The sequence below is a fragment of the Pyxidicoccus sp. MSG2 genome, assembly GCF_026626705.1.
In the GTDB taxonomy this organism is placed as follows: domain Bacteria; phylum Myxococcota; class Myxococcia; order Myxococcales; family Myxococcaceae; genus Myxococcus.
In genome coordinates, this window is record NZ_JAPNKC010000001.1 from 5828489 (window position 1) to 5943445 (window position 114957).

The 114957-nt window shown below is 69.6% G+C and carries 95 protein-coding genes and 1 pseudogene (2 of these 96 only partly in view); 48 read left to right on the forward strand and 48 right to left on the reverse strand.

From position 1 onward, the window contains the following. From OV427_RS22770 to OV427_RS22790, 5 genes are all read right to left on the reverse strand, one after another. On the reverse strand, positions 1-3937 hold the 5' portion of the coding sequence (locus OV427_RS22770; RefSeq protein ID WP_267858249.1) for a putative Ig domain-containing protein. Its footprint begins 140 nt before the window's first position; the window shows 3937 of its 4077 coding nt (coding positions 1-3937); its start codon is at positions 3935-3937; the stop codon falls past the left edge of the window. Between the two features lie 227 nt (positions 3938-4164). Beyond that, positions 4165-6804, reverse strand: coding sequence for a lamin tail domain-containing protein (locus OV427_RS22775; protein WP_267858250.1), 2640 nt, complete (start codon positions 6802-6804; stop codon positions 4165-4167). A gap of 120 nt (positions 6805-6924) precedes the next feature. Next, entirely contained in the window at positions 6925-8343 is a 1419-nt protein-coding gene (locus tag OV427_RS22780) for an IgA Peptidase M64 (RefSeq protein ID WP_267858251.1), read from the reverse strand. A 106-nt stretch (positions 8344-8449) separates the two neighbouring features. Next, positions 8450-9904 carry a PEGA domain-containing protein gene (locus tag OV427_RS22785; protein ID WP_267858252.1) on the reverse strand — a complete coding sequence of 485 codons (1455 nt, stop codon included), beginning with the start codon at positions 9902-9904 and terminating at the stop codon, positions 8450-8452. Between the two features lie 165 nt (positions 9905-10069). Then, positions 10070-11806: an Ig-like domain-containing protein gene (locus tag OV427_RS22790; RefSeq protein WP_267858253.1), complete on the reverse strand. Its 1737-nt coding sequence runs from the start codon at positions 11804-11806 to the stop codon at positions 10070-10072. A gap of 368 nt (positions 11807-12174) precedes the next feature. Between OV427_RS22790 and OV427_RS22795 the strand changes: the two genes are divergently transcribed. The 3 genes from OV427_RS22795 to OV427_RS22805 all read left to right on the forward strand — a co-directional run bounded on the left by OV427_RS22795 (position 12175) and on the right by OV427_RS22805 (position 15037). Further along, complete coding sequence (locus OV427_RS22795) at positions 12175-13179, forward strand: SDR family NAD(P)-dependent oxidoreductase (protein WP_267858254.1); 1005 nt, start codon at positions 12175-12177, stop codon at positions 13177-13179. Between the two features lie 82 nt (positions 13180-13261). Next, a complete protein-coding gene (locus OV427_RS22800) occupies positions 13262-14269 on the forward strand; it encodes a diacylglycerol/lipid kinase family protein (protein ID WP_267858255.1) in 1008 nt (335 codons plus the stop codon). Between the two features lie 78 nt (positions 14270-14347). After that, positions 14348-15037: an NUDIX hydrolase gene (locus OV427_RS22805; RefSeq protein ID WP_267858256.1), complete on the forward strand. Its 690-nt coding sequence runs from the start codon at positions 14348-14350 to the stop codon at positions 15035-15037. 24 nt (positions 15038-15061) lie between these two features. Here the strand turns inward: OV427_RS22805 and OV427_RS22810 are convergent, their stop codons facing one another. Both OV427_RS22810 and OV427_RS22815 read right to left on the reverse strand, forming a co-directional pair. After that, positions 15062-15901: a hypothetical protein gene (locus OV427_RS22810; protein WP_267858257.1), complete on the reverse strand. Its 840-nt coding sequence runs from the start codon at positions 15899-15901 to the stop codon at positions 15062-15064. Between the two features lie 126 nt (positions 15902-16027). Next, entirely contained in the window at positions 16028-16912 is an 885-nt protein-coding gene (locus OV427_RS22815; protein ID WP_267858258.1) for a hypothetical protein, read from the reverse strand. Between the two features lie 326 nt (positions 16913-17238). On the opposite strand from OV427_RS22815, the gene OV427_RS22820 reads away from it, so the two are divergent. From OV427_RS22820 to OV427_RS22840, 5 genes are all read left to right on the forward strand, one after another. Continuing rightward, a complete protein-coding gene (locus OV427_RS22820) occupies positions 17239-18045 on the forward strand; it encodes a protein phosphatase 2C domain-containing protein (RefSeq protein ID WP_267858259.1) in 807 nt (268 codons plus the stop codon). A gap of 4 nt (positions 18046-18049) precedes the next feature. Then, entirely contained in the window at positions 18050-19921 is a 1872-nt protein-coding gene (locus OV427_RS22825; protein WP_267858260.1) for a hypothetical protein, read from the forward strand. 66 nt (positions 19922-19987) lie between these two features. Continuing rightward, positions 19988-21052: a nicotinamidase gene (locus OV427_RS22830; RefSeq protein ID WP_267858261.1), complete on the forward strand. Its 1065-nt coding sequence runs from the start codon at positions 19988-19990 to the stop codon at positions 21050-21052. Positions 21053-21153: 101 nt separating this feature from the next. Next, positions 21154-21960 carry a hypothetical protein gene (locus tag OV427_RS22835; RefSeq protein WP_267858262.1) on the forward strand — a complete coding sequence of 269 codons (807 nt, stop codon included), beginning with the start codon at positions 21154-21156 and terminating at the stop codon, positions 21958-21960. 12 nt (positions 21961-21972) lie between these two features. Next, positions 21973-22368 (forward strand): hypothetical protein, encoded by a 396-nt coding sequence (locus OV427_RS22840; RefSeq protein WP_267858263.1) that lies wholly within the window; start codon positions 21973-21975, stop codon positions 22366-22368. Between the two features lie 157 nt (positions 22369-22525). Here OV427_RS22840 and OV427_RS50815 read toward each other — a convergent pair. The 3 genes and pseudogenes from OV427_RS50815 to OV427_RS22850 all read right to left on the reverse strand — a co-directional run. Continuing rightward, a pseudogene (locus tag OV427_RS50815) lies at positions 22526-22612 on the reverse strand (MopE-related protein); the annotation flags it as partial. A 9-nt stretch (positions 22613-22621) separates the two neighbouring features. Continuing rightward, entirely contained in the window at positions 22622-25843 is a 3222-nt protein-coding gene (locus tag OV427_RS22845) for a MopE-related protein (protein ID WP_267858264.1), read from the reverse strand. 423 nt (positions 25844-26266) lie between these two features. Beyond that, positions 26267-26428, reverse strand: a complete 162-nt coding sequence (locus OV427_RS22850) for a hypothetical protein (RefSeq protein WP_267863602.1) — start codon at positions 26426-26428, stop codon at positions 26267-26269. Between OV427_RS22850 and OV427_RS22855 the strand changes: the two genes are divergently transcribed. Beyond that, positions 26351-26785: an RNA polymerase sigma factor gene (locus OV427_RS22855; protein ID WP_267863467.1), complete on the forward strand. Its 435-nt coding sequence runs from the start codon at positions 26351-26353 to the stop codon at positions 26783-26785. The genes OV427_RS22850 and OV427_RS22855 overlap by 78 nt on opposite strands. Before the next feature lie 62 nt (positions 26786-26847). Further along, on the forward strand, positions 26848-27108 hold the full coding sequence (locus tag OV427_RS22860) for a hypothetical protein (protein WP_267858265.1): 261 nt from the start codon (positions 26848-26850) through the stop codon (positions 27106-27108). Between the two features lie 46 nt (positions 27109-27154). Here the strand turns inward: OV427_RS22860 and OV427_RS22865 are convergent, their stop codons facing one another. After that, positions 27155-29833 carry an Ig-like domain-containing protein gene (locus tag OV427_RS22865; RefSeq protein WP_267858266.1) on the reverse strand — a complete coding sequence of 893 codons (2679 nt, stop codon included), beginning with the start codon at positions 29831-29833 and terminating at the stop codon, positions 27155-27157. A gap of 189 nt (positions 29834-30022) precedes the next feature. Between OV427_RS22865 and OV427_RS22870 the strand changes: the two genes are divergently transcribed. After that, on the forward strand, positions 30023-31216 hold the full coding sequence (locus OV427_RS22870) for a glycosyltransferase (RefSeq protein WP_267858267.1): 1194 nt from the start codon (positions 30023-30025) through the stop codon (positions 31214-31216). 202 nt (positions 31217-31418) lie between these two features. Here OV427_RS22870 and OV427_RS22875 read toward each other — a convergent pair whose 3' ends face one another. From OV427_RS22875 to OV427_RS22890, 4 genes are read right to left on the reverse strand one after another with little or no spacing between them, the layout of a single operon-like run. After that, positions 31419-32837, reverse strand: a complete 1419-nt coding sequence (locus OV427_RS22875; protein WP_267858268.1) for a hypothetical protein — start codon at positions 32835-32837, stop codon at positions 31419-31421. A 16-nt stretch (positions 32838-32853) separates the two neighbouring features. Further along, positions 32854-33189 carry a hypothetical protein gene (locus tag OV427_RS22880; protein ID WP_267858269.1) on the reverse strand — a complete coding sequence of 112 codons (336 nt, stop codon included), beginning with the start codon at positions 33187-33189 and terminating at the stop codon, positions 32854-32856. 30 nt (positions 33190-33219) lie between these two features. Then, entirely contained in the window at positions 33220-36165 is a 2946-nt protein-coding gene (locus OV427_RS22885; RefSeq protein WP_267858270.1) for a CHAT domain-containing protein, read from the reverse strand. Position 36166: 1 nt separating this feature from the next. After that, entirely contained in the window at positions 36167-36688 is a 522-nt protein-coding gene (locus tag OV427_RS22890) for an RNA polymerase sigma factor (protein ID WP_267858271.1), read from the reverse strand. A 211-nt stretch (positions 36689-36899) separates the two neighbouring features. On the opposite strand from OV427_RS22890, the gene OV427_RS22895 reads away from it, so the two are divergent. From OV427_RS22895 to OV427_RS22920, 6 genes are all read left to right on the forward strand, one after another. Further along, the gene (locus OV427_RS22895; RefSeq protein WP_267858272.1) at positions 36900-38852 is read left to right on the forward strand and encodes an SAVED domain-containing protein; all 1953 of its coding nucleotides are present in this window, start codon (positions 36900-36902) and stop codon (positions 38850-38852) included. 20 nt (positions 38853-38872) lie between these two features. Further along, complete coding sequence (locus tag OV427_RS22900; protein ID WP_267858273.1) at positions 38873-39940, forward strand: nucleotidyltransferase; 1068 nt, start codon at positions 38873-38875, stop codon at positions 39938-39940. A 95-nt stretch (positions 39941-40035) separates the two neighbouring features. Further along, a complete protein-coding gene (locus OV427_RS22905) occupies positions 40036-41679 on the forward strand; it encodes a ThiF family adenylyltransferase (protein WP_267858274.1) in 1644 nt (547 codons plus the stop codon). Positions 41680-41723: 44 nt separating this feature from the next. After that, a complete protein-coding gene (locus tag OV427_RS22910; protein ID WP_267858275.1) occupies positions 41724-42170 on the forward strand; it encodes a Mov34/MPN/PAD-1 family protein in 447 nt (148 codons plus the stop codon). Positions 42171-42195: 25 nt separating this feature from the next. Next, positions 42196-43518 carry a nucleotide-binding domain-containing protein gene (locus OV427_RS22915; RefSeq protein WP_267858276.1) on the forward strand — a complete coding sequence of 441 codons (1323 nt, stop codon included), beginning with the start codon at positions 42196-42198 and terminating at the stop codon, positions 43516-43518. Between the two features lie 732 nt (positions 43519-44250). After that, positions 44251-44724, forward strand: coding sequence for a hypothetical protein (locus OV427_RS22920; protein WP_267858277.1), 474 nt, complete (start codon positions 44251-44253; stop codon positions 44722-44724). A 95-nt stretch (positions 44725-44819) separates the two neighbouring features. Here OV427_RS22920 and OV427_RS22925 read toward each other — a convergent pair whose 3' ends face one another. Continuing rightward, positions 44820-46046 (reverse strand): glycosyltransferase family 4 protein, encoded by a 1227-nt coding sequence (locus tag OV427_RS22925; protein WP_267858278.1) that lies wholly within the window; start codon positions 46044-46046, stop codon positions 44820-44822. Between the two features lie 114 nt (positions 46047-46160). Here OV427_RS22925 and OV427_RS22930 point away from each other — a divergent pair, with 114 nt between their 5' ends. From OV427_RS22930 to OV427_RS22945, 4 genes are read left to right on the forward strand one after another with little or no spacing between them, the layout of a single operon-like run. Continuing rightward, positions 46161-47069 (forward strand): hypothetical protein, encoded by a 909-nt coding sequence (locus tag OV427_RS22930; protein WP_267858279.1) that lies wholly within the window; start codon positions 46161-46163, stop codon positions 47067-47069. Then, positions 47066-47725 carry a hypothetical protein gene (locus OV427_RS22935; RefSeq protein WP_267858280.1) on the forward strand — a complete coding sequence of 220 codons (660 nt, stop codon included), beginning with the start codon at positions 47066-47068 and terminating at the stop codon, positions 47723-47725. Before OV427_RS22930 ends, OV427_RS22935 begins: the two co-directional genes overlap by 4 nt. After that, positions 47722-48111, forward strand: a complete 390-nt coding sequence (locus tag OV427_RS22940; RefSeq protein WP_267858281.1) for a hypothetical protein — start codon at positions 47722-47724, stop codon at positions 48109-48111. The genes OV427_RS22935 and OV427_RS22940 overlap by 4 nt, the downstream gene beginning before the upstream one ends. Further along, positions 48111-49130: a hypothetical protein gene (locus OV427_RS22945; RefSeq protein ID WP_267858282.1), complete on the forward strand. Its 1020-nt coding sequence runs from the start codon at positions 48111-48113 to the stop codon at positions 49128-49130. The genes OV427_RS22940 and OV427_RS22945 overlap by 1 nt, the downstream gene beginning before the upstream one ends. Here OV427_RS22945 and OV427_RS22950 read toward each other — a convergent pair. Then, positions 49120-49539: a serine/threonine protein kinase gene (locus tag OV427_RS22950; RefSeq protein ID WP_267858283.1), complete on the reverse strand. Its 420-nt coding sequence runs from the start codon at positions 49537-49539 to the stop codon at positions 49120-49122. The two genes, OV427_RS22945 and OV427_RS22950, sit on opposite strands and share 11 nt — an antisense overlap. A 230-nt stretch (positions 49540-49769) precedes the next feature. On the opposite strand from OV427_RS22950, the gene OV427_RS22955 reads away from it, so the two are divergent. Both OV427_RS22955 and OV427_RS22960 read left to right on the forward strand, forming a co-directional pair. After that, entirely contained in the window at positions 49770-51245 is a 1476-nt protein-coding gene (locus tag OV427_RS22955; RefSeq protein ID WP_267858284.1) for a HAMP domain-containing sensor histidine kinase, read from the forward strand. 106 nt (positions 51246-51351) lie between these two features. Further along, positions 51352-51957, forward strand: a complete 606-nt coding sequence (locus OV427_RS22960) for a hypothetical protein (protein ID WP_267858285.1) — start codon at positions 51352-51354, stop codon at positions 51955-51957. Positions 51958-51975: 18 nt separating this feature from the next. On the opposite strand, the gene OV427_RS22965 is transcribed toward OV427_RS22960, so the two are convergent. Both OV427_RS22965 and OV427_RS22970 read right to left on the reverse strand, forming a co-directional pair. Next, entirely contained in the window at positions 51976-53076 is a 1101-nt protein-coding gene (locus OV427_RS22965; protein ID WP_267858286.1) for a PAS domain-containing sensor histidine kinase, read from the reverse strand. 1227 nt (positions 53077-54303) lie between these two features. Then, on the reverse strand, positions 54304-55575 hold the full coding sequence (locus OV427_RS22970) for a hypothetical protein (protein ID WP_267858287.1): 1272 nt from the start codon (positions 55573-55575) through the stop codon (positions 54304-54306). A 214-nt stretch (positions 55576-55789) separates the two neighbouring features. Between OV427_RS22970 and OV427_RS22975 the strand changes: the two genes are divergently transcribed. From OV427_RS22975 to OV427_RS22985, 3 genes are all read left to right on the forward strand, one after another. Further along, positions 55790-57307: a histidine kinase gene (locus tag OV427_RS22975; protein ID WP_267858288.1), complete on the forward strand. Its 1518-nt coding sequence runs from the start codon at positions 55790-55792 to the stop codon at positions 57305-57307. A gap of 113 nt (positions 57308-57420) precedes the next feature. Next, on the forward strand, positions 57421-58086 hold the full coding sequence (locus OV427_RS22980; protein WP_267858289.1) for a DNA-binding protein: 666 nt from the start codon (positions 57421-57423) through the stop codon (positions 58084-58086). Positions 58087-58104: 18 nt separating this feature from the next. Further along, on the forward strand, positions 58105-58752 hold the full coding sequence (locus tag OV427_RS22985; protein WP_267858290.1) for a response regulator: 648 nt from the start codon (positions 58105-58107) through the stop codon (positions 58750-58752). 43 nt (positions 58753-58795) lie between these two features. Here OV427_RS22985 and OV427_RS22990 read toward each other — a convergent pair whose 3' ends face one another. Beyond that, complete coding sequence (locus OV427_RS22990) at positions 58796-59743, reverse strand: LysR family transcriptional regulator (protein ID WP_267858291.1); 948 nt, start codon at positions 59741-59743, stop codon at positions 58796-58798. A gap of 71 nt (positions 59744-59814) precedes the next feature. On the opposite strand from OV427_RS22990, the gene OV427_RS22995 reads away from it, so the two are divergent. Next, positions 59815-60654: a nuclear transport factor 2 family protein gene (locus OV427_RS22995; protein ID WP_267858292.1), complete on the forward strand. Its 840-nt coding sequence runs from the start codon at positions 59815-59817 to the stop codon at positions 60652-60654. Positions 60655-60780: 126 nt separating this feature from the next. Continuing rightward, a complete protein-coding gene (locus OV427_RS23000) occupies positions 60781-61755 on the forward strand; it encodes a LysR family transcriptional regulator (RefSeq protein WP_267858293.1) in 975 nt (324 codons plus the stop codon). On the opposite strand, the gene OV427_RS23005 is transcribed toward OV427_RS23000, so the two are convergent. Both OV427_RS23005 and OV427_RS23010 read right to left on the reverse strand, forming a co-directional pair. Further along, the gene (locus OV427_RS23005; protein ID WP_267858294.1) at positions 61694-62062 is read right to left on the reverse strand and encodes a response regulator; all 369 of its coding nucleotides are present in this window, start codon (positions 62060-62062) and stop codon (positions 61694-61696) included. The two genes, OV427_RS23000 and OV427_RS23005, sit on opposite strands and share 62 nt — an antisense overlap. Before the next feature lie 55 nt (positions 62063-62117). Continuing rightward, complete coding sequence (locus OV427_RS23010; RefSeq protein WP_267858295.1) at positions 62118-64418, reverse strand: CapA family protein; 2301 nt, start codon at positions 64416-64418, stop codon at positions 62118-62120. 340 nt (positions 64419-64758) lie between these two features. On the opposite strand from OV427_RS23010, the gene OV427_RS23015 reads away from it, so the two are divergent. Both OV427_RS23015 and OV427_RS23020 read left to right on the forward strand, forming a co-directional pair. Further along, positions 64759-67464, forward strand: coding sequence for a T9SS type A sorting domain-containing protein (locus OV427_RS23015; RefSeq protein ID WP_267858296.1), 2706 nt, complete (start codon positions 64759-64761; stop codon positions 67462-67464). Positions 67465-67585: 121 nt separating this feature from the next. Then, positions 67586-68005: an ATP-dependent helicase HrpB gene (locus tag OV427_RS23020; protein ID WP_267858297.1), complete on the forward strand. Its 420-nt coding sequence runs from the start codon at positions 67586-67588 to the stop codon at positions 68003-68005. Here OV427_RS23020 and OV427_RS23025 read toward each other — a convergent pair. Continuing rightward, on the reverse strand, positions 67989-68417 hold the full coding sequence (locus OV427_RS23025; protein WP_267858298.1) for a DUF2809 domain-containing protein: 429 nt from the start codon (positions 68415-68417) through the stop codon (positions 67989-67991). The genes OV427_RS23020 and OV427_RS23025 overlap by 17 nt on opposite strands. 122 nt (positions 68418-68539) lie before the next feature. Here OV427_RS23025 and OV427_RS23030 point away from each other — a divergent pair, with 122 nt between their 5' ends. Then, the gene (locus OV427_RS23030) at positions 68540-69631 is read left to right on the forward strand and encodes a helix-turn-helix domain-containing protein (RefSeq protein WP_267858299.1); all 1092 of its coding nucleotides are present in this window, start codon (positions 68540-68542) and stop codon (positions 69629-69631) included. A 12-nt stretch (positions 69632-69643) separates the two neighbouring features. On the opposite strand, the gene OV427_RS23035 is transcribed toward OV427_RS23030, so the two are convergent. Continuing rightward, positions 69644-69997, reverse strand: coding sequence for a helix-turn-helix domain-containing protein (locus OV427_RS23035; protein ID WP_267858300.1), 354 nt, complete (start codon positions 69995-69997; stop codon positions 69644-69646). A gap of 237 nt (positions 69998-70234) precedes the next feature. Here OV427_RS23035 and OV427_RS23040 point away from each other — a divergent pair, with 237 nt between their 5' ends. From OV427_RS23040 to OV427_RS23050, 3 genes are all read left to right on the forward strand, one after another. Next, positions 70235-71710 (forward strand): GDSL-type esterase/lipase family protein, encoded by a 1476-nt coding sequence (locus tag OV427_RS23040; protein ID WP_267858301.1) that lies wholly within the window; start codon positions 70235-70237, stop codon positions 71708-71710. After that, positions 71707-73926 carry a serine hydrolase domain-containing protein gene (locus tag OV427_RS23045; protein ID WP_267858302.1) on the forward strand — a complete coding sequence of 740 codons (2220 nt, stop codon included), beginning with the start codon at positions 71707-71709 and terminating at the stop codon, positions 73924-73926. The genes OV427_RS23040 and OV427_RS23045 overlap by 4 nt, the downstream gene beginning before the upstream one ends. Positions 73927-74043: 117 nt before the next feature. Then, a complete protein-coding gene (locus OV427_RS23050) occupies positions 74044-74925 on the forward strand; it encodes a YIP1 family protein (RefSeq protein WP_267858303.1) in 882 nt (293 codons plus the stop codon). A 13-nt stretch (positions 74926-74938) separates the two neighbouring features. Here the strand turns inward: OV427_RS23050 and OV427_RS23055 are convergent, their stop codons facing one another. Beyond that, positions 74939-76039 carry a hypothetical protein gene (locus OV427_RS23055; RefSeq protein WP_267858304.1) on the reverse strand — a complete coding sequence of 367 codons (1101 nt, stop codon included), beginning with the start codon at positions 76037-76039 and terminating at the stop codon, positions 74939-74941. Positions 76040-76097: 58 nt separating this feature from the next. Next, positions 76098-76556 carry a hypothetical protein gene (locus OV427_RS23060; RefSeq protein ID WP_267858305.1) on the reverse strand — a complete coding sequence of 153 codons (459 nt, stop codon included), beginning with the start codon at positions 76554-76556 and terminating at the stop codon, positions 76098-76100. A 219-nt stretch (positions 76557-76775) separates the two neighbouring features. Between OV427_RS23060 and OV427_RS23065 the strand changes: the two genes are divergently transcribed. The 4 genes from OV427_RS23065 to OV427_RS23080 are packed head-to-tail and all read left to right on the forward strand — an operon-like array spanning position 76776 to position 80188. Then, positions 76776-78041 (forward strand): helix-turn-helix domain-containing protein, encoded by a 1266-nt coding sequence (locus OV427_RS23065; RefSeq protein WP_267858306.1) that lies wholly within the window; start codon positions 76776-76778, stop codon positions 78039-78041. Further along, positions 78038-78724, forward strand: coding sequence for a PQQ-binding-like beta-propeller repeat protein (locus OV427_RS23070; protein WP_267858307.1), 687 nt, complete (start codon positions 78038-78040; stop codon positions 78722-78724). The genes OV427_RS23065 and OV427_RS23070 overlap by 4 nt, the downstream gene beginning before the upstream one ends. After that, complete coding sequence (locus OV427_RS23075) at positions 78721-79425, forward strand: DUF899 domain-containing protein (RefSeq protein WP_267858308.1); 705 nt, start codon at positions 78721-78723, stop codon at positions 79423-79425. Before OV427_RS23070 ends, OV427_RS23075 begins: the two co-directional genes overlap by 4 nt. A 58-nt stretch (positions 79426-79483) precedes the next feature. Beyond that, positions 79484-80188, forward strand: coding sequence for a trimeric intracellular cation channel family protein (locus OV427_RS23080; RefSeq protein WP_267858309.1), 705 nt, complete (start codon positions 79484-79486; stop codon positions 80186-80188). Positions 80189-80217: 29 nt separating this feature from the next. On the opposite strand, the gene OV427_RS23085 is transcribed toward OV427_RS23080, so the two are convergent. The 7 genes from OV427_RS23085 to OV427_RS23115 form a co-directional block, all read right to left on the reverse strand. Further along, positions 80218-81528, reverse strand: a complete 1311-nt coding sequence (locus tag OV427_RS23085; RefSeq protein WP_267858310.1) for an ATP-grasp domain-containing protein — start codon at positions 81526-81528, stop codon at positions 80218-80220. Then, positions 81525-82490, reverse strand: a complete 966-nt coding sequence (locus OV427_RS23090) for an alpha/beta hydrolase (protein WP_267858311.1) — start codon at positions 82488-82490, stop codon at positions 81525-81527. The genes OV427_RS23085 and OV427_RS23090 overlap by 4 nt, the downstream gene beginning before the upstream one ends. A 7-nt stretch (positions 82491-82497) precedes the next feature. Beyond that, positions 82498-82854 (reverse strand): Rieske (2Fe-2S) protein, encoded by a 357-nt coding sequence (locus OV427_RS23095; RefSeq protein ID WP_267858312.1) that lies wholly within the window; start codon positions 82852-82854, stop codon positions 82498-82500. Continuing rightward, the gene (locus OV427_RS23100; protein ID WP_267858313.1) at positions 82851-84284 is read right to left on the reverse strand and encodes an iron-containing redox enzyme family protein; all 1434 of its coding nucleotides are present in this window, start codon (positions 84282-84284) and stop codon (positions 82851-82853) included. The genes OV427_RS23095 and OV427_RS23100 overlap by 4 nt, the downstream gene beginning before the upstream one ends. Before the next feature lie 11 nt (positions 84285-84295). Continuing rightward, positions 84296-85291 (reverse strand): 50S ribosomal protein L11 methyltransferase, encoded by a 996-nt coding sequence (locus OV427_RS23105; RefSeq protein WP_267858314.1) that lies wholly within the window; start codon positions 85289-85291, stop codon positions 84296-84298. Positions 85292-85390: 99 nt separating this feature from the next. Continuing rightward, positions 85391-86290, reverse strand: coding sequence for a DMT family transporter (locus OV427_RS23110; RefSeq protein ID WP_267858315.1), 900 nt, complete (start codon positions 86288-86290; stop codon positions 85391-85393). Then, positions 86287-87276, reverse strand: coding sequence for a bifunctional transcriptional activator/DNA repair enzyme AdaA (locus OV427_RS23115; RefSeq protein ID WP_267858316.1), 990 nt, complete (start codon positions 87274-87276; stop codon positions 86287-86289). The genes OV427_RS23110 and OV427_RS23115 overlap by 4 nt, the downstream gene beginning before the upstream one ends. 156 nt (positions 87277-87432) lie before the next feature. Here OV427_RS23115 and OV427_RS23120 point away from each other — a divergent pair, with 156 nt between their 5' ends. Continuing rightward, a complete protein-coding gene (locus OV427_RS23120) occupies positions 87433-88197 on the forward strand; it encodes a hypothetical protein (protein ID WP_267858317.1) in 765 nt (254 codons plus the stop codon). Positions 88198-88218: 21 nt separating this feature from the next. On the opposite strand, the gene OV427_RS23125 is transcribed toward OV427_RS23120, so the two are convergent. The 10 genes from OV427_RS23125 to OV427_RS23170 all read right to left on the reverse strand — a co-directional run bounded on the left by OV427_RS23125 (position 88219) and on the right by OV427_RS23170 (position 98765). Then, positions 88219-88782 (reverse strand): imm11 family protein, encoded by a 564-nt coding sequence (locus tag OV427_RS23125; protein WP_267858318.1) that lies wholly within the window; start codon positions 88780-88782, stop codon positions 88219-88221. A gap of 10 nt (positions 88783-88792) precedes the next feature. Beyond that, entirely contained in the window at positions 88793-90136 is a 1344-nt protein-coding gene (locus OV427_RS23130) for an AHH domain-containing protein (RefSeq protein WP_267858319.1), read from the reverse strand. A 127-nt stretch (positions 90137-90263) separates the two neighbouring features. Continuing rightward, entirely contained in the window at positions 90264-91178 is a 915-nt protein-coding gene (locus tag OV427_RS23135) for a hypothetical protein (RefSeq protein ID WP_267858320.1), read from the reverse strand. An 8-nt stretch (positions 91179-91186) separates the two neighbouring features. Next, on the reverse strand, positions 91187-92074 hold the full coding sequence (locus OV427_RS23140) for a radical SAM protein (RefSeq protein ID WP_267858321.1): 888 nt from the start codon (positions 92072-92074) through the stop codon (positions 91187-91189). After that, positions 92071-92808: a hypothetical protein gene (locus OV427_RS23145; protein WP_267858322.1), complete on the reverse strand. Its 738-nt coding sequence runs from the start codon at positions 92806-92808 to the stop codon at positions 92071-92073. The genes OV427_RS23140 and OV427_RS23145 overlap by 4 nt, the downstream gene beginning before the upstream one ends. A 2-nt stretch (positions 92809-92810) precedes the next feature. Further along, on the reverse strand, positions 92811-93446 hold the full coding sequence (locus OV427_RS23150) for a hypothetical protein (protein ID WP_267858323.1): 636 nt from the start codon (positions 93444-93446) through the stop codon (positions 92811-92813). Further along, positions 93433-95136, reverse strand: a complete 1704-nt coding sequence (locus tag OV427_RS23155; RefSeq protein WP_267858324.1) for a hypothetical protein — start codon at positions 95134-95136, stop codon at positions 93433-93435. The genes OV427_RS23150 and OV427_RS23155 overlap by 14 nt, the downstream gene beginning before the upstream one ends. After that, positions 95133-96008: a hypothetical protein gene (locus OV427_RS23160; RefSeq protein WP_267858325.1), complete on the reverse strand. Its 876-nt coding sequence runs from the start codon at positions 96006-96008 to the stop codon at positions 95133-95135. The genes OV427_RS23155 and OV427_RS23160 overlap by 4 nt, the downstream gene beginning before the upstream one ends. After that, positions 96005-97537: an AAA family ATPase gene (locus tag OV427_RS23165; RefSeq protein WP_267858326.1), complete on the reverse strand. Its 1533-nt coding sequence runs from the start codon at positions 97535-97537 to the stop codon at positions 96005-96007. The genes OV427_RS23160 and OV427_RS23165 overlap by 4 nt, the downstream gene beginning before the upstream one ends. Positions 97538-97652: 115 nt before the next feature. Then, positions 97653-98765, reverse strand: a complete 1113-nt coding sequence (locus OV427_RS23170; RefSeq protein ID WP_267858327.1) for a Kelch repeat-containing protein — start codon at positions 98763-98765, stop codon at positions 97653-97655. A 516-nt stretch (positions 98766-99281) separates the two neighbouring features. On the opposite strand from OV427_RS23170, the gene OV427_RS23175 reads away from it, so the two are divergent. The 4 genes from OV427_RS23175 (at position 99282) to OV427_RS23190 (ending at position 102824) form a co-directional block, all read left to right on the forward strand. Further along, on the forward strand, positions 99282-100271 hold the full coding sequence (locus OV427_RS23175) for a LysR family transcriptional regulator (RefSeq protein ID WP_267858328.1): 990 nt from the start codon (positions 99282-99284) through the stop codon (positions 100269-100271). 119 nt (positions 100272-100390) lie between these two features. Then, entirely contained in the window at positions 100391-100852 is a 462-nt protein-coding gene (locus tag OV427_RS23180; protein WP_267858329.1) for a DoxX family protein, read from the forward strand. Positions 100853-101050: 198 nt separating this feature from the next. Next, positions 101051-101674: a hypothetical protein gene (locus tag OV427_RS23185; protein WP_267858330.1), complete on the forward strand. Its 624-nt coding sequence runs from the start codon at positions 101051-101053 to the stop codon at positions 101672-101674. A gap of 346 nt (positions 101675-102020) precedes the next feature. Continuing rightward, positions 102021-102824 carry a hypothetical protein gene (locus tag OV427_RS23190; protein WP_267858331.1) on the forward strand — a complete coding sequence of 268 codons (804 nt, stop codon included), beginning with the start codon at positions 102021-102023 and terminating at the stop codon, positions 102822-102824. A gap of 3 nt (positions 102825-102827) precedes the next feature. On the opposite strand, the gene OV427_RS23195 is transcribed toward OV427_RS23190, so the two are convergent. After that, on the reverse strand, positions 102828-104168 hold the full coding sequence (locus OV427_RS23195; protein ID WP_267858332.1) for a nicotinate phosphoribosyltransferase: 1341 nt from the start codon (positions 104166-104168) through the stop codon (positions 102828-102830). 25 nt (positions 104169-104193) lie between these two features. After that, positions 104194-104643, reverse strand: a complete 450-nt coding sequence (locus tag OV427_RS23200) for a thioredoxin family protein (protein WP_267858333.1) — start codon at positions 104641-104643, stop codon at positions 104194-104196. A gap of 254 nt (positions 104644-104897) precedes the next feature. On the opposite strand from OV427_RS23200, the gene OV427_RS23205 reads away from it, so the two are divergent. The 5 genes from OV427_RS23205 to OV427_RS23225 all read left to right on the forward strand — a co-directional run bounded on the left by OV427_RS23205 (position 104898) and on the right by OV427_RS23225 (position 110384). Next, positions 104898-105926, forward strand: coding sequence for a 2-hydroxyacid dehydrogenase (locus OV427_RS23205; protein ID WP_267858334.1), 1029 nt, complete (start codon positions 104898-104900; stop codon positions 105924-105926). Between the two features lie 68 nt (positions 105927-105994). Beyond that, positions 105995-107293, forward strand: a complete 1299-nt coding sequence (locus tag OV427_RS23210; protein ID WP_267858335.1) for a universal stress protein — start codon at positions 105995-105997, stop codon at positions 107291-107293. Between the two features lie 232 nt (positions 107294-107525). Next, positions 107526-108911, forward strand: coding sequence for a hypothetical protein (locus OV427_RS23215; RefSeq protein ID WP_267858336.1), 1386 nt, complete (start codon positions 107526-107528; stop codon positions 108909-108911). A gap of 1 nt (position 108912) precedes the next feature. Then, positions 108913-109989, forward strand: a complete 1077-nt coding sequence (locus tag OV427_RS23220) for a TIGR02996 domain-containing protein (protein WP_267858337.1) — start codon at positions 108913-108915, stop codon at positions 109987-109989. An 11-nt stretch (positions 109990-110000) separates the two neighbouring features. Then, the gene (locus OV427_RS23225; protein ID WP_267858338.1) at positions 110001-110384 is read left to right on the forward strand and encodes a hypothetical protein; all 384 of its coding nucleotides are present in this window, start codon (positions 110001-110003) and stop codon (positions 110382-110384) included. A gap of 8 nt (positions 110385-110392) precedes the next feature. On the opposite strand, the gene OV427_RS23230 is transcribed toward OV427_RS23225, so the two are convergent. From OV427_RS23230 to OV427_RS23240, 3 genes are all read right to left on the reverse strand, one after another. Further along, a complete protein-coding gene (locus OV427_RS23230) occupies positions 110393-111061 on the reverse strand; it encodes a metallophosphoesterase (RefSeq protein ID WP_267858339.1) in 669 nt (222 codons plus the stop codon). Positions 111062-111143: 82 nt separating this feature from the next. Next, positions 111144-114143, reverse strand: a complete 3000-nt coding sequence (locus tag OV427_RS23235) for a serine/threonine-protein kinase (RefSeq protein WP_267858340.1) — start codon at positions 114141-114143, stop codon at positions 111144-111146. Between the two features lie 16 nt (positions 114144-114159). Further along, positions 114160-114957: the 3' portion of a sigma-70 family RNA polymerase sigma factor gene (locus tag OV427_RS23240; RefSeq protein WP_267858341.1), read on the reverse strand. The gene runs 99 nt beyond the window's last position; the window shows 798 of its 897 coding nt (coding positions 100-897); the start codon falls outside the window, past its right edge; it ends in the stop codon at positions 114160-114162.

A 114957-nucleotide genomic window follows, 5' to 3' on the forward strand; every position in this document is an offset into this window, starting at 1 on the left:
CCACCATGTCCACGATGCCGCCGTCGGGAGCGCGGAGGCTGGGGACATCGCCATCGTTGTTGAGGCCGAGCTGTCCGGTGGACGCGGCCAGCGTGTTGGGGGTGCCGGGCTCGAACCCGCGGGGGCCGCCGTACACGACGAAGGCGCGGCCCGGCGCGAGCGACGTCCCCGAGGGGAAGACGTGCCGCACGACGGCCGAGTCCCACAGGCTCCAGCCGGACAGGTCCGCGTTCGAGGCGCCGGAGTTGAGGACCTCGATGAACTCGAAGTGGGGGTCGCCCACGCCGCCATCACCGGCGGGCTCGTTGGCGAGGACCTCGTTGATGAAGAGCATGGGCGTGGACGGGGTCCCCGAGTCGCCTTCGCCGCCCAGGTCGTACTGGCTGACGACGGGGTAGTGGTCGCTGACGGTGTTGCCGTAGTTGGGAATCCAGCTGTCGGGGCGCAGCACGCGGACGGTGCCGGACAGGTAGTCCACGGCCATCTCGTTGGTGGCGAGCGTGTGGTCGATGGCCTCGCGGTACGAGACGGTGGTGCGCTCCCCGGCGAGCGACAGCGGCCGGGTGATGAAGGTGTAGTGGGACGTGTCGAGCACGAAGGGCTCGAAGGGGCTGGCGAGGTACAGGCCGTCATTGCCGCGGGTGATGGAGCGGTCGACGTCATCGTTCCAGTCGCCGACGACGAGCACCCGGTCTGAGGGCATGGCGGTGTCGAGGTAGCTCTTGAGCGCGGTGCCGGCGCGCTGCCGCTGCCCGTAGGAGACCTCGTCATCGAACGCCTTCATGTGGAGGACGATGACGATGAGGGGCACGTCCGTGGCGCCGACGCGCAGGGTGAAGTCCACGCGAAGAGGCGGGCGGCCACCGAAGTCGGCGGCCTGCGTCGTGAGGATGAGCTGGGCGCTGCGCCAGGTGAGGGTGCTGTCGTAGAGGATGCCGGGCTTCTGCTCACCGGCGCTGTACCAGGACGAGCCGCCAGGGACGAAGGACACGTCGTTGGCGAGGAAGCCGCTGTACCCGGGAAGCTGGGCCTTGAGGGTGGCGAAGTCCGTGGTGTCCACCATCTCCACGAGTCCCCACACGTTGACGCCCGCGTCGCGCATGACGTCGCGCGCGTAGGCAATCTGCAGGTCGTCGGGAGTGCCACCGTCGGAGGTGGAGTTCGGAGGCCCCTGGTTGGGGGCGCCGAACCACTCGAGGTTCCACTGGCCCACGGTGAGCGGAGCGCTCGCGCCGCGCACGTTGAGCGACAGCGCGCGGGAGTTACCGTTGCCTTCGGCGTCCTGCACGGAGACGGTGAAGCTCGCGGGGCCGCCTGCCGTGGGAGTGCCGGAGATGACTCCCGAGGACGACAGCGAGAGTCCCGCGGGCAGCGAGCCGGTGTGGCTCCAGGACAGCGGGGCGCGGCCATTGGAGGCGGTGAGCGTGGCGCTGTAGGGCTGGCCCCGGACGGCATCGGGGAGCGAGGCCGTCGTCACGAGCGGCGGGACATAGACAGGCAGCGTGAGGGTGCGCAGCGCGACGCGGCCGTTGGCATCCGCGACGCGCGCGGTGAACGACGTGGTGCCGCTGGCGGGTGTGCCGCTGATGCTCCCCGTGCCGGACAGGGTGAGTCCCGTCGGCAGCGAGCCCGAGGAGATGCTCCAGCTGAGCGGGGCCTTGCCGCCGGAGGCGAGCAGCGAGGCGGAGTAGGACACACCGCCCCGGCCCTCGGGGAGCGAGCTGGTGGTGACAGTGGGGAGCAGGAAGGTGGTGAGCGCGAAGGCGCGCGACGCGGTGCGGCCATTGGCGTCCGAGATGCCGACCTGTCCGGAGGTGGTGCTCGGGGTGAGGGGCGTGCCGGCCAGCTCGCCGACGCTGGTGAGGACGAGCCAGCCAGGCAGGGGGCTCGGGGTGAAGAAGGTGTACGGCGGCTTCCCCTCGCTGGCGAAGTACACGGCGCTGAAGGGCTCGGAGACATAACCGTCGAGCTGGAGGGGCGGGCCCGAGAGGGTGGGCAGCCGGTACAGGGTGAGCGCGAGCGCGCGGGTGGCGGTGCGCCCGCCGCTGTCGGTGACGCGGACGGTGAGGGAGAAGACTCCGTTGCTTCCGCTGGGGGTACCGGAGATGGCGCCGCTGCTCTGTGTGAGGGTGAGGCCCTGGGGCAGGGCGCCCGAGTCGATGGACCAGGTGTGTGGTGCGCGTCCCCCGGTGGCGGTGAGGCTGGCGGTGTACGTGCCGCCCACGTACCCGTCGGGGAGCGAGCTGGTGGTGACGGTGGGCGGAGCGTAGACGGTGAGGGACAGCGCACGGCTGTCGGTGCGACCGCCGTCGTCGGTGACGCGAACGGTGAAGGACGAAGCCCCCGCGGCGGAGGGCGTCCCGCTCAGCGTGCCGTCGGACGCGAGCGACAGGCCCGAGGGCAGGGAGCCGGAAGCGAGGGACCAGGTGAGCGGGGCCCGGCCACCCGAGGCGGCGAGGCGGGTGGAGTACGCCTTGCCCGGGTCGCCATCCGGAAGCGTGGTGGTGGTGATGGAGGGGAGCGCGAGGACGGTGAGGGACACGGCGCGCGGGGCGGCGCGGCCGTTGGCGTCACGAGCGCTGACGTCGAAGTTGAAGACACCTGCCTGGGCGGGCCTGCCATGGAGGAGCCCCTCTTCCGCGAGCGCGAGCCCGGAAGGGAGCACGCCCGAGGCGGTGAACAGGTACGGAGCCTTGCCGCCGGAAGCGGAGAACGGCAGCGCGACGCTGTCACCGACATAGGCGCTCTGGGCGGGCACGGCGGCGAGCGAGGGGGGCGGGTACGTGGTGAGAGACACCGCGCGCGTATCGGTGGCGCTCAGCGAGTCGGTGACGCGGACGGTGAAGGAGACGGTGCCGGCGGTGGAAGCGGTGCCCTCGAGGGTGCCCGAGCCAGAGAGGGAAAGGCCTGAGGGCAGCGAGCCCTGGGTGAGGGCCCAGGTGTACGGAGGCTGACCGCCGGCAGCGGAGAGGCCATGTCCGTAGGGGGCATCGGTGTACGCGTCGGTCAGGGTGGTGGGGGTGACGGTGAGGCCGCCGCGAACGGTGAGCTGGAAGGAGGCGGACGCGGCGCGGTCGTTGAGGTCCTGGACCTCGACGGTGAAGGACGCGGTGGTCGCAGCGGTGGGGGTGCCGAGCACGGAGCCGCCCTCCAGCCGGAGCCCTTCCGGCAGCGAGCCCGAGGCGATGCGGAAGGAGAGCGGGGCCTTGCCTCCGCTGGCGTTCAGGGAAGCGGAGTAGGGAGCGCCGATGACGGCGAGGTCGAGCGTAGCGCTGGAGATGGACGGGGGCGCGAAGACGGAAAGCGTGAAGTCTCGCTGGGCGGAGAGGCCGGAGGAGTCCTGGACGCTGAGGGTGACGGCGAAGGTACCGGAGCCCACGGGAGCGCCAGCGAAGCGGCCATTCGCGCCCAGGCGCAGGCCCGAGGGCAGCGAGCCGCTAGCGAGGACCCAGATGTACGGGGCCGTGCCGCCGGAGGCGGAGAGCAGCGTCGTGTACTCACTGCCGAGGTACGCATCCGGGAGCGAGGAGGTGGCGACCTCGAAGCCGGAGCCGAGGACGTCAATGCCAAGCGTCCCGCGAGCGGACCGGCCGGAGGAGTCGCGGACCTCGACGGTGAAGGAAGTGGAGCCCTGTGCGGAGGGGGTGCCGGCGATTTCGCCCGAGCTGGAGAGGGACAGGCCCGCGGGCAGGGCGCCCTGGACGAGCTGCCACGAGTACGCGGGCGAGCCGCCGGAGGCGGCGAGGGTGACGCGGTAGGGCTGGGAGACGGTAGCAGCCGGGAGCGCTTCGGTGGTGAGCGTGAGGGACGAATCGCCCCCGTCATTGGCGTCCGAACCCGCGTCCGTGAGGGGAACGAGCGGGTTGACGGGCGAAGAGCCCGGGCACGCGGTGAGGAGGAGGGCGATCAGCAGCGACAGGGCGCGGGGAAACCGCATGGAAACTCCGGCCCGGCACGGCAGGGCCCACGGAAGAAAAGGGCGTCACTGTACTGTGTTGGACGAATGGGGGGCCAGGGTCGCCGCCTACCCATCTGAAGAGTTGAGCCTATCCGTGCTTCGCTTCCACTGTCGAGCGCACGAAATGCATCGGGCGACCCCTGGCTGGCAGGAGTCGCCCGTGCAGTTCCTCTCAATGTGCGCTGCGGCTCAATGCCGCATCACCTTTACGGCACGGTGATGCTGTTGACCGCGCCCGCAGTAATCGTGGTGGTGAACCGGAAGTCATCCACGTTGCTGCCTGTGTCGGTCGACGTCGCGTCGCGGCTCAGCGAGCCCGCCACCGAACCACTGTCCTCAAGAGTCGTCGTGTCCCCGGTCCCCTCCCGGAGGTCGAACTTGGTCGCCGTGCCGGTGATGGTGGCCTGCGTAATGTTACCTTCGTAGGAGAGCGAATCGACCAACTTATCCGTGCTTCCGTCGTAGATGGACACGGCATCCGGAGGGCCGTTCTGGATGTAATCCGTGGTGCCCTTCTGCAACGTCTTCACCCCGGGGCGTCCGGCAAGGGGACCGACAACGTTGGCGGAGCCGACGACGAGGTACTCGCCGGGCTCGAGCGTCGTGCCAGCCTCGGACAGGGCGATCTTCTGGTAGCTCGTGCTGTTGGCGCCATTGACGAGCACGAGGAAGAGGTTGGCGAGCGGGATGGAGGTCGTGGACCGGTTGTAGAGCTCCACGAACTCGTTCGCGTCACCGGCACCGGGCATGTCGTAGTCCACCTCGTTGATGACGATGGGCGCGGGTGGGGGGGGAGGCGTATACCCGGAGAAGTTGGCGGTGTTCCCAGTGCTGCCCACGGGCTTGCCAAGCAGGTCCGTCACTTCTCCAGAGACCGTCGCGGTATACGCGGTACCGCTGGTCTGGTCAGACGTGGTGAGCACCACCGTGTAGCCGTTCGTCGTAGCACCCGAGACGGTCAGCGAGTTGTTGATGGTGAAGTCCGTGGCCTGCGCGGATGCAGCGGCGATCTTCCTGTCGAACGTCAGCTGGGCCGAGGTGGCGCTCAGCGCTCGTGCCGAAACGAGCTTGGGGGCAGGGCAGTTCGACAGCTGGATGTCGGACGCGGTGAAGGCCGAAGGCTGGGTCACCGCGTTGAACCGCCACACCGGTCCCACCTGCACCGAGAAGGAGCAGGTCGAGGCAATGTCGAGCTCAGTGGCCAGGGTCGCAGGCACGCGGAGCCGGATATTGGCGACTTGCTGAGTCTCGCCTTCGGTGGTGATGGGGTAGGCCGTGAAGCCGCCACCGCTACCCGTACCTGCATCGGCGATGGTGCCGCTGAACGCAACGAGCCGGCTCTCGTAGTTGTCCGCCGTATCCAGGTCGGAAGCAGCGGAGACGTTGGACTTGAGGCCGGCGGGAGTCGCACCGGACAGGTTCTGGACCGGGTGGCCCCTGCTGATGACCGTCAGGTTGGTCACAGTGAGCGCGATACGCATGCCCGTGGTGATAACGCCAGCGTCGCCGGAGGCTGCGGAGTTGCTACGCTCCGTGACCGTGAAGCTCACCCGGTCGCCAACAGCGACCTGGCCGAGCGCCGCCGCGTCAGAGACGAACATCGCGGGGCCCGCCGCCTCGGCCTGGACGAAGAAGCCCGGCTTGTCAGTGGCGCCACTGCCCGTAACCGCGGGCTTGATGTAGGTGACGAATGCGCCCGTGATGGGCAGGTCGACGGTCCCGAACGCGGCCGACAGGAAGGCCGTGATCTGCGCGCTCGTCTCCGCCGGAGTCGTGGTGACGGTCGAGTTCTCGCAGGTGCCCGACGCATTGCACACCTGGGTCAGGGTGCAGTTCGCGTTGGTGAGGCACTGCACGCAAGCCGTCCGGTTGTTGCAGAGGGGCCGGTTCGCGTCCACGGAGGCGCAGTTGGCGTCCGTGATGCACACCTCGCACACGCCGCGGCCGTTGTTGGCAGTGGTGTCGCAGAAGTCGCGGTTGCTATCCGGCGTGTCCGTGCACTGCGTATCCGAGGAGCAGCCGCAGAAGTTGCTGTTGCACGAAGGCTTGCTCGCATCGCACCGGGCATGGCTGCCGGCGGTGCACTCGACGCAGGTGGTCGGCTGCGTGTCCGTGCGGCAGACCGGGGTCTCCGTGGCACACGAAGTGTCATCAGCGCAGCCCTCGCAGGCCGTGCCCGCCGCGTTGCAGGTCTGGGTGCCCTGGCAACCGACCGTGGTGCCATCGGTCGTTACACAGACCTTGCACTCACCGGCGCCACTGGCCGCAGTGGTGTCGCAGATGTTGGTGGGTGAGTTGCAACCCTGGTCCGCCGTGTTGCCCTGGGCCGAGTCGAGGCACACCTTGCACGCGCCCGCGCCGCTGGCCGCAGTGGTGTCGCAGATAGGAGCCGCAGCAGCGCAGCCCGTGTCCTGGGCACCAGCCTGAGCCGAGTCGAGGCACGCCACGCACTTGTCGTTCGCCGTGTCGCAGACAGGAGTCGCGGCGGTGCAGCCTTGGTCCTGACCCGCGCCCTGGGCCGTGTCGGTGCACGCCTTCACGCCCGCGTCGGTGCCGGCATCCGTGCCCGCATCAGTCCCCGCGTCGGTGCCGGCATCCGTGCCCGCATCAGTCCCCGCGTCGGTGCCGGCATCCGTGCCCGCGTCAGTCCCCGCGTCCACGGGAGGCGGCTGGGTGATGTCACGCTGCGAGCACGTGCCGTCGCTGCAGGTCCATTCCCTGCCCGGGTCCGGCTGCCCGTTGTCGTTACGACAGTCGAACGCGTCGGTGCACTCGTCTCCACAGCCCGTTCCCACCGTCACCAGCACGGCGGTCAAAAGAGCCGGAAGCCAATTCCGTCTCAGCATGCGTTCCCCTCCCAGGGATACAGGTCTTCGCCCCCCTTACACCCGAACCCGGAGAGGGTCCATTGCTCGCCCCCCGAGTCACGGGCATTTCACTCGGGGATCGCTTGAATTGTCAGGTGTTCAAGGACTGGCGCGCGGAACCTTCGCCGCCGGTCCCGCGTAGAGGTCGATGACCTCAGTGATTGCGCTCTGACACACCGCGCAGAACGGCACCCTGTCTCGGGTGAACATCACGCAGTCGAGCTGGGGTCGGAAATACCCCCTCGGCTCGTACATGGCGCCTTCGAAGGCACCCACGCGCCCGGAGAACTTCTGGGAGGACAAGAACTTCTCCTCCCAGTCCCGCTGGGCCACGAAGAGGGCGTCCATCTCCGTCTCCGGCTTGCGCTGGGCGCGAATCTGGCGCCGCTGCTTCTGCACGGTGTTGGAGTGGCTCTCATAGCCCTCCTTGTTCCAGGGCGTGGGGAGCGGCGTGCCCGGCGCCATCAGGTGCTTCCACTTCAGTTGCTCCGGGTCATGGAGCGCGGTGACGTTCTTCTCCCAGGGCTCCAGCCGCTCCTCGGTGGGGGCGTAGACGGACTCGGAGGTGTAGTACTCGTCCGCCAGGCCAGCGAAGTGGTGGCCGAACTCGTGGACGAAGACGTACGGCGCCCACAGGCTGTCGGCGGCGACGGTGCCGTAGAGGCCGAAGATGCCTCCGCCGCCGTAGGTGTTGCCGTTGGCCAGGATTTCCACGAACTCGTAGGGCGCGAAGGCGGCGGCCTCCCGGAACGCCTTGTTGTCGAACGTGAGGACGTAACGCTCGCTGCCGAAGGCGTCATACGTGGTGCCCACGGGCGAGCGCCGGTGGATGCCGGTGGACGGCCGGGAGATGCCGGACTGCGCGGCGGCGGGCATCAGTCCCCAGACGTTGAAGTCTCCCTTGCGCTCCTTGAAGGGAGAGAAGGTGAAGAGGATGTCCGCCATGCGGCGGGCGTCCTTCTCGAACTTGGGGCGCTCGGCTTCGGTGTAGCCGTCGCCGAGGATGAGCAGGTCCACCTTCTGTTCCGGCGGCCCGTTCTCCACCAACTTCAGCAGCGGACCGGGTGCCGGCGGTGAGGACGGGTCCACGAACATGCCCTTCGGGTCAACGACGAGCGACCACACCTCTCGGAAGGCGTTCTGCGCGTCGCGCTTCTTGAGGAGCACCTGGACGGGGCCTTCCGGCGCGGGGAAGCGCAGCGACTCGTGGAAGGTGCGGTGCAGGCTCTTCGCTTCGGTCGTGATTTCCCATTCGCCGTAGATGGAGGCGAAGCCGCGTGAGAACAGGAGGCGGTTGGTGGCCCTGTCGCGCACTTCGAAGAGGTACTTGCCGAGGTTCGTCTCGTCGATGGCGCGCGCCGGGTGCCCGGGCCAGGGCAGCGGCTCGATGACCATCTTGTCGAGGCTGAAGCGCTCCTCGGTGGCGTTGCCGGTGTGGAAGTAGTCGACGCGGAAGGTGCGAGGGGCCGCGGCGGAGGCGCTCGTGGCCAACAGCAGGAACAGGAGGGCACGCATCATGCGCGCACTCTACGCCTCCATCGGGGCACACGCTGTCCTTCAGTGAGCTGGCCCTGCCCATGGCGGTGTCTTGGCGCAATGACCAGGACACGCCATGACGGCAGCCTCAGAACGAGCCAGACAGTGTGGCGGACGCGCCATCTCCGTCCATGGAGACGCCCACGGACACAGGAGGAGGCGTAGCCGAGGACGGTGACAGCAGGAAAAGGACGGCGCCGGTAGCCACCGCGGCTCCTCCTCCGACGAGCAGCCCGGTCAGGACATTGCCCTTCTGGGCCAGCGAGTCGCGGAGCACCAGAGACTCCTTGTCGGTCGAGAGGATGCGGCCGTTGTCGAGCCGCTTCTCCAGCGCATCCAGGTCCTTCTGCGCGAGGAGCCGCACCACGCCCGCGCCGCCCAGCGCCGCCGCCCCCACTCCAAGCGCCACATAGGACGCCGTGCGCAGACCTGAGGTGGAGTGAGGCACCGCCGTGTCCTCCACACCTTCCGAGAGGCGACTGGGTGCGCTGAGGTCCATTCCTCCCTGCGAGCCGCCCGACTTGTCCACGCTTCCAGCCTGCTCCCACGGAGCCTTGCCGTTGGAGTTCATCACCACGAGATTGGAAGGGGAGCGGCCAGTGGTGACGAAGTCCACCAGGGCGGAGAGGGCCTCTGCCGGAGCGTCGAGGCCCTGCGTCTTGAATCCGCCCTCGCGCAACTTCTGGCCACCCTCGACGTTGAGCACGGTGGCGGCGAACCATTTCGGCCCGCTGCTCGGGCGCTCCAGGCGGACGACGATGACCTCCTCCACGCCGAGCGTGCCGCCCAACCGGACGGAATGGCTGAGCGTCCGCTCGTCATTGCCGTCTCGGGACGCGAGGCACGGAAAGGGACTGGCGGAGACGGAGCCCTCGTAGGCCACGTCGATGAGCAGCGGCATGTCCGTGCCCTGCACCTGGACCTGGCGCGGGAAACTGGTGGTGGTGCCCTTCACCAGGGTGATGTCGTAGGTGCCGGCAGCCACCTCCAGCGTCACGGGCGTCTGGCCGACCTTGAGTCCGTCCAGGTACACGTCCGAGGCGGGCTGCGTGGACTTCACGGACAGCTTCACCTTGCGCGCTTTGGCGAGCTCACGCCGGAGTTTGTCGAAGCCCTGGCGGACGGAGGGCGCGAACTGGTCCGGGTCGAGCTCGTAGTCGGGCTGGAGTCGGAGGACGTTGCGGAACGCGGTGTCGCTCTCCTTCGGCTTACCCAGGGCGCGGTAGTTCAGGCCGTGGAGGAGCTGGGCATCCACATAGAGCTTCCAGCGCGGCTCGCCCACGGGGAGGCGGGTGATCTGCTGGAGGGCTTCGTCGAGGGCCTGGGCGGCCTTGGCGTTTCGGCCCTCGTAGAAGTGGTCCTGGGCGGCTTCGAGCTGCCGCTGCAGGTCCTCGAAGCTCTTGGACGACTGGGGGAAGAGTCGCTCGCCGAACTCGGTGGCCGTCAGCACGTCCTGTTCGGGACGAGAGGCGAGTGTGTCCAGGAAGGCCTTGGTCTGGCCGCCCAACTCCGCGTCGGTGCAGTCGCCGCTGGCTACCACCATGCGGCGCGGTGCTGCATACGTCGAAAGAGGGAGGGCCGCGATGAGAATGGCAATTACACGGAGTGCTTGCATCGAACCAACCTTGGGATGCGGTTGAGATGGTCTGGACGTGCAGTGGAGTTCCATTGAGATGGCGAACGCCTCTTGCATGATTGAGTCTGTCTGTTACCGGTTGAGCCGACGCGCCCGTAGACGGGTTTCATCTCCGGCGGAGTGAAACCAGGTCAGGATGAGGTCTCCTGACTGGGTGAGTTGCAGCGACTCGGAAGTCACGTAGCTATCGGCCTCGGAGTTGGACGCGTCATCCAGGAGCTGCCAGCTTGTGCCAGCCCAGCGTTGCACGTGAATCCGGCCGTTTGCCCAGGTGAGGAATGGAGTGCCGGTTGAATCGGCCTGGAGTGAATGGCTTGACCAGGGGTTTATGGGGCGAAACGGAGGTTGGGCACCCAGAAGTAGCCAATCCTCTCCACTCCAGTGCTCTGTAGCGAGGGCGTAGTTCTCTTCCCCTATCCAGGAGTTCCAAGCGATTGTCGGCAACCCGCTACCATTGAATGTCATCGAAATGCTGGCGATTTGGAGATCGGTACCGTGTTCTTCGTTGCCGCTAGCAAGCCGCGTCCATGTCCCATTGACGTACTGACTGGCGAATATCTTGTTGTAGTCGTCTCGGGTTTCGAACCATGCAACAGTGGCGTTCCCGAAGGGGGAGAATTTCAGTGCCGGATTGGTGTGGTAGACGGGATTGATCAGGATATCAATGCATGGGCCGATCGGCGCCCATTCGAAAGTTCGCCATTCGCTCGTGCACAGTTTGCCCGTAGTACCAGCGCTATCCTCTGCGCTCCATGCGATGCTGGGGTTGCCACGAGGGCTTGTCTGCAGATCGAAGAAATGTCTCCTGGGAAAGCCATCGGTAGAACTCAACCCACTCCCGAAGTTCACCCATTGATTGTCGACCCATTTCTTGATCGAGATTTCAACGGCGCTCGCGTTGCCCACCTGACTCCAGGCGATAATGGGAGTGTCACTGCCATCCAGTATTAGGTCCTTGGAAGGGATTTCCCAGTCATTCTTGGCTGATGCCAGACTTGGGCCAAGCGGCTTCCATTCGCCAGATTCGAATCTCTTGGCAAGAATAGAGAAGCTGTTGCTGTTCGTGATTCGCCAGATTGCTGTCAGGTTGCCTGTGTCATCGTATGCGTATTTTTCGACCCAGCCGGATTGATTGCCGACAATGGCATTGTCCGCACTTCCCCACGGAACCCAGTAGGGGACCAGCCACGTCCATCCCTCGGCAAGCTTCACGCTGTTGCCTGCACGATCCGTCGCCTGGGGTAGAAACTCGAGCGTGACGGGATTCGAAGGCACATACCCCTCCCCCGGCACCACCGTCACCGTCCGCCCATCCGCCGACACTGCCACCGTCCGGGCCACCTCCACCCCACCCACGCTCAACCGCACGGACTCACTCGTCAGCGTGCCTACCTTCACCGGCTCGGAGAACACGGCCTGAATCGGGCTCTTCACCCAGACATCTTGAGCCCCCGGTTCCGGAGTCCGCGACACCACCTGCGGCGGCGTCCGGTCCACCACCACCTCCCGCGCCTCGCTGGCGAACGTCACCTCCCCGAACACCGCCCGCGCCACCAACTGGTGCGACCCCTCCGCCACCCCCGCCGTGTCCCACGCGTACACGTACGGCGCCGCCACCTCCGCCAGCACCTCGCCGTCCTTCAGCAGCTCGACGCGCTCGGGCGTATGCCCCGTCACCTCCAGCCTGACCTCCAACACCCCATTCGTGTAGGCCAGCCCCTCCGGCGAGGTGATGCGCACCTCCGCCTTCGCGGGTTCGATATCCGGCACGCTGATGCACGCCGTTGAAGACAGGACGACGACAGCCACCCAGGGCAGCAAGAAGAAAGGTCTTGGGGAGTTCATGGCTCGGAGCCGGTGCAGGGAGCGTTCCGTCCGCTACCCGACAGTCGAGCGCACATACCAAGCCTCCCCGCCTTCCTCCAAACCACCCCCACTCCCCAGAAACCCAAGTCATTTCCGACCCTTGCCCGCCCCCATCCCCTGTCCATCCGGACTGAAACCCCACGGGAGTACGGACGGCCCCCGTCCCGTCCGTGGACCCCCGTCCGCTCCGCCGCCTGCCCCCCAAACGAGCTTGCGATGGCCGGGTGCGTCGCAACGTCCCATCCCCATCTTCGCGAAGGGGTTGGGGCCATGGGGGGCAGGGGCTCGGCCCGGCAAGGAGACCGTGGCTTATGAAGCGTGCTTGGAAGGACCGGGTCATCGTCATCACCGGCGCATCCAGTGGAATCGGCCGCGCCACCGCGCTCGCCCTGGCGAAGAAGGGCGCTCACGTCGTCCTCGCCGCCCGCCGCGAAGAGCCACTGGATGACCTGGCCCGCGAGTGCGAGTCCCGCGGCGTCCGCGCCCTCGTCGTCCCCACGGACGTCTCGGACCCCGCCGCCGTGCGGCACCTCGCCGACGAGACACTCAGTGCCTTCGGCCACTTCGACGCGTGGATCAACAACGCGGGCGTCTACCTCATGGGCAGCCTGGAAGAGACGCCCGACGACGCCTTCCGCCAGCTCATGGAGACCAACTTCTTCGGCACCGTCACCGGCACCCGCGTCGCCGTGACGCAGTTCCGTCACCAGGGCTACGGCACCCTCGTCAACGTCTCCTCCACCTTCGGCACCGTCGCCGCGCCGTACGTCAGCGCCTACGTCGCCTCCAAGCACGCCGTGCGGGGCTTCTCCTCCTCCGTCCGCCAGGAATTGCTCAACACCGGCATTGACGTGTGCACCGTGCTCCCCGCCGCCGTCGACACGCCGCTGTGGCAGCACACCGCCAACTACACCGGCTGGCGCATCCGCCCCGTGGAGCCCGTCTACACGCCGGAGCGCGTCGCCCGCGCCATCCTCCGCGTCCTGCGCAGCCCCCGGCACGAAATCAGGGTCGGCCCCGCCGCCCGCAGCTTCGCCGCCATGCACGGCCTCATGCCGGCCACCTTCGAGCGCACCATGCGCGGCGTCACCGAGTCCCAGCACTTCGAGAAGGTGCGCCAGGGACACACCTCCGGCAGCCTCTTCCGGCCCATGGCCGAGGGCACCGGCACCTCCGGCGGCTACCACTCGGCCGGCAAGCAGTGGCTGCGCCGGCTGCTGTGGGCCGGAGGACTGGCGGTAGCGGCCGCCTCCTTCCGCAGGGGAGGGGCAGGACGAAGACTCGGAGTGCGTGTGGCCCACGCGCTGGCCAGCTGAGGGTCATCTTTGCGTCACGAGCCGCCCCGGGTTGCGGCGCTGTGACCGGGCCATGACACAGCCTGGGGAGAGTCCGCCCGCCATGACCGACATCGCCGTCCTCGTGAACCTGCGCGCCCGCCGCGGCACCGAAGGAGTAGGAGGGCTCGTGGAGCGCTTCCTCCCCCGGGCGCGCGTGGCGCTCACCCGCTCTCTCGAGGAGGCGCGGAGCTGGATTTCGGACACGCTCCGGCCCAACCCTCCCAGGCTGCTGCTCGCGGGCGGAGGGGACGGCACGATTACCGGGCTCCTCAATGAATTGCGCATGGCGGGCGTGGCGCTGCCGGCCATCGGCGTGCTGCCGCTGGGCACCGGCAATGCCTGGGCCCGCGTCACCGGCGCGCCCCGGCCCGCGGTGGCGCTGAAGCAGATTGCCGCGGTGGGCGAGCGCCTGCCGCCCCTGCGTCCCTTCTCCCTGGTGCGCGTGGAGGGCAAGGTCGCCCCCTTCGCTGGCACCGGCTGGGACGCGGAGATGATTCAGGACTTCAAGAACCAGCTCGCCATGGCCGGGCCGCTGCACAGCACCCAGGCGGGCCTGCGCGGCTACCTCGGGGCCATGTTCACCCGCACGGTGCCCCGGCACGTCTTCGGCGACGGCAACCCGCAGGTGTCCGTCTACAACATGGGTGACACCGCGCTCACCCTGGACGCGCGGGGCGCGGTGCAGCCGGTGGCCCATGGGGACAAGGGCGCGCTGCTGTACCAGGGGCCCGCGGGCGTCGCCGGCGCGGCCACCACGCCCGAGTGGGGCTTCGGCTTCAAGGCCTTCCCCTTCGCGCAGGCCGTGCCGCACCGGCTGTCCGTGCGCGTCTACGGCGCCACCGTGCTGGAGGCCACGCGCAACATGTTCAAGCTGTGGCGCGGCGAGCACCCCCTGCCTCGCATGCACGACTGGTTCGTCCAGCGCGTGCGCATGGACTTCGACCGCGAGGTGCCCTTCCAGATGGGCGGCGACGTCATCGGCATGCGCCGCTCGCTGGAGTTCGACCTGGCGGAAGAGAGCGTCCAGCTCGTCGACTGGCGCCAGCTGTCGCGCATGGTGCGGGTGTAGTCGCGGGCCCGGCTTGACCGGGGTGTGCGCTGGACACTATGGGTGCATCCAGTCCAGCGCCCGCGAACGGATGGAGCCGTGAGTCACACCTACGAGTATCCCAGGCCCGCCTTGACGGTGGACTGCGTCGTCTTCGGCCAGGATGAAGACGACCTGAAGGTGTTGCTCATCCGGCGGGGCGTGGAGCCCTACGCGGGGCGCTGGGCGCTGCCCGGCGGCTTCGTGCGCATGGAGGAGTCCCTGGACGCCGCCGCGCGCCGCGAGCTGGAGGAAGAGGCCGGCATCCGCCCGGGGCACATGGAGCAGCTCTACACCTTCGGCGACCCGGGGAGGGACCCGCGCGGGCGCGTCGTCACGGTGGCGTACTTCGCGCTGGTGAAGCTCAGCGACCACACGCTGCACGCGGCCACGGACGCGCGAGAGGCGGCGTGGTTCTCCGTGTGGGACGCGCCGAAGCTGGCGTTCGACCACGCGGACGTCCTCGCCACCGCGCTGCAGCGGCTCAAGGGCAAGGTCCGCTACCAGCCCATCGGCTTCGAGCTGCTGCCGCCCAAGTTCACCCTGACGCAGCTCCAGCGGCTGTACGAAGTCATCCTGGAGCGGCAGCTCGACAAGCGGAACTTCCGCAAGAAGATTCTCGCCATGGACCTGCTGGAGGAATTGGACGAGGTGGAGCAGGACGTCTCCCACCGCGCCGCGCGCCTCTACCGGTTCGACCACAAGAAGTACAAACAGCTGGAGAAGGCGGGCTTCAACTTCGAGCTGTGAGGCTTTGAAGCGGGGCCCGAAGGCTCATCCCTGCTCATTCACGAGCACCCACGCATCCTCGGCGGGGACGTGGGTTTCGTGCGAGGGCGCGGGCTCGCCGGGTTTGATGTCGAGGGGATGTTTCTCCCAGACAGTCATGGTGAAGCCGGGCAGCCGCACGCGCCGCGCGGGCCCGTGAAGGGGGAGCTCCACTTCGTCCGCACCCTCGGCCATGCGCTCCGCGGCCTCGATGCCGGCCTGGGTGACGTCGTCCTCGAGGAGGTTCTGCGAGCCCTTGTGGGAGTGGGCGAGCAGTAGCGCTGCCTCCGTCACCACGCCGCCGCTGAGCGCGCGGAGCACGCGGTCCGCCCAGCGGGCGCGCCAGAGGTCGGACCAGGCCTCTTGTGACAGCCAGCCCGGCGCTCCCGGGTCCTCGTCCTGGCGCACCGCGTCCCGCCAGTTGACCCAGGAGTGGGACGGGGTGGCGCCACCCTCGCGGTGGACCCAGAGCGTGTCCGAGTGTCGCGTGTAGCCGGCCAGCCAATACGCCTGCCCATGGCTTTCGAGGAAGTGGCGCGTCTGCGCATCCAGGGACGTCAGCCTGGCGAGCTGGTCGAGCGCCAGCGCCTTGAGCTCACGCGTGTCGGGCGCGAACTCGGCGTCCAGCTCCGCCATTTCCCAGAGATAGACTTCGAACTCGGCGCGCTCTTCCTCGGGGAGCCGGAGGTCGGCCTGTTTGCGCAGCTCGGGCGGAAGCTCGCGCGCGTCGACCAGGGACACGTCGCTCTTCCACTCCGCCAACGGATGCGCCTCGGGAAAGCCCGCGTCGGGGCCAAGGAGCACGTGCACCCTCTTCCCGAAGGACAGGCTGCTGGGGGAGCGCACGCCGATGACTCCCGGCACGGCCAGGCGGTTTTCAGCAAGACGAAAGGGACGGATGGCGGGCTCCTGTCGAGGTGCTCCCGTCATTCTATCCGAGCGTCCGCGCGAAGGACCGTGCCGACGGCGGAATCAGCGCAGGTCTCTCGTGAGTACCCAGGTATCCTCGGCGGGCACCCGGGCTTCGTGCTGGCTCGCGGGCTTGTCGAGGGGATGGACCTCGCTGACGGTCATCGTGAAGGCGGGCAGCCGCACCCGCCGTGCCGGCCCGTGGAGGGGAATCAGCACCTCGTCCGCTCCCGCGGCCATCCGTGCCGCCACCTCGACACCCTGTCGGGCGAGGTCGTCCTCCAGCAGCTCGCTGCCGTCTCCGCGCTGGCGCGCGAACAGGAGCCCCGTTTCCGTCACCGCGCCGCCGCTCAGTGCCCGCAGCACCCGGTCCGCCCAGCGCACGCGCCGGAGCTCGTAGTACTGCTCGAGTCGCAGCCAGCTCGGCGGCACATCGTCCGCCGTGTCCACGCGGGTTTCATACCACCGGTTGGTCCACGCCTTGATGGGGGTGGGCCCGCCCATGCGGTGCACCCACAGCGAGTCGGAGTGTCGCGTGAAGCCGGCCAACCAGTATTCATACCCGTGGGCCTCGAGGACGCGGCGTGCCTGTTCTTCCAGGGGCGTGAGCCGCGCTCGCTGCTGGAGGGCCAACTCCGCGAGCTTCCGGTCCTCGTAGTCGAAGGTCAGCTCCAGCTCCATCATCTCCCGACGGGAGGCTTCGAGCTCCGCGATTTCCACGTCGGGCAGCTCGAGGCCGGCCTCCTTCCGCAGCTCGGGTGGGAGCGCGCGCACATCGACCAGGGCCACTTCGCTCTTCCACTCATCCAGCGGCTGGTATTCGGGGAACCCCGCGTCGGGTCCGGTGAGCACGTGCACCTGGTGGCCGAAGGACAGGCCACCCGGGGAGCGCACGCCGATGACTCCGGGCACGGCCAGGCGGTTTTCAGCGAGACGAACGGGGCGCATGGCGGGCTCCTCGCGGTGACATTTCGTCATCCTACGCGACAGCGTCTCCACGCCTGACCTGTGCACAAGCCCACTTGGACCGTGCCCTCCGGTGCGAACGGCCCCGATTGATTTGACAAGGTGTCAAACGGACACTATGTTGGTGTCGTAGAAACACGAACCTGGAAACGAGGCACCGCCCGCCGCGCCACGAGAGGAGAGGCGCGCTCGCGGCGCCCGCTTCCAGGGGCGTGTGGAGGCCGCCGTCCGTGGGGAGTCCACGGACGAGGTGCGCCGCCCTATGCGTCGTCCCGCTGTCCGTGCCCGAAGAGGGCCACGGGAGAGTCATGTCCGCGCTGCCCTTCGACATCGCCGCCGCTTCGGTGCAGGGCCGGGAGCACGCTCGGGCGGGGCGCAACAACCAGGATGCGCTGTGCATCCGCGCCAGTGAGCACGGGCTGGTGGCGGTCGTGGCGGACGGGTGCGGCAGCCAGCCGTGCAGCGAATTGGGCGCGCAGCTCGGCGTGCGGCGGTTGGTGCAGGCGGCGCAGCAGCGGCTCGCGGAGGGCGAGCGCGTGGACGCGGCCTCCTTCCTGCCGGGCCTGCGCGAGGACCTGCTGTGCCTCCTGGGCGAGCTACGGGGCGAGTTGGGCCGCGAGGCACTGGCGGACTTCCTCTTCACCGTGGTGGGCGCGGTGGTGACGCCCGCGAAGACGCTCATCTTCTCCGCGGGGGACGGGGTGTGGGCGCTCAACGGGGAGGTGCATCCGCTCGGGCCCTTTCCAGGGAATGCGCCGCCGTACCTCGCCTATGCGCTGATGCGCGCCGACGACGTGCCGCTGTCCACGCAGGCGCTGATTCCCACCGAGGACGTGCACGCGCTGCTCCTCGGCACGGATGGGGTGGTGGACCTGGAGCGGCTCGCCTCGGCGCGAATCCCCGAGAAGGACGAGCTGGTGGGTCCGCTGTCCCGGCTCTGGACGGAGGACCGGTACTTCGCCAACCCGGATGCGCTGCGGCGCCGGCTGGCGTTGCTCAACCGCGAGTCCGTGCGTGCCGACTTCGACGCCCGTCGCGTGGTGCGCACGCCGGGGCTGCTGCCGGACGACACGACGCTCGTGGTGCTGCGTCGCCGCATCATGGGGAGGGCGTGACGCCATGGACGTATGGCTCGAGGGGAAGAAGGTACGGCTGAACCCGGCGCACGCGCTGGGCAAGGGCGGCGAGGCGGACGTCTTCGATTTGGGTGACGGCCGCGCCCTCAAGGTGTTCAAACCGCCCGAGCATCCCGACTACACGGGGCTGCCCGCGGAGCAGGCCGCCGCGCGCGTCCGGCTGGATGAGCACCAGCGCAAGCTGCGCGCCTTCCCGGCGGGACTGCCCGGGCGTGTGGTGGTGCCGCAGGTGCTCGCCACGGACAAGAAGGGGCACACGGTGCTGGGCTATGCGATGCGCAAGCTCGACGCCGTGGAGCCGCTGCGCCGCTTCGGTGAGCCGTCGTTCCGCCGCGCCGGTGCCACGTCCGCGCGCGTGGTGGAGGTGCTGCGCGGGCTGCACCGGACGCTCGACGCCGTGCACGCGTCGGGTGTGGTGGTGGGGGACTTCAACGACCTCAACGTGCTGGTGGCGGGCGTGGCGGACGCGTACTTCATCGACGCGGACAGCTTCCAGTTCGGCGCGTTCCTCTGCCCGGTGTTCACCGAGCGGTTCCTGGACCCGCTGCGCGTCGGCACCGCCAGCGGCCTGGTGCCCGCGCGGCCCGCGTCGGCGGACAGTGACTGGTATGCCTTCGCGGTGACGGTGATGCAGGGCCTCTTGTGCGTGGGGCCGCATGGCGGCGTGCACCGGCCGAAGACTCCGGCGGGGCGCACGACGCCCGCGGGCCGGGTGCTCCAGCGCGTCACCGTCTTCCACCCGGAGGTGCAGTACCCCAAGCCCGCGATGCCGCTGGCCACGCTGCCGGACGACGTGCTGCACCACCTGCACCGCGTCTTCGTGGAGGACCTGCGCGGCGTCTTCCCGCTGCCGTTGCTGGAGGGACTGCGCTTCACCGCGTGCGCCTCGTGCGGCGTGGAGCATGCGCGCGGGGCGTGTCCCACGTGCCAGCCGAACGCTACGGCCACGGTGACGCCTGTCACCTCGGCGCGCGGGCAGGTGACGGCGACGCGCCTGTTCTCCACGCGTGGAGTGCTGGTGCACGCCAGTGCCGAGGACGGTGCCCTGCGCTGGCTGTACCACGCGGAAGGCGCGTACCGGCGCGAGGACGGGCGCGTCGTGCTGCGCGGGCCGTTGGACCCGTCGCTGCGGTGGGGGCTGCAAGGCGACGTCACGTTGGTCGGGCGGGCAGGGGAGGTGGCGGTGCTGGCACCGGGGAAGCCGGCGGAGCGCGTGGGGGTGGACGCGCCCGAGGGCCAGCCGGCCTTCGCCGCCAACGCGCGTCATCGTTACTGGGCCGCGGGAGGCGGCCTGTGGCGGGACGGTGCGTACGGCGCGGAGCGTATCGGCGACGTGCTGGAGGGGCAGACGCGCCTCTTCGTGGGGCCTCGCTTCGGGCTGGGCTTCCACCGGGCGGGCGGGCTGCGCGGGGCGTTCGTCTTCGACGCGGGGCGCACCGGGCTGAAGGACGGGCTCGCGCTGCCGTGGCCCTCGGGCCAGTTGGTGGATGCGGAGTGCATCTTCGACGGGCCGAATGCGTGGTTGTTCCTGGTGGAGCAGGCCAGTGGGCGCACGGTGCACCACTGCGTGGTGGTGGGCTCGGACGGGACGGTGCGCGCGAGCGCGGTGGCCGAGGCGGGTGACGGCTCGTGGCTGGGCAGTGGGCCTCGGGGACGGTGCGCGGCGGGGGATGCGCTGTTCTGTGCGACGGACGCGGGGCTCGTCCGGGTGGAGCTGCGGCAGGGCCGGCTGGAGGCCGTGCGCGAGTTCCCGGATGCCGAGCCCTTCGTGGACTCGGGCAGCCAGCTCTTCCTCGTGAAACAGGGGCTGGCGGTGGTGGGCCGGCAGGACATCTCCGCGCTGCGGATGTCCTGAGCGGAAGGAACGTTCCTTTCAACGCGCGCGGGCCGGGGGCCCTCGCGACACACAGGGGGTAGGACGATGAGGACGCAAATCAAGGAGCTGCCGCTGCCGGGGTTCTACAAGGCAGACCACGCGGGGCAGTACGGCTACGGGCCGAACGCCGGGAAGCTCCAGGAGGCCGCCGCAACCTGGCGGGCGGCGAATGACGTCTCCGTGGCGGCGACGGACAAGTTCAACCTGCACCTGCTGCTCATCGACGTGCAGAAGGACTTCTGCTTCCCCGAGGGCTCGCTCTACGTGGCGGGACGCAGTGGGCGCGGCGCGGTGGACGACAGCCGCCGCATCGCCGAGTTCATCTACCGCAACCTCGGCGCGCTCACGAATGTGACGGCGACGCTCGACACCCACTTCGCGTACCAGATTTTCTTCCCGTCCTTCTGGGTGGACCAGGACGACAAGCCGCTCACCGCGTACCGCGAGGTGACGCGCGAGCAGATTGAGCGCGGGCAGGCGCGGCCGAATCCCGCGATGGCGAAGTGGCTGTGCGGGGGCAACTACCCGTGGCTGCTCAAGCAGGTGAAGTACTACTGCGAGGAGTTGGAGCGAGCGGGGAAGTACACGCTGTACCTGTGGCCGCCGCACTGCCTGCTGGGCAGCGACGGGCACGCGCTGGCGGGCGTGGTGCAGGAGGCGCGGCTGTTCCACTCCTTCGCGCGCGGCATGCAGTCGTGGGCGGAGGTGAAGGGCGGCAACCCGCTGACGGAGAACTACTCGGTGATGCGGCCGGAGGTGCTGTCGCGGCATGACGGGCAGCCGCTGGCGCAGCGGAATACCCAGTTCCTCAAGACGCTGCTGACGGCGGACGCGGTGGTGATTGGCGGCCAGGCCGCGAGCCACTGCGTGAAGAGCTCCATCGACGACCTGCTGGGGGAGATTGTCGCGCAGGACGCGGCGCTGGCTCGCAAGGTGTACCTGCTCACGGACTGCATGTCGGCGGTGACGGTGCCGGACGGGAAGGGCGGCTTCGCGGCGGACTTCACGCCGCAGGCGGATGCGGCGCTGAAGCGCTTCGCGGACGCGGGCATGCACCTGGTGAAGTCCACGGACCCGCTGGCGAGCTGGCCGGACCTGCGCATCGCCTGAGCGGCACCTGACGGCAATCGAGTGAATGCGGGACCTGCTCCCTGACGGGAGTGGGAACGGCGGAGCCATGCCCTCCGGGAGAGGGCGAAGGAGCAGGGGACATGAGCAGCAAGGCGAGCGGTGGGAATGGCAGTGGCATTCAGCAACTCTTCAGCACCGCGCACGCGGAGGGCCTGCTGAGCCCGGCGGGGTTGCAGGCGCTGACGGTGGTGGACCTGGGGGCGCAGATTCAGGCGGGGCTCGGCGTGTGCGTGGAGGACGTGCAGGCCAGCGAGGTGGTGCTGGTGACGGTGATGCCGGATGACTCGGGGAGCATCTCGAATGCGGGGCACGAGAAGCTGGTGTGCGACGGGCACAACCTGGTGCTCGACGCGCTCCTGGCGAGCAAGCAGAAGGACGGGGTGCTGTTCCACACGCGCTACCTGAATGGGAATGTGCTGAACCCGTTCCGGCCGCTGGAGGACGTGGTGCGGATGCACTCGGGGAACTACCGGGCGGACCAGGGGACACCGCTGTATGACCAGGCGGTGGTGTTGCTGGGCACGGTGCTGGCGAAGTCGCAGGAGTTCAGCGGCAATGGCGTGCCGGTGCGGACGGTGACGCTGTTGATTACGGACGGCGCGGACATGCACTCGCAGAAGGCGAGGCCGAAGGACGTGGCGGCGCTGGTGAAGGACCTGCAACGGGCGGAGAATCACATCATCGCGGCGATGGGGATTGATGACGGGAGCACGGACTTCCGCCGCGTGTTCCGGGAGATGGGCATCGAGGACAAGTGGATTCTGACGCCGGGACAGAAGGCGCAGGAGATTCGGGCAGCGTTCCAGGTGTTCAGCCAGAGCGCTGTGAAGGTGAGCCAGGGCGCGGCGAGCTTCAGCAGGACGGCGCTGGGTGGATTCGGGCGGTGACGGGAGGTTGAGATGGACGAGCTGTTGAGCAGGAGCGCGGAGATGCTCAGGGAACGCATCGCGAGGAGCAACCTCGCGCTCCGGGCGTCGGAGTTGACGCGGCGCCACACGCAACAGGAAGGTCACAACGGTGGGCTGTACGGCGGCCCCATTGTCCACACGGAGTCCTTCGAGGAACGCGGGTTCGTGCTCGTGGACCGCTACACGCAGACCCGGGGCGAGAACCTGAACTTCGAGTTCTTCGGTGGGAGCTGTCTCGTGCTGTTGACGGATGGGAGGTTGGCCGAGCTGGAGCGGTCGGGCTCCAGCGGGTGTGACACCGGAGAGTGGAACGCCACGATGCGGTTCGTTTCGGCGGAAGAGGCGGTGAGCCGGTATGGCTTCGAGGCCTGCGTCGCGAGGCTCTAGCGGTAGGGAGGGGGCTGCGGGCCCCGCGCCGAGGTTTGGCTCACGCGCGGAGTGAAAAGATGGCCCCGAATGCTCCGAGGCCAACATTCAAGGGGCAAGGCTCTCGCCTGTCATGCCGAGTGCTCCGGTTCCGCTTCAGGCCCATGGCCTGAAGCGGTCATCTACTCGGAATATGGTCGTGGGGGGAGGCAGTGGACCCATTGCAGTTGTTGTCCACTGAGTCGCAGACCTCCGCTGCCCCTGGCTATGGAAGCTAAAGGCAGATATACTGTCCGTGGTCGAATATGCAGGCTCCTCCGCAGGCTAATTCGCAGTTGAATTGGCATCCAGGTTCATCCGCCTGTCCATTGCAATTGTTGTCTATTCCGTCGGGGCATATGTCAGCCATTCCAGGTCTGACATACGTGTCTCCATCGTTGCAATCGGTGTTGTTGAGCACGTAGCCGGCAGGTTGGGAGCAGGTATACACAGACTGGTTCGGATCCCCGTAGTTGTCGCCGTCTGCGTCACGGTGCCAGGTCGTACCCACGCCTTCATCCACTTGTCCGCTGCAATTGTTGTCCACGGAGTCGCAGACCTCTGTCGCCCCAGGCCTGATGCTCGCGTTGTTGTCATTACAGTCGCTGGCATTCGACACATAGCCACCAGGCTGGCCGCAGGCGGCGGTTGATGAGCTTGTATTTCCGTAACCGTCTCCGTCCGAATCACGGTAATAGGTCGACAGCACGCCTTCATCCGTGGAGCCGTTGCAGTTGTTGTCCGCGCCGTCGCAGACCTCAGAGGCGCCAGGTCGGGTGCTCGTGCTGGCGTCGTTGCAGTCCGCGCTGTTCGACACGTACCCGGAGGGTTGCGAGCACGCTTGCGTGGGCAGACCCGCGTTGCCATAGCCGTCGCCGTCCGCGTCGCGATACCACGTGCCCCCTACGCCCTCGTCCGTGGAGCCATTGCAGTTGTTATCCGTGCCGTCGCAGACCTCCGTGGCGCCGGGCTTGATGGCCCCGTTCCCATCATTGCAGTCGCTGGCATTCGACACGTAGCCGGCGGGCTGGCTGCATTTCTGCAGGGTGTTGGTCGAGGTGCCGTAGGTGTCGCCGTCCGCGTCGCGGTACCAGGCCATGGTGGCGAGACCCTCGTCCACGGCGCCACTGCAGTTGTTGTCCACGGAGTCGCACACCTCCGTAGCGCCGGGCTTGATGGCCGCATTGGAGTCATTACAGTCGTTGGAGTTCGACACGTATCCGGTCGGATGGGCGCACGCCTGCGTCGACAGCGCCGCGTTGCCGTGGCCGTCCCCGTCCGCGTCCCGGTACCACGTGCTCATCAGTCCTTCGTCCACCTGCGTGTCGCAGTCGTTGTCGACGCCGTCGCACACCTCCGCCGCGCCGGGCTTGATGGCCCCGTTACCGTCATTGCAGTCGGTCGCCACCGCGACGTAGCCCGCGGGCTGCCGGCAGTTCTGGACGGACTGGCTTCCATTGCCGAAGCCGTCCCCGTCCTGGTCGCGGTACCACGCCTGCGCGGGCAGGCCTTCGTCCACCTGGGTGTCGCAGTCGTTGTCCGCGCCGTCGCACACTTCCGTGGCGCCGGGGTTGAGGCCCGACTGCGTGTCATCGCAGTCGCCGGGATTGGAGGAGTATCCGGTGGGGCGGGCGCAGGCCTGCACGGATTGGGAAGCCAGGCCGTAATTGTCGCCGTCCTGGTCGCGGTACCACGCCTGGAAGGTCAGTCCGTCGTCCGACTGCCCGTTGCAGTCGTTGTCCTTGCTGTCGCATACCTCGGCCGAGGACGGCTCCTTCTGCACGCACTCGATGGCGCCGTGGGTGCAGTACGTCACGCCCTCGCCGCACACGCCCTGCTGGCCCGTTGCGCACGTCGCAAGGCCGCCAGGGTTGCCCTCGTCGGCCACACCGTCGCAGTCGTTGTCCAGGTTGTCGCACTGCTCGGCGGACGCGGCCTGGTTCTGCTGGCACACCACGCTGCCGTCGGCACAGGCCGTGGTTCCCGCCGCGCAGACACCCTGTTTTCCCGTCGCGCAGCCCTCACCGCCACTGGGGTTGCCGTCGTCGACCACACCGTCACAGCTGTCATCCATCCCGTTGCACAGCTCCGGCGCACCCGGGAAGGTGGTCGGCGTGTAGTCGTCGCAGTCCAGCTCCTCCACGAAGCCCGGAGACGGGTCACACGCCTGTTCGGCGATGTACTCGTCGCCGAAGCCGTCCATGTCGCCGTCGAAGTAGAACGTGTTGATGAGCAGCGTGGACACGGGCGCCGTCGTCGCCGTGGTGCTGGTGGTCCCCGTACCGAGCTGCCCCTGGCCATTGTTGCCCCAGGCCCACACGGGACAACCCGGGCGCAGCGCCAGCGAGTGCTGGGCACCCGCGGCGATGGCCTTCGCATTCGCGAGCCCCGTCACGCTGACGGCGGAGGCGCTGTTCGCCGTGCTGCTGTTGCCGAGCTGGCCGGAGGCATTGTGGCCCCAGGCCTTCACCAGGCCGTTGCCGATGATGACCAGCGAGCTGTTGTGTCCCGCGGCGATGGCCGTGACCGCGAACACGCCGCTCACCGGAGTGGGAGCCAGCACGGGCGTGGCGGACGTGCTGCCGGTGCCCACCTGTCCGAACGTGTTCTGACCCCACGCCCACACGTTGCCGAACTGCTCGTCGACGATGAGCGAGTGGCCCACGCCCGCGGCAACCGCCTTGGCGCGCGGCAGCCCCGTCGCCTGCGTCGGCGTCAACACCGTGGCGCTGGTGCTTCCCGTGCCCACCTGTCCGGACGTGTTCAGGCCCCAGCCCCACACCTTGCCATTCACGTCCAGCGCGAGCGCGTGGTTCACACCCGCGGCCATGGTCTGGAGGGTGGGCAGGCCCTGCACCACCGTGGGCGTGGCCACCGAGGCGCTCGTGGCACCCGTGCCGACCTGTCCGGAGGCGTTCTGCCCCCAGGCCCACAGCCGGCCATCCGTGCCCAGCGCGAGGGAGAAGTTCCCGTTGGCCGTGATGGCCTGGATGCTGGAGAGCGCCGCTACCTTCGTCGGCACCAGCACCGTCCCACCCGCGATGCCAAGGCCCGCCTGCCCGTTGGCGTTCTGGCCCCATACCCACACGTTGCCGCTGACATCCAGCGCCACCGAGTGGGCGATACCCGCTGCAATCGCCTTGATGGCGGGGAGCCCGTTCACCTTGGAGGGCTGGGACTGCGGCGTGCTGCTGGTGCTGCCTGTCCCCAACTGCCCGGCCACGTTCTGGCCCCATGTCCAGACCTCCCCGTCCTTCTTCAGGAAGAGGGAGTGGTAGGCACCGGCGGCCACGGTCTGTGGCACCTTCACCGAGGTGAGTTCGTGACGCGTTGTGGCGGCTTCACTGCCATCTTCGAGTAGGGGCTCCGGCTCACCGCAGCCCATGGCCGCGAAGAGGAGGACCGCCACACAGCCCGTGAGGCGGCTCCGTGGCCCTGCCAGGTCTTGTCTGCTCAAGGCACTGCTCCTGATCGCCATTCACGCGCCACCTCTCAGAGGGCTCGGGATGGCATTTCAGCGAGGGGCTTCCCATGGGACGGGGTGGCAGGAGACCCTGTTGGGGATTGGGGTAAACCCATACAGCGCGTTGTCCATGACCCTGTCCCGAAGGGGAGTGAGAGGCGGAGGCTTCGTCGTCCGGGAAGGGTTTCCTGGGACAATTGCCATGGATTTGTATCTGCTGAGCCTCTTGCAATAGATTCGTACAGCAAGTTCCAGCAAGGCGACTCGCCGCGTGTCAGGGAGCCGGACGACGGAGCTCCCATGGGCCGCGGGCAGATGATTCAACGCGCTGCGGTCTCGGCGACACGGAACCCATTCATGCCATCTACACCCGTGCGGCAGAGGCCGCCGCCGGAGGCTTGTCCTTCGCCCGAGGCCCTACGTGCGCCGGCTGCCTCTGGGGCCGACATCGCGACGCTCTATCTCCACCATGGGCGTGCCCTCCAACAGCGGGCACGCGCCCTGCTTGGCAGTCGGGACGAGGCCGAGGATGTCCTCCAGGAGGTCTTCCTCGCGATGGTAGCGAGCCCGGGGCTGCATCGCGGTGAGGCCTCCGCCTTCACGCTGCTGTACCAGATGGTGACCCACAAAGCGCTGGACCGGTGCCGCTCGCGGGCGCGCAGGCAGGGCTGGCTCGAACGAATGCGCGGGGGCTCCGAGTCTGGAACACCTGGCAGCCATGTGAGCATCGAAAGTGTAGAAGCAGCGCGGGACCTGCAACGAATGGCGCGCTCGGAAGCCCCGCGTGTGCTTACCGCGGCCCTGCTGCACTTCGTGGACGGCCACACGCAGGGCGAGGTGGCCGAGGTGCTGGGCGTGTCGCGGAGGACCGTGGTGCGAATGCTCGGGCAATTCGCGGGGCGGGCACGTGCCTGTTCCACGCAGCGTCACCAATGAGAGGATGTGGCGCGCCAGGCTCGGGACCTGGGAATCAAGCCGCTGCTGGAGAAGGTGAAGCGATGAACGACACCCTTCCACGTGCCGAAGCGCTTGTCCGGACCTTGCTGCTTCGGCGCTCCGGGGAAGAGCGCCTCAAGATGGGGGCGGACATGTTCTCCGCCTCCCGTGCGCTCATCGCTGCATCGCTGCGGGAAGAGGGACTGGTACCAGGCTCCGCCGAGTGGAAGCTCCGGCTTCTGGACCGGACCTACGGTTCGGAGATTTCGCCTGCCCATCGGCAACGTCTTCTTGCGCGCTGGCGCTCGGAGTCCGGAGCTTGAGTCACTCCGGGCACTTCCTCGACAAGTGCCCGGAGTCACGACCTTCTCAGTGCACGCGAGCAGGCGGCAGGTTGGACGGCGCCAGCCCACCCGACTTGAGCTGCGTGGCCGAGGGGCAGACCAGCGCCTTCAGGTCGTCCGCTCGCCGGCCCAGGTCGTCGAACACGCGCGTCGCGTGCGTCACCGGGTCCGTCACCGTCGTCCCCTTCAGGTAGGGCGACAGCACCGCCGCCTTGCCCGCCACTCGCGGCGCCACGTGGAGGAACTCCGTCTGCGTCTCCCCCGAGTGGCACCCGCTGCACGTGTTCATGGAGAACTTGTGCCGCGCCTCCGTGTTCACGCCCGGCGCCCTCCAGAAGAAGTCCAGCGGCGTCCTCGCCATCGCCCCCAGGAACGGATTCCCGTTCAGGCTGTTCGGCACCGTGTGCCGCTCCGCGATGATGTCCGCCTGGTTCTGCTGGATGTAGCTCGCCAGCGCCGCCGTGTTCTCGAAGTGCATCGCGGGCGTCAGCTTCACCGTCGCCGGCATCAGCCCCTGCGCCGTGAGGTTGAACTCACGCATCTCCCAGGGCTCGGCCAACGTAATCTCGTTGGTCCGAATCTGGTTCAGCGCGTTGCCCGCCTGGCGGCCCGTCATCACCCCCGCCTTCGCGAACCGGTCCGTCAGCGCCTGGAGCTTCGCGTTGTAGCCCGCGCTCCCCACCTTCCCCAGCGCGTGCCAGTCATTGGCCCACGTCTGGATGTCCGCATTCGTGCCGCCCGGCAGCGCGTACTCCAGGATGATGGTGAACTCGAGCGGCGCTCCATTCGCGTCCAGCACGCCGAAGACGAAGCGGCCCTCTCCCGCCTGGACTCCCGACTGGCGCAGGTCCATGCGGTTGACGATGGCCAGCAGCCGGAACGGCGCCTTGCTGAAGTCCAGCGGCCTGGACGCCCCACCGCTGCGCTGCTCCCACGGGCCCAGCACCTTCGTCTGCATCTCCTGCCGCGCCGGCAAATCCAGCCCGTTCACCACCTGCTTCGTCTGCCACGTCTTCAGCCACGCGCGCACCATGGGCGACGGGTCCTGCCCATTCGCCATGGCCTTCATCAGCGTTCCGAAGTGCCACGCGCCACCGGGCGCCGTGCGCACCGGGTCCTCCACCACCGACAGCGCCGTCACCATCAGCTCGCTCGGGCGGTCGATGGTGCACGCCGTCGACTGACACGCGTACGTGGACTCGCAGCCGTTGGCCACGTTGCCGTCGCAGTCGTAGTAGCCCGGCTCGCAGGTGTTGCCGCACGTCGCCGCCTGGCACACGCCCTGCGCGTAGTCGTTGTCCTGGCACGTCGTGCCGCAGGCCCCGCAGTGGTCCTCGTCCGTCGTCAGGTCCACCTCGCAGCCGTTGGTGGACTTGCCGTCACAGTCCGCCGTGCCCGCGGGGCAGCGCACTTCGTACGCCGGCCCTTCCGTGCACGTGGACTCGTTGCCCAGCGCGTCCCTCGCCGCGACGAACACGCGGTGGCTGTTGCCCAGGGCGAACGGCATCGTCGCGCTGAAGCGGCCCTCCGCGTCCGCCTGCACCGTCTTCGCCGGCGTCCCCGTGCACGCCACGTCGATGAAGATGCCCACCGTGGAGCCCGGCTCGGCCGTGCCCGTCACCGTGAGCTGGCGCCCCGTGCTCGTGTACTGCCACTTCGTGTCGATGATGACCGGCCCCGGGGGCGGCGTGGTGTCGTTCTGGTACTCCAGCGGGTTGGAGCACGCGGAGTCCTGGCCGTAGCCGCTCGCGTCCTTCGCTCGCGCGGACAGCGTCAGCTTCGCGTCCTTCGCCACCGTTCCCTGGAAGCTGAAGGCACCCGTGGAGTCCGCCGTCACCACCGCGTCCACCGGGCCCTCGCAGTCAGCTCGCTGGAAGAGCTCCACGGTGGCGCGCGGGCTGGCGCGCCCGTCGAAGATGGGCTGCAGGCTGAGCCCCGGCGAGCCGGGCCGCGTGCGCAGCAACACCGGCGTCGTGCCGCCCGTGCCGCCGCCGTACGGGTACTCCATCGTCGGGCTGCAGCTGGAGCCATTGCCGGCGGCGTCATACGCCCGCACCGAGTACGTCCCGCTGGAGGTGTTTGACGGCACGCTGATGGGCACCTCGCAGTACGCGCCCATGTCCACGGTCGTGTTTGCCACCTCGGTGCCCGTGCAGCCCGGGCCGCTGTAGACGCGCACGGTGGCGCCGGCTTCCGTCTCGACGGTGAGTGCATGGCCGTCGGTGGTGCCGTTCTCGGCCCACGCCGGTACCGGCGTCTGGGGCGGGGTGCGGTCCACGCGGACGAAGCCACCCGCGCGCTGGTTGTCGTCCTCGTTGTCCTCGTGCATCAGGAAGGCCGGGTCCACCTCGGCGACCAGCGTGTACCGGCCCTCGGAAATGGACGGCGCGGTGACCCAGGCCCACACGTCCGCGCACTCGCCCGCCAGGAGCCCGCCCCGCGAGCTCGTCGTCAGCAGGCGGTCCGTCGGGTCCACGAAACGGTCGGCGGAGAGATAGAAGGACACCTCCGTCAGGCCGAAGTCGGAGCCGCCGTTGCAGACGCGCGCTTGCACCTTCTGCGAGGTCGCCCCCAGGTCCGAGGGACCTGTCACGGAGTCGATGCGGAAGTCCGGAGCGCCAGAGCTCGTGTCCGGGTCCGAGGTGTCGGGCCAGTCGGAGTCGTCGTCCCAGTCCGAGTAGTCGTCGGAGGGAGGCTCAATCACACAGCCTACGAGGGTTCCCGCGAGCGCGAGTGCCCACCAGCGCTTTGCTTGCATGACAGGTGCCTTGGGGAGCCAGGGGAGATCCGGCCTTGGGGATGATGCGGTAGCTCCGCCGTGTCCCTGGACGGGAGCGCGCGCCGTTTATTCACGGAATTGAATGGGCGTGAGCCGGGGTAGGTTTCCAGGTCCATGTCCACCCACCCGCGCGTCCTCCTCCTCGCTGAGCGCTTCCCCCCGGATATCGGGGGGCTGGCTCGCAGTGGCGCGCGGACGGCGGGCTCGCTGGTGAAGCTGGGGGCGCAGGTGGACGTGCTTGCTTGGACGCGCACGGCGGCACCCGGCTCGCTCCAGACGGTGGACGACGCGGGCACCGTCACGCCCTTCGCGCGGGGCGTCACGCTGCATCGCCTGGGCCTGTTCGGCAGCACGGACCTGTCCATGCAGCACACGCTGGACGTGCTCGGGTACCTGCATGCGAAGCGGTGGTATGACCTGGTGTGGGGCCACTACCTGTCGCCGCCCGGGTTCCTCGCAGTCGTGTTCGCGGAGTCGGCCGGCATCGCTTCCACCGTCAGTGCTCGCGGCAATGACGTGGACCAGCTCATGTTCCCTCCCGGGGATTTTGCCCGGCTGCTGTGGACGCTTCAGCGCGCGGATGTGCTCACTGCGGCCTCGGCGGACCTGGGGCGGAAGATGAGCATGCTGCTGGGGAAGGATGCAGGCGTCGAGGTCATTCCCAACGCGGTGGACACCGACGTATTCTCTCCCGGCCCCGCGGACCCGGGACTTCGTGCGCGCCTGGGCATTGCTCCCGATGAGGTGGTGCTCGGCTTCTCGGGGGAACTGCGCCACAAGAAGGGGCTGCCGTTCCTGCTGTCCGCGCTCACGGAGGTGCGGCGCTCACGGCCCGCGTGCCTGCTCGTCATCGGCGAGGTACGGCCTCGTGACGCCGAGCACCTCGTCGCCTTCCGCGCCGAGCACCCCGAGGACGCCGCGCGGCTGCTCATCTCCGGGCCGCTCGACACACCCGAGGCCATCGCCGCGCACCTGCGTGTCTGTGATGTGTATTTGCAGCCGTCACTCTGGGAGGGCATGCCCAATGCGCTGCTGGAGGCCATGGCATGTGCCCGCCCCGTCGTCGCCAGTGACGCGGGTGGCATTCCCGAGGCCGTGGATCATGGACGCAATGGCTTCATCGTGCCCAAGGCGCTGCTCAATCACCTGGGGCAGGCGTGCCTCGATGTGCTCTCGCTGCCGCCCGAGCACCGTGCCGCGCTCGGCACCGCCGCGCGTCAGCGCATCGAGGCGGACTTTCAGGCGGAGGCCGAGGCCGAGGTGCTGCGGCGCGTGTTGGCCCGCGCCATTCCGACGGTCTCCTCATAGACGCTCCCGGGTTCAATGGGGCAGCGGGCCACCTTCGCCGCCGCCTCAGGCGGTGGGCTCGCCTCTTGTGGCTTCGGCCCTGCCCACGCCCACGCTTGGGGGAGCAGAAATGGCCGGAGTTTGGCGCCCGGAACGTTGGGAATTCATACTGACCCACGACGGCCATGCGCACGGGGCCTCGTCCGTGGTGCTGCCCTGGGCCCTACCACCGGGGCGGCTTGATGGGCAGCCGTACCGCGGGGTCTCCCAGCAGCACGTAGGCAGACAGGTCGTGTCGTGCCATCCACAGGTGGGCCCGGTCCACGAACTCCGGAGGCGGCTCGGCGCCGTCGTACCGGGCCACCGAGTCCTGCTGGTACATCATGGCCAGCCTCGCATCGACCGAGGCGATGGCGCTGGTCAGGGAGTAGAGACTCACGCCCGCGCGGCGGTGCTTCATCAAGTCGCTCAGGACGTTGGTGAATCGCGCCGCGTGATTGTTCCCCTCCACGTCGTGGTACGCGTAGGACCAGGCGAGGTCCACGTGGCCCATCACCGCCAGGGGACCCTCAGGGTTGGCGAGTGCCGCCTGGGGAAGGGCCGCGACGAAGGGGCGGCCGTCCAGTGGAGCCGAGCCGAGCACGGCCTCCAGGTGACCAGCGTCCTCGTCCACCTCCTTGAGACGCTGGAGCCAGGGGGCATACGTGCTGCGTGCCGGAGTGCCGGCTCCGAAGCAGGCGAAGTAGATCCACACGCCTCCGGGCAGGAAGGGGCGCCGGCCCACGGCGTCGGCGGTCAGTACCTGTCCGTTGCCCAGGACGAGGGCGCCCTGTCCCTGTCGTTGCTCCCCGGAAGAGGACCAGCCCGCCTCGGGGCCCCCATTCCCATGGCTGAGCGTCAGGAGTGCGGTGGGTGTGGACTTCGCCGCGCTGGAGAGGAGTTCCGTCGCAGAGAGGTCATGGCGCCTGCCCAGCTCCAGCACTTCGCTGGCCGGGAACTTCCCGCGCTGATACGACCGCTGGCAGTCGTTCAGGCTTCGCGAAATCAGCAGCTCGTGGCCATGCGTCGTCGCCACTGTGCCGTCATAGGCGGTGAAGAAGAGCGTCCGTGCCAGCTCTGTCCGGGGCGGCTCCTGCTCGGCGCGCAGGACCTTGTCGGCGTAGACCTCGAAGTCCTCTTCTCGGGAGAAGCTGAGCCGGCCCATGAAGCGGTCCACGGCCAGGTATTGCTGGAACTCGAAAGACACCTCGTCCGCGTCACCCAGGATGAGCAGGTACCGGGGCTGGCGCTCCGGTGGCAACTTCGAGAGCTTGAGCCGGAACTCCTCGGCCTCGAATGAAGTCATCCCGGGCGAGACCTTGTAGGTGGGGACCAGGTCCGGATGCATGTGCTGCTGGTCGGCCCGGTGCCGGCGGAGGCGTGCCACGCGTGCCAGCAAGCGCTCCCCCCTGGGGCCTTCGGGCACGACCAGGGCCCAGTGCTGGGACTGGAGGTCATTCATGTCCCCCGTGAAGTCATACAGGCTTCGTGGCTTCACCGGCTCAGCGGGCCGTGGCTCTCTGAAGACAGACGCCAACGGCAGCCCCTGGGACCGTACCGGGATGAGGCCGCCGCCGCGCGCGAGCAGGAGATGAAGGTTCATGGTGTCTCCCGAGGCGTCAGCGCTTGATGGGCTTGGGGGCCAGATAGCCTGGCGGAGTGCTGTCCGAGGTCGGCGGCTTGTCGCCACCCGTCTTGACCTCGAAAGGAGGCGGGCCATGCGTCACCTTCGCGCCCTCATCCTTTACCTGCTTGAGGAAGCGGTGCAGCTGCTTCTTGCCGGTTCCCTGGACCCGGAACACGTACTGGGGTGACGGCTCGATGACGCCATAGGCCATGAAGCTGTCGTCTCGCTTGTCCAGATAGACACGGCGCCCCTGCTCCGGCTGGCCCGTGAAGAAGGGGGTGCTGCCATCCCAGTCAGAGAAGTCCTGCACCGGTGCTCTTTCAGACATGTCGACTCCTTGTAGGGGCTGCGCTCGGACTCACTCGAAGAGGAGGATGCTGTCCACCCACGTCTCCGTGGGGCTCCGCTGGCGCCAGGCCAGGCGCTCGTTGCGCAGGGCCACCGCCGGGGTTTCTCCGTCGCGGAGCCGTGCGCGGATGGCATTGAAGAAGTCGGAGGCGCCCTTGTCGGGAATGCGGATGGTCGCGGCGAACACGCCGCGCGCGCCCGCTTCAATCAGCACGCTGGGGAGGCTCAGCGGCTCGTGGAGCACCGGAGCCGAGTGTCCGCCGTGGCACGCGGCGATGACGACCAGGGGGGCACCTTTGAGCTTCACCCTGCGCAGCTGCCGTGCCCGCAGCTCATCCGAGTCGGCCGCCGCGTTCTCCCTGGCGAGCACCAGGAAAGAGGCATCCGAGACCGGGCTCAGCAACCCGTGCGTCACCAGGTCAATCTCCGTGGCATCCTCCATCTCGCGGAGCACGCGGTCCGGGGTGGCGCGTGCACCTTCGAGCAGTCGCGGCTCCTCTCCGTTCCCGAAGGTCGCATTCCAGAAGAGGGCTGGCAGCTTGCGCCCGGAGTCGTACTCCACGTTCTTCACCACCAGATGGATTCGCCGGCCCTGCGGCGCCTGCCGGGCCGAGAGCTGCCTTCGGTAGCTCCACGCAAAGTCTGGCAACAGCAGCCCGCTGAGTCCCTGCAGGGGAGGCCGTGCAAGCACGTCCACCTTTTCGCAGGGCTGGAGCGCGGCCAGCGCCTCGGGCGGGACGAGGTCCGGCGCGTCCTTCTTCACGCGCTGCTTCCTGTTGCCCTCGTAGTAGCCGCGCGTCACCCTGTCCGCGCCGCGCGCCACCACGAGGCTCCGCTCGCTGTCCACGGTGAGCGCGAGCACACAGCGCACGGGGACGTCACCGCGCAGCTCCTCGCCGAAGAGGCGCAGTGCGGCCTCGAAGTCGTGTGCCTTCGCCTCATCGAGAATGAGGGCTGTATAGGCATAGGTCCTGGCATGCCGGGCGTCCTCGTCCTGGGGGCCCGCGGCGTCGGACTCACGGATGGCGTCGCGGAGCTGCGCTCGCCCCAGCGCTCGGTCCTTCTCCACGTGGAAGCGGCCCAGGGCGTGGAGAGCCAGGGCGTGTCTTCCCGGCGGCATCGGGCCTTCGGCGGCCACGGCCTCGCTCAAGGTCTTTTCATCCTTCGGGTCCGGCCGCTGCCGGGCGATGTCGGACAGGGCCGAGGCGCCGTGGAGGGTGAGCGGCCTTCCCGTGGCGAGCGCCCTGTCGATGGCCTCGCGGGCCCGGTCGAAGTCCAGGACGTGCAGCTCCAGGTGCGCCAGCTCCTGCTGGATGTAGTGCTCCTGGCGCTTGTCCCCCCGGGAGCGCTCGAGCGACTCGTGTAGGTACGCGCGCGCAACGACGGCGTCGTCGCGGAGGCGCGCGGCCTTGGCCAGCATCTCCAGGAACTGGAGCTGCCTGTCGCGCAGGTTGTGCTCCTGGGAGAGCTTCCAACCCGCCATGGCATGTCGCTGCACCTCGTCGGGCTGGAGGAACTGCGATTGAAGGTGGGCGAGGTCCAGCTCCAGCTCCATGCAGCGATAGGTGATGGAGGTGCGCTCGCAGAGCTGCTGGGCACGCTCTAGCTTCGCCTGGGCGCTCCAGAGGTCGCCGCTCCGGAGATGGTCATCCGCGCGTTTCTGGAGGGCGAGCAGCTCGAACCAGGGGTCCTGACTGACGCGAGCGAGCGCTTCGAAGGTGTCCAGGTGTTGGAAGACGGCGTCGGCGCGGATGAGGGCCCCGAGGACCAGGTCGTCTTCGCCCGAGTGCAGGAGCCGGGGGAGGAAGGCAGGCGTCAGCGGGTTGCGTGCGAAGTCCGGGAGGAGCGCGACGTATTCCCGCACCAAGGGGGCCCGACGGGCGAAGTCGCGCAGGGCGATGCGCTCGACATGACGCTGCAGCACCTTGTCGCCGGTGCCGGCGTCCAGCGTCTTCGCCAGGGGGAGCAGCGCGCGTACGTCTTCCGATGACGTCCGGGTCCGAACGGCCTCATAGAAGAAGAGGCGCAGCAGGGGAGAGCTGGCGAGCGGAGAGCCCTCCGCCAGGTGCCCCGTGGCAACCAGGGCCTTGCCGTCGTCCAGCGTGGTCCTCCAGCGGGTCTCCTCGTCCGAAGAACGTGAGTAGAGCTCCTCGGCCCGCTCAGCTGCCTCTTGAGACCAGCCTTCCTCCCGGGCCTGGGCTACCTCCTGGAAGTCTCGCGCCGCCAGCAGGGGAAGGCGCAGGGCCTCAAGGACGAGGGCGCGGTTCCAGCGCGCCTGGAGGTGCCCGGGATGCGCGGTGAGGAGCGGGTCCAGCACGCGGAGGGCCTCCTCGGGCCTGCCGAGCTCGAGGAGGGCGGCGGCGCGAAGGGATTGGGCGTCGGGTCCCTGCTCGCTCAGGGTGTCCAGGATGTCGAGGGTCTCCTGGGGCCGGTGCCAGGCCAGATACATGGCGGCCTGCCCCAGTCTGTCGCCCAGTTCCTTCAGACGGCCCAGCTCCTTGTTGGGCAGCTCCTCCCGCCGGGCGGTTCCGTCCATGAGCTGCCCGGACGTGGGACGGTGTGCATCCGCACGTGGGTCGCTGATGCGGGGCGTATTCCGGGTGCGGCCTGGTAGGTTCCAGGCCACCTTCGTGGCGGAAGTGTCGTCGTGACGGGCTCCGCGGCTCCCCAGGACAAGGGCCAGGATGAGCGCGCAGCCCGCGGCGGCCCAGGAGACGAGGTGCCAGCGAGGGGGGCGCCCGGGGCTCCGCGGCTGGGGAAGCGGCAGCTCCCGCGAGGACTTCCGCTCTCCCTGATGGGCCATGTAGCGCGCGCCCAGGCGCTCCAGCACGAGCAGGTTGGACAGCTGCGCCTGGCAGCGGGGGCAGTCCGGGAGGTGGTCTCGGAAGGCCTCGGCCGCCGGCGGCGATAGCTCTCCGTCCACGAAGGGCACGATGTTGTCGCACAGGGTGGACATGTCAGTGGTCTCCGGGGGCAAGGAATGGCGCCAGCAAGCGCAGGAGCTTCTTGCGCGCATCGCTCAGGCGTTTGCCTACGGCGCCAATGGGGATGCGTTCGACCTCGGCGATTTCGTGATAGCGCTTGCCGGCCAGGCGCAGCTCCAGGGTCTTCCGCAGCGCCGGGCTCAGCTTCTTCATGACCGCGGCGAAGTCCTCATCCGAGATGGTGTCGGAGAGCCGGGGTGGATCCGATGGTTGTCCCACGGTCAACCTCTCCAGGGTCGGGTCCACGGCGCCCTGCTTCTCGGACTTTCGCTTGCGGCAGAGGTCGATGAAGCAGTTCGCCATGGCGGTGATGAGCCAGCGCTCGAGCTCGTTCTCGGCGGGCAGCCGCGAGAGGCTCGCGAAAGACTTCAAGAAGCGTTCGGACCCCTCTTGAACGAGATCCTCGGCGTCCGCGCGGTCCCTACAGATGTTGTAGGCCTGCCGGTACAGCCAGGGCCGTATCTCCACGATGAAGGACTCGAGCTGGGGGTCCACGCTCCTCCTCGCTGTGCTGGTTCGGTCGGCCATGGCGTCTCGTTCGCACAGGCCAACGGGGGGCGCGCACTTTATTACCAGGGGAATTTCTGCCCAGGTTTCCGGTGACGTACCTCGCCGGAGGGATGGTGGCTGCGCGAGCGGGCCGGTAACAAAAACGCCCCCCTTCCGTTGTCACCGCGCCGGGGAAATTCCCCAGGAGACATCCACCATGAGCGCAGTCCAGCCGCCGCTGGAAATCATCCTGAAGTTCACCAGCAGCCGGGGCCTTACCGCATCCAGCTCGTTCTCCTGGGAGGAACGGGAGTACTTGGTGGAGGACATGGAAGGGGCAGGAGTGTCCGTTCGTTTCCCGTGGCATGATCCCCAGCTCCGTCAATCATTGAAGGCTCTGGAGAAGGCTGAGCCCGGCTCCGAAGCGCTCGAACGGCTCGGGCGGTTCCTGCGGGACCTCCTTCGTCCGACGCATTGGGCGCTCGAGGAGCAGAGGATAGAGGTCGCGCTGAACGCGCAGCCACCTCGGCCTGTTCATCTCACCATCCGCTCCGCCAACGCAGACGAGCTCTACTACCTCCCCTGGGAGTTGCTGCCGACGAAGTCGGGCATTCCGCTCGCGGGCCTGGAGAATTGCCTCCTCCGGTACGAATGCGTCCCCGTGACGCCCAAAGTGCGGTCACGCACTCCTCAAGGACGCATCCTGTTCGCCTGGTCCGGGGCTGGCGGGTGGGTTCCAGCCGCTGAACACGAAGCGGCCATTCGCAAGGCCTGCGAGAGAGTCCAGCTTCGTTTCGATCCGAAGCTGGACGTACTCAATGAAGTGACTCGAAAGCGCCTGGTGGAGAGGTTGAATGACCCAGACCGACCGGTCACTGCTCTCCACCTGCTCTGCCATGGCACCCAGGTGGCCGATGGCGCGTATGGTCTGGCCATCAATTCGACAGAGTCGTCCGAGCCGGTAGACCGCATTGATGCCACGGAGCTCCGCGACTTGATCTTCTTGTCCCCGGGCTCCCGCTCGCTACGCCTCGTGACCCTCTGCTCCTGTCAGGGAGGGGATGCGGGTACTCCAGCGCACCTGCTTGGGGGCGTTGCCCGCATGTTCCACCAGCAGGGGGTTCCCGCTGTCGTTTCATCTCGCATGCCACTGACGGTGGATGGATCCAACATCCTTACCGAAACGCTTTATGAAGGGCTGCTCGCTCAGCAGGACATGCGCTCCGTGCTTCACACGGTTCGGAGCAGGCTCCGGAGCGAGGTGAAGTCCAGGGACTGGGTTTCGCTCCAGTTCTACGCAAAAGCAGGTGACGCGACGGCGCTCACTCCTTTCAGCGAGCCGCCGCCGCCCGCTCCGGTTTCATCTTCCCGGAAGCTCATCATCATTCGCCATGAAGCCCACTCCAAGGTCTCGGTGGATCCTGAACCGGCGGACGCCCCGGCACTCTTCGCGGGCAGGCAGCCCCGGTGGGTTGCCATTGAACAGACACAACGACTGGCTCAGCGCGATTGGAGGAATCTGCAGGACGAGGTGAGCCGGCTTGCCGCGACCGATGGTGAGCTCCGGCGGGCCTACGAAGAGCGGGACGCAGATGTGGCCTACTATGGCTTTCCCCTCGTACCGCTGGCGGCTCTGGCCGGACACCTGGCGAAGCACCGTCCGGTGCATGCCTTGGAATATGTGTCCGACCGGTACCGCTGGGAGGCGGGCACCGACACGTCCTCCCCACCCATGGAAATCGAGGTGGAGCCCCGGGACTCGGGCAGTGCCGCGCGACTGCGCGTTTCCGTCTCCGCGCCGGTCAGTCTGGACGAATGCCGGGAGGTGCTGCCCGACTCGGAGGTTGCACTGGACCTGCACTTCAAGCTGCCTACGCCCAGGCGCGGCAGTGTGCGCCGGGAGGAACAGCTCAAGGCGTATATGCAAAAAATCCAGGACACGCTCGATGAGTACATCTCAGGCAATCCACCCCGCCCCTTGAAGAGCGTGCACGTCTTCGCTGCCGTTCCCGTGAGCGTGGCATTCCATCTGGGGCGGGCACTGGCAGCGACCTGGATGCCGGAGTGCTTTGTCTACAACTACGGGAGGCTGGAGAAGCCCGCCTACAAGTGGCGGCTGAGCCTCCAGGCCGCCGAGCAGGGGCGTCGCTCCGTCAAGATTTTCAAGTAGTCGTGGAGGCAATGACACACATGGCAGATATCCAGAATCAAATCATCGACTTCGACAAGAACATCCGCCTCAGCCTGGAAACGGAGGAGAAGACGCTGAGTGAAAAGCGGGAAATCATCCTGGGCAAGCTCCGGGACAAGTTCGCGGAGATGCGGGCGGAGAAGAAGCCGGTTCCGAAGTTCACCGACTTCAACCAGGGCAGCTACGAGATGGACACGGGTATCCGGCCCGCGAACGGGGACTACGACATCGACGTGGGGCTGTGCTTCAACTGCTCCACGGCGGACTACCCGAACCCCGTCGACCTCAAGGTCCTGGTGGCCGACGTCCTGGAGGACCACACCAGGCTGGGCACGGAGATCCGGAAGTCGTGTGTCACCGTGAACTACATGGTGGATGGCAAGAAGGCCTTCCATGTCGACCTCGCCGTCTATGCCTATGACGACGCCCAGTCCGAGTCGAAGAGTCTCTTCCTCGCGAAGGGGTACCGAGACTCGGACGAGGACAATCGCTGGTGGGAGCCGTCGGACCCGCGGGGACTCATCAACTGGGTCAAGACCCGCTTCCAGGATGCCGAGCGGCAGCAGTTCCTGCGCGTGATTCGCGCCCTGAAGCGATGGAAGACGGAGAAGTTCAAGACCGATGGTCAGAACGCGCCCTCGGGCATCGGGCTCACGGTCGCGGCGGGAGAGTGGTTCCAGCCCGAGGTCTACTTCGATTCCTACGAGAGGCGGAGCTACTCCGACGACCTCAAGGCGATGCGGTACTTCGTCGGCAAGATGGTGGACAAGTTCCATTACATCGGCACGAAGGATGACGGCTCCCCGCTCTACCGTCTCAAGGTGCTGGTCCCGGTGGCCCCGCGGCTCGACATCTTCGAGAGGATGACGGATGGCCAGATGACGACCTTCCGCGACCGCCTCATCCAACTCCGGGATCGTCTGGATGAGGTGGCGAACGAGCCTGATATCGTGCGCGCCTGCCAGTTGATGCGGCAGGACTTCGGTGAGGAGTTCCCCGTCCCCGAGAAGAAGGATACCGGACGGTCCGGCGCCAAAGCCGTGGTCTCCAGCGGAGTGGCGGCATGAGCCCTGTGCCTCCGGTAGTACCGAGCCCGGCACCGATGTCGCACGAAGAGGTTCTTCAGCGCCTTGCGCGGAGCGGGTTGCTGGAGGACTGCCAGGTGGCGCGGTCACCATCGGGGGCCTCGGCGCGGCCGGAACTGTCCGGGGAGTGGACGCTGACGGGACACACGAAGCTCAGCGCCCATGTGGTGACGCTGAGCGTCCACCTTCCCGCGAAGTTTCCCTGGTGCCTGCCCGAGATAGGGCTGGAGGACGTCCAGCCTCCGGTCGTGTCACTCCCGCACCTGATTGCTCCGAACCAGCTGTGCTTTCCCGAGGATACGAACCTGCTGGACAGTGACGACCCCTATGCCATTGCGAGGGAGTCGCTCGTCTATGCCCGCGAGCAGCTGGGCCGCATGCTCGAGGGCAATCCTGGGGCGGAGTTCGCACAGGAGGCGGTCGTCTATTGGCGCTCGCGGGCCGAGGCGTCCGCGGACTGCGTCGTCTCCGCAGGAGAGTTCCCTTCTCGAATCGTGGCTCTCTTCCAGCAGGGACGGCTGCTGGCTGTCGCCGACAGCCCCGACGTCTATGGACGTTCGAGACCCGAGCGCAGCGTGCACGGACTCAAGCAGAGGGAGGCCATCTACGTCCCCCTCGGTTCCGTCGAACCCGAGCAGGACTTCCATCCCATGGAACTGACCACGCTCGCGGGCCTCCAGAAGCATGTCCGGGCCATGCCGAAAGAAGCGCGCCGCTGGCTCTCTCGGGTGCAGGGACGAGAGTTGCTGCTGGTGCTCGGGCTGCGGAGGCCGTGCGGAGAGCGTGCGTTGCTTGGCGTCCGCCTGGTGGATGTCCAGGGCGGGAATCCATTGATGGACGCAGGGGCCCAGGCCCGCGTCGAGCCTATCGACCTCCAACGCAGGGACCACGCCTTCCTCGCCCCGCGCGGTGGGGCTGGAACGGACCTGAAGAATCGCAAGGTGCTCCTCGCGGGATGTGGTGCGGTAGGTGGCTACATCGCGCTCTCACTCGCGCGGGCCGGCGTCGGGGAGCTCTCGCTGGTGGATTCGGACTTCTTCACCCTGGAGAACACGTACCGGCATGCATGTGGGATGGCGTGGCGTGGCCTCCCGAAGGTCGATGGCCTCCAGCGCGAGCTCGAGCGCACCATCCCCTATGTCTCGGTGAAGGCATACCCCGCGGAGATCGAGGCGCTCATGGCGCAGCGACCCTCGGTGCTGCGCGAGCACCACCTGGTCATCTCCGCGCTGGGTCATCCGACCACCGAGCTCTTCCTGAACCGGCGCATCTGGTCAGACGCCACGCACCCTCCCGCGTTGTTCACCTGGCTGGAGCCGATGGGGCTCGGAGGCCATGCACTTCTGACGCATCTGCATGCAACACGGGGGGCCGTGCGCGGCTGTCTGAAGTGCCTCTACGCGCGCACTCCGGGGGGAGGTGCCATCAGGAATCGCGCCTCGTTCGCGATGCCGGGGGCCAGCTATACCCGTGACCTGCTGGGCTGTGGCAGCAGATACCTTCCTTTCTCGGATCTCGATGCCCAGCGCACCGCGGAGCTGGCCACTCGCCTCGCGCTGCAGGCGCTCCGCGGCGAGGCCGTGGGCGCCCCGTTGCTGTCATGGAAGGGGGAACGCAAGGCGTTCGAGCAGGAGGGCTATACGGTCACCCCACTCTATACGGCGGAGCCTGACCCCTCCGGATACGTCCGTGAAGACTGCCCGGAATGTGCCCCGAGATGAGTGCCGAGGAGGGGAGGGTGTTCCGGCGCAAGGGCGGAGCTGTGATGAAGATTGATTCCCCGGCGCTCACCATGATGCTCCGCTTCCAGCAGGTCGAAGCCGGTCAGCCGGAGGCCGGAGGCGTGCTCCTCGGGCGGCACATCGTGCGCTGCCTGGATGTGGTGATTGACGAAGCGACGTGCCCGATGCCTGGAGACCTACGCGGCCCCGTGACCTTCCATCGGAGCCGGGAGCATCATCAGCGTGTCATCGACGAACGGTGGCACAGTTCCGAGGGCACCTGCCTGTACCTCGGCGAGTGGCACACCCACCCGGAACCTCATCCCATGCCCTCACACGTCGACGTCAGGGATTGGCGCCGCCGCTTGCGCGAGGACCGGTTCGAAGGCGCGTCGCTCTTCTTCATCATCGTCGGGACCCGTGAGGTCCGGGTCTGGGAGGGAGACCGCGACTCCGGGACGCTGGTCCCGCTTCTTCCGAGAGATTCTTGAATCGCGATTGCATGACGAGGATGGGATGTACGATACGCAGAAGCACTTTGACACCTTCTACAAAGAGCACGTCTGCCTGGGACAGGAGCGCAGGGGAGAGCTCGCGGCCCATCGCAATGCGTGTCTCAAGTTGTTGGGCCAGGGGTTGCGTAGGCTGGGCGAGAAACGCCGGAGGCCGGACGGGTACCCGCAACACGTGGATGCGCTCAATCAGGGCAGCTACGACATGCGGACCCTGAACCAGCATCCGCAACGGCAGTACGACATCGACGTTGCCGTCATCTTCAGGAAGGAAGACCTGCCGAAGACAGCCCTTCGCGCGCGGCAGCGCGTGGCTGAGGCACTGCGCAGTTCCTTGCAGAGCTTTGCCACCAAGCCCCTGGCACGGACGAGTGCCGTCACCGTCTGGTACACACGGGGAGAGCACGTCGATCTGGCCATCTACCGCCAGGTGACGGACTCTGACGGGAAAACCGTCCTGGAGCACGCCAGTGCCCAGTGGAGGCGGCGAGACCCGAAGGCAGTCAGCGAGTGGTTCAGCCGGCAGAACCAATGCCTGAGTCCGGACCCGGCGGCTGGAGCTTCGGTCCGTGAATCGCAGTTCAGGCGCATCGTCAGGCTGGTCAAGACCTTCGCTCGATCGCGTGTGTCTTGGGACCTGCCCGGTGGCATGATTCTCTCGACGCTCGTTGCCGAAGTGTATCAGCCGGATCTTCACCGCGATGACCTGGCCTTCTACAAGACGCTCATTGCCTTGCGAGAGCGCCTGAAGAGGAGCCCGGAGGTCCGCTCCCCGGTTGCCGACGATGAGAGCCTGACCTCGAGCCCGCGCAGGCGTGCGCAGGTGGGGAGGCTCATCGAGAAGCTGGACTTCGTCCTCCCGCAGTTGGAGGTACTACAGGCATCGACCTGTCTCAAGGTTCAAGCCCTCACCGCCTGGTGGTGGGTGTTCAATCACGATTACTGGCGTGAGCAGGCCCGGAACGCAAGGCTCCTTCAGGCGCGCGAGGCGCCGGCCCTCCTGAGAGTCCGGGCTGCTCTCGCCAGCTCGAAGGGTGGAGAGGTCACTGCGGTCTACAAGGACAAGACGTCTGTTCCCAAGGGGGCGTGGCTTCGCTTTTCCTTGAAGAAGAAGCTCGGCATCCCCGCTCCCTTCACGGTTCGCTGGCGCATCCAGAACAGAGGCAGTGAGGCGTTGCATGCTGATGAGGTACAGCGCGAGCACGTGAGCGAAGACAAGGTGCTCTGGCAGAAGGCCGCGTATTCGGGCCGGCACTCCCTCACCTGTGAGGTCATCAAGGACGGGTTCGTGGTCGCCCGAGGTATCCGGCACGTGCGGATTGGCTGATGCCCGTGGCGGTTCCCGCGTACTCTGCGCCGCGGGAGCGTCTTTCACCTCACAAAGTTGCTCTCGACTGTGCGCTGTGAGATTCCGCGAGGCGCGCGGGTCTCAGACGGCTGACCGTGCCTGCTCTCACGTTCCGGCCTTCGTGGAGGAAACCGGATGCGAATCATGCGGTGGGCCGCGATGGGGATGGGGGCGTTGGCGCGTCTCGGAGCACTCTCAGCAGGTGCCGAGGAGGAGGAGAAGCCTTCGAGCCCCCGGGTGGACGTGTACGGCTTTGCGATGGTCGAGGACGGGGTGACGGTGCGGAAGCTCAACTACCAGGTGCTGGCGCGGCAAGACGCGCGACTGGACTCCCGCAGGCCCCGTGCGTCTCGGCCCCTCCCCGCAACCCCACCCAGGCAGTGCAGGAGTTGAAGCGCTCGGCTTAATCCTTTCACGCGTCATCTACGTTGACACTCACCGGACGCGCCTTCCTCCGCCGTGAGGGATACGGCGCTCGAGGCGGGCCTGCTGCTGGGGGAGCGCGCCGCGTGGGATGCGTGCCGGCACTTCGTTTCATCACCCCTCCCGGGATGTCGGCTCGCCATGCGCCTGCTGGCCATGGGATGGACACCTCAGGAGGTGCAGTAGTGGCTGGTTCAGCTTCTCGGGGTGCCGGAGCTCCGTGAGGACGCACTCCGAGCGCTGGCTGCCAGCGGACGGCCCGAGGCGGTGGAGGCGTGTCTGCTACTGATGCGAGAGAAGAAGGTGGCCCGCCTGGCGGGTGAGGTCTTCTCCGCCATCACCGGGGTAGTGTTGGAGGGCTCGTTCGTGCGTGGGCCACCCGAGGAGGGCGAGGACGAAGAATCGCCCATCAGCGTGGAGGCCTCGGAGGAGGCACGGGTCCTGGGCGCGGAGCGGGAACTGCCGTTGCCCGAGCCCGATGCGGTGGAAGCCGCGTGGAAGGAAGAACGGAAGCGGCTGGTCGCGGGGACTCGCTACCTGCACGGACAGCCTCCAGGCGCCGAGCTTGTCTTGAGCACGCTTCGGCGTGCACCGATGCGGCGCAGGCGTGACCTGGCCTTGGAGCTCGCCATCAGGAGTAGGGGAAAGTGGCGGGTGGACACGCGAGGCTTTGCCCACCTGCAATGGGAACTGCTGGGAAGCATGTCACCGACGGGCATGCCCCACCTCACGCGGCCATTTGGCGAACTGGCCACGCGCTGAGCCGCGGCCCCAATGCACGCCAGCGCATCGAGGCGGGCTTTCAGGCGGAGGCCGAGAGGCTTCGGCGCGTGCTGGCTCGTGCCATTCCGTGGGCGCTACGCCGCTGACGGAGTGCTCCTCCGCGCCAGCCCGAACGTTTCTTCATAAGCCTCCACCAGCGACGCCTGCGCCCGGCCCCATGGGAAGTCCCGCTCCACCCGTGCTCTGGCCCTCGCGCTCAGCGCCGGCCCCAGCGTCGCATCCGCCCGTAGCGCCTTCACCGCCTCCGCAATCGCCTTCGCCGAGCCCGGCCGGATGAGCAGCACTTCCTCCGGCCCGGCCAGCGTTCGCACCGCGGGGAGGTTGCTCGCCACCACCGGCGTGCCCGTGGCCATCGCCTCCAGCAGCTTCAGCGGGCAGCAGCCCTGCACGCAGTTGCGGTCGTTCACCGGCAGCGGCACCAGCACCACGTCACACGCGTGGTGCAGCCGCGCCAGCTCCGCCTGCGGTAGCGGCTCCAGCAACTCCACCGCGCCCGCCAGCAGCAAATCCCCACACCGGTCCATCAGCGCCCGCCGCCCGTTCCTCCTCAGTGGCCCCACCAGCGTCAGCACCGTGGGCACCTCCCGCCGCAACAGCCGGCACGCCTCGATGGCGTGGTGCACGCCCTGCCAGGACGTCATCGTCCCGCTGTACAGCAGTCGCACCGGCCGGCCCGGCTCCACCGCTCGCGGCGGCGCGTACCGGAACACCTCCAGGTCCACGCCGTTCGGAATCACGCGCACCCGCTTCGCGTCCGCCCCACGCTGGACGAGGTACTCCGCCGTCACCTCGCTCGGCGTCACCAGCAGGTCCGCGCGGGAGATGCACAGGTCCTCCTGCGCTACCAGCTTGTGCAGCAGCTCCGCGTCGTCCGCCACGTCCGGGTGGTGGTACTTCAGCTCGATGGACGGCAGCCCGTTCACCTCGAACACCAGCGCGTCCGTCAGCGCCTCCTTCCTCCGGGCCACCGGGTAGCCCTCGAAGATGGAGCGCACATGCACCACCGCGGCCCTCGGCCTCCCGCTCCACCACGCCGCCAGGTGCGAGCGGAATGACAGCGCCTGCTCCACCAAATCCCGGCCTCGCGCCTCCAGCGGGTGATACGTGACGCCCTCCGCGAGTGCGTGTGGGTCCGTGCTCGCGGTGCTGCCGTCCCGGAGCGCCAGCAGGTCCACCCCGCCGAACGCCGCGCCCAGTGCCTCCACGAAGGCCCGGATGTGCACCGCTGCCCCCTTCGGCGCGGGGAAGCGGTCGAACGACGCGTAGACGATGCCGGTGCCGGACGGGGAAGGGGAGGCCACGCCGTCGTTGCTACCGCGCTCCGCCCGTGGCCGGCAAATGAGCGCGTTTGACCCTCGCGGCAATGGACCCGTACGCTCCCCCTCCCTCCGTCGCTCCGAGGGGAGCTCCCCGCCGTGGCCATCGACTTCGACCGTTTCCGCTTCGAGCGGGTCTACCGCACCACCGCCCCGGTGCCCGTGGTGATGGCCGACCTCGGCGGCCTGCGGACCTTCGACGCGGAGATGGACCTGCGGCAGAAGACCTGGAGCCTGCGCGCTCGCATCTGCGGCTACTCGGCACTCGCGGCCGGAATCGGGGCGTTCTTTCTCCTGTCCACGGACTTCGGTGGCGTGGCCTTCCTCGGGGTCGCCGTGCTGTTCGTGGGGATGCTCGTCTGCAACGGCATCTCCTCCCGGTTCCTCAAGCTGGACCTCCAGGACCGGCGCTATGAGCTGGTGACGCGTCTCCTCCAGCGGCTGCGCAAGGACATCGCCCCGGACGAGCCCGTGACGGTGGCGCTGGACTTCCACCCCACGACGGACAAGGAGAACCTCACGGACCGGGGCAGCGCGGGCGAGTGGAAGACCGAGTCCTTCGTCCAGCGGTGGCTCATCCTCCAGGTGCGGTTGATGGACGGCACGCACCTGCGGCTCGGCATGGAGGAGCGACTCCAACTGCGACGCCGCACGAGGCTCACTCCCCGGGGCAAGTACAAGACCAAGAACAAGCAGAAGGGCTCCGCGCTCCTCCACGTCCAGCTCCGCGTGAAGCCGGAGCATCACCCCCACCTCGCCCGGCTCGGGTCGCGGGCGCGGCAGGCGGTGCGGCTGCCGGACTCCGTCTCGCTCGTGAAACTGGAGGTGGCGGAGGACCGTCTCTCCCTGCGCTCCGGACTGCCGCTCGACTGGGACGCCGCGGAACGCGTGTCGCCCGTGTCGTGTGACGCGCCCAGGGCCGCATTGATGTCACTGTTGAGCCTCTACCAGGTGCTCAACTATTCCACCGCGCTTCGCAAGCAGGCGCCTGCGAGGGTCTCCTCATGATGCGCCGTGTCCTCCTCCTCTCCCTGCTCGTGCTCTCCGGTTGCTCGCGCCAGGAAGGCGCCGACGCGAAGGCGCCCCAGGCGCAGCAACAGAGCGCCACCGCCAGTGCCGAGGCCGCCACCGCGGACAAGCTCAAGTTCAAGGACGCCGACGACCGCGAGCGCTTCTCCCTCAAGCCCAAGGATGACGGCGCCAAGCTGGTGGACGGCGAGGACCATGAGCTGGCGCGGTACAAGTGGAAGGGCACCTCGCTCAAGGTCTCCGGTCCGGACGATGCCGTGCTCGGCTACGTCGTCGCCTCGGCGGGCGGGGCGCTCACCGTGCGCGACGCCGCGCAGCAGCAGATTCTCTTCACCCTCGCGCGCCAGGGGCCGGGCTGGCGGCTCAACGACGTGAAGGGCGTGCTCCTCTACACGGTGTCCCCCGAGGACGAGGGCGCCACCATCCAGGACGCCTCCGGCACCGAGGTGGCCCGCGTGAAGGTGCGCGAGGGCAAGGTGTCCCTGCGCGACGCGACGGGGCGCACGCTGCTCGCGACGAAGTCGCTGGTGCGCGCCGAGGCCGCCGCGTGCCTCGCCTTCGAGAAGATGGAGCTGCCCCTGCGCATGGCGCTGCTCTTCCACCTCCAGTCTCCTCCGGAGGCCCGCCGCCCATGAGCCCCCTGTTCGAGGGCCGCTGCCAGCAGAGCACCGGGTTCCTCTTCGCGCATGACTGCGGCCGGCCCGCGGGGGCGGCATGCATGAAGTGCGGCAAGCGCGTCTGTGACATGCACCTCACCGCGCTGGGCGCGGAGCTGGTCTGCTCCACGTGCGCCGAGGACGACGACGACGACGAGGACCACGAGCACGACGACTCGCACTCCGAGGCGGACTCCAGTCCCGACGAGGACGACCCCAGCTACTACTACAAGGACTACGGCTACTACGGCCCCGGCTCGGCATGGGGCCGGGGCAGGGACCCCAACGACTTCACCGAGGCCGACGGTGAGAGCCTCCGCCACGAAGAGGACGCCTCCTTCGAGGAGGACCTGGGCGGGAGCTGATGGGCGCGCTTCGTTGGTTCATCTATGCGCTCGGCGGTGGGATGGGGCACCTCACCCGCGCCAGCGCGCTCGCGCGGGCCGCCGCGCGCCAGGGCCACTCCGTCACCCTGCTCATCAACAGTCCCTTCGCTCCGGGCGTGCCGCTGGAGGCGGTGCTGGAACCCCGCGTGGAAGTGCTGCGGCTGGACCCGGCGCTGAACAAGCGCGCCGTGCGGGAGGTGGTGGAGTGCTGCCTCCAGGACGTGCGCCCGGACGTGTTCATCGTGGACACCTTCCCGCGGGGGCTGGGTGGAGAGCTGGTGTCGCTGCTGCCGGGGCTGCGAGCCCGGAAGGTGCTCGTCCACCGCGACTTGAACCCCGCCTATGTGGAGCGGTTCGACGTGGCGCGCGCGGTGGACGCGTACGACCTGCTGCTCGTCCCCGGTGAGGACGCTCCCCTTGCCGGGCACCCTCGCGCCGTGCGCACCTCGCCGTGGCTGCTGCTGGAGGCCGCGGAGCTGCTGCCGCGTGCCGAGGCGCGGGCGCGGCTCGGCGTGGCGGCCGGGGATGCGCGGCCGGTGGTGGCGGTGATGGGGTGTGGCACGCACTCCGAGGTGGATGAGGCGGGGGAGCTGTCCACGCGGCTGCACGCGTTGCTGGGCGAGGCGGCCCGGGTGCGGTGGCTGGTGCCTCCGGGACAGGCGACCGCGCTTCCCGCGGCGGCCGAGCCGCTCCACGTGCCGGTGTGGCCCGCGCTGGCGGTGCTCCCGGGGGTGGACGTGCTGGTGGGGGCGGGCGGGTACAACACCGTCAACGAGGCGCGGGCGACGGGCACGCCCTTCGTGGCCCTGGCCCGGCCCCGGCTCTATGACAGGCAGGCGCTCCGGCTCCGCGCGGAGGAACTCGCGAGCTCCATGGAGGCGCTGCTGGAGAAGGCCGTCCTGCTCGCCCGCCGTCCCCCGGCGCGAGGGCCCTGGCGGTATGCGAGCGGCACCGGCGACGCCGTGGCGCTCATCGAGCGCCTGCGGCTCAGTGCTTGAGGTCCTTGTGTCCCGGCGCCGGGTCGATGCCGTGCGCCATGACGAAGTGGTAGAGCACCTGCGGGTCCTCCTTCGGGCCGCCCATCAGCTCCACCAGGATGTGGCCCTGGGTGCCCGTGTCCGGGTCCGGCGCCACGTTCACCTCGGTGACTTCACGGCCCGCCATCACCAACTCGCCCACCAGCACCTTGCCCTTGAGCACCTGCACCACGTGCTGGCGGTCCTCCTCCAGCAGCGCCCAGTGGAAGTCGTCGTGGTCGTAGAGCATCGCGTCGACGGAGCCACACCGCAGGATGCAGTGCGTGTGTTCCTGGAGCCAGCGCCAGAAGCCATCGAATTTCAGGGTGCGTACCGGCTGGGAGAGAATGTCCATGGAGACCTCGCACGTGGCCCGGCGCTTGCCCGCCACGTCCGTCCTCCCTAGCACGGCCGGGGCTGCTCGGCTCTGGCGCCGTGCAGGGAACCTCACTCCGTGCCTGCCTGCTGTCCAGTCCGCGAATCCCTCCCGCGCCGGGCTTGTTCCTCCACTCAGGAGGGGGGCGCGCGCTCACGAAGCCCCGCTCCGGGAGGGCGGCACGTGGGATTCCCGTCGGATGGTCCGGTGTCTCGCGAGGCCCCCGGCCCCGCCCTGGAGGCGGTATGAGTCTCCGCGCCTGGCTCGCGGCGACGATGGGGGCTCTGGCCCTGCTCACGCTGGCGGCCGCCGTCTCACTCGTCGTCCTGACGAGCGTGCTGGACCGCTCCGCCAGCACGCTGGGCAACTCCGTCGAGGGCGTACGGCTCGCCGAGGAGGTGGAGGTGGGCCTGCTCTCCCACGAGCGTCTGGTGAGGGAGCGGCTGACCTCCGTGCCGCTCGATGCGGGCCGGGCCTCACGCGAGGTGCTGGAGGCGTCCCTGCGCCCGCAGCTCGAAGAGCTTCACCGCATTGCCGCCACGGACGCGGAGCGGGCGCTGCTGGATGACGTGCGCCGGAATATCGACGTCTACCTCGCCCAGCAGCGGGACGGGCTCCAGGCGCGGGTGGAGGCGGCGGGGCCTCCGCTCGACAAGGCGTTGAACGGGCTGGAGCAGGTCATCGAAGTCAACGTGGTCGAGGCTCGCGACGCACGCGTGCAGGCGGCGCGGCTCAACCGCCTCGCCGACACGGTGGGCCTGGTGCTCGGGGTGATGCTGCTGGCCGGCGTCATCGCCGTCACCTTCCTGTTGCGGAGCATCGCCCTGCAGCCGCTGCGGGACATCAGCCAGGCCATGCGCCGCTTCGGCTCCGGCCGCAAGCGCACCCGCGCGCCCGAGGCGGGGCCCACGGAATTGCGCGACATGGCGCGCACCTTCAACGAGATGGCCAACAGCCTGGCGCACCAGCAGGAGCAGCAGCTCGCCTTCCTCGCTGGTGTGGCGCACGAGCTGCGCAACCCGCTGTCCGCCCTCAAGCTGTCCACGGCCCTGTCCGGCCGGGGCGGCGCCCCGCTGACGCCCGAGCGCATGGAGCGCACCCTGGCGCTGGTGGGCCGGCAGGTGGAGCGGCTGGACCGGATGGTGGGGGATTTGCTCGACTCCACGCGCATCGAGGCTGGCAAGCTGGAGCTGCGGCCGGAGGTGCGCGACGCGCGGGAGCTGGCCCGCGAGGTGGTGGAGCTCTACCGCTCCGGGGACAGCGGGCACGTCCTCCAGTTGTCGCTGTCGGAGACCTCCGTGCTGGTGCGCGTGGACCCGGCCCGGCTGGAGCAGGTGGTGCAGAACCTGGTCAGCAACGCGCTGAAGTACTCGCCGGCTGGCAGCCGCGTGGACGTGGCGGTGCGCCGCGTGGAAGAGGAGGCCGTGCTGTCCGTGACGGACCAGGGCATCGGCATCTCCGAGGACGAGAAGCGCCTGCTCTTCGCGCCCTTCCAGCGCGCCGGCAACGCCCGCCAGCGGGCCCCGGGCGTGGGGCTGGGACTGTCGGTGGCCCGCCGCATCGTCGAGGCGCACGGGGGGCGCATCGAGGTGGAGAGCCAGCCCGGCACCGGCTCCGTCTTCCGGGTGTGCCTGCCGCTCGCCCCCGTGGTGACCCGCCTCCCCGAGGCCGCGCCCGAGCCGGCCAGCCCGCTGCCCCCTCCGGAGGGGACGCTGCACTGAGGCCGGGGCCCGGTGTTGCCTGACGCGCGTCGGCCCGGAGATGCAGGATGCACCCTTGCGGACCCGGACGTACCTTGCGGTCCACACCATGGGAGTTTCCCGGAATATGAAGACCCTGCGCCGAGTCGCGCCGCTCGCCGCCCTGCTGGCCCTCGGGGGCCTGGGGGCGTGTGCTTCCCACCAGCAGGGGCCGGCCGCCGCCACCCCGCCCGCGCCGAAGCAGGACGCGGCCACTGTCATCCAGTCCACGGAGGGCGGCTTCGCCGTCGCCATCCCCGGTCCGGTGAGCGAGGAGCGCCGCTCGCAGACCACCGAGGTCGGCGAGGTGACACTCCACACCTTCATCGCCGTACGCCCGGAGGCGGACACCGCCTACTACGTCTCCTACACGGACTTCCCGGCCGCCGCGGTGGCCCAGGCGGACCCGCGCGACGTGGTGGCCCGCGCCAGCCACGGGGCCCTGGAGGCGCTGGGCGCCACCGGCCTCGCCTCGCGGCCGCTGATGATGGACGGCTTCCCCGGCTGGGAGGTGGAGGGCGTGTCCGGCCCGCGCCACCTGCGCGGCCGCTTCTTCCTCGTGGGCCCGCGCCTGTACCAGCAACTGCTGCTGCACCCGGACGGCAAGCCGCCTCACGACGCGGACAGCTTCTTCGAGTCCTTCAAGCTGGACCCGCAGGTGACGGCGATGCTCACGGGCGCGCGTCGCTCCTGAGCCGTTACCGGAGTGCCGCTACCGCGAGGGCGGGTGCAGCGGCAGCCGGACGGTGAACGTCGTCCCATCCTCTTCCTCGGAGCGCACGGCGAGACCGCCGCCGTGCGCGCGCACGATTTCGTGCGCGATGTAGAGGCCCAGGCCCAGGCCCCTCCGGCCCGGGGTGTGCGCGCCCCGGCGGAAGGGCTCGAAGAGGTGCGCGCGCAGCTCGGGAGGAATGGCGGCGCCCTGGTTGTGGACCTCGAGCACGGCGAGGGCTCCGTCGGTGCGCGTGGTGACTGTCACCGGCGTGCCCTCCGGGCTGTGCTGGAGCGCGTTGCCCACCAGGTTGGAGACCACCTGGGTGAGCCGGTTCCGGTCCCACCTTCCCCGAGGTACGGGGACGAGCTGGCTGCGCAACTCGCGCGCGGGCCAGGCGACCTCCAGCTCCTCCAGCACCTCCTGGCAGAGCGCGTCCAGGTGCATGGGCACGGGCTCCAGCGGGAAGCCGTCGCCCAGGCGGACGCGGGTGAAGTCGAGCAGATCGCCAATCATGCGCTCCATGCCGGCCGCGCTCCGGGCGATGCGGGCCACCACGCGGCCCTGGCGCTCGTCGAGCGTGCCCGCGTGGAGCAGGGCGTTGGCCCCGGCGAGGATGGCGCTGAGCGGGTTGCGCAAGTCGTGGCTCACCACGCCGAGGAAATGCTCCCGGAAGCGGGAGGTGCGCTCGCGTTCCTCCTCCGCGCGGTGGCGCTCGGTGACGTCGAGCACGGTGCTGACGTAGCCCGCGACGGTGCCATCCGGCTGCACGTGCGGCACGTAGGTGGCGTTGATGCAGCGGGTGCCGCCGCTGTAGGGCACGGGCCGCTCGAAGTGGACGCGCTGGCCGGCGAGGGCCACGCGGACGGCGGGGCGGAGCATTTCGTAGGCCGCGTCTCCCACCACCTCGCGCACGGTGCGGCCGAGCATCGCCTCGCGGGGGTGGTTGAACCACGCGGCGTAGGTGGTGTTGGCGAAGAGGTAGCGCTCCTTCGCGTCCACGTACGCCAGCATGACGGGCGCCGCGTCCGCCACCACGCGCAGCCGTTGCGCGAAGGTCTCCAGGTCCTCGGCGGGCTGGGGTGGGAAGGGAGGACGCAACACATACAGGCCGTAGCACGGCCGTGGGTCCGTCGCATGCGACTGGCCCCCGGGCGTCCAAATCCAGACGCTCCGCTCGCATGCCGGGGCCAATCCCTTCTCAATGACTCATTGCTTCATGCGGGGCGGGTGGGTGACGCACATCCGCGGGCTCGTGTTGTCGGGCCTGACTGGCGGATAGTGCTGTTTCAGTCGAGCAGGAGGCGAGACGGATGCAATGGCGAGCCGCCGGAATGGGGTCACTCTGACTGAGGAGGACCTCGAACGATTCTGCAAGGACGAGGAAAGCGCTCAGTGCCGCGAGAAGTGCGGATGACCTCGAGGCGTGTCGCGTTCGGCGCCATCCTGGCCGCGCTCCTACCGGTGCCGCTCGTGTTGCTGCTCCTCGGGAGCAGGTGGTCGGGCCTTGGGAGCGTGGACTCGGACGGAGTCGTCCCGGTCCTCAGTCACGAGGAGCGCAGGAGTCGGGCGACCTATCACCGGGACTGTGAGCGCGGCTCGGACTGTGAGGCGCCGCTGGCCTGTGTCACGGACCCTCGGGTCTGGGTCGGCTACTGCACCGACAGCCAGTGCATGTCGGACGTGCAATGCCCGGAGGGCCAGGTCTGTCGGAGCGTGGCCTCCACCGAAGGAAGGCCCCTGGTGCGCTACTGCATCCCGCAGGGAGCGCGTCACGAGGGAGAGCGCTGCGAGCCTCTTCCTGGCACCCGGGAAGAGGCCTGTGCCCAGGGGCTGCTCTGCGGAGGTCGCCAGGGCTGGTGCGGCCGTCCCTGCCGTCGAGGAGAGCCTGGGGCCTGTGCGGAGGGCTTCTTCTGTGCGGACGTCACGCCAGAGTCCATCTGTCTGCCGGGCTGTGTGGCGCAGGGCTGCGCGGAAGGCCAGCAGTGCATCCGGTTCGACGAGGGCGCCTCCGCGTGCGCGAAGGTGTACGGGAGCCAATGCCAGCAGGCCACCTGCCCACCGGACAGTGAGTGCAGGGTGCTGGACTCGCTGTCACGTCCAGGCAGTGTGTGGATGGACTGCGTGCGCAAGTGCGGGGAGGGGCGGTCTGTTTGCCCCTCCGGGAGTGTCTGCTACATGTGGCGCTGCCAGCCCTCGTGCGACCCCCACGCGCCCGGTGCATGCGGGGACGGCTTCCGCTGCGAGCAACTCAAACCCGACAAGCCGTGGGTCTGCCGTCCGGACTGGTAGCGCCACCTCGAGACGTCGCACGTCAGGGAAACGGCGCTACCGGGTGACGTAGAGGTACGCGAGGCACATCTCGTCCTGGGTGCCCTCGCCCCACCGCACCGTGCGCGGCGTGGGGTTGTCCCAGATGCAGCTCAGTTGCAGCCGCGAGCGGGCCGAGCGGAACTCCACCGGCTCCTCGTAGAAGTACATCTGCTGCCAGTGGAAGTCCCACGCGGGAATGTCGATGAGCGTGCCGGCCTCGCGCTGCAGGACGATGCGCCGCCCCAGCGTGTGCATGTGCGGAATGACGCCCCACAGCCTCCCCGACGGGACGGCCTGCTGGAAGGTGTACCGGTAGCCCTGTCCACCCGCCGGAATCGCGAAGCCATCGCTCGCCACCAGCATCAGCGCGGCGGGGTTCGCCACCGGCGCGCGCGCGAACTGCAAATCCACTCCCGTGCGGTCCGCGACGCGGGGGCCGTTGTTCAGGTTGTAGTGGACCTGCATCACCACCACCGTGCCCGGCGGCACACGCACGCCCGTGCCCTCCGGGTAGCGGGTGGCCGGCGTGCCCGGCGCCCACGCGCCCAGCACGGACTGGTCCTCCACGCCCGAGTCTCCGAAGCACGTCCACCCCGGCCCCGGCTCGCTCGCGTCGGCCTGGCGCGCGGCCGCTTCGGGCACGTTGAAGAGCAGCACGTGGTGCACCTGGTGCCGTGCTCCCGGCCGCACCTCGAAGCCGATGACGTCCCGCGCCTCGGGGAAGCCGGGCTCCATCAGGAAGCAGTGGTAGTCGTCCGCCTGGGTGCCGTTGGGCACGTAGGCCTCGGCGGGCTCCATGTGCGTGTCCACCCAGCCCAGGCCCTGGGGCGCGGGCTCGGGCGGCGGCGCGGTGGCCGGGTCTCCCTCTGGCGCGCCCTGCGTGGACCAGGCGGAGAGGATGGCCACCTCACCGCGCGTCAGCCGGCGCGAGTCCTTGAAGCGGAGCTCCCCCGGCGCGGGCATCCACGGTGGCATCCGCAACTGGGTGACGGCTGTGGCCATGGCCGCGTGCCGGGCGGACGCCTGCGGGAAGGTCTTCATCGCGAAGGGCGCCATGCCGCCTTCAGCGTGGCACCCCTGGCAGCGGCGCTGGACGATGGGCGCCACGTCGTGGTGCCACGTCACCGGGCCTCCGCTGTAGGCGGGGCCTCCCTCCTCGGGCTCGGCGGTTCGTATCTCCGGAAGCGGGAAGGCGTCGTCCTCGTCCCCGGGGTCCTCCTCCTTCGCGCAGCCCACGGCCCCCAGCACTCCAACGCCCGCCAGCAGGGTCAGCAACAGTCGATTCATCCTTGATTCCTCCTCGTCCGACGTCCGGCCACGCGTGCCACATCACCCTGCCAGTGAAACGCGCCGTGCACATCCGTCCCCGGGTGGAGGCCCGCCCGGGTCTGGAGGCGGAGGCCGGGCGGGCAGGCTGGAGGACTCGGTCTGGAGGCGGAGGCCCCCTCAGCCTCCAGGCGGTGGAGATGCGGGAAGGGGCGTGCCAACCTCGGAAGCCTTCATGCGTCCCTTGCGTCCCTGGCAGCGGTTGCAGTGGCGGCTCACGCTGGCCTGTGTGGGCGCCACGCTGGGCCTCGCGTTGATGCTCGTCGTGGTGCTGCTGGCGCTGGCCGGCAACTACCTGCTCCGCTCGCAGGGCATGGCGGTGGACGTGGCGGCGGAGGCGCTCGCCAAGGCCGGCGGCCTCGCGCCCGCGCTGGCGGCGCGGCCTCCGGACGTGGACGCGCTGGAGCGCATCCTCTCGCGAGCGCTGGGGCAGGCGGAGCCGCCGCCATCGCAGGAGAATGCGCTGGAGGTGGAGATTCGCCTGGGGGGCCCCGGGGCGGGCACGGTGGGCGTGCTCGACGCGAAGGGCGCGCCCCTGCTGGCGGTGGACTTCTCCGGCGCGGGCGTGTCGCGCGCGGAGGGCTTCAGTCCGTCGGCGGAGGAAGCCGTGCTCATCACCCGGGCGCTGTCGGGTGTGACGGCGCCGGAGTCGCTGGGCCTGCGTGGTGACAACGGCGGCCTGGTGGCGGCGGTGCCGGTGAGGGATGGCGCCGGGCACGTGCTGGGCGCGGTGGTGGCGCGGATGAAGCCGCCCATGCGGCCGAGGGACTTCATGGGCTCGGTGCTCGGGTTCGTCCTCGCGCTGGGGGGGCCGCTGGTGCTGCTGGGCACGGCGGTGGGTCTCGTGGTGGGCGCGCTCAGCGCGCGGCGGTTGCTCGCGGGGTTGCGGCCGCTCACCTCCGCCGCGGATGCGTGGTCCAGGGGAGAGCTGGACGTGGTGGCGTCCGTGCCGCCCGGGGATGAGCTGGCCGTGCTCGCGGACCGGCTCAACCAGATGGCAGGGCAGTTGCGCGCGGTGGTGGGGCTGCGGCAGGAATTGGCCGCCCGCGAGGAGCGGGACAGGCTGGCGAGGGACCTGCACGACACGGTGAAGCAGCACCTCTTCGCGGCGGCGATGCAGTTGGGCGCGGCGAAGGCGCACCTGCAGCGCCAGCCCGAGCGCGCCGAGGCGTGCCTCACCGAGGCCAGCGAGCTGGTGGGCACCTCGCAGCGCGAGCTGGTGTCGCTGCTCCAGGAGTTGCGGCCGCGCGCTCTGGGAGGCCCGTGGCCCGAGCCGCTGCGCCAGCAGGTGGAGTCGTGGTCCGCGCGCACCGGCATCGCCGCCGACGTGCAACTGGATGCGGGGCCGATGTCTCCCTCTACTGCCGAGGCGCTCCTGCGCATCCTCCAGGAGGCCCTGGCCAACGTGGCCCGGCACAGCGGCGCGAGCCGGGTGCGTGTGTGGTTGGGGAGCACCGGACCCGAGCGCCAGGCGCTGGTGGTGGAGGATGACGGCCGCGGGTTGCCCACGGAGCGCCGTGGCGGCATGGGCCTGGACATCATGCGCGAGCGCGCGGAAGCATTGCCGGGAGGCCACTTCCGGCTGGCTCCGGGCGAGTCACTACCGGGCCTGCGCGTCGAGGCGGCCTTCACCTCCGGCCCGCCCGAGCTGGTGTCGCGACAGGTGAGTCCCCAGCCCCAGGGTGGGCCTTGAGACCCGCGACCGGAGTGTGACTGCGAGTGTCGGTATTCCAAGGTACAAGTTGGAGTGCGCCACGGTAAAGGCGCATACCGCCTCCTTCGGGAGGCAGAACCAGGGGGCACTCCATGTTCACGGTGCGTATGCAGTGGAAGGTCGGGCTGGCGGCGCTGCTCGCGGTGGTGGTCCTCGCGGTTCCAGGCGCCGTCGTGGCGAAGGGCCCGCACGGCTCCATCGCCCAGGCACGCCAGCAGCCACTGGGCAGCACGGTGACGGTGGTGGGTGTGGCGACGTCGTTCACCGGAGGCTTCTTCCCCAACGACAATGGCTTCGCCATCCAGGACAAGAAGGTCGGCATCTACATCCTCGACTCGCTCGCCGCGGACATCCAGGTTGGCCAGGTGGTGCGGGTGACGGGCACGCTGACCAACTCCTTCGCACAGGTTCTCAGCGTCGCTCCGACGTCCATCGAGGTGCTGGGCGAGGCGAACGTGCCCCCGCCCCATCCCGTGAAGACGGGGGACGTGAGCGAGGCGACCGAGGGCCGCCTCGTGCGCATCAAGGGCGCCATCGTCAGCGACATCGAGGATGACGGCCCCTACGGGTTCAAGTTCGAGGTGGATGACGGCACCGGCCCCACCTTCGTGTTCGTCAACACCGGCACGGGCATCGACGTGAGCGGGCTGGAGCAGGGCCAGCGCGTCGTCATCGAGGGCTTCAGCGGAGAGTTCCTCGGGGAGTACGAAGTGGACCCCGTATTCCAGGAGGACATCCGCGTCCTTCCGTCACACTGAGGGTTCTCGCGAGACGACATGCCACCACTCACCGTCCTCATCACCGACGACCACACCCTGGTGCGCCAGGGCATCCGCGCGCTGCTGGCGGCGCAGTCCGACATCGAAGTGGTGGGTGATGCGGCCACGGGCGAGGCCGCCGTGGACCTGGCGCGCGAGCATGCTCCCGACGTCGCCCTCGTGGACGTGCTGATGCCGGGCCTGGGTGGCATCGAGACGGCGCGGCGGCTGAAGGAGGCCAGCCCGCGCACGCAGGTGCTGATGCTCACCTCCTCGCACGAGGAGGAGCACATCGTTCCAGCCCTGCGCGCGGGCGCGCTCTCCTACCTCCTCAAGGACGCGAGCGCCGAGGAGCTGGTGCAGGCCGTACGTCGGGCGGCGGCGGGTGAGGCCACACTGCACCCGCGCGTCGCGAGTCAGGTGGTGCGCCTGCTGCGCGAGCCCTCACGGGAGCGTCCCTCCGCGCACGCCGAGCTGAGCGAGCGTGAGCGCGAGGTGCTACTGCTCATCGCCGATGGCTCCTCCAACGCGGACATCGCCGGGCGGCTCGGCGTGTCCGAGAAGACGGTGAAGTCCCACGTGAGCAACATCCTCGGCAAGCTGCACCTGGAGGACCGCACGCAGGCCGCCGTCTTCGCGTGGCGCGAGGGGCTCAAGCAGCGCTGAGCCCCGCCGTGCCGCGGGTTCGAGCAGCTCCGTGGCGGAGTGACTATCTCCGAGGAGATTTCGCGCGCGGCTTGCCCGGCCGGGAATGGCGCCGCACGGTCGCCAGGCCCCGCCGGAGCGGCGTCTGCTTCCCCCCGCCGCCCAGCTCGCGCAGGCGCGTGAGCAGCTCGGTGACGGCGGGACGCACGGGCGCGCGGGTGCGCTGGACCGCATAGATGGTGTTGGTGAGCGCCGGCCTGCCCCAATCCATCGCACGCAGGCGTCGTCCCTTGCCGAGGCAGAAGTCCGGGACGACGGCGACGCCTTCATCGCGGGCCACCAGCTCCAGCACCTCCTCCAGCTCCTCGAAGTGGGCCACGGAGTGCCAGCGCGGCTGGCGCCTTCCGAAGTGGTGGCCGAGCCAGCGGCCGATGACGTAGTCGCCCTCGTCGTACGTCACCAGGGGAACGTCCTGGAAGTCCTCCTGCGCGCTCAGGCGCCGCGCCCACCCCGGGCCCGCGGCCAGCACCAGCCGCTCCTCGTGCACCGGCTCCAGCGTCAGGCGCGGGTGCACCGTGGGCTGATACGAGAAGCCCACGTCCACCTGGCCTTCGAGCACGCGCTGGAAGACTCCCTCGGCCGGGGGGAAGCGGAGCGTGAGCCCCTTGCGCAGCCGGGGCGACTCGAGCACCACGGGGAAGAGGACGTAGCGGCCGAAGCCCGCCACCGCCGCCACCTCCAGCGGCCGGTCCTCCTCCACTCCCGAGAGGACGGAGTGCACGTCGCGCGCGAAGCCGCCGAGGAACCGGAAGAGCCGGTCCGCGAGCGCCGTGGGAAACAGGCGCGCCGAGCGCCGCTCGAAGAGGGGTGCACCCAGGGCCTCTTCGAGGCGCTGGAGCTGGTAGCTCACCGTGGGCTGGGTGCGGTGCAGGCGCCTCGCGGCCGTGGTGATGCTGCCCGTCTCGTAGACCCTGACGAAGGTGCCCAGGAAGGGGAGGTCTGGAAAATCCATGGAAGATTTCTATGGCTCCCTGGCCAAACTATCAATTGGCGCGTGAGGCCCGGGGGGCGCAATTTCACCGCATGTCGAAGTCCCTGCCCCTCTTCGCCCTCCTTGCGGCGCTCTGCGCCTGCGCCCGTGCCCCCACCATGCCCACCCCGACTCCCGGCCTCCGAGAGCACGCCACCCCCGAGGATGTGGTGCGCGCGTACTTCCGTGCCTCGGACACCGGCTCCAGTCGCACGCTGCGCTCGGCATTCCACCCCAGCGCCCTCATGCGCCAGGTGGAGCCCGGCAGCGGCGCGCTGCGCACGGTGACTCAACTGGAGTGGTGGCAGCGGCTGGACTCCAGCGCGTCCCCGTCCCAGCCCGCCACCGAGCGGCACCTGAAGGTGTTGGACCGGGAAGGCCCGCTGGCGCTGGTGGAGGCCGTGTCCCGCTGGCCGGGCCACGCCTTCGACGACCTGATGCTGGTGGTGGAGACACCCCAGGGCTGGCGCATCGTCGGCAAGGCCTTCGAGCGCATCGAGGCGGGAGCCCGGCTCCCCGAGGTTCCGTCCGCGGAAGCGGACATCCGCGCGGTGCTCGCCGGGAAGATTGAGGCCCATGCCGCCTACAGCCCCGCGCTGCTGCACCAGACACACACGCCCGACTGTCCGTACTACCGCGTGAACGTGAAGGGCGTTGCCTTCGACCATGTCGCCCTCTCCGAGGCGGCGGCGGGCTACGCCGACCACCAGGCGCGAGGCGAGACGGACCGCGAGAGCCCCTGGCGCATCCTCGCCATCGAGATACGCGGCAACATCGCGGCGGCGAAGCTGGACGTGGTGTTCGAGGGCGTGCGCTACATCGACCACCTGCTGCTGGTCCGCGAGCGTGGCACCTGGCGCATCGCCGAGGCGGCCTGGGGTGCGCCCCGCTGAGGCTCCACCGGGTTCCGCCCCAGTGCGGTGCAGCCCGACGCCCCTCGTGGGCTGGATGCGCGTGTTGGGTCAAGGGGGCCGAGCCGTTGGCGACAGTGATGGTTCATGAGGTATGGAATCACTCCCATGAATCTCTCGGCGGTGGACCTGAACCTCTTCCTCGTGCTCCACGCGGTGCTGGAGACGGGGAGCGCGACGGGCGCGGCGCGGCAGCTCCACGTCACGCAGTCGGCGGTGAGCAACGCGCTGGCGCGGCTGCGGGACGTGCTCGGGGACCCGCTGCTGGTGCGCAGCGGGCGCGGGCTCGTCGCCACGCCCCGGTGCGAGGCGCTGCGGCCGCTCATCACCTCCGCGGTGGCCCAGCTCCAGGCCGCCGTGGATGGCCACCAGTTCGACCCCGCGGAGAGCACGCGCCAGTTCACCCTGGCCTGCGGCGACAACCAGCACCTGTATGATTTGCCGCTCGTCGTCGAGGCCTTCGCCCGGCGCATGCCCCGGGCGAAGCTGCGCGTGGTGAGCCTGGACTACCTCATCGCGAGTGACGGCCTGGCCGCAGGTGACGTGGACGTCACCCTGGGGCCCGTGCAGGTGGCCTCCCGGGAGGGCTTCTTCGCCGAGCCCCTCTATCTGGAGGACGTGACGTTCATCGCCCGGAAGGACCACCCGCGGCTGCGTGGGACGGTGCTGACGAAGGAGGCCTTCAATGCGTCACAGCAGGTGGACCTGCACATCTCCCACGGGCGCCCGGGAGTCGGCCACCGGCTCTTCGAGCAGTTGATGAAGGAGCATGGCCTCACCCAGAACGTGGTGCTCACGGTGTCCACCTTCATCGCCGCGGCCGTGGCCGTCAGCCGGACGGACTATGTGGTGGGGATGCCGGCGCGGACCGCGGAGGCCCTGTGCGGCATGCTGCCGTTGAAGCAGCTCACGCTCGAGGTGAGCCCGAAGTCGCCTCCGTTCACCATGGCGCTCATCTGGCACACGCGCACGCACGAGGACCCGGGCTCGCGCGCCTTCCGGGAGCTGCTCATCGACGCGCTCAGGGACGGCAGTGTGCCGCGACGGCCGCCAGCAGTTCGTCCATCTCGAAGGGCTTCTTGATGATGGCCTTGACGCCCGGGAACATGCTCCGCCCGCTGGCTGTCACGAGGATGACGGGCAGCGCGGCCAGGGTCGGCTCCTTCTGCAGGTGCCCGACGAGCTCCTCCCCGTCCATGACGGGCATCATCAAGTCCAACAGGATGATGCACGGGCGCAGCGGCGGCTCATGGCTCAAGAGCTCCAGCGCTTCCCGGCCGTTGTCCGCCTGCACCACCCCGTAGCCCTCGAACGAGAGGATGTCCTGGACGGCTTCCCGGATGTCGGGGTCGTCGTCCACCACCAGGACGGGGTTCGATGCGGGGCTCACGCCTGCATTGTCGTGGGAACGCCGCGAATGGGAAGGGGGAATACCGGCGAATGTCTCAAGGCACGCGGTGCTCCCGGAAGGTGACTCGCAGCGTGTATCCACCCGGATTCGTTTCAACCCGGACGAAGTCTCGCGGCTGCGGCGTCTCCAGGCGCAGGGTGCCGCCCTGGCCTTCGCGCTCCCACGCCACCACCGCCAGGTCGTCCACCGCGAGCAGGCCCGACCCCTTGGCGGGTGGTGCCTCGTGGAGCGCGAGCTGCAGGGCCCAGGGCGCGTTGTAGAGGTCCGGCCGGGGCGGCGAGCGCGGAAGGGTCAGGTCCGTCGTCACCATCGTCCAGGCGAACGTGCCGCCCGGGTGGCGCAGGACGTCCTGCTCGCCGAATACATTGTAGAACTGGATGGGTTGATACTGGACGACGACACGGAACGCACCGGCGCCGCGGCCCTCGAGCCAGCCCACCACCGTGAGGTCCTGGCGGGGCTGGCCCTCCGCGAAGCCCGGCAGGCGGAGCCGGTTGTGCAGGTCCACCACCGCCTCCTTCTTGTCGCTCGCACTTCGGGCCTGGCAGAGCGCCGCGGCGCCCCGGTGCGGCGCGTCCTGGCACACGAAGCCCGCGCCGCCGTCCAGCTCCCAGCGCGCGGCCTCGCTGGCGTCGCCGTCCACGTCGTGGTCCTCGAAGTCGCCGTGCAGCAGCACGTCCCGCCCCGCGCGCAGTCGCCGTGCCTCCACGCGCTGGCCATTGGCGCCCAGCAGTTCCGCGACGGCCATGGACTCGCCCTCGTGGCGCAAGGGCCGCAGGTCCACCGTCGCCGCGCCATTCGCGTCCACCGTCACCGGCACGTCCACCGTGCGCTCGGTCACGGCGGCGGACCGGCCCTCGGGCAACAGCTCTCCGGACGACAGTTGCGGCATCAGCGTCACGCCGCCCTCGCGCGACAGCTCGGAGAGGTTGCGCAGGGTGAGCTCCGCCAGTTCGCCCGCGACGGGGCGGGGGCGGTAGTCCTCGATGTAGACGGGCAGGGCGCGCGCGCGGGACACGGTGGCGCCGTGCAGCTCCACCTCCGTCATCATGCCCACCATCGTCTCCAGCCGGTCCTGGTCGAAGGCGAGGTTGCCGAGCGACTGTGCCACCAGCACGCCCCGGTAGCGCAGGAAGCCCTGGGGCGTGTGCGGGTGGTGCGCGATGACGAGCGCCGCGCCCTGGTCCACCGCGTTGCGCAGTTGCTGCTCGGCGAAGGCCGCGGGCCGCTCGCTGTACTCGGTGCCCGTGTGCAGCATGGCGATGGGCACCCGCTGCGCGGCGCGCTCGCCGCCGAGGACCGCCGCCACGCGCGCGCCGTCCCGCAGGTCCGCCGCGCCTCCCTGGGTGGGGCCTGCGACGTAGTCATGCTCCTCGCCGGCGCCGCTGATGGCGCACATGGAGACGAAGCTGTAGGGCGTGCCCGCCAGCTCCGTGCGCCACGGGCGGAAGGCCTCGTCCGGAGTGCGTCCCGCTCCGCTGTACGAGAGCCCCGCCGCGGAGACATGCCGGAGTGTGTCCCGCAGGCCCGCGTCCAGGTAGTCGTAGACGTGGTTGTTGCCCATGCTCACGTAGTCCACGCCCAGCCAGGGCAGCGCGGGCAGTGAGCCGGGGAGGGTGAAGAAGGCGAAGTCCTTCGAGCCGTGCGGCGTGGCCGGCGTGTCCGTCACCGGCGTCTCCAGATTCACCACGCGGAACTCCGCCGCCTGGAAGAAGGGCCGCACGTGGGTGAACACCGCCTGCGTGCCGGGCAGCGGGTCCGACACGCGGATGAGCGCGTCGGGGTGGTCCTCGGGGACGCGGTCTCTCGGCGTCTGGTCCGTCGGGTCCAGGAAGCGGCGCCCCAGCGACACGTCTCCGCCGAAGAGCATCCGCACGCCGCCGTCTCGCGGCGTCAGCCTCAGCGGGAGCAGGCCCACCCGCGTCTCGGACAGGCCGCGCCGCAATTCCACCGCGACGAGGGACGGGCGGAAGCCCTCCGCCTCCACCTGGAGCAGTGCGTTGTGCCGGGCGAGCACCGGGAAGCGGAAGCGTCCGTCCGCGCCGGTGCGCTGGCTCGTGTCACCCAGCTTCACCGTCGCGCCGGCCACGGGTGCGCCGGAGGTGGAGAGCACGGTGCCCTCCAGCGCGATGCCGGTGCAGGCGTAGTCATGGCGGGCCTTGCGCTCGGCCTCGGGCACCGGGCCGGTGTCACCGGCGGGCTCGGGGGCGCAGGTCGTCAGCGCCGGAGTGGCCTCGGGCGGAGGGTCCTCCGGCGCCGGGCCCGGCGTCGGCTCGGGGAAGGGCAGCGGGCTGGGGGCGGGTGAAGGGGAGACGCCCGCATCCGGCTCCTCCACGGCGGGTTCCCTCGCGCCCGGGTCCTGCCGCGACCCAGGCTCGCTCGAGCAGGAAACCAGACACAACGCCAGACCTCCGGCGGGCAGCCACCGATGCCACATCTTCCGTCCCCTCCCTCGCGCGCCTGTTCGCATTCGAGGGTGGAAGCGGCGGCGGACAGGTGCCAGGAACGTTCAGTGCTCGGAGCCTGGTTGCCTGCTCGTCGTTCGTCCGGGTGACGACATGAAACAACTCAATACCGCGCCGACTTGCTGGGTTGCAGGTTGTTCATGTTTCACCCAATCTTGAAATAAATCTGATAAATCAAGAATCATCCGGCTTCCTCTTGAAAGGAGCCGCATGAGACAACACCCGCTCGTTGCATGGCTGTGCCTGGCTTCGCTGCCAGTGGTCGCCGCGCAGGACGTTGCTCCCGCACCCGAGTCCCTCTCACCGCTCCAGCTCTCGCGTGACTCGGCGGCGCTCGCCTCGCGCGGGCGGGACATCGAGGGCGGCAGGCTGTACGTGGACTCACGGACGGAGCAGCGGGAGGGACGGCTCCTGAAGACGTTCACGCTCGAGGTGGAGCGGGCCGGCGACTACTTCGTCGCGGCGCACGCCCAGGCGGTGAACGCCGTCCCCGCGGATGCCCGTGAGGCGAAGGCGAAGGCGTACCCGCTCCAGCGCATCTCCGTGTCGCTGGACGGCAAGGACCTCGGTGACTTGGACCTGAAGAAGAACGGCTGGCAGCCGTCGCGCATCCAGGGCCAGGGGCGCGTCTACTTCTCCGCCGGCCGCCACACGCTCACCTTCGAGAGCGCCGCCCCGCACTTCCCGGATGTCGATGCGGTGAAGCTCGTGGCCAACGAAGGTCAGGCCACCTTCGACATGGGCCTCTTCGACGAGTACGTCTCGGGCCTGAGGCGCGGCGCGGACCTGCGCGTGGGCAGGAAGGACAAGGTGGAGCCCGTCGCGCCGCCGCAGGGGCCGCCTCCGTCGACGGGGCCCATCCAGGGCGCGGCCTCCACGGGCTCGTATACGTGGCAGGTGACGCCGTACACGCTGAGCAATCCGAACGGCAACTACGCGCACCTGATGACGGTGCCGGTGGTCTACACGTACTACCGCAAGCTCACGCTCAACGCGGGCACCAGCGTGACGTTCAACACGGCGCCCATCGCGGGGCAGGACTACTACGCGGTGGACCCGGTGATGTACCTGTTCTGCTCCACCGACAACACGGTGGCCTGGTCCAACGACGACGACATCGGCCGGCACCCGAAGATTTCGGTCAGCATCCCCAAGACGTGTGAATACAACCTCGTGCTGCGCGCCTACAGCAGCTACTACGCGGGCACGTCCACGGGCTCCGCGGGCACCGTCAACGTCTACCAGAACGGCGTGCTGCTGCAGGAGAACGCCGTGGTGTCCGGGTACATGGTGAGCGTGGGCACGTCCAACACGGGCACGCTCAACTACTTCACCGGCTACTCCACCGGCCTGCCCATGCTGTGGCTCGCGCCGGAAGGCAACCTGACGCCGATGCGCTTCTCGGGAGGCCGGTACTGGTACCTGCCGCCCATGGACTACAACTGGTTCGACGACGCGCGCTTCCGCATCGTGAAGAACACGACGTCGTTCATGAACATGTACCTGCTCGTGTCCGCCGAGGGCGCCTGGTACATCTACTGGGGCAACGCGGACGTGTACGGCTCGGTGAAGCACCCCAGCAGCTCGCCGTTCAACTCCTTCCCGAACCTGAAGCAGGCGGACGGGATGCAGACCGCGCCCTCCACCAACACGTACAACTGCGCGTCGTGGGCCGGCGGCCTGACGAATGGCTGGTACTGGGGCTGCCTCTACGCCAACAACTCCGGCGGCGCCTGCATCAACGGCACGTACTACAGCAATCCCTACTCCTGGTACTCGTGGGACAACTTCTTCGGCAACAACCCGCTGCGCTACACGGGCGCGCTCACGTACACGCGGACCGACGCCAACTCGAGCAACGCCGAAATCGCCGTCTGGTCCACCAGCAGCGACATCTACGGCGCGACGCACTTCTCCGTGCGCCGCGAGGCCAACCGCAACCCGCACGGGTATGACTGGGAGAGCAAGCCGGGTGGCCTGGAGCGCATCTTCCACCCGATGAACGCGCTGAACAGCACCAGCTACGGCAGCATCATCGGCTACTACCGCGACGCGGCGAGGGACCCGTACACCCCCTGGCCCCTCGTCCCGGGACTCTCCGGCATGGAGAAGGTCAGCACGCCGTCCCTCACCTTCGACGAGTCCGTGGCCGCGGGCCTCACCGTGGTGCCCCACGTGGAGCTGACCCGCTCCGAGGCGGACACGCTCGCGCAGCTGCGTGCGGGCGCCGGCAAGGCGCGGCCCCAGCTGGACCGGCTCTACAATGACTGGCTGGCCCGCGTCCGCTCCGAGGACCTGCGCGTCTTCAGCAACCCGGCCGTGTTCTTCGAGCAGAGGGAGTTCTCCAAGCTGGAGTCCTGGTTCCGCAACCACGAAGACGTGGCGGTGCCCTTCCTGATGGAGAAGGTGGTGGCCAGCGAGGAGGACGGGCTGGAGTCGACGCTCGCCGCCCTGGTGCTGGGCCGCCTCACCGGTGAGCGCGACGGCGCGTTGATGGACGAGGTGAAGCAGGACTGGCGCCGCGACAGCTACACGGCGGACGGCGCGTACGTGGCCCCGTCGTCGCTGGCGAACTCGAAGAACTTCGTGCGCAAGCTCCTCCAGCGGCGGTACGGCGTGGCGGACGAGCGCGCGTCGCTCGCGCCCCGCGCGGAGAACAGCCACGAGCGCTTCAGCGTGTCGCCCAACCCCATGGTGGAATCGTCGAGCGTGCGGTTCCGCGTGGACTCCGCCGCCACCGTGTCGGCGGCCCTGTACGACGCGAAGGGCTCGCTCGTGCGCGAGCTGGCCTCCGGCGCGTACCCGGCCGGCACCCACGGCCTGGAGCTGGGTCGCGGCGCGCTGAAGCCCGGCGTCTACTCGCTGCGGCTGACGGTGGGTGACGAGGTGCTCACCCGCAAGGTCGCCATCCAGTAACCGCTGTCACCGCTGACGTGCGAGCGCCACCCCGTGTCCCCCAGGGGTGGCGCTCGCGCGCCGGGGGTGTCAGGGCCGGCGGGGATACTTCGCTTCCAGACAGGCCTGGAGGAGGCAGCCCATGACGAGCCCGATGACCGGTGTCCCCGCCGCGCAGCCGATGCCCTCGCAGCAGCAGGGCGTGGCGCAGGCGGCGCCGATGGACAAGCAGGGGGAGTCGCGGTTCGACGGAGCCCTCGCGGACAAGGCCCGCGTCACCGGCACGCCCGCGGTTCAGGGTGTGCACGCGGTGGAGGAGGTCGCCCGCACGGAGCGGCCCGTGCTCAATGCCGTCTCCAACGTCGTGCGTGCGCTGGAGCAGGGCCAGCTCGACATGGACCGCATCATCCGGGAGGCCAGCTCCGGCAAGCCGTTCTCCAACGCGGAGCTGCTGTCGCTCCAGGCCTCCATGTACCGCTACACGCAGGAGCTGGACCTGGTGAGTCGGGTGGTCGAGAAGGCCACCACCGGCCTGAAGGACGTGGTCAAGACGCAGGTGTAGCCGCGCGCAGGCGAAAGGCGGCGCTCAGGCCGAGCCCCGCCAGCACGCCGGCCGTGTAGCAGACGAGGTCGCTCCACAAGAAGCCCGCGCCCAGCACCAGCCGGCCCGGCAGCGTCCTGCGCACCGCGTTCAGCCAGGGCGCCTGGTAGAGCTGGCTGAACTCCACCGCGAAGGAGAAGGCCAGGGCCGCGGCTGCCACGTGGAGCACCGGACGCGTGGGCGCCACGAAGCGCAGCAGCAGGAACACCAACAGCGCCCACAGCGTGTCCCCCGCGTACTCGGCGAAGAACGGCGGCCAGGCCACCGACTTCGAGCGCGAGGCCAGGCCCAGCGCCAGCACGAGCACCGCCAGCACCAGCGAGATGAGGCGCACGCGGCGCGGCGAAGGGAGCGGAGCGGAAGGAACGTTCATTCCGCCCCGGTCTACACGGCGGCGGACCCTGAGCGGAATGAGCGTTCCTTCCGCGCGGGTGGCGGCCCGGCGCTGGCTCCAGGGTGGTAGGGTACCCACCCGTTCCACTCCGGAGGTGCCGCATGGGAGGCCCGTCCCTGCAACTGGACGCCCGCGAGCAGGGGCTCGTGCTGGAGCTGGTCGAGACGCTGGGCAGTTCGCTCAACCTCTCGGAGGTGCTGGACGGGGCGTACGGGCTGCTCGCGCGGCTGCTGCCGGCGGACTGCGCGGCCATGTGCGTGTCCCAGCCCGAGCTGCCCGGTGGTTACGACTGGGTGGTGACGCGGATGCCGGAGGCCTTCGTCACGCATTACGGCGAGCTGTCCGCCGTGGACTTCGTGCGCGAGGCCGTCGTCCACCAGCCCAAAGTGGTGCTGCGCGACTCGGAGATGGTGACGCCCCGGGCGTTGGAGCGCACGGCGCTGTACCAGCGCTGCCACGAGATTGGCTTCCCCATGCGGCACGTGATGTCGGTGCTGCTGGACGTGCGCGGAGACTGGCACGGCGGCCTCACGCTGTACCGCGAGCGACAGCGGCCCTTCTCGGACAAGGACCGCGTCCTGCTCCAGCGGCTCACGCCGATGCTCGTCAGCACGGTGCGCAACTGCCGGCTGCTGGGCCAGCAGTCGCGCCGGGCCGCCCTGCTGGACACCCTCTTCCACCACCAGGGCGCCGAGTGCGTGGTGCTGGCGCCCTCCGGCCGCGAGGTGATGCGCACCGCGCACGCCACCGCGCTGCTCGAGCAGTGGTTCTCCCCGCTGGAGCGCGGGCCGGGCGGATTGCCGCTGGCCCTGCTGGCGCCGCTGGCCCGGCTGTCCGGCGCGAGGGGGCTGGAGGCGCCGCTCCCGGACGCCTGGCTGCGTGAGGGGCCGGTGATGGACCTGCGTGTCACCTACGTGCCGTTGCCACCGGATGGCGCGGGCCGGCGCGAGTGGGCGCTGCTGCTGCGCGAGACGCCGCATGGCACGCCGCTGCCGGAGACGTGGCGCGAGCGGCTCACGCCGCGCGAGGCGGAGGTGGTGTCCCGCGTGCTGCGCGGCTGGGACAACCAGCTCATCGCGGAGGACTTGAAGTGCTCGCTGGGCACGGTGAAGAAGCACCTCCAGCACGTCTTCGACAAGCTGGGCGTGTCCAGCCGCGCCGCGCTGCTGCACCATGCGGCGCGGAAGCAGTGAGCGTCCGGCGTGTCAGTGCTCCTCGAACAAGGCCTGGATGACGCGCCAGGCCCGCTGCACGTCCCGGCCCGAGCGGTGGGCGAGGAAGTCGCAAATCTCCGCCACGGCATCGGTGCGCTCGCGCTCGAAGCCGTGGAAGAGCGTCTTCAGCGATACGTCCAGACCCACCGTCAGCTTGCCCAGCGTGTCCAGTGAGGGCGAGAACGAGCCACGCTCGATACGGCGGATGGCGTCGACGGAGAGGTTGCTGCGTTCGGCCAGGGTCTCCTGTGTCAGCTCGCGAGAGCTTCTCAGCATGCGCACGTGGTCGCCGAACCGTCGGTGCAGCCGCGTCCAGCTCGCTACCCTGTTCTTTGGTTTCTCCATAAGCCGCGGCGGATAATTTGGGGCCTGCCTGCCCCAAGTGAAGTGAGGATGTTCGCGGTTTGACTGTGCACGTTTGCAGGGCCCGCTCTCGTGGGTTGGGGTGTCAGAGAGGAAGCGAATCCCCGGTTCCTGGCCGAGATTCGGGTTGCGAGGCTGGAGGATTCCAGCGGGCAGGGAAGCGCGGCGCCCGGCCGGGAACATGCGTGGGCGGGTGCTTTCGTCTACGCTCCCCGGCGCATGACGCATTCGGAAGTCCGCTGGGGGCGGGCCTGGCTCCCCGTCCTGGCCTGTGGCCTGCTGGCCGCCTGTGAAATCGGGTCGGAGCCGCGCCGCCTCACGCCCACATCCATCCTGCCGGAGGCTCCCGCCACGCCGCAGGGGTCCTCCGTCCCCGCTCCCGCACCGGCGCCCATCGCCGTGCGCGAGCCACCGCCCGCTCCCACACGGGTGATGCCTGCCCGCCCGGCACGCGTGCAGGCGCTCCAGGAACTGGCGGAGCGGCTCGGCGCGCCCGGTGCGAGCGTGGATGACCCGTGTGTGAGTCCGGACGGGACGGGCTGCGCGCGCACCGCGCTGGCGCCCTTCTTCGAGTCGCTGGACGCGCTGGCGGTGGGCAGGGCCTCCGGCCCCACCGTCATCGAGGCGTTCGGCAACTCGCTGATCGCCGGAGACCGCATCGTCGACATCATCCGCGAGGACCTGGGCACGGCGTTCGGCGGTGCCGGCCGGGGACTGCTGCTGGTGGACCGGATGGCGCCCTACGGAGGCCGGGGCCGCGCCAGTCACAGCGCCAGCGGGTGGCAGCCGCGCACGCTGGGCGAGCTGCGCGCGCCGCCGCTGCCCTTCGGAATCACGGGCGTGTACCACGTGGCCACCACCGCGAAGGCGCGAGGCCGCTTCAAGCTGGAGGGTGAGTCCCGGGGCACGCTGTGGTGGCTGGACGTGCCGAAGGGCGGGGCGCTCACGGTGTCCAGCGGCGGCCAGGTGCTCGCGAAGACGGAGCCCACGGGCGACGGCGCGGCACACGCCACCCGCTTCGACCTTCCCGAGGGCGCCACGTCGGTGGACGTGGTGGCGGAGGGCAAGGGCGCGGTGGTGCAGGGCGTGGTGCTCCAGCACGCGCGCCCTGGAGTCGTCCTGGACATGCTGGGCGTCCCTTCCGCGGACGCGGGGCTCTACGCGCGCGTGGACGACGCCATGCTCCGGGCGCAGCTCGCCGAGCGTGAGCCGAAGCTGATGCTCTTCTTCCTCGGCGGCAACGAGTCCAAGCGGCTGGAGTGGAAGCGCATGGATTTGGAGAAGCTGCGCGCGGACCTCCAGACGCTGCTGAGGCGTGCGCGCGCGGCGGCTCCGGCCAGTGCCTGCATGGTGGTGGGGCCCATGGACGCGGTGAGCGACTCGCACGGGAAGGCGCAGACCTTCAAGCAGCGCCCGTTCCTGGAGTCCGTGGTGGGCGCCGAGCGCGAAATCGCCCTGGCCGAGGGCTGCGCCTTCTTCGACACCTTCACCGCCATGGGCGGCGCGGGCTCGCTGGCGCGCTTCTACAAGGCGGGCTTCATGCACGACGACCTCGTGCACCCGCGCGGCCGGGGGCTGGACCTGCTCGGCCACCTCGTCACGGACGCGCTGCTGCGCGCCTGGGTGGAGACTCCGCCCGGCGCCGACAGGGTGGCCACTTCCACGCCCGCGCCCACCGCGGAGGCCGCGCCATGAGCCCCTCATTCCTGAAGTCCCTGGTCGCCGCCGTCCTGCTGCTCGTCGGGCCCGCCACGTCGTGGGCGGCGCCGCGCGGCGCGCCGGTGTGCGAGCCCGTCGACGCCGGGGGCTCGACGCGCGAGTTCCCCGCCGAGGCGCAGCGCGCGCTGGACGCCATCGTCCGCGCCGAGCTGTCACAGGGCCCGGTGGCGGGCATGTCCGTGGGCGTCACGCGGGGAGAGCAGCGCTGGGTGTGCGCGTACGGCCAGAGAGACCTGGCCCGCCGCCTGCCCGCGACGCCGCGCACCACGTACCGCATGGCGTCCGTCACCAAGTCCTTCACCGCGGTGGCGGTGCTCCAGTTGGTGGAGCAGGGGAAGCTGAGCCTGGACGCGGACATCCGCACGGTGGTGCCGTCCTGGCCGGAGAAACAATGGCCCGTCACGGTGCACGATTTGCTGGGCCACCTGAGCGGCGTGCCGACCTATGACGGCCTGGCCTCCAGCAACAACGTGAAGGCGGTGAGCACGCAGGAGGCCATCGCGATGTTCGCGGACAAGCCGCTCGCCTTCGAGCCGCGCACCCGCTACCTGTACAGCACGTGGGGCTTCAACCTGCTGGGCGCCGCGGTGGAGGCGGCCTCCGGCCAGTCCTACCGCGACTACCTGCGCGAGCACGTCTTCCAGCCCGCGGGCATGGAGCACGCCGACCTGGACGTCACCAGCACGCGCGACGAGCACCAGGCCGCGGGCTACCGCGTGGTGGGCGGCGTGCTGAAGCCCTCGCGCTTCCTGGACGTGTCCAGCCGCTTCGGCGGCGGTGGCACCCGCGCCACGGTGGGGGACATGCTCGGCTTCGGCCGCGCGGTGCTGGCGAACACGCTGGTGTCTCGCGACACGATGGGCCGCATGCAGGCGTCCATGGCCACCGCGGACGGGAGGCTCACCGACTACGGCATGGGCTTCGCCACCTACCCGCTGCGCGGCCACTACCTGGTGGCGCACGCGGGCGGCCAGCCGGAGACGACGACGCTGCTGGTGATGTTCCCCGCCGAGGACACGGTGATTGCCCTGGCCACCAACGTGGAGGGCGAGGCGAAGCGACTGCGGCGCCTGTCCATCCGGCTGATGGAGCAGGTGCTGGAGGACGGCGTCACGCGACGCGACGCGCACCTGGCGGACGGGGTGGACGCGGTGGTGTACGAGGGCCTGGGCCGCATCGCCAGCTACGGGCTCGCGTACCACCAGTGGGCCACGCGCGGGCCGGGCACGCTGCCGCCGGACGAGGACCTGCCCGGCGCGTTCGCCCGCGTCTCCGATTTGCTGGACCGCAAGTCGATTGCGAAGGACTCGCGCGCGGCGCTGGAGCGCATCAAGGGGGCGCATGACCCGCGCATGGGCTCCGTCTTCATCCGCGTGGGCGCGCACATGGCGCGCACGCTGGAGAAGGCCCACGGCGCCGAGCGGCTGCGCACCTATCCCGCCGAGGGGCCGCTGTCCTTCTTCTCGGACTACCTGGCCGCGTGCGACGCGCAGGGCCTGCCCGACACGGAGCGCTTCGGAGGGCCGCTGCGCGAGGACCTGCTGCGCTTCGTCTCGAGCTGGAAGCGCGCGGAGGTGCCCGCGCTGCGCCGCCAGCGGCTGGATGAGATGAAGGACCCGGAGCGCCACTGGCCCGCGCTGCGCGAGGCGGCGGCCCGGGCCCCGGAGGTGCGGCCGGACTACTCGGACGAATTGCTGCGCGTCGCCGAAGGGCATGCGCTGCGCAAGCAGACCGCCGCGCGCCTGCGCTGGCTGGAGTTCGCGGTGGAAGTGCAGCCGCGCAGCGTGGACGCGCGGGTGGCGCTGGCCCAGGCGCTGCTGGCGGCGAAGCGGGACGGCGACGCGCTGCCGCACCTGCGCGAGGCGCTGGCCACGCCCCAGGGCGCGCTGTCGCTGGCCCCCTACGGGCTGCTCAAGCGCGTGGGTGAGGCGGAGTCTCCCCAGGTGGGGCTGGGCCTGCTGCGCGCGGGCGTGGCGCTGCACCCGGACTCGCCCGAATTGTGGGAGGCGCTGGCGAAGCGCGAGGGCGCGCAGGGGCACAAGGCCCAGGCGAAGGCCGCGCTGCGCCAGGCCCGGCGGGCCCGGGAGGTGGCGCCCGTGCCCTCGACGTCCGCGAGCCGCGCGGGGGCGGAGCGGAGCGCCAGCGGTCCGGTGCCGGACGACCACGGGCTCGTGCGTCCGCGCCAGCAGTAGCCCTGAAGCACCCGCGCGGACAGCGGCGCGCCCTCGTACCTGGCGTCCCGGGTCCGCTCCCTCGAGCCCCGAGAGTCCGTGGCGCGAGCGCACCGTCGTGCGAGGATGGGCGCGCTCATGAGCATCCCCTGTCCCAATTGCCCGGCTGCCGTCATCCCGGGTGCCGAGTCCTGCGGAATGTGTGGCGCCTCGTTGATGAAGGAGGCGGTGCCGGGCTCCGGAGAGGCGGTCTGCGCCGTCCACCCGGAGTACCTGAGCCTGAGCGCCTGTAGCCGCTGCGGGAACTTCGCGTGCGCGAAGTGCCTGCGGCAAAGCCCGCGCGGCGAGATTGTCTGCGCCGCGTGCCATGAGCGCCAACCGGCGGGGCTGCTGGCGTGGGACAGGCGCGAGGAGGTGGGGACGCTCCGGGCCTTCTGGGAGACGTGCCTGGACATCATGTTCCGCCCGGGGCCCACCTTCGAGCGGCTGAAGCCGGAGGGCACGGTGGGCAGCTCGCTCGGCTTCGCGATGCTGTGCAACTTCGTGGGCTACTTCACCACGGCGCTCGTCTACATGGCCTTCATGCTCGTGTTCCCCATGCCGGACGAGACGATGAAGGCCGACAACGTGGACCCGACGGCGTTCAAGGCGATTGGCGCCGGCATGTTCGCCGCGATGATGGTCCTGGCGCCTTTGATGGGCGTGGTCGTCACGCTGTTCAGCTCCGGCGTGGACCACCTGCTGCTCCGGATGGCGGGCAGCGAGCACCCGTACGAGGTGACGCTGCGGGGCAATGCCCTGTCCCAGGCGCCCTACCTGATTGGCCTGATTCCGATGTGCGGCATCTACGTGGCCCCGCTGTGGGCTGTCGGCCTGCGCATCGTCGCCTACCGCAACCTGAACGCGGTGAGCTGGGGCGGGGCGGCGTTCGGCGCGCTCGCGGGGCCTTTGCTCACCTGCCTCCTGTGCGGCGGCAGCTACCTCGCAATCTTCTCCGCCGCCGCGGCCATCTCCGGTTGAGCGTCGCGGCGGGCTACTGCGCGGTGGACGCGTCGGAGGGCACCGCCGCGGTGACGGTGCGCGGCTTCGGCCAGAAGCGCGTGGCATGCACGCCGTCGAGCGCGAAGACGCGCCGCTTCGCCTTCGCGTCATAGACGCGCACGGCCTTGGCGGCGGAGACGAGCAGCAGCGGCCCGCGCACCCGCAGGTCCACCGCGGACGCGGGCGCCAGGGCCAGTTCCTCGGGCTCCACCAGCCGGTCCTGTGCCTCCCAGCGCAGCGGCGGCATCAGCGCGGACAGCTCGCCGGTGGCCCGCCACGCGTAGAGGGGACCTCCGTCCGTCTCGAGGGAGACCCACTCGCCAAACTTGTCGTGCCCCTTCTCCTTCACCACCGCGTCGAGCCGGGCGGCGTCCTCGCTGCCCTCGGGGAACGCATTCGTCGCGGGAGCGTCCGGGTCCAGGCCCGAGGTGGAGGACACGAGCATGCTCGCGGTGGTGAGCGCGCCGGTGCCGGCCGCGGTGTCGGCCTCGTAGAAGGTGGCCACCGTCTCGATGCGCTTCCACGCGTCACCCTCGCGGCGGAAGGCATGCGCGAGGCCGGCGCTGCCCTCGGGCTGGGTGATGGGGAGGCGCTGGCCCTCGAAGAGGAAGTACTCGTCGGCGCCGTCCGCCTTGCGGACGAGGTCGTCCACCTGGGACACCAGCGCGACGGGGTGGCCCGCGGCGTCGAAGCCCACCGCGTCCGTGTGGCCCGTCTCCGGCAGCGCGAGCGGAGTGCCCTGTCCCGCCTGGACGTCCACCAGCCAGGCGCGCGGCTTCACGGTGCCGTTGCCCCGGTCCACCACCGCGCCCTGCCGGCCGTCCGGGCTCCACGCGAGGCCGAGCCGCTCACACGCCGCGTCCACCGTGAAGAGGGCCTTCTTCGCACCGCCCGTGTCCTGGCGCGTCCAGGTGCAGCCCGAGGGCGGCGCATCCTGGAGGTAGGAGAGGGTGAACGCGGGCACGGGAGCCACGGCCTTCGCCTCCGCCGGAGCCGGGGAGGGGGCCACGGGGGCGGGGTCCTGGGACTTCTTGCAGGCACCGAGCAGAAGCACGGAACCGAGGAAGAACGCGGGGCCGAGACGGCGGTCCATGAGGCTCTCCGGAGGAGTGACATCTGCAACATGGCAGAACGGCGGGAGTGGGCGGAAGTCACTCCTGGCGTAGCCGGTGGTACACAAAACGTTTTGACGTGCGGGTTGTGAAGCCTGCCTGCCTGCTCTGACTCATCGCGCAAAGGACGGAGATGCCGACACCCGTGAGCGCCACGAGGCGCGGCCAGAACAGGGTCGGAAACGCCAGTGCGAGGGTGAGGAGCGCGCCCGCGGAGATGGCGAACAGCGCGATCAGTCCGTAGCGGCGCGCCCGCATCACGCGCATGCCCAGGACGCCGAGCGCGAGGACGACGAGGGCGTTTCCGGCGTGGACGAGGAGTGGGGCTGCTCCCTGCGCGGTGCTCGCCCCGGTGCCGATGGCGGACAGATAGACGGCGATGCACACCGGGCACTTGGGCAGGAGCACGCCCACGAGCATCGGGAGGAGCGCGCTGCGAGGGATGCGCTGTGAGGCGCGGGTCTGCTCGGTGCCATGTCGGGGAATGGGGGTCCGCATATGCAATCCATAGTCAGCGGCTCCAGCTCCGAGGAGTAACAAGCGCGGCGCGAATCCGTACCTGGGGGAGGGACCGTGGGGGTGTTCCAGTTGGTGATGCGCGGGCGCGGCGTGAAGCTGTTCCACGGGACGGCCTGCTGACAGGAACCGTGCGAATGCTTCTCTGTCGGTGACGCGCGGGCGCGCCGCAAGGCCGTACCGTGAAGGTAGCCTGTCGGCATGGACTCCCTGATTGCCGCGGCCGCACGAGCGCTCTCCGCCGGTGATGCGCTGGGTGCACTGAAGCGCGTGGCCCTTCGCGACGACGCTCCGGCGCTCGCGTTGCGCGGCATCGCGATGGCCCAGCTCGGTGAGCATGCGCGGGCACGTGAGCTCCTGCGGCGCGCTGCCCGTGCCTTCGGTCCGGGGGAGGACCTTGCACGCGCACGATGCCGGGTGGCCGAAGCGGAGGTGGCGCTGGCGGTGCGTGACCTGACCTGGTCCCCACGCGCGCTCGACGCCGCGCTCGTGACGCTCGACGCCCGGGGAGACCGGACGAACGCGCTGCATGCGCGCCTCATCGCGATACGCCGGCTCCTGCTGCTCGGCCGCCTCGACGAGGCCGGGGCTTCGCTCTCACTCCTGGATGCGCGCGGCATGCCGCCCGTACTCGTGGCCGTCGCGGAGCTCGTGGCGGCCGACATCGCCTTGCGGCGGGTCCAGACACATCCGGCGCGCGCGGCGCTCGAAAGGGCCCATGAGGCCGCGAGACGCGCGCTCGTGCCCTCCCTGGTGGCGGAGGTCGAGCAGGCCCGCGCGGCGCTCGAACGGCCCGCCGCGCGCCAGCTCCGCGCGGGCTCCGAGCGGGCGCTCCTGCTCGAAGACGTGGAGGCCGCGTTCGCGTCAGGCGAGCTGGTCGTCGACGCCTGCCATCGCGTGCTGCGAAGCGGAGCGCGGGAGGTCTCCCTCGCCCGCAGGCCGGTGCTCTTCGCGTTGGCGCGCGCGCTGGGGGAGGCCTGGCCGCAAGGCGTCGACCGCGACGTCCTGATTGCCCGCGTCTTCGGTGCGCGCCGCGCGAATGAGTCCCATCGGGTGCGCCTGAGAGTGGAGGTCGGCCGCTTGCGCGCGGTGCTCGCGCCGCTGGCCCGTGTCGATGCCACCCAGGAGGGCTTCGCGCTCACGCCGCGCCTCGGACGTGAGGTCTCCGTGCTGCTGCCACCCATCGATGGGGACCCGGCGTCGCTGCTCGCGCTGCTCTCCGACGGTGAGGCCTGGTCGACCTCCGCGCTGGCGCTTGCCCTGGGCGAGAGCCAGCGCACGGTCCAGCGGGCGCTCGCCGAGCTCGAAGCCGCGGGGCGGGTGCACTCGGTGGGGCGTGCCCGCGCTCAGCGCTGGTTGTCGCCTCCGCTCACGGGATTCACGACGACGTTGTTACTCCCCGCGACGCTACCGGCTGGGTACTCATTGCATGGAGCGGCGGAGCAGCCGCGAGGAGCCACGTCATGACTCGCACTTCAAGCAAGACAGCCAGCGCGCAACCTCCGGCCCGAGTGCAGGCCGCCGAGGTCGTGCGGGAATACGGCCCGTTCGCGGGCGCCGGCAGCGTGCACGGTGTCACGCACGACGGGCGCCATGTCTGGGCCGCCACCGGCGAGAAGCTCGTCGCCTTCGACCCGGAGAGCGGCGAGCCCGTGCGGACGCTGGACGTCGCGTCGGATGCGGGCACCGCGTTCGACGGCAAGCACTTGTTCCAGCTCGCGGAGGCGCGCATCGACAAGATCGACCCGGCGACGGGCAAGGTCCTCGCGTCGATACCGGCGCCCGGAGGCGGCAAGGACTCCGGGCTCGCCTGGGCCGAAGGCACGCTCTGGGTGGGCCAGTACCGGGACCGCAAGATTCATCAAATCGACCCGGAGACGGGTGCCATCCTGCGCACCATCGAGTCCAACCGTTTCGTGACGGGGGTGACGTGGGTCGACGGCGAGCTCTGGCACGGCACCTGGGAAGACGACACGAGCGATGTGCGCCGCATCCATCCGGACACGGGCGCGGTGCTCGAGCGGCTCGAGATGCCTCCGGGAGTCGGGGTGAGCGGGCTCGAGTCCGACGGCGGAGCGCTGTTCTTCTGTGGCGGCGGGCCGAGCGGAAAGGTCCGCGCCGTGCGGCGGCCGAAAGGGGCGCGGTCATGAGCAATCACGGCGTCGTTTCGCGGGAGGCGTGGCTGGACGCGCGCAAGCGCCTGCTGCTCAAGGAGAAGGACTTCACCCACGCGAAAGACGAATTGAGCCGGGAGCGGCGCGAGCTTCCCTGGGTCCGGGTGGACAAGCCGTATGTCTTCCAGGGGCCCGAGGGTGAGGAGACGCTGTCCCAGCTCTTCCAGGGACGAAGCCAGCTCATCGTGTATCACTTCATGTTCGCCCCGGAGTGGGAGGCGGGCTGCAAGAGTTGCTCGTTCTGGGCGGACAACTTCAATGGCGTCGTGCCCCACCTGGCGCAGCGAGACGTGTCCTTCGTCGCGATTTCCCGCGCGCCCTTCTCGAAGCTCCAGGCGTTCGAGCGCCGCATGGGGTGGAGCTTCAAGTGGCTGTCGTCCGCCGGGACGGACTTCAACCAGGACTACTGCGTGTCGTTCACCCCGGAGGACCTCGCCGGGAAGCGGGCGGTGTACAACTACGCGCCGCTCGAGCGCCCGATGACGGACCTGCAAGGCATCAGCACGTTCTACAGGGACGCCGATGGTGGGCTCTTCCACACCTACTCCTGCTACGGGCGGGGAGTGGACATGATGAACACGGCGTATCAGTACCTGGACCTCGTGCCGAAGGGACGCGACGAACAGGGGCTCCCGTGGCCGATGGCCTGGGTCAAGCTCCGGGACGAGTACCGGTAGAGGAGCGCTCCCTGGAGGCCATGGACGCGGAGGCGGTGAAGTAGCAGCCTCGGGGGCCATGGCTTTCGACCTGACAGTGCCCGTGGTCACGGAGGAGGTCATCTCCCTGGGCACGCTCATCGTGGACCTGGTGGGCGTGTTCGCGGGCTCGGTGCTGGGCGCGCTGCAGGCCGAGCGGCGGAAGATGGACCTGATGGGGTACCTGGTGCTGGGGCTCGTCTCCGGTATCGGCGGCGGCATCATCCGCGACACGCTGTTGCAGGCGGGGCCTCCGCTGGCGCTGGTGCGACCGGGGTATCTGTCCATGGCGTTGCTGGGCTCGCTCGCGGCCTTCCTCTTCGAGTTGCGACACGGGCCGGGCGTGAAGCTGCTCGCGACGCTGGACGCGCTGACGCTGGGCGCGTTCGCGGTGGCGGGGACGCAGCGGACGCTGGAGGTGGGGCTACACCCTGGCACGGCGTTGATGATGGGCGTCATCACCGCGGCCGGAGGGGGCATCGTCCGCGACGTGCTGACCCGGCAGACGCCGGCGCTGATGCGGGCCGTGCCGGGCTACTACGCGACGGCGGCGCTGGCGGCGAGCATCGTCTGCCTCGCGTTCTCCCAGGCGGGGCATCCGAAGCTGGCGCTGCTCGGGGGGATACTGGTGGGTGGAGCGCTGCGGCTCGTGTCGCTGCGCTTCGGCTGGAGGCTCCCCGTCAAGCGGGCGCGCCCGCCGAAGCCGCCGTCGCAGGAGCCCGGGAATCGCGAGGGGCCTCCTTGACCGCGTCTGGAGGCCCCATCTCCCGCCATTCAATCAGGGAGGGGCTCAATCTCGAGCTGCTGCTCGAGCTCCTTGACCGCGAGGTAGTCCCGCAGGACGACCTCACCCGACTCGTGGAGCAGCGCGACGAAGCCGAGTGACGTGAAGAGGTCCGAGGTCTCGGTCACCCGGTCCCCCGTCCGAACGCCAATCGCGGCGTCGTGGAAGGACGGCAGCTCGCGAATCCTGCCCAGGATTTCCGCATTCCGGACGACGCCCGAGCGACGGCAGATGAGGAAGACGATTCGCAGGCTCTTGTTGAGCCGGTACCGGTGGTTGATTTCAACCCCTCCCTCCTGGCCGGAGTAGAACCGAACCATCCGGTCGAGCTGGCTGTCCCCGGTACACAGACGGGCGAACCTGGGATGACCGGCGCCGTGCATCCTCGCCCCGGACTCGATGAGCTTGGGGCCGTCCTCGGTCATCATCACTTCGTTGTGGGCCGGGCCGAACTTGATGCCGAGCGCATCCAGGACGTTGAACGTATACATCACCAGCGATTCCTGCTCGGACGGTCTGAACTCCAGGAAGTCCATGTGGTCATACACAGCCACGTGCCGGTCTGTATGTATCTTGCTGTAACGGCAGATGTTGGTGACGGTGTGGACCCCGTGGTGGCTGAAGGTATCAACGACATACTCATCCCCCACGAGGAATTCCTGCACCAGGAGGGTGTCGTTGACCTGCTCCAGCTTGTTGCGGCGGCCGAGCAACTCCTGGAAGGTGGCACGCAGTTGCGCGCGTCCCCGCACCCGGCTGACGCTGTCCGTCCCCGCGCTCTTGGGCGGCTTCAGGATGAGTGGCGCATCCTCGAGTCCCTCGCGCTCCATCCAGGCCTCCACCTGGGCGAGGTCGTTCGTGTAGAGCTGCCGGGCGTGCGGAAGGTTCCGCCGCGCGACGGCATCTCCCATGTGTCCCTTGTGGCGTCGGGCCTGCGCGAGGCCCGGCTCGTTGGCGAGGTGGGGGCAGAGCCTGGCCGCGAGCTGGTCGGCGAGCTCGACACCACACTCCGTGCCAGGGATGACGAAGCGCGGAGAATACCGGCCGAGCTCCTCGACCAGCGCATCCAACGAGCCCTCGAACGCAATGACCTTCTCGAAGTCACCGGGGACGAAGGACTTCGCATAGACGGCGATGGGGACCTTCGTGCTCGTCACCGCGATGCAGCGAAGGCCACGCGCCAGGAACTCGGGAGCGAGCATGGCACCCGAGGAGTACGGGTCGACGATGACGGCCTGGCCCGTGAAGGGCTGTGGTTTCAGGCCCTCGACGGGTGACACGGCCGCGGCGCTCGGGTTCATGGCTCACCTGCCAGCAGGCGCCGGGTGGCCGCGCAGAACCGGTCGAAGGCGCTCGCGACCTCCGCGCACGCACTGCGGGCACGCAGGCACGCGTGAACCAGCCCGGGCTCGACGGCCAGCTCGACGGGGACGCCGGCCGCGCTCAGCCGCTCCGCGTAGAGCTCGCCGTCAATCCGGAGCGGGTCCATCTCCGCTCCCATGATGTACGCCGGAGGGAGTTGCGCGAAGTTGCCCGCCAGCAGCGGGGAGGCGTACGGGTGCTCGACCTCCATCGCGGGCCCCAGATACGTCCTCGTGAAGAAGCGCATCTCGCCATCCGACAGCAGCGGCAGGCCGGGCTCGGACGACGGGGGCTTGTCGGCCCAGCGGCGCAGGTCCAGGACCGGGCTGATCATCACCTGTGCCCGCAGTTTCGGACCGCCACGCTCCCGAACCATCATCGACAGCCCGACGGCGAAGTTGCCCCCGGAGCTGTCGCCTCCCACCCCGAGCCGCTGCGGGTCGATGTCGAAGCGCCCCGGATTCGCGGCGACGGCCAGGAGGGCCGCGTAGCAGTCCTCGAGTCCCGCCGGAAACGGGTGCTCGGGCGCCAGGCGGTAGTCCACGGCGATGACCGTCACGCCAGTCTTGGCGGCGACCTCCGCCATGATGGTGTCGTGGGTCTCCATCCCTCCGAGCGCGAAGCCGCCGCCGTGAAGGTAGAGCAGGCAGGGCTGTGGGCCCGGCCCTTCCGGGCGGTAGATGCGAATGGGTAGCTGCTGGGCCCCGGCCTGGAGCAGCTCGTCGCGGATGGCCAGCCGCGGAGGCCGGTCGTAGTGAAACTCACGGACGAGGTTGCCGTACAACTTCCGCTGCGACTCGACGGGCCGGGTGTAGAAGTCAGGCGGCATCACCGAGTCGAAACGCTGGATGAACTCGGCAAGGCCCGGAGCAAGCTTCAGGTTGTTGCTCGTGCTGGTCATGGTTTTCTCACTCGGCATGGGCCAGGGGCGCCACGGCCTCACAGGGCCTGGACGCACCGGCCAGGATTGTCTTCTTTTGCATGAGCACGGCCGCCTGCGTGTCCGGGAGGATGGCGACAGCGCCATCCCTTCTCAGGACCAGGGGGAGCGCGGTCTTCTGGAGGTGTCGGAGCGGAACCTTCCGGACATGCCAGGGGCAGTAGACCGCCTGCGTGCCGTCCTCCATCCGCCCCAGGTGCAGCGGCCCCCCTCGGTGGGGACAACTGCCATTGGCGAGCACCGTGGGCCCATCACCCGGGTCGAGCAGGAAGTAGCGCTCGGCTCCCACCTGCAGGAAGTTCACCTGCCGCGGGTCGAAGCTCACGACAAGCACTTGCGGTGGTCCCCAATGGAATAGATGCTGTAGACACATTCGTCCGAGTCGATGATGGCGCCATGCAATCTGTTGCGCTGAATCACCGTTCCCTCACCCGCGTTCAAGACGGTGTGACGGTCATGACCCACGACGAAGTGCATCACCCCTGAGTCGATGTGACAGAGCTCGTCTCCATCGTGGACATGGGTGACGGACAGCTCTCCCCGGGGCTCGGTGAACTGCTGCCGGGTGGGCTTGAGCTCGCCGCTGCGAATCTTCGCGTAGATGGCGGGGTGCAGCCCCTTGAACCGGCTCCCGCCGTCCGCCCAGCCGACCTGGTCGCAGAAGTCCGCTTCGGCCATCTGCCCCAGCACCTTGGCCTCTTCGATGCCGCGGACGATGTCCGGGATGATTCCCGCGCCATAGGTCTTCACGGCGGGCCGCACGATGCGGTCGAAGACCATCTGGCTGTGGTGATGGTCGATGTGGACGTGCTCCGTGAAGTACTGGGTCTCCGCCTTCGAGCCGAAGACGTCGCGCATCATCTCGGCCATCTGCCCGCACGAATAGATGAAGGCGGTCTCCGCCTGGAGGATGGCCCCCAGATAGCGGAAGAACTGCGAGTGGTCCCGGGAGAGCCAGTTGTAATAATTGTTAATCAGCAGCGAGGACGTCAGGTAGAACTGCCAGTACGCATGGGGCCTGGCGTCCAGCCCATGGGTCCGCAGCAGCTTCTGGAACAAGGTGCTGTGTTTCGTCTCATGGACGCCGTATCCATACTCATCAATGACAATCTTGAAGAGCTCGGACTGGACGGGCCCGTAGTGGCCGAGCACGTTCCTGGCCATGGCGGAGGCTTCGAGCAGGAAGTCTCCGGCGAGCTGGATGAGGAAGGTCCTGGCCGCATGCTCGCGGTTCGTGGAGCCCAGGATGGCGGACATCGCCTTGTTCTCGTTGGACTGGCGGAGCGATTTGACGAAGTCCTGGAAGTACGCGTCCAGTGAGTCCTCGGTCCACGGGCCCGAGACGGTGACCTCCTGGTCCAGGAAGCCGAAGATGTAGCGCTCCAGCCAGGAGCGGACGACGGTGCCCAGCGCGGTGGAGCGGCTCGAGTAGAACTCCGCGAAGTCGGCGCGCTTGGTCTCGAAGCCACTCTCGGGCAGGAGGAGGAAGTCCTGCTCGTAGGTGGTCAGCAGCGTCCGGTTCGCGGCCAGGCCCGTGTACGTGAGGCTCTCTGCCCGCCGGAGCGGCCTGGAGAAGTCCAGGTGCTTGAAGACATGGGGCCGCAGCGTGCGCCGGTAGGGGTTGTCGTGTGCGAGCCACTCCTCGGTGTCGACGAACAGGTTGCTCTCGCCATACTGGACGAGGCAGCGCTTGAAGAACTCGTAGTCCGACAGCTCGATGGCGGCGGGCGCTGACTTGATGGGCGCGTGTTTCATGGCGGAAGGATTCACGGGGCAAGAGAGAAATGGACACTCGTCGCGTCATGGGAGGCCTGCACCGTCACGGTGTGGCCTGCCTCGACGCGGACGGGGTGCTCGAAGCACTGGAAGGCCTGCATCCAGTGGCTGCGTGGGTTGTCAGGTGCGTTGGACAGGCGGATGCCAGCGCCCAGGTCGAGCTCGAACCAGAAGAGGACGCCGTGGATGGAGCCGCTCTTCTGAATCCTGACCGGCCTTTCGACGCTTCGCGGTTCGAGGGCGTCTGACTGGAAGTCGAACTCGAAGACGGTGTCGGCGTGGCTCAGGAAGGTGTGGCGCCACGTCTGGAGGCGGACCGGGAAGTACTCCTGCGTCGAGAACCGGTTGAACGAGCTGACGTCGAACCCGCTGGCCTCGAAGGTGCAATTGGTCCGATGGATGTCGCTGCTGTCGAGGAGCGAGAACAGCAGGCGCGCCCTCGCCGGAATGATGCGGGCGTCCTCCTTGAGCAGCCGGGTGCGCGCATGTTGGACGATGGGGATGATGCCCTCGCCCAGGAGGCCGCAGTCGAGGGTCTCCGTGACGAGGACATCGGCCGGGGAGGGCAGGTCCGGTCCGAGCTTCAAGTCGCTGGACGCCTTGGGGACGATGGAGATGCGCTCGGCCAGCCCGTTGGCCGCGACAATCTGCCGGGCGAGATAGGCAATGGGCTGGACCATCTCGCAGGACGTCACGTGCCGGGCTCCGGCACGGATGGCCATCATCGCCAGCAGGCCGGAGCCCGTGCCCACGTCCAGCACCGAGTCGCCGGGGCGGACCTGCGCCTCCAGCGCGGAACGGAAGGCCTGGTTCCGGTCACCGTCGTTCAGCATGGCGAAGTGCCACCGGGGAATCAGCTTGCGGTAGACACGATTGAGGTGGCGGTGCGCCTGTCCCGCTGGAAGTTGTTGCACCAGCTCCCGCTCGAAGGCCTCGAGGGAGTCATGGGCAGGTGGGATGTCGTCTTTCAATGGAGGGGATTGCATGACGAGCCTTCGTGGGGTGCCGGAGCGACCCATTCGAGAGATAGAGGTTCTGTCTTTGTCCGCGCTATCCGGACCTTGCTCACGGCGTGTCTGGCAATGTCACGACAGGGCGCGCAGGCGCACGGGCCAGGCTTGCGGGAGCAGCGCGAGGGCATTTCCGCCCAGCAACAGCACGAGCCCGCCAATCGCCGACGAGGACCACACGTAGCCCTCGAACAGCGTGGAGATGCCCAGGGCGACGACGGGGTAGAGCACGCTCACGTAGGCGGCCCGGTCCGCGCCCATCCGCTCCAGCAGGACGAGGTAGCAGGTGAAGATGACCGCGGTCCCGATGATGGCCAGGTAGAGCAGGGAGCCCACGTAGGGCAGGGAAGCGTCGAAGCCGAAGGTCCGCCCCGACAGCCAGACCGAGCTGATGGAGGCCGCGGCCCCATAGAGCATGGACAGGCCGGTGGTCTGCGCCACGGGCAGCCCGTGGCGGCGGTTGCGGACGGCGAGCATGTTGCCGGCCGCGACCAGCAGGGCCGCGAGCAGCGCCAGGGCGCCACCCTTGAGGTGGGCCCACGTGGTGTCGAAGCCCGTCACGTCGCCGCGGAACACGAATCCGAGTCCGGCGATGGCGAGCAGGGCGCCCAACAGGAGCCGTGGCTTGACGGGCTCGCGGAAGAAGAGCGAGAGCCCGGCGATGTTCAGCAGGACCACCGTGGAGAGGACGACGGCCACGAGCCCGGAGGGCAGGAGCCGGGTCGCGTTGTAGCCCGCCAGGCTGTTGAGGCAGAAGAGACAGAGCCCCTGCGCGGCGATGAAGACATGGTCCACCTGGCGGAAGCGCATGGGCAGCCCGCGCGCCTTGAGGATGGCGAGGAGCACGGCGCTCGCAATCACGAAGCGGTATGCAATGGAGGCCTCCACATCCACCACCCCCAACTGGAGTCGGGTCATGATCCACGTCGTGCCCCAGACGAGGACGACCAGGATGAAGAGGAAGGCATTCATCATGGGCGGCTCTCCCTCAAGGCCCGGTGCAGCACGGCGGGAGCCGGCGTGTCGGGGACCTCCTGGGGCACCTCCCCGAACCACGGCCTCCAGCCGGTGTTGGTGGTGGTGAGCGCGAGGAGCTGGAGCGGCTTGCCGAGCGCGACCGGAGCACGGATGGCGGAGTCCGCGGGGGGAGCTCCCTTCTCCAGCTCCGTCGGGTAGACACGCTGCAGGGCCTTCCAGATTCGCCGTTGGAACGCGGTGCTCAGGATGCAGGTGGGAAGCTCGGTGTCGGTGTGCGGGAAGCTCGCGATGCGGGTGACTCGCGCAACGAGGCCCTTCAGCTCTGCTTCCGCGTGGACGAGGACGGCGTTCGCGAAGCTCGCGGTGAGCCGCTCCAGCAGCCGGGCCGAGGAGTCTCCGAGGTCGACGGAGCACGTTCCCTTTTCCGTCATGGCCACCAGGAGCTGGCCGAACGGGGAGGTCATGGTTGTATAGCGGATGACCACACCGCTGCCGCCAGCCTTGAACTGCGCGGGTGTCATGCCGAGCTCGCGGGTGGCCTTTTCATAGATGCGGCTCGTCGAGGTGAAGCCCGCCTCGTAGATGGCCTCGATGATGGGCATTCCCTTCAGCAGTGACTCCTTGAACTTCTTGAGCTGGTACGTCGCCACGTACTCCTTCGGAGTGATTCCGACGTGCCGCTTGAAGAGGCGGTGGAAGTAGAACCGGCTGAGCCCCACGTGCTCCGCCAGGCGGTCCAGCGAAGGCGGCTCTTCGACCCGCTCGATGAGCGCGCACGCATCCCGGATGATGCTCCCGTACTTCTTGAGGGCGGCAGGCGCGGCCGGGTTGCAGCGAGTGCAGTGACGGAAGCCCGCCGCGACCGCTTCCCCAGCGCTCGTATTGACACAAACAAAATCGGAGCCGGCACGCGGGTCTCTCGTTACCGTCGCAGTCCACTTTTCTTCGTCGGTCGAGAAACAATGGGTTCCCAGGATGGTCATTGCCTAGCCGCGATGTGAGTGATTGCGGGGAGCTTCCGCTAGGTAGAAATCCAGGCTCTATCTGAATATTGCCCACGCGCTGTCACACCAGGCGGGTGAGACATGGGGGTGTGCCGAGGGCAAGAACCGGATAGCGCGCACGAGCTCCCGCACTTGATGATGCAGACATTTGCGAGAGATTCGGAGCAGGTGATGCGGGTGTGCAATGTGTCACACGTCGCCTGCTCAAATACAGACGCCTATCGGGGCTTCCTGTCCATGCGCATCAAGCTCAAGCGCAGCTACCGGTATGAGGAGATCTGCGCATCCTGTCAGCATGGGGAGTATCCCTTCTCCCGCATCTGTGCCGCGTCGGGGCGTGCCAACTACCTGCTCGGTGTTTCACAGGTGGGGCTCGCCGAGCTGGAGCAGGTCGCACGTGCGTATGAGACGGGCCTGGTGCTGATAGGGAGCCGCGTTTCCGGACCGCGCGTGCGTCAGCGGACCCTTCACCCGGTCCTGGAGGCCGCACTCCCCCTGCTGGAGCGACGGCGGGCGCCCTCCGCGGTCTTCCGGGGCGCGGAGGGGCTCGAGATAGACAAGACCGTCATCAAGGACTTCGGGACGGATGACCCGCGCTCCTCGGACTTGAGCGTCGTGCTCGTGCAGGCCCACTTCTCGGAGGAGCGGTTCTGCCAGGTGGCGACGGAGCTCGAGGAGCGGTTTGCCGCCATGGATTGGGGCTTCCCCGTTCACTTCTTTGGTGGCCTCAGAGGGGAGTACTTCCGCAACGAGGCCCACTTCCAGCGGCAGGGCGTGGCCTACCTGCGCTCCCAGCTTCCGCCCCAGGTCTGTTTTCCCGAGCAGGAGATATGTATTGCTTTGAAGGAGCTCTATTTCGCCATCAATTTGTCCGGCACTCGTTCCGGAGATCTTTCATGAGCTTCTTGGGCGTGTTGGGTACTACACCTCTTCGAACTTCGCGCCCGTCGCCCCAATGCGCTCCATGGCCGTCTTGATGTCCTCGGAGACGACCAGCGTTCCCGCCCAGCCTTCGAGACGGAAGACCTTGGCGGTTCCCACCTTCGACTTGTCGATGTGCAGGTCGTCCACGGCGTAGTACTTGCCGACCCTGTGAGGCAGCCCATCCTCGGGCTTCCAGAACTGCACCCTGGAAGCCTGCTCGTCAATGCAGCGGACAAGTCGTGTGGCCACGAGGATGAGGTACTGGTCCGGCTGACCCTGGATGTCGACGGGGATGAGTTGCACGTCGTCGGGCGCCAGTTCCGCGAAGATGGACGCCACCCGGATGTGGACGACAGGTACCTTCAGATTTGCTTCGGTGAAGTCGAGCGGCTTCCCCGCATGCTCGATGGGGAGTTTCAGGCGCCCCGTTACCTCGACCGCACGTCCCTTGTTGAACCGCCGTTCATCTTCCTCATGTCCCTGGTCGTCCGTCGGAGTGTCCAGGTGCCAGCGGCCCGGGACGGAGACGTCGTCAGAGAGCTGGAAGAAACGTTGCGGCATGGGACGGTATCTAGCGCGCCACGCGCTGGGTGACGAGTTGGTTGAGCTCCGTGCCTTGCGTGGCGATTTCCCGTGCCAACCGCTCGAGCGTGGCCTTCAGTGCGGCTCTGCACTCCACGATGCTGCTGCATTCCTCCGTCGCCTCATACAGACGCTTGTGTACGAGCTGGTGATACCGCTCCGAATGGGGGCCCTTATGGCCGAGGATGGGAATCTTGTTCTCCGCGTCCTCCATCGACATGCCACCCTTGGCGAAGAGCTTCCTGAAGCGTGGAGTCCATGGCCCGCCGCGCTGTGCTGAAACCTCGTTCTTGTTCGTGGCGATGTGATGGATCTGGACCTTGCCGCCTCCGCCTGTCCCCTGGGCGGCCATCGCAGTCGCCCCCGGTGCCAGGGCAATGGTCAATCCCTCACCCGAGAGTGCCACCGACTCGATCTGCGCTACCGCGGGGAGCCAGAGGCCGGCTTGTGACTCGGCTTGCACGGCAGCCTGAGCGGAGCCAGGCAGATTCGGCACTTTCGCGGCAAGTCCCGCTGCGGTGTTTCCGATGGCGGCGGTTGCCAGCATGGCGAAGGCTCGCGCCGCGTTCCTACCCATCACGTTGCCGTACCGCTCTCCTGCATGTCGCAGTTGGTCGAACGTTGTGGCCCGGTCTGCCTCTTCCACCATGTGCTTGAAGCCCGCGATGAGCCCCCAGAGCGTGTCGACGCCCAGGTAGATCATGAGAACCGCGGTCATCGTTGCCGCAATGCCTTTGGATACAGGCTCCGGCACCGTCCACAGCACGAGGTACATGGTCGCCGTCCACAGCGCCGCAGCCAGCATGGCCTGCGGATCTGCCATGTTCTTGAACGCCTCCATCATTTCGTCCTGGATGGAGGCCTGTGCGAAGGCCATGGCCAGTGCATAGCGGCCATCACCTGTGACGACCGGGCTCTCCACCAGCAGGCGCAGGCAGTCACCTTTCTTCCCGGCACGTTCGCACCAGCGGAGATAGGCACGCGTCAGCTCGACAGCCGGTGTGGGAAGCTCCTCATCCAGGTGCTCACCTGGTTTCACTGGGATGAGGCGGTGGCTGCGGGGCTCGTAGAGGTATGTGCCACTGCGCGCATCGACCTCGAAAAGTTGCATTGCTGCTTCTTGGGGCCGGGACGTAGGGCGCATCTGCCTCGCCAGTGAGGCCATGGCTTCATGGAACTCACTGCCATCGACGACCACGGGCCCTGCCTCGTCCCGCCTGGGGACATGGACGCGGGGCGCGCCATCACCCGTGTCCAACCGGACGAAGCGCGAACTGCTGCTGCATGCGGTTGCCATCAACAGGAAGGCGGCCATCGCTCGACGAGTCACCATGAGTCACTCCCTCCAGCGGGTTGTCGCCCTGGGAACGCGGTGTTACCCACTCCCCGTCTGACCGCAGCTGTGACGCAAGCGCCGCGGCGCGAGGGGCCCCGGTTGCTCTTGCCGCTATCGCGCCCTCTCACCCCACCTGCGGCGGCTTGAAACACAACCGCACCACGTCTCCACGCTTGAGCGGCGTGAGGTACTCCGGCAGCTCGCCCTGCACGCGGAAGGACTTCACGTAATAACTGCCGCCCTCCACCACCGGCAGCCCGTGCTCGGCGAGCCACACGCCGACCCAGGCGCGTCGCTCGGCATCCACTGCCTGCATCCGCTCCAGGTCCACCGCGAGGAACGCCCGTGCCGCCAGCGCATTGAAGAAGTACGTGTGCCAGTTCCACTGTGTCTCGAACCGTTTCCGGTACGGGTGGTCCTTGTGCACCAGCGCCACGCCGAGCTGCGACGCCGTCAGCCCGAAGCCCCGGCTGAAGCTGATGGACAGCACGGACTTCGGCAGCAGCGGCAACAACTGGCCGGCGACTTCCGTCCGCTCGCCGGCGGACAGCGTCGGGTAGAGGTTCAGGTTGAGCAGGCAGTGCGACGACGCCCCGAGGAAACCCAGCATCTCCTCCGTCACGCGCCCGTTGCGCACCGAGGGGATGCACAGGCACGCCAGCGCTCCGGGGGACTCCGCGTCCCAGCGGATGCCCTCCTGCTGCGTGCAACCCACCGAGAAGCCGTGCCAGTCCCCGGGATACAGGCGCACCGGCTCTCGCGCCGCGACGGCCTCGACCAGGTGGCTCATGAAGTCGCAGTCGCTGCCCGCCGCGAAGGCCACGTAGTCGTCGAACCGCCACACGCCGCCGCTCAGCGCGCTCAGGCGTGCCTTCACCTTCGGCACCAGCTCCTCGTGGAAGAAGCGCAGGCCTCGCGTGTAGTGCTGCGTCAGGTCGTCCGCCGTCAGCCCTTCCGCCGCGCGGCGATAGGCCTCCGCTCCCGCCACGTACCCCACGGGCAGCAGCGGGCGGAACGTCTCCACCAGGTCCGGAGTCACCGCCTTCGCTAGCTGCTCAGCCGATACAACAGGCTCCGCGAGTCCTCCAGTGACGCGTACACGCTCCCGTCCGACAACAGATTCAGCGAGCGGCACAGCCCGTTCTCCTGCTCCCACTGCGGCGTCGGCTCCCGGTAGTAACAAACCTGCACCTCCTCGAACCTGCGAATGACGGGGCCCCACGGCAGGCGGCCCACCACCTGTCCCTGGCCCTCGAAGACGTCCTCTTCCACCTGGTGCTCGCGCGCCCACTTGTCCGCCGGGGACTCGCGGAACACCGACTGCGCGTAGGCCACGTACGTGTGCTTGAAGGTGAACTCGCGCACCCCCAGCGGCGCCAGCGCGCGGATGTAGCGCCACGCGTCCTCCGGCCCGTCCACGTGCCCTCTCGCCATGACACAGGTGGCGCGGACCTTGAGCGGCCTCGCGGCCTCCAGGAAGTCAGCGCGCAGCGGGGCCTGTTTCCCCATCAGCGCCCGGTTGTCCGCGTCGTCCACCGCGTGCCGGGACCAGCAGACGTAGGACAGGCCCGCGTCCGCCAGTTCCTCCGCCAGCGCGCGGGTGAGGAACGTGCCGTTGGTGAAGAGGGCGACCTCGCTGAAGAAGCGGCGGCCCTCGCGCACGAGGTGCACCACCGTCTCCGGACGCAGCAGTGGCTCACCACCTCCGGTGATGACCAGGCGCGTGGCCCCGCGCTCGCGCGCGTCGCGGTAGTAGCGCGCCACGTCCAGGTGCAGGAGGTCCGACGTCTCGTGCTTCAGCGCGCTGATGGAAGAGCGCGAGAAGCAGAACGGGCAGCGCAGGTTGCACGCGAGCCGCACCGGCAGCACGCTGCACGTCAGCGCGCGGCAGGCCTCCCAGGGGACGAGGGCGGGCAGGGGCTTCGCGGCGCTCATGGCGTCGTGCCTCCTTCCACGATTCGCGCCAGCTCCAACCGTGGCAGGGCCTCCTTCAGCAGCGCGCGACGCTCCCTCGGCAGGTGGTGCCACGCGGCGCACAGGTCATTCTCCTCCACGCCCAGCCGTGCCAGCTCCTCGCGTGCCCGCAGGCGCTCGTCGCGCAGGTGCGACTGGAGCGCCCGCCGCAGCGGCTCGGCGCTTGCCTCCGTCGCCTCCAGTTCCGCCACCAGCCCATCTAGCGCATTCAGCGCCCCGGCCACCTGCTCGTCGTATTCCCTACCGCCGAGCGCCTCGCGCAGCTCCGCCGCGTCCGACACCTCGCGCGCCAGCGGCTCCACCGACTCCAGCGGAAGGGTGCCCGGGCAGTACGCCACCGTGGACAGGTCCACCGGCCGCGTGGCCCTCGCCACGAACACGCCGGGCACTCCCGAGCGCCACGGCTGCACCTGCAGCGGTCGCAGGAAGACGAGCCGGCCGGTGTTCTCGTAGTCGGTATACGGCTCGCGGAAGTCCACCGTGCGCATGTAGAGGAGCGGCGTGAGCGGACCCGCCAGTCTCGGCAGCGTGCCCCGGAGATGCCGCCGCAGCGCCACCGGGCCCAAATCCCGATACAGCACCGGGCACGGCTCGTCCGGCCGCAGCGCCGTCAGCGGCGCGCCGGTGTGGAACTGGTAGCGGCGCAGGTCCTCGGCCGGGTACGCCGTGCCGGCGCTCGCGGGCGTCTCGAGCATGGCTACCACTTCCCCCGGGGCGAGAGCTTCGCGTCCTGTGCCTCGCGCAGCTTCTTCAGCTTCTCCTGCCGCGCCTCCGCCGCCTTCTTCGCCCGCTCCGCCTCCGCCAGCAGCTTCGCGTAGTCCAGCCGCGCCAGCCGCTCCGCGCTCTGCTCGTCCGTCTCTCCCTGGAAGCCCGCGCCCAGGGATGCGGCCCACCGGCGCGCCAGCTCCTCCAGCCGCAGTGGGCTCTGTCCGAGCAGCTCCAGCGTCAGCAGCCGCGCCTGCCGCGCGAAGTCCGCGAAGCCTTCGCGCACCTGCTTCTCCACACCGCGCGCCTTCGCCAGCGACGCCACCGCCGTGCCCACCGGAGCCTCCTCCAGCGCGGAAGTCACCAGCGCCAGCCTTCGCCAGCCCTCGGCGTCCAGGCCTTCGCACAGCGTGAGGAAGGACTCCGGCGGCAGCGGCTCCAGCCCGTGGTCCCTCTGGAAGTCCGCGAGCCGGGCACGCATGAGCACCGGCTCCACGTCCTTGCGCTCCAGCGCGGGGCGGCGCCGCGTCAGCGCTTCGCACAGCGGGGCCAGGTCCAGCAGCGGCCGCTCGTCGGGGCCGGCGGGCGTGCCGCTCTTGCGGCCGAACAGGCGCTCAAGGCGCGACATGGCGTTCCTCCTGGAAGAGGGCGTGCGCGAGCGCGGCCGCCACCTTCGGGAAATGCTCCAGCTCCATCACCTCGGCCACGCGCGCGCCCTGCTTCCGGTAGCGCGACACCCGCTCGGGGTCGGGGTGGTGCAGCAGCAGGACGAGCGGCGCGGAGGCGTCCGCGGCCTCGGCGAAGATTCGCGCGTGGCTCGCGTCCTCGTCGTGGTTGGTGTCGAAGTCCCGGTCGGTGATGACGACGCGGGTGGGCTGACGACCGCGCTGCTCGCGCACCGAGTCCGCCAGTCGCGCGAAGGGAAAGCGCGTCCCCCCGCCGATGTAGTGCATGAGGAAGCGCGACATCTCCAGCTCGGAGCGGCACCACGTCCAGTACGCCACGAAGTCCGTCGAGTAGAGCAGCGCCCGCACCCAGCCGCCCGCGCGCACCGCCCCCACGCAGAGAATCTGCGCGGCCAGCGTCATCGCGTTGAGCGTGGCGCGCGGGTCCGGCATGGAGCCCGAGACGTCCAGGTAGATTTCCACGCGCGGCTGCCACAGCGGTACGTCCATGCCCTCGTAGTCCGCGATGCGCTCGCGCTTGAGTGGCATCACCGCGCCCAGCCTGTCTCCCCGGAGCGCCAGGGTGGCCAGCCAGTCCACGGTGGGCAGCGCGTCTCCCAGCTCCCACTCCTCCAGCGTGGTGGGCACCACCGCCTCGCCCAGGTGCAGCCGGTCCGGAGGGCGCAGCAGGTGGCGCTCCGCCTCCTGCCGGTAGTACGCCGCCATGACCTCCGGCACCGCCTCCGCGTCCGCCGTCCCCTGGCCGGGCAGCGAGGCGATGCGCCGCTCGCGGCACTTGTCGCCCACGAGCCGGTCCGCGTTCTCCTTGTCCAGCCACCCTTCCGCGAGCGCGCGGCGCACGGCCTCCTTCTCCCGCGCCCCCGGGGTGAGCGCCTCCGCCCAGTCCTCCGGGCGCGGCGCGTCCTTGCAGCAGGCCTGCGGGTCCGTGCTCTCTGGCAGCTCCCCCTTCATCGGCTGCACGTAGCGGGTGCAGATGGAGAGGAAGTAGAGGAACTGCGTGTAGACGTTGGGGCCCAGGTGGAAGAGGTTCTGCGCCATCAGCTGCGCGTCCGCGCGCGCGTCGGGGAACTGCTTCGAGAAGGCAGCGGACTCCCGCCCCATCAGGTGCCCCGGCTCCAGGCGCCACAGCTCCTCGTAGACGGAGAGGTAGAAGAAGAAGGCCGGGTCCTGCTTCCAGCGGTAGTCCTTCTGGAAGGCGCGGTAGATGGCGATGAGCTGCGGGCGGAGCGTCTCGTCCGCGCCGAGCTGCTCGTTGATGAGCAAATCGCAGAAGACGTTGATGAGCGAGTAGTCCCCCAGCGGCAGCAGCGTCTTCTCCATCATCCGCATGCGCGCGGAGACGCCCAGGCTGCCCGGGTAGCGCACGTGGTGCCCCACCTCGTGCGCGAGCACCGCCTCCAGGCTGTCCAGCAGGTGCCGCTCGCGCAGCTCGCGGGCGTTGAACCAGACCTGCCGACTGATGAGGTTGATGTGCGCCAGCGCGCAGCCCTGCTTCGCCGCGCGCGGCTCGCCGAGCAGCAGGAAGTGGGACCAGTGCCCCTGCGCGCGCCGCCAGCACACGTCCACCTGTTGCTGGAGCTCCGGCTCCAGCGCCTCGTGCACGGGCGTCTGCTGGAGGGCCGCGTCCGTCATGGCGTGTCCAGCACCCACAGCCGTTGCGAGTCCACCGCGCTGGCCACCACGTACCCGCTGCGCGCGGCGAGCGTCTGGTGGGGCGTGCCCAGCAGCGGCAGCGTGGCCACCCGCTTGTTCACCCGCACCGCGCCCGGCCTCAGCTCCAGTGTCGGCGGCGTCCCCTCCGTCCAGGTGCCCAGGCACGGCAGGAGTCCGAGGAAGCGCGCCTTTCCCTCGGGCGCGAGGAAGAGGCCGACCTTCACGTCCTCCGCGCGGCGGTCGTGCACGCACAGGACGGAGGGCGCCGCGAGGTGCATGTCCCCGGGGAGGAACTCGTCCATCACCTTGCGCGTGTCGAGCATCGCCAGCGTGAAGGGGCCGGAGAACGTGGACTCCCGCGACGGCGCGAGGGCCGGGGCCAGCGTGGTGGCGAGGAACTCGTCCAGCTTCTCCAGCGCGGGCGCCTCCGCCGCCGCCGAGGCGACATAGCGGTTGAGCCACGGGGGCTGCGCGGCCAGGCCCTCGCACAGGTTCCACGTGCGCGCGAGCAGCGCCACGGCCTGCTCCGCGGGGTACGCGGGGAGCTGCGCGGGCGCGAGCTGCAAGAGGCAGCGCCCCATCAGCGTCACCGACTCCGGCACGCGGCCCCGGCCGGTGAGGAGGTAGCGCGCGCTGGCGCGGTCCACCTGGCCCAGGCCCACCGCCTCGGCGGCGAGCTTCAGCCACGCGCCCGCCACCGCGTCCCGGCGCGGCTCGGCGTGGAGCGCGGCCCGCAGCGCCGCGGCGGCGTCATGGACGAGCGTCTCGAAGAGCTCCGCGTCCCAGTCCGAGTGCCGGCGCGGGCCCTGGGTGGCCAGCTCGCGCACGCGTGCGTCCCAGGCGTCGCTCATGCGCCCTCCGTCCTGCCACGCCGCTCCAGGCCGCGCAGGTACGCGCCGTAGCGGCCGTGCAGATTCTTGAGGAGGACGAGGTCCTCGTGCACGGGGCCGTTGAGCTCCTGCTTCTGGAGCACCTTCTCCATCACCTGCTGGATGTCGCTCATCCTCCGACGGACCTCGCCCGCGTCGAGTCCGGCCGGGCCCGCCTCGGCCTGGGCCTTCAGCTTCGCCACCGGCTCGCGCACCTTCGCATAGGCGGCCTGCTGCACCACGGCCGCGTCGAAGAGCTGGCGCACCCAGCCGATGCGGTCGAGCAGGTGCACCGCGTGCTCGGGCTTCTGGAAGAAGGCGCTCTGCGGGTTGGGCTTGAGCTTCTCGTGCAGCGCCCAGGGGAGCACCTGGCGCAGGTCCTCCACGGTGACTTCGGTCGAGCCGCGGAAGTACGCCAGCGCCTTGGTGAAGAGCAGCACCGCCTGGTACGCGCGGGCGGAGACGCCGTTCTCCGTCTGCGTGCAGAGGTTGACGCTCTTGTCGAGCGGACAGTCCTCCGTGCACACGTGCGCCACGCGGCGGCCGGCGAGGTGCAGCGTGTCCTTCAGCATGTACTCGAGCTGCCCGGACGCGCGCTGGCAGAATTCGAGCTGCCCGGCGAAGAAGCCCAGCAGCTCCAGCACCGTGGGTGGCACTGGCACGGCGCGCACCTCGTGCTCCAGCGCGTCCAGTTCCTCGGAGGTGAAGACGAGGTCCGCGGGGACGAACTGGCCCGGCACCGTGCCCTCGGCCACGCGTTTCGCGAGCGTCTCCAGGTGGTGCGAGTGGAAGGGCATGCTGCGCACCACGAGGTCGATGCGGTCCTTCAGCGCCTCGATGACGGGGAAGGTGCCGCCACCCTGGTCGTCGTTGGCGGTGAGGAACCACGCGGAGCGGCCGCACTCCACCACCTGCTCGAACATCTCCGCGTAGCCCTCCGCCATGAGGGACAGGAGCGCGGACTGCGTCTTGGTGGGGATGCGGTTGTACTCGTCGACAATCTTCACGCGCTGGGTGAGCCAGCGGCGCCAGGCGACGCGGATGTGGCTGGCGTCCTCGGCGCGGATGAGCTCACTGGGCAGCGGGCTGCCGAGCAGATCCGTCAGTGTGAGCTGTGGGTGGCCGTGCTGCACGCTGCGGCGCACCTCGTCCGGTGCGCCTCCGGCGATGAGGGCCACCAGCGTGGCCATGGTCGTCTTTCCGCGCCCGGGCGCGCCGACGAAGAGCAGGCGCTGCGAGGTGGCGAGGTTGAGCAGCGGCAGGAGCACGTAGGCGGAGTAGCCCACCGGGCCCAATTCCACGCGGGTGCCCGCGCCGGTGAGGACGACGGGGTCACCGAACTGCACGTCCTGGTACGGGCTGACGAGCGCCTGGGTGGCAATCCACGTGTACGCGCGCCGGAGCTTGGCGGCGAGGGCGGACACCGTGCGGGGCGCGAGCCGGAGCTCCAGGTCCGGACCGAGGGTGGCACGACCCTGGAGCCACGAGGCGACGAGCTGGGAGGATTCCATGCGGGACGCGCGCGAGTAGAGCACGCGTCCCAGGGGTGGAACCAGATGGCCTCCCCGCCCCATGGGGTGGGCTGCACCCGGCGTGCGGGTGCGTGGGGCGGGGGGCCGCCGGAGCTCACGGCTCCGTGAAGATCTCCGCGGAGGAGTACCACTCGGGCTCCTCCTGGCTGGTGCCGCCCACGACGAGCACCCCGCCCGAGGGCAGCAGCGTCGCCGTGTGGCCGGTGGTGGCCGCATCCGATCCCACGACGTACAGGGACCAGGAGTCGGGGTCGAACAGCTCCGCGCTGCCGCCAATCTGGTTGCGCGTGCCGCGCGCGACGAGCACCTGGCCCGAGGGCAGCAGCGTCAGCGAGTGGCCCCGGCGGCGCGCCTCGTTGGCGTAGGAGACGTACTCCCAATAGTCGTCCTCCGGGAAGTACAGCCACGCGCCGCTGTCGTACCAGTACTGCTCCTGGCCCGTGGCCAGCACCAGGCCCGAGTCCAGCCGCACCGCCGCGTGTCCAGAGAACGCCGGCGGGTCCGACACGCGCGTCCAGGTGCCGGTGGACGGGGTGTAGACCTCGGCGGCGGCCACCACGCCGTCGTCATTGATGGCGAGCACGCGCCCGTCCTCGAGCAGCGTGGCGGTGACGGTGCCCGCCGCCGTCGACAGCGAGCCCGTGGCCGTCCACCGGCCCGTGGACGGGTTGTAGAGCTCCGCGCTGCGCAGCGCGCTGTTGTACGCGGTGGTGCCGAAGCCGCCGACGACGAGCACCTGACCCGAGAGCAGCAACACCGCCTTGTGGTTGCGGCGCGCCGTCACCATGGCGCCCGTGGCGGTGAAGGTGTTGGTGGTGGCGTTGTACAGCTCCGCGCTCGCGTGGACGGTGGTGCTGGTACTACCGCCGACGACGAGCACCCGGCCCGAGGGCAGCCGCGTGGCGGTGTGGCCCGAGCGGGCCACGCCCAGGTTCGTGGAAGGCGCCCACGTGTTGGTGGCGGGGTCATACGTCTCGGTGGTGGCTGTCACGCCGCCCGAGCTGGCGCCGCCGGTGACGAGCACCTTGCCCGACGGCAGCAGCGTGGCCGTGTGCGAGTAGCGATACCGGCTCATCGACGCGGCCTGGGTCCACGGCGAGATGAGGCTTGCCTGGGGAGCCGGCGTCTCGGGCAGTCCCGAAGCCGCGGCCAGCGTGCTCCACAGTCCGAGCCAGAGCCACGTCTTCGTTGCGAATCCTCGTGTCATACGGTCCTCGTGGTTTGGGGAGGCCGCATTGTGAAGGGAAGGACCGACGCAGCGCGCACACTTCACGTCAACACCACGTGACGGTGTGGGTGTCATGTGTCGTATTTGCACTTCTATTGCATTTGTGGCGCTGGGAGCGGATGCGCGCAGCGGTTGCGCCCGGGGACCGGGGACGGCGCAGGGGTTGCGCGCGTCCGGTGTCCCTCCCGAGGGACGGGGGCCGGTACGGGCTTTGCTCCTGGAGAGGGCGTGCGTGCCCAAGCGCCAGGAAGTTCCACCTCGCCGCCTCGCCGTGGAGTTCGTCGTCGAAGCGGACGAGGAGGAGAGGGCGCAGCAGGCACGCCCCGGGGCGCCCCTTCCCCCCCCGCCACGCGCGGATGCGCAACGTGGCGGGCGGGGTGCCCCGGGTGATTCTTCCCCGTCCGGGAACAGGCCCCATGGAGGGCTCTTGGGAATTGAGTTCTCCTCACCCGGTTCCCAAACCCATGTCACGTGAAGGCTTGGGGAAGCTGAAGCGTGGGCGTGGGGCCCGACCCGGAGCGGGGAGCGGTGGCGCGAGCGCCGGCCTTCATCGGCCTCGCGCCGCCGTGGCAGTCTGTGCCGGTGAGCGAACCCCTCTTCGATGACCTGCTCGGCCTCGCGTGCTTCGCGCGCGTCGTGGAGCACCGCTCCTTCACCCAGGCGGCCACGGCGCTCGGGGTGTCGAAGTCCGTGGTCAGCGCACGCGTGGCCCGGCTGGAGTCCCGAGTCGGCGAGCGGCTGCTCATCCGCACCACGCGCAAGCTCACCGTCACCGACGCGGGCCTGGGCGTGTATGCGCACTGCGCGCGGATGCTCCAGGAGGCAGGGGCCGCCACGCGCGGTGCGTCCGATGCGGGCCGGGGGACCTTGCGCCTCAACGTGCCCGTCAGCTTCGCGCAGCTGTACCTCGCCGCGCCGCTGGCCCGGTTCCTCGCCGCGCACCCGGACACCACCGTGGACGTCGTGCTGAGCGACAGGCTCGTGGACCTCGTGGAGGAGCGCGTGGACGTGGCCCTCCGGATTACCCGCCTGCGCGACTCCAGCCTCGTGGCCCGCAAGCTGGCCACCACGTCGCTGCACGTGTGCGCGGCGCCTGAGTACCTGAAGCGGCGGGGGACTCCCGAGCGGCCCGAGGACCTCATCCACCACGACTGCCTGCGCTACACGCACCTGCGCACCGAGGACGAGTGGCGCTTCTATGGCCCGGAAGGGCGCATCCGCGTGCCCGTGTCCGGCTCGCTGGCCACGGGCAACGGCACCATGCTCCGCGAGGCCTCGGCCCAGGGCATCGGGCTCGCCATGCTGCCGCGCTTCATGGTGGACGAGGACCTGCGCTCCGGCCGGCTCGTCACCGTGCTCGACGACTTCGCGCCCCGGCCCCTGGGCATCTACGCCGTCCATGCGTCCGGCCGGACTCCCGCCCCGCGCCTGCGGGCCCTGCTCGATGTGCTGGCCGCGGAGTTCCGCTCCCCACGGTGGGGATGATTGTTCTGCTGGGAGAACGATTCGTTCGCGAGCCGCCCCTTCCGGCGCGGTGGTGAGGACGGCATTCCATGGAGCGTCCGAGGGGAATTCGTCCCCTCTCGCTTCGAGGAGTCGCCGTCATGAGCCGCATCGAGTCCTTCCTGTCCTCTGCTTCCGCTCGCGACGCGGGCGCCACCGTGCTCCGTGTCGCCCTGGGCGCGGTGTTCCTCGCGCACGCGGGTGCCAAGGCGTTCATCTTCACCTTCGCGGGCACGGCGCAGTTCTTCGAGGCCCACGGCTTCCCCGGGTGGACCGCGTGGCCCGTGTTCCTGGCGGAGCTGCTCGGCGGGCTGGCGCTGGTGGCCGGGTTCCGCACACGCCTCGTGGCGCTCGGGCTGGTGCCGGTGATGCTCGGCGCGCTCAAGCCTCATGTCGCCAACGGGTGGATGTTCACCAACACTGGTGGCGGCTGGGAGTACGTCGCGTTCCTCATCCTCGCGCTGGTGACGCAGGCGCTGATTGGCAGCGGGGCGTTCGCGTTCGACGGCGCGCGGGCGCGGCGCACGGCTCCGTCCGGCCGCACGGCGAGCGTGGTGGGGTGAGGGACGCTCATCCCGGAGGGCACGGGCGCGCAGGCTTGGGGCCCACCGGGGCATGGACAGACGTCGCGGCCCCGTCACCGCGTCGCCCCGCGGACAACGCACATGCACTCCTGGCCTTCAAACGAGGAGTCCTGCTTGCGGGCGCGCCGGGTTCCATTGAGGATGCCGGCGGGGCCGCCAAGCAAAGCAGGGATGCAGATGCGTAAACTGACAATGTTGCTGCTCTGGGCCGCATGGCTGGGCTGCAGTTCGGGTGGGGCGGACTCCAAGGAAGGCACGCCACAGGATGCGGGGCCGGACGACGTGACGGTGGCGGAGTGCGTGGCGTCCGAGATGCCCACCTGCTGCCGGGAGTGCTCGGACATCCTCACGCAGCCTGTGTGCACCGACGGGAGCTGGAGCTGCCCGGCGGGCTCGACGGACGAACGGCAGTGTCCGAGCAGTCCGGACCAGCTTGCGTGCTCGCCGCCCATCCATCCGCAGGCGACGTATACGTATCCGGGCTGCGCCAACGAGGACTACCACTGCCCGCGCCTGAAGACGGCGTACTGCGCGCTGGAGAGCCTCCGCGCGGAGCACGCCGCGTGCGAGCAGGACGAGGACTGCGTGGCGGCCACCCTCGACGGCCGTTGCACGGGTTCCGGGACGTGCCCGCCGCCCATGGTGAACACCGCCGGCCGCGCGGACTTCGAGACCCGGGCCGCCGCGGAAGTGGCTCGCTACTGCACCGGGTCCCCCATCTGCGTCAGCAGTGGCTCGTGCGCCTATCCGTCCTTCGTCCCCCGCTGCCGGCAGGGACGCTGCGTGGCGGAGGTGCCCTGAGCTTCGCCTCCGTGAAGGTCTATCTGTTTCGTGCCTTCATCTTGATGCGAACGTGATGGAACCGTGAGGAAGGGACGGGCGCGGCGTGGGACAGTCCTCCCATGCTCGCGCTCTTCCCAATGGGGGTCGGGAGGCGGTCTCGCGGGCACTGCTGTCTCATGACAGTGCCCGCGCCGCGCCCCAGGACCTTGGAGCTGGGGCCTGCTGGCCAGGCAGGCCCTGGACGTGAGCAGCAGTGCCCGCGTGTCCCGTCAGGCGGCTCTCCCGATTTCACCGTCAATGACAGACACGCACGCGGGCCGTGAGTCCCCCGCCCAGGGTATCCCTTCTGAACTTCGACGGCCGGGTGACCCGCCGCGCCGCGGATGGGCGTGAGCTGTGGGGCCATACCCCGGAGGGCTCGTTCCCGTTCACGCAGGGCCTCGCGGTGAGCGCCAGCGGGCACGTCTACGCGCTGGTGAGCCTGGGCTCCCCCGAGACCACGCGGCAGCTCGAGCTCATCTCGCTCACGCCCGAGGGGACCGAGCGCTGGAGCGTGCTCTTCAGTGATGGCGATTTCAATTACTCCTCTGGCCTGGGGGTGGACCCCGAGGGGCGGGTCTACGTGTCCGGCACCGCGTACACGCGCGGTGGGACGCCCGAGCAGCACATCTTCCTGAAGAGCTACCACCAGAAGTTCACCACCGAGGGCTCTCGGGTGTGGGCGACGGCCAGCTCCTGGTACGACTTCGCCGTCAGCCCCACGGGGGAGACGAGCTCCTTTACCTCCATCAGCCTTTCGGCTCCGGGGGGCTTCACGCACCACTGGGTGGGAACGGATGGGAATGTGCAGTGGAGCGCCTCGTCCTCGAGCGGGCCGGGCGTCGTCCTCGCGCAGACCTTCTCGTCCACGGGCGCGCTGCTCATCGGCGGGTATGAGGCGATTGCCAACAGCTCCAATGCGGGCAGGGGCTGGTTCTCGTTGATGAACCTGCAGACGCGGACCCCAGGCCCCGTCACCCATGTCAGCATGTCCGGAGGCGCCGGGACGCGGGTCACCCGGCTCGCCTTCACCTCCACCGGGAACGTCGTGGTGAGCGGTGGCGGCAACCCGGGGACCACCGGGGGCTTCGTCCGCGTGTACGACGCCCGCATGCTCTCGGGCAACTGAGGCTCAGGGCGCCGCGGACCACGCCTCCACCTGCGCCGCGCGCGCCCGCTCCAGCTCCGTGCCCACCTTCACCGGGTACGGTGGCCTCGCGGGCGCCAGCGCGCGCACCTCGCGCGGGAGCCGTGACACCTCCCGCCTCGCGCGGGCCCGCACGTCCGCCAGCGGCGGGGAGGCTCCGGGCAGCCGCTTCCCCGCGCGCATCACCGGACGGAGCAGCGGCCTTCCCTGCACCACGTCTCCGCGCCGGGTGAGGACATCCCCGCGCGCCACGCCGTCCTTCTCCTGCCGGTACACCTGCTTCGCGCCCGGCAGGAGCACCTTCCCCTCGGACAGCTTCACGCGCTCGCGGCCCGCGTACTCCACCAGCTTGTACGCCATGTCCAGCGAGGGCGCGTCCGCGGACACGCCCATCGCCGTCCCCACTCCGAAGGTGTCGATGGGCGCGCCGTGCGCGACGAGCCTCGCGACAGCGTCCTCGTCCAGCCCGCCGCTGGCGACGAGCCGCACCGCGTGCAGCCCCGCCTCGTCCAGCATCTCCCGCGCCGCGCGCGACAGCGCCAGCAGGTCACCCGAGTCCAGCCGCAGCGCGCGCACCTGGAAGTCCTCGCCCCGCTCGCGCGCCAGGCGGATGGCGTGCTGCACCCCATGCAGCGTGTCGTAGGTGTCCACCAGCAGCGTCGCGTCCGGGTACACGCGCGTGAAGGCGCGGAAGGCCTCCAACTCGTCGTCGTGCGCCTGCACGTAGCTGTGCGCCATGGTGCCCGCCACTGGAATGCCGTAACGCTTCCCCGCGAGCACGTTGGACGTGGAGTCCACCCCCGCGACGTACGCGGCGCGCGCCACCTTCAGCCCCGCGTCCGCGCCGTGGATGCGCCGCAGGCCGAACTCCATCACCGGGCGCCCCGCCGCCGCCTCCACCACCCGCGTCGCCTTGGACGCCGCGAGCGTTTGGAGATGCACCTGGTTGAGCAGGTACGTCTCCACCAGTTGCGCCTCCGGCAGCGGCGCGCGCACCTCCAGCAGCGGCTCCTGGGCGAACACCGGCGTGCCCTCCGGCACCGCGTCCACGTCCCCGCTGAAGCGGAAGCGCTCCAGCCAGCCGAGCAGCCGGTCCGAGAAGCGCCCCAGCGAGGCCATCCAGTCCAGGTCCTCCGCGCGGAAGCGCAGGCGCTCCAGCACGTCGAGCGCGTCCTCCAGCCCCGCCGCGAGCAGGTAGTTGCGGTGCTCCGGGAGGCGCCGGACGAAGAGGCTGAACACCGCCTCGTCCCACAGCCCCTCGTCGAGGTACGCCTCCGCCATCGTCAACTGGTAGAGGTCCGTCAACAGCGCGGCGCCATCCTCCATGACGTGCCTCCTTGCACGCGGTGGCTCAAGCGGTGGCGTTCGCGCCGCCCTGTGCCACCGACGTCATCACCCACCGCTCCAGCTCCGCGCGGGGCATCACCCCGCTGCGCCGCGCCACCTCGCGCCCGCCCGCGAACACCACGAAGGTGGGGATGCCCTGCACCCGCAGCGTGCTGGCCGCGTGGGGGTGTTGCTCGGTGTTCAGCTTCAGCACCAGCAGCCGTCCCGCCTGCGCCCGTCCCACCGCTTCCACGATGGGGCTCGCGGCGCGGCACGGCGCGCACCAGGGGGCCCACAAGTCGAGCAGCACCGGCACCGGGGAGCCGAGGACGGCGCGGTCCAGCCCCTCGCCATCCACCTCCTGCGGGGCGCCGGTGACGTCCAGCGCGGAGTGACAGCGGCCGCACTCGGGCGAGCCCGGCGGACGGGGCTCGCGCACACGGTTGAACGCTCCACAGGCCTTACAGCGGAACATGGCTCCTCCGGTCGCGAACTCTTCCCACCAAGGTAGGCCTCGGCCCCTCCGCGCGCCCTGAAATGCGAAGTCGCAAGCTCGCTGCCGAGCCAACCGCCGCTCGCCTGGCGCGCAGCTTTTGCCGCGTCGCCCCGGTGTGCGCAGCTTTTGCGCGGCCCGTGCGGGTACGGCGGGGCCGGTGACTGGAGCGGGCCTTGCACTGACACCCGGGCGGATACGGCGGGCATGCAGTCCAGCCGGGCAGGGGAGCAGACATGCGGCTGGCCGTCTTCGACACCCATCGTTATGACCGTGAGGCACTTGAGAAGACCAACGCGCACTTCGGTCATGCGCTCACCTTCTTCGAGCCGCGCCTGACGTTGCAGACGGCGAAGCTGGCGGATGGCTTTCCCGCGGTGTGCTCCTTCGTCAACGACAAGGTGGACGCAGCCACGCTGGCAGCGCTGCATGGGGGCGGGGTGCGGCTCGTGGCGGCGCGCTCGGCGGGCTACAACCACGTGGACCTGGAGGCGGCGCAGCGGCTGGATATTCGCGTGACGCGCGTGCCGGAGTACTCACCGCACGCGGTGGCCGAGCATGCGGTGGCGCTGGTGCTCTCCCTCAACCGCCACATCCCCCGCGCCTTCGCGCGCGTGCGCGACTGGAACTTCTCCCTCGACGGATTGGTGGGCTTCGACCTCGCCGGCAAGACGGTGGGCGTGGTGGGCACGGGCCGCATCGGCCGCGTGGCGGTTCGCATCTTCCGGGGCTTCGGCTGCAAGGTGCTCTGCTACGACGTGGCGCCCGACGCCGACTTCGAGCGCGAGGCGGGCGTGGCCTTCGTCCCGCTGGACGTGTTGTTCGCCGAGTCGGACGTCATCTCCCTCCACGTGCCGCTCACACCGGGCACGCGCCACATGGTGGACGCGGCGGCTTTGGCGCGGATGAAGAAGGGTGTGTTGCTCATCAACACCGGCCGCGGCGCGCTCATCGACAGCCGGGCCCTGCTCGACGCGCTGAAGGCAGGACGCATCGGCGGCGCGGGGCTGGACGTGTACGAGGAGGAGGAGGGCATCTTCTTCCAGGACCTCTCCGGGCAGGTGCTGCAGGACGACGTGCTGGCGCGGCTGCTCACCTTCCCCAACGTCCTCGTCACCTCGCACCAGGCCTTCCTCACCCACGAGGCCCTGGCCAACATCGCCGAGACGACACTGGCCAGCGTGATGGCCTTCGAGCAGGGTGAGCCCCTGGTGAACGAGGTGCGCGCCGAGCAGGTGCTTCGCGCGCCGCCCGCCGCGAAGTAAGCACTGGCACGGGAGGTGAAAGGTCTTCACCTCGAACCGAGCCGCACAACTGAAGCTGGGAGAGCGACATGTCCATCGTCTGCGCCACGAACTTCTCCGATGCCGCGCTGCGCGCATCCACCCTGGCCGCTGAGCTCGCCCGGAAGACGGGAGAGCCTCTGCGCCTGGTGCACGTGCTGAACCCGAACTCCGCGCGGGCCTTCGGGCGGGCGCTGACCGACGCGGCCGAGGCCGCCCTGGCCGACCAGACGAAGCGCCTGGAGAAGTCGGGCGCGAAGGTGGAGCGTGTGTTGCTCACCGGGGACCCGGCCGAGGTGGTGGATGCCTACGCGCGGGAGCAGAAGGCCTCGCTCGTGGTGACGGCGGCACCGAGTGACGAGGCGCCCTTCCTGAGTGTGGGGGGCACGGTGGACCGGCTGGCGCAGGCGCTGGTCGTCCCGCTGCTGGTGGTGCGCGACGCGGCGCCGCTGGAGGCGTGGGCCCGGGGCGAGCGGCCGCTGAAGGTGATGCTGGGCGTGGACCGCTCGCTGCCCTTCGAGGCGGCGCGCGAGTGGGTGAAGGGCCTGAGCCGCTTCGGCGCGGTGGAGGTGGTGGGGGCGCGCGTGTACTGGCCGGAGGAGGAGTACCCGCGCCTGGGGCTGCCGCTTCCTCCCGCCTTCGGCGACATCACGACGGAATTGCGGCAGGCGATGGAGGAGGAGACGGCCTCGCTGATGGCGCCGCTGGCTTCGGGGGGGCAGGCGACTCGCGTCGTGGTGCACGCGGGCGTGGGGCGCATCGCCGACCACCTGGTCGACCTGGCCTCGCGCGAGGGCGTGGACCTGCTGGTGGTGGGCACGCACCACCGGCGCGCCCTGGGCCGGCTGTGGAGCGTGTCGCACCACGCGGTGCGGCTGGCTCGCATGTCCGTGGCGTGCGTGCCCTCCATGGTGGCGCCCTCGGTCTCGGACGTGCCGCTGCCCGTGTACCGCGAGGTGCTCGTGGCCACCGACTTCTCGGACACGGGCAACCGTGCGGTGGCCCACGCCTGCGGGCTGGTGCCCGAGGGTGGCACGGTGCACCTCGTCCACGTGCTGGAGGGGCGCGTGAAGCCCGGCCAGGAGGAGGAGCTGAAGCAGCAGCTCCTCGCGCTGGTGCCGAAGGCGGCGCAGGCCGGCGGGCGACGCGTGCAGGTGGAGGTGCTTCCCCATGGCCGGGACGTGGTGACGACGCTGGTGCAGGCCGCCGAGCGGCTCCGCGTGGATGCGCTCGTCATGGGCACGCACGGGCGCTCGGGGCTGAAGCGCGCGGTGCTCGGCTCGGTGACGCAGGAGGTGCTGCTGCGCATGGACCGGCCGGTGCTGGTGGTGCGGCCTCCGAAGGGGTGAGGCCGGGGCACACGGGGTACACTGCCGTCCCGTGAGTGACACCCTGAGAGACCTCCTCGGACGCGCGCTGGAGGCCTTCGAGCGCCACGCCGAGGAGGCGGCGTCTGTCCATGCGCGGGCGGAGTGGGGCTGAGCCGCGAAGGGCTTCGGGTACACTGGCGGTGTGGCTGACCTCTCCATCGAGTTCCTTGGACGCTCGGCGGTCCGGGCCTTCCTCCGGCATGACGAGAGGATGGCCCTCGAGCACCTGCTCGAAGCCTGGCACCACTCACGCAGTGAGCGCCTCGCCGAGCTGGTGGAGCGGCTTACGCTGCGGCTCGCGGCGAAGCCCGACTCCGTCACCGTGGAATCCAAGGGCCTCGCTTCGTCGCGGTCCCGGCGCAGCCCGAAGCCGCTGCTGCTCGACGGCCTCATGAAGGCCGCGAAGCGGGGGCTGGCCGAAGTGCTGAGCAGCCGGCTGATGGCCTTGCACGGATGTCCGGCGGACCCACGCCTCACCTCCGGCCTGCTGGCCCTCGCTCAGCTGCCCGTCGCCAGCTCGCCGGAGGTGTTCCAGCAGCTGTGCGGTCTGTTCGAGGCGCAGGCAGACCCCCGCGTCATCCAGCCCCTGACCGTCCTGCACGCGAGCCTCGAGTCTGGCTCCCCGTATGCCAGACGGCTGAAGACCACCCTCGAGAGGGTCTGGTCACATGGGCAGCAGTCCCTGCGTCCGGAGCTCGCGCGCCAGTGCGAGGAACTGGAGGCGGCCCTGGCCCGACGCGAGGCTCCAGACCCGGCCCGCGAGGAGCTGCTGGCCCGCGTGTACGCGGACCCGGAGGACGTGGAGGCGCGCATGGTGCTGGCGGACCACCTGCTGGCGCAGGACGACCCGCTCGGTGAGTTCATCATGTTGCAGTGCTCGCCCCGGGCGGACCGCCAGCGCATCCATCAGTTGTCCGAGGCGAGGGGAGAGCAGTGGTCCACCGTGCTGGGCCCGTATGTGGACCACGCCGATACCCGCTTCGAGCGGGGCTTCCCTGTCGCCGTCCTGCTGCGCCGCCACTGGGGGGGCCCGCTGCCCGAACCCACGCGGCACTGGAGGACGGTGCGGGAGGTGGACGCGAACTCGGTCGCGTTTCCGCGCTTCGAGGAGTGGCTCTCACACCCCTGCCTGAGCGGAGTGACGACGCTGAAGCGGGTGGCGCCTTCACTGGTGCGGGGACTGGCCGAGCGGCAGGTCGGAGTGCGACAGCTCGAATGTTCGGGTCTCGAGCCGGCGTCGCGGGAGGTGTTCGCCGACCTGGACCGGCTGCGGAGCCTGGTGCGCCTGTTCATCCACGATGCGGTGTCGCTGGACGTGCACCTGTGCGCGATGTCGCGGCTGGCGCCGCGGCTGGAGCGCTTCGAGGCCTGGAGCAGGGGCCAGTGGAGCCTCGAGTTGACGCCCGAGAAGGACGTGCCCCTCCGGGCGACGTTGTTGAGCGAGGAGGGCGCCGCGCCCCTCGCCGAGGGGCTCCGTGGCGCGCTGGGCTTCGGGACACGGGCGGTCCACGTCCACGTGGGGCAGTGCGCCGACCGCGACGGGCTGCGGCTGTTGAGGGAGGTGACGTCCGCCTACGCACGGGTGGAGTGGTCCTGACATGGTGGGCGACGTGAATGGCCTCCTCGAGCGTGCGCTCGAGGCCTTCGGGCAGCACGAGGAGCAGAGGGCAATGGAGTCCCTGCTCCTGGCCTGGTGGGAGTCGCGCTCGGAGCGCCTCGCGGCGCTCGTGGAGCGACTGTCGGCACGGATAGACGCCTGGCCATTGCCGTCGCGCAAGCGCCCGTCGCCCCCACCGTTCGAGGACGTTCCCAGGGACTACTTCATCCTCATGGCGTATGCCCGTGAGGGAAACGTGGACGCGGTCATCCGTCAGCTCGGGATGCTTGGCTATGGGTCCCCGGACCCCCGGCTCACGCCCGTCCTGATGGAGCTCTCGCGGCTGCCCATCGGGCGTGAGGGTCCCATCGTTCAGGGGCTCTGCGGGCCCCTGCTCTTCCTGAAGGACCCTCGGACCCTGGAGCTGCTCCGTGCGCTGAGCACCAGTCGTCACGTGGAAGATGAGCACGCTGATGCGCTCAAGGGCCTCATCGAGAAGATGACCGCGCAACCGCCTCCTCCGTTGGCCGAGGAGACCCAGGCACGGGTCGGTGCACTGGAGGCAGCCCTCGACGCACGAGCCAGCGCCGAGGCGTCGAGCGCGCCGCTGCGCGAAGAGCTCCTGGCCCGGGTCTATTCGCGACCGGACGATGATGATGCGCGACTCGTCCTGGCGGACCACCTGCTGGAGCATGGTGACGCGGCCGGCGAGTTCATCGTGCTCCAGTGCTCACCGCACTCCGACGAGAAGCGCATCTGGGAGTTGCAGGGACACCACAGGAGGACGTGGGAGGCCCCGCTGGGGCCATACGTCCGCGATGGGCTCACCCGATTCGAGCGGGGCTTTCCGGTCGCGGTCCGGATGAACTTCGACCTGTTCCATTCGCCCGCGGTGCTGACTCCAGCCGGGCCTGCCTGGGGCACGGTTCGGGAAATCTCGTGGAGCCATACGTTGACCCAGGCGGCCCTGGTCACGTCCCTGGAATGGCTCAAGAGCCCGTACCTGCGGGGCGTGACAGCGACGGGGAACGTGCACCCGGAAATCGCCCGGCGGCTGAGGGACTGGACTACCCGCTGAGGTTGCGGAAGTTGGAGCTATGGGGGAGCAGCCGGCTCGAGGCGGAGTTGTTCACCGAGCTGTGCGAGCTGAAAGACCTGACCCGGGTGGATATCGTCGACGCGGCCCCGCGCATGGTGCGGGAGTTCGCCGCCTCTTTCCTGGCCCGGTGCCTGGAGCGCTTCACGGCCCGGAGCCTCGATGACTGGAGCCTGGAGGCGCTGCCCCCCACGGAGACGGTGGAGGCGGAGCTGCGGAGTGAGCGCCAGGTCGAGACGCTCGCGGAGGCCATCCGGGCCGCGACGGGCTTCGGCAGTCGGGTCCTGCGCATCCACGTCGAAGTGCTGCTCGGCGATGAGGGGCGCCGTTTGCTGGAGCGCGCCGGCGCCGTCTACGTCCAGGTCGCGTGGTCGTGAGCCGCGCTTCACCCTGACGCGTCGACGTCCACGTACGCGCGTTTCGCGAGCACCGACACGAGCCGCCCCTCCGGCAGCACGTACGCGGACAGCCGGCCGCCGTACACGCAGCCCGAGTCCAGCCCGAGCGCGTACGGGTGCCGCTGAATCCCGCGCATGGCGTCGTGCCCGAAGATGACCAGCTCCGGCCCCTTCCAGCAGCTTCCCCACGGCTCGCCGCCGTCCACGCGCTTCGACGGCGTGCCGTCCGCGGCGATGCTGCGCAGGTTGAGCAGCTCGTCCTCCTTCTGGTGCTCCAGCGCCACGCCCGGCACCAGTCCGCCGTGCACCGCCACCACGTTCAGCTCCGGGAAGTGGCGGTAGAGCGGTTGGGCCGCCAGCCACGTCCAGTCCTCGGGCGACAGCGTGTCCAGCACGAGCTGGTGCTCGGGCTTGAGCTTCTTGCCCTTGGGCCCCCGGCCCGCGTGCCAGCGCAGCACGTGCGCGTCATGGTTGCCGCGCACCGCGAGGAAGCCGCGCTCGCGCGCCCGTCGCACCACGCCCGCTGAGTCCGGACCCTTCGCCACCAGGTCCCCCACCAGCACCACGCGGTCGTCCGGCCGCCAGCCGCATTCGGCCAGCAGCGCGTCCAGTTCCTCCGCGCACCCGTGCACGTCCCCGATGAAGAGCGTTCGCATCCCGCCCATCCTTTAATGCGCTTCATGCGGGGACGGGAGCCCCATGCGCTTCTTTCGTCACCCGCCGTGCTTCCGACAGGCGCTAGCGCGTGCCGGCCGCCGGCACCCGGTCCGGCCGGGGCAGGCTGGCGCGCCACGCGTCCATCTCCACCACCACCTTCACGTACCGCTCTCCCATGCCCGAGAACATCTCCCGCGCCTCCTCGGCCAGTCGCAGGGCGCGGGGCCGGTCCAGGTTCCCCTCCCACAGCGCCTTGGCCAGGGCGTAGCGCGCGAAGGCCCGCTCCCCCGCGGTCTGCTTCGAGCCGGAGCGGTTCGCCACCGCCAGCTCCAGCACCTCGGCGGCCTTGCGCGGCTGCTTCAGGTCCAGCCAGTTGCGGCCCAGGTCAATCCACGTACCCGTCAGGTAGCCATACGGGTCATCCTGGCGCGACTCGAGGATGGCCAGCGCCCGCAGCAGGTAGGGGTGGGCTTCCTCGTAGCGCTTCATGTCCCGGTAGTTGTTGCCACACGCCCGGTGGGCCCTGGACAGGAAGGGGTGCTGGGGCCCGAGCCGCTGCTCCAGCGGGGCAATGGTGGACATGTGACGCGCCAGGGCCTCCTCGTGGCGCCCCATCCGCGCCAGCAGGTTGGCCAGGTTGCTCAGGACGATTTGGGTGCCGGAGCTCTCCACGCCCTCCACCTGGACGGCGATGTCCAGTGCGCGCTCCTGGAGGCGCAGGGCCTCCTCGCCCCGGCCCCGGCGCTCCACGACGGCCGCCAGCATCTCGAGCGCGGTCGCCACGTCGCGGTGTCCGGGGCCGAGCGCGCGCTCGAACACCGCCAGCGCCGTGCGCGACAGCTCCTCCACCCGCGCCAGGTTGCCCTGCCGCCAGTAGACCTCGGTCAGGTTCATCTGGGCGCGCGCCACGTCGGGGTGGTCCGGGCCCAGGGCCTTGCGTCGCGTCTCCAGCGCCTGCTCGGTGAGCTTCAGCGCCTCCTCCACGCGGTGTTGGGCGATGCGTGTGGAGCCCAACCCCAGCCGGACGTCCGCGGCCTCCAGGCTGTCCGGGCCATACGTCTGCTCCAGCCGGGCGAGCGCCGCCTCCTGCTGTTCGGAGGCCTCCGTGTAGCGGCCCTGCACGAAGTGCAGCGCCCCCGTGCGCACCTGGAGCTGCGCGCTCAGCACCGCGTCGCCGCCCATCCGTTCGATGGCCGCCTCCGCGCGCTCCTTCCAGCGCCAGGCCAGGGCGTACTGCTCCAGCACCTCTCCGGACGTGTGCACCAGCGACGTCCAGGCCCGCGCGGCCACCACGTCGTTGCGCCCGGCCTCGGCGGCCCACACCGCCTCGAAGAGCGTGGCCTCCGCCTTGCGCGGGTCGCCCAGTTCCTCCCGCAGCTCGCCCAGGGGCAGCAGCAGGTCCGCGGCACCGTAGCGGTCCCCCGCGTCCTTCGCGGTCTTCACCACCGGCTCCAGCAGCGCCACCGCCTCCGCGTACTTGCCGGCCGCCTTCAGCGCGCGGGCCCGCACCAGCGTCTGGCGCAGCGCCTCCGCCCGGGCGCGCGCCGCGGCGTCCACGGGCTCGGGCGCGCGCGCGGCCAGGGCCGCGAGGTCCGAGCAGCGTTGCAAGGGTGGCAGCGCCTCCGCGGCGCGCGCGGCCAGTTCCACCGTGCCCGCGTCCGCGCGGGCGAAGAGCTGGGTGAGGGCGGCGACCTCCGCCAGCCGGCCGTCGAGGCAGTGCATGCGCCGGGCGAGCACCTCCTCGGGCTGCTCGCGGCGCACGCGCGTGGCCTCGCAGGCGGTGGTGCGCGTCGTCACCCATTCGGCGGTGTACACGTCCAGCGTGCGTCGCACGCGCTGCCACGCCGCGGCCGCATAGGGTTTGCCGGTGGAGAGGAAGGCGGACTGGATGGCCGCCTGCTGCGACGGCCCCCACACCGTGGCGAGCTCCTTCCCCGCGCCCGCGCACACCTGCTCGCGGCGCGAGCCCACCGCGTGGGTGACGCCCACCGCCGTCAGGAGCAGCGCCACGCCGCCCGCCACCTGGAGCCGCCGCACCCAGCGCGCCGCCGGGTCGTGCTGGAGCGCGGCCAGCAGCGCGTCCATGGAGCCATACCGGTCCATGGGGTCGACGGACAGGCCCCGCACCACCACGCGCCGCAGCCACGGCGGCACCGGCGAGCCCCGGGGCGCGGGCTTCACCCGCCCGGTGCGAATCTCCGCCAGCAGCTCGCGCACCGTGGCGGCCGCGAAGGGGCGCTCGTCGTGGAGCGCCTCGTACAGCGCCACGCAGAAGGCGAACTGGTCGCTGCGCGCGTCCGGGTGCGCGTCCGGGTCCAGTTGCTCCGGCGACATGTACGCGGGCGTGCCGCCGGCCACGGGCGTGCCCGGCGCGTCCTCGCTCAGCGGGTTGGCGCTGCGGGCGAGCCCGAAATCGGTGACGCGCACGCGGCCGTCGCGGCCGACGAGGAGGTTCTCCGGCTTGAAGTCGCCGTGCACCACACCCGCCGCGTGCGCCGCCGCGAGGCCCCGGCCCGCGTCCACGAAGAGGGTCAGCACCTGCCGCCACGGGCGCGGCGCGGCCTTCAGCCACTGGCGCAGCGTCTGCGCCTCCACCAATTCCATGGCGAGGAAGACACTCTGTCCGAAGGTGCCCACGTCGTAGACGGGCACCACGTGCGGGTGCGAGACGCGGGCCATGGCCTGCGCCTCGTGCAGCAGGTGGGCGCGGCCCTCCTCCATCTCCAGGCCCAGCTCGCCCACGCGCAGCAGTTTGAGGGCCACGCGCCGGTCCAGCTCCGGGTCATACGCGCTGTAGACGACGCCCATGCCGCCAGAGCCCAGCCGCTCCAGCACGAGATAGCGGCCCACCGCGGTGCCCTTCTCCAGCGGCGCGTCCTCTCCGCGCGCGGGGCGGGGCGGCGTCAGCGCGGTGGCCTCGCCGGGAGGCCCTTCGTCGGGAGACTGCGCGCGCAGCCCCTGCGCCACCATGCGCCGGCACGAGACGCACGTGTCCAGGTGCGCGTCCACTTCGGCCGCGCGGGCCGGAGGCAGACTGCCCATCAGCAGCTCGACGAAGGTGCTCTCGTCTAAACAGGCCACGGCGTGCGGGCTTTCGTCAGTCCAGCCGCGAGCGCAGCAGGCGGCTGAGGCTCACGTCGAGCTGGCTGGAGATGAGGCGCAGCACGCTGTCGAGCTGCGAGCGGGTGAGGCGCAGGCGCTCGGTGAGCAGGCTCCGCGTCTCCTGGAGCAGGGCCTCCTGGGCGCCCACCACCCAGCGCGCCGCGGTGGAGCGGTGCACGCCGTACAGCGCACCAAGCTGGTCGATGCTCAGCCCGTCCAGGTACTTCAGGCGCAGGAAGTTGCGCTGGCGCGGCTCCAGGGCCGCGAGCGCCGCCGCGAAGGACGCATTGAACTCCGCGCGGTACGTCGTCTTGAGGTACGCCAGCTCCGGGTCATCGCCGGGCGCCATCAGCATGGACAGGTCGCCGTCTTCCGCCTGGGCCTGGCCGCTGCGCTGGCGCTGCCAGTCCAATGCGAGCCACAGCGCCGCCGCGCGCACCCAGCCGCTCAGGGGGCCGGTGCCGGGGTAGGCGGCCAGCCGGGCGGGCGCCTCCGCGCTACCCACCAGCATGCGCTGGCGCAGCAACTGGCGCACCTCGTCCAGGCCCGTGGGCGGCAGCTTCAGGCGCGCCACCGCCGCGTCGACCTCCGGGAGGAAGCGCGCCTCGAAGGCCTTGAGCGCGGCGGGCAGTCCGTCCGCCGCCGCGCGGGCGAGGTACACGTCCGGCAGGTTCAGCTTCTCCACGTCCTCGGCGGGGGCCTCTCCCGTGAGCAACCGCGCCAGGTGGCCGACGTAGCGCGGGCCGTCCAGCGCCACACCGGGCCACGCCGAGCGCGCCTGGTCCAACACGCG

What these genes read in the sequence shown, in the direction of transcription:
- OV427_RS22775 (WP_267858250.1), bottom strand. Translation starts at nt 6,804, where the DNA reads ATGCTGAGACGGAATTGGCTTCCGGCTCTTTTGACCGCCGTGCTGGTG.
- OV427_RS22780 (WP_267858251.1), bottom strand. Translation starts at nt 8,343, where the DNA reads ATGATGCGTGCCCTCCTGTTCCTGCTGTTGGCCACGAGCGCCTCCGCC.
- OV427_RS22785 (WP_267858252.1), bottom strand. Translation starts at nt 9,904, where the DNA reads ATGGTGGTAGCCAGCGGCGACTGCACCGACGCGGAGTTGGGCGGCCAG.
- OV427_RS22795 (WP_267858254.1), top strand. Translation starts at nt 12,175, where the DNA reads ATGAAGCGTGCTTGGAAGGACCGGGTCATCGTCATCACCGGCGCATCC.
- OV427_RS22800 (WP_267858255.1), top strand. Translation starts at nt 13,262, where the DNA reads ATGACCGACATCGCCGTCCTCGTGAACCTGCGCGCCCGCCGCGGCACC.
- OV427_RS22815 (WP_267858258.1), bottom strand. Translation starts at nt 16,912, where the DNA reads ATGCGCCCCGTTCGTCTCGCTGAAAACCGCCTGGCCGTGCCCGGAGTC.
- OV427_RS22820 (WP_267858259.1), top strand. Translation starts at nt 17,239, where the DNA reads ATGTCCGCGCTGCCCTTCGACATCGCCGCCGCTTCGGTGCAGGGCCGG.
- OV427_RS22825 (WP_267858260.1), top strand. Translation starts at nt 18,050, where the DNA reads ATGGACGTATGGCTCGAGGGGAAGAAGGTACGGCTGAACCCGGCGCAC.
- OV427_RS22830 (WP_267858261.1), top strand. Translation starts at nt 19,988, where the DNA reads ATGAGGACGCAAATCAAGGAGCTGCCGCTGCCGGGGTTCTACAAGGCA.
- OV427_RS22835 (WP_267858262.1), top strand. Translation starts at nt 21,154, where the DNA reads ATGAGCAGCAAGGCGAGCGGTGGGAATGGCAGTGGCATTCAGCAACTC.
- OV427_RS22840 (WP_267858263.1), top strand. Translation starts at nt 21,973, where the DNA reads ATGGACGAGCTGTTGAGCAGGAGCGCGGAGATGCTCAGGGAACGCATC.
- OV427_RS22850 (WP_267863602.1), bottom strand. Translation starts at nt 26,428, where the DNA reads ATGCAGCCCCGGGCTCGCTACCATCGCGAGGAAGACCTCCTGGAGGAC.
- OV427_RS22860 (WP_267858265.1), top strand. Translation starts at nt 26,848, where the DNA reads ATGAACGACACCCTTCCACGTGCCGAAGCGCTTGTCCGGACCTTGCTG.
- OV427_RS22870 (WP_267858267.1), top strand. Translation starts at nt 30,023, where the DNA reads ATGTCCACCCACCCGCGCGTCCTCCTCCTCGCTGAGCGCTTCCCCCCG.
- OV427_RS22875 (WP_267858268.1), bottom strand. Translation starts at nt 32,837, where the DNA reads ATGAACCTTCATCTCCTGCTCGCGCGCGGCGGCGGCCTCATCCCGGTA.
- OV427_RS22880 (WP_267858269.1), bottom strand. Translation starts at nt 33,189, where the DNA reads ATGTCTGAAAGAGCACCGGTGCAGGACTTCTCTGACTGGGATGGCAGC.
- OV427_RS22885 (WP_267858270.1), bottom strand. Translation starts at nt 36,165, where the DNA reads ATGTCCACCCTGTGCGACAACATCGTGCCCTTCGTGGACGGAGAGCTA.
- OV427_RS22895 (WP_267858272.1), top strand. Translation starts at nt 36,900, where the DNA reads ATGAGCGCAGTCCAGCCGCCGCTGGAAATCATCCTGAAGTTCACCAGC.
- OV427_RS22900 (WP_267858273.1), top strand. Translation starts at nt 38,873, where the DNA reads ATGGCAGATATCCAGAATCAAATCATCGACTTCGACAAGAACATCCGC.
- OV427_RS22910 (WP_267858275.1), top strand. Translation starts at nt 41,724, where the DNA reads ATGAAGATTGATTCCCCGGCGCTCACCATGATGCTCCGCTTCCAGCAG.
- OV427_RS22915 (WP_267858276.1), top strand. Translation starts at nt 42,196, where the DNA reads ATGTACGATACGCAGAAGCACTTTGACACCTTCTACAAAGAGCACGTC.
- OV427_RS22920 (WP_267858277.1), top strand. Translation starts at nt 44,251, where the DNA reads ATGCGAGAGAAGAAGGTGGCCCGCCTGGCGGGTGAGGTCTTCTCCGCC.
- OV427_RS22935 (WP_267858280.1), top strand. Translation starts at nt 47,066, where the DNA reads ATGATGCGCCGTGTCCTCCTCCTCTCCCTGCTCGTGCTCTCCGGTTGC.
- OV427_RS22940 (WP_267858281.1), top strand. Translation starts at nt 47,722, where the DNA reads ATGAGCCCCCTGTTCGAGGGCCGCTGCCAGCAGAGCACCGGGTTCCTC.
- OV427_RS22945 (WP_267858282.1), top strand. Translation starts at nt 48,111, where the DNA reads ATGGGCGCGCTTCGTTGGTTCATCTATGCGCTCGGCGGTGGGATGGGG.
- OV427_RS22955 (WP_267858284.1), top strand. Translation starts at nt 49,770, where the DNA reads ATGAGTCTCCGCGCCTGGCTCGCGGCGACGATGGGGGCTCTGGCCCTG.
- OV427_RS22960 (WP_267858285.1), top strand. Translation starts at nt 51,352, where the DNA reads ATGAAGACCCTGCGCCGAGTCGCGCCGCTCGCCGCCCTGCTGGCCCTC.
- OV427_RS22970 (WP_267858287.1), bottom strand. Translation starts at nt 55,575, where the DNA reads ATGAATCGACTGTTGCTGACCCTGCTGGCGGGCGTTGGAGTGCTGGGG.
- OV427_RS22975 (WP_267858288.1), top strand. Translation starts at nt 55,790, where the DNA reads ATGCGTCCCTTGCGTCCCTGGCAGCGGTTGCAGTGGCGGCTCACGCTG.
- OV427_RS22980 (WP_267858289.1), top strand. Translation starts at nt 57,421, where the DNA reads ATGTTCACGGTGCGTATGCAGTGGAAGGTCGGGCTGGCGGCGCTGCTC.
- OV427_RS22985 (WP_267858290.1), top strand. Translation starts at nt 58,105, where the DNA reads ATGCCACCACTCACCGTCCTCATCACCGACGACCACACCCTGGTGCGC.
- OV427_RS22990 (WP_267858291.1), bottom strand. Translation starts at nt 59,743, where the DNA reads ATGGATTTTCCAGACCTCCCCTTCCTGGGCACCTTCGTCAGGGTCTAC.
- OV427_RS22995 (WP_267858292.1), top strand. Translation starts at nt 59,815, where the DNA reads ATGTCGAAGTCCCTGCCCCTCTTCGCCCTCCTTGCGGCGCTCTGCGCC.
- OV427_RS23000 (WP_267858293.1), top strand. Translation starts at nt 60,781, where the DNA reads ATGAATCTCTCGGCGGTGGACCTGAACCTCTTCCTCGTGCTCCACGCG.
- OV427_RS23015 (WP_267858296.1), top strand. Translation starts at nt 64,759, where the DNA reads ATGAGACAACACCCGCTCGTTGCATGGCTGTGCCTGGCTTCGCTGCCA.
- OV427_RS23020 (WP_267858297.1), top strand. Translation starts at nt 67,586, where the DNA reads ATGACGAGCCCGATGACCGGTGTCCCCGCCGCGCAGCCGATGCCCTCG.
- OV427_RS23025 (WP_267858298.1), bottom strand. Translation starts at nt 68,417, where the DNA reads ATGAACGTTCCTTCCGCTCCGCTCCCTTCGCCGCGCCGCGTGCGCCTC.
- OV427_RS23030 (WP_267858299.1), top strand. Translation starts at nt 68,540, where the DNA reads ATGGGAGGCCCGTCCCTGCAACTGGACGCCCGCGAGCAGGGGCTCGTG.
- OV427_RS23035 (WP_267858300.1), bottom strand. Translation starts at nt 69,997, where the DNA reads ATGGAGAAACCAAAGAACAGGGTAGCGAGCTGGACGCGGCTGCACCGA.
- OV427_RS23040 (WP_267858301.1), top strand. Translation starts at nt 70,235, where the DNA reads ATGACGCATTCGGAAGTCCGCTGGGGGCGGGCCTGGCTCCCCGTCCTG.
- OV427_RS23045 (WP_267858302.1), top strand. Translation starts at nt 71,707, where the DNA reads ATGAGCCCCTCATTCCTGAAGTCCCTGGTCGCCGCCGTCCTGCTGCTC.
- OV427_RS23050 (WP_267858303.1), top strand. Translation starts at nt 74,044, where the DNA reads ATGAGCATCCCCTGTCCCAATTGCCCGGCTGCCGTCATCCCGGGTGCC.
- OV427_RS23055 (WP_267858304.1), bottom strand. Translation starts at nt 76,039, where the DNA reads ATGGACCGCCGTCTCGGCCCCGCGTTCTTCCTCGGTTCCGTGCTTCTG.
- OV427_RS23060 (WP_267858305.1), bottom strand. Translation starts at nt 76,556, where the DNA reads ATGCGGACCCCCATTCCCCGACATGGCACCGAGCAGACCCGCGCCTCA.
- OV427_RS23065 (WP_267858306.1), top strand. Translation starts at nt 76,776, where the DNA reads ATGGACTCCCTGATTGCCGCGGCCGCACGAGCGCTCTCCGCCGGTGAT.
- OV427_RS23070 (WP_267858307.1), top strand. Translation starts at nt 78,038, where the DNA reads ATGACTCGCACTTCAAGCAAGACAGCCAGCGCGCAACCTCCGGCCCGA.
- OV427_RS23075 (WP_267858308.1), top strand. Translation starts at nt 78,721, where the DNA reads ATGAGCAATCACGGCGTCGTTTCGCGGGAGGCGTGGCTGGACGCGCGC.
- OV427_RS23080 (WP_267858309.1), top strand. Translation starts at nt 79,484, where the DNA reads ATGGCTTTCGACCTGACAGTGCCCGTGGTCACGGAGGAGGTCATCTCC.
- OV427_RS23085 (WP_267858310.1), bottom strand. Translation starts at nt 81,528, where the DNA reads ATGAACCCGAGCGCCGCGGCCGTGTCACCCGTCGAGGGCCTGAAACCA.
- OV427_RS23090 (WP_267858311.1), bottom strand. Translation starts at nt 82,490, where the DNA reads ATGACCAGCACGAGCAACAACCTGAAGCTTGCTCCGGGCCTTGCCGAG.
- OV427_RS23100 (WP_267858313.1), bottom strand. Translation starts at nt 84,284, where the DNA reads ATGAAACACGCGCCCATCAAGTCAGCGCCCGCCGCCATCGAGCTGTCG.
- OV427_RS23105 (WP_267858314.1), bottom strand. Translation starts at nt 85,291, where the DNA reads ATGCAATCCCCTCCATTGAAAGACGACATCCCACCTGCCCATGACTCC.
- OV427_RS23110 (WP_267858315.1), bottom strand. Translation starts at nt 86,290, where the DNA reads ATGATGAATGCCTTCCTCTTCATCCTGGTCGTCCTCGTCTGGGGCACG.
- OV427_RS23115 (WP_267858316.1), bottom strand. Translation starts at nt 87,276, where the DNA reads ATGACCATCCTGGGAACCCATTGTTTCTCGACCGACGAAGAAAAGTGG.
- OV427_RS23120 (WP_267858317.1), top strand. Translation starts at nt 87,433, where the DNA reads ATGATGCAGACATTTGCGAGAGATTCGGAGCAGGTGATGCGGGTGTGC.
- OV427_RS23125 (WP_267858318.1), bottom strand. Translation starts at nt 88,782, where the DNA reads ATGCCGCAACGTTTCTTCCAGCTCTCTGACGACGTCTCCGTCCCGGGC.
- OV427_RS23130 (WP_267858319.1), bottom strand. Translation starts at nt 90,136, where the DNA reads ATGGTGACTCGTCGAGCGATGGCCGCCTTCCTGTTGATGGCAACCGCA.
- OV427_RS23140 (WP_267858321.1), bottom strand. Translation starts at nt 92,074, where the DNA reads ATGAGCGCCGCGAAGCCCCTGCCCGCCCTCGTCCCCTGGGAGGCCTGC.
- OV427_RS23145 (WP_267858322.1), bottom strand. Translation starts at nt 92,808, where the DNA reads ATGCTCGAGACGCCCGCGAGCGCCGGCACGGCGTACCCGGCCGAGGAC.
- OV427_RS23150 (WP_267858323.1), bottom strand. Translation starts at nt 93,446, where the DNA reads ATGTCGCGCCTTGAGCGCCTGTTCGGCCGCAAGAGCGGCACGCCCGCC.
- OV427_RS23155 (WP_267858324.1), bottom strand. Translation starts at nt 95,136, where the DNA reads ATGACGGACGCGGCCCTCCAGCAGACGCCCGTGCACGAGGCGCTGGAG.
- OV427_RS23160 (WP_267858325.1), bottom strand. Translation starts at nt 96,008, where the DNA reads ATGAGCGACGCCTGGGACGCACGCGTGCGCGAGCTGGCCACCCAGGGC.
- OV427_RS23165 (WP_267858326.1), bottom strand. Translation starts at nt 97,537, where the DNA reads ATGGAATCCTCCCAGCTCGTCGCCTCGTGGCTCCAGGGTCGTGCCACC.
- OV427_RS23170 (WP_267858327.1), bottom strand. Translation starts at nt 98,765, where the DNA reads ATGACACGAGGATTCGCAACGAAGACGTGGCTCTGGCTCGGACTGTGG.
- OV427_RS23180 (WP_267858329.1), top strand. Translation starts at nt 100,391, where the DNA reads ATGAGCCGCATCGAGTCCTTCCTGTCCTCTGCTTCCGCTCGCGACGCG.
- OV427_RS23185 (WP_267858330.1), top strand. Translation starts at nt 101,051, where the DNA reads ATGCGTAAACTGACAATGTTGCTGCTCTGGGCCGCATGGCTGGGCTGC.
- OV427_RS23195 (WP_267858332.1), bottom strand. Translation starts at nt 104,168, where the DNA reads ATGGAGGATGGCGCCGCGCTGTTGACGGACCTCTACCAGTTGACGATG.
- OV427_RS23200 (WP_267858333.1), bottom strand. Translation starts at nt 104,643, where the DNA reads ATGTTCCGCTGTAAGGCCTGTGGAGCGTTCAACCGTGTGCGCGAGCCC.
- OV427_RS23205 (WP_267858334.1), top strand. Translation starts at nt 104,898, where the DNA reads ATGCGGCTGGCCGTCTTCGACACCCATCGTTATGACCGTGAGGCACTT.
- OV427_RS23210 (WP_267858335.1), top strand. Translation starts at nt 105,995, where the DNA reads ATGTCCATCGTCTGCGCCACGAACTTCTCCGATGCCGCGCTGCGCGCA.
- OV427_RS23215 (WP_267858336.1), top strand. Translation starts at nt 107,526, where the DNA reads ATGGCCCTCGAGCACCTGCTCGAAGCCTGGCACCACTCACGCAGTGAG.
- OV427_RS23220 (WP_267858337.1), top strand. Translation starts at nt 108,913, where the DNA reads ATGGTGGGCGACGTGAATGGCCTCCTCGAGCGTGCGCTCGAGGCCTTC.
- OV427_RS23230 (WP_267858339.1), bottom strand. Translation starts at nt 111,061, where the DNA reads ATGCGAACGCTCTTCATCGGGGACGTGCACGGGTGCGCGGAGGAACTG.